Raw genomic sequence first — 114,771 nt, 5'->3', positions numbered from 1 at the left:
CGATAATTATTGGTGCCGGTAGCGGTGGTGGAGTGCTTGCCTCACGGCTGAGCGAATCGCCCGAAGAAGAAGTGGTTTTGATCGAGGCCGGTCCTGACTACCCGGACGGCGCGGCCATCCCAGACGATATCCGCGACGCGCGGGAGATGAGCGTTAGCGAGCACGACTGGGGGCTGAAGGCCTACTTTATTGAGCCGCCAGAAGCACGTGAAGCGATGCCGTATCCTCGTGGTCGGGTTGTTGGGGGTTCTTCGTCGGTAAACGCGGCGATTGCCGTTCACGGTGCTCGCGAGGACTTTGACACCTGGGTCGAGGCAGGCAACCCCGAGTGGTCATATGAGAAAACGCGGCCATATTTTGTGAAACTCGAAAACGACCAGGACTTTGGTGACCGCCCCGGACACGGTTCTGACGGGCCGATCACGATCAAACGACACTTTGAAGAGGATTGGTCTGCCGGTACCCGCGCTCTCGTTGAGGCACTGGTCGAGCGAGGCTTCCCGCGAGTCGAAGACTTTAATGCCGATTCTGTCAGCGGCGTGGGGCCGACTCCTCGAAATCTCGAGGGCCCGGAAGAATTGCGCGCGGGGAGCCTCATCACCTACCTCGCGGAAGCGCGAAAGCGCCCCAATCTGACGATCAAGGCTGACACGCTCGCCCGTCGAGTCCTCTTTGAAGGTAAGCGTGCCGTCGGCGTCGAGGTCGAGCACAACGGCGAAATCGAAGAGATCTACGCTGACCGTGTCGTCCTCTGCGGCGGCGCTATGCACACGCCGCACCTCTTGATGCTCTCGGGCATTGGTCCGGAAGAAGTGCTCAAGAAATTCGACATCGAGCCCGTCCACATAAATGAAGCTGTGGGGAAGAACTTCCAGGACCACCCCTTCGCACCATTCGTCGTGCTGCTGAGCGAACCGACCGACAAGATCGGCGTGCGGGCAATGTGTAGCTACAACACTTCGACCGGCAATCTCTTCAACGACATGATGACTTTCGGCGCAGTCCTCGATCCGGCCACCATGAACATCCCAGCCGAAACCAAGGGCAAGAAGGCGCTCATGATGAACAATCTGCTCGCCAAACCGCGCTCCGTCGGATGGATCACGCTCAGTTCTGGTGACCCGCATATCCAGCCGGAGCTGCACGTCAACTTCCTCTCGCATCCAAGTGACATGGAACGACTCAAAGAAGCAGTCCGCTTCTGCTGGGAGCTGGCCAATTCCTCGCCACTGCGGGAAGAAATCGATGAGATTTGTTTCCTCGATGAAGACACGATCAGGGACGATGAGAAGCTCGAGGCATACATTCGCGGCATGTCATCGACCTCCCTGCACGCCGCTGGGACGGCACGCATGGGGCCGGCGGGCGATGAGCAGGCGGTGGTCGATCAGTACCTCAACGTCCACGGCGTCGACGGGCTCTATGTCGCGGATGCCTCGGTGATGGTGAACGTTACAACCGGGCTCACCAACACGACCTCGTACATGATCGGCGAGCGCCTTGCCGAATGGCTGCTCGATCCGAGCAAGGTGGAGCAAGCCAAGGCAGAGGTGACAGCGTAGTGGCGATCGAAGACCTCGAGGCGATCCGCACGCTCCGGCTCAGAGCCGAACGTGTGGGCATCCCGCTTTGCGAGGACTAGCCTCGCCCATGGCGTGGTTAGGCGTCGAACTTGATGTGCCCGACCGAGGCAATCGGTGCGACGTGCCCATCCTCGAGGCGGTACTGGCAGCCGACGATGCCGAGACGGCCGCTCGCGACCGCGTCGCTGATGACACGCGATGAACGCATCAGCGCATTGATTGTGCTTGAAAGGTGACGGCGACCGACAGCATCATTGTCAATGAGGTCCGGGTCCACATAGGGCGTGTCCTGATGTTGACTGAACCACTCTTCCTGCACTGCAGGCTGGATGCGTTCAAGCTCGCGTTTGATTGCGGGAGTGGTTTCGCGTGGCTCCGCGGTGGTCTGGTTGATTGCTGCCGCGACCGCTCCGCAGGAACCGTGCGCCAGGACGACGATCACCGCGACACCGAGTTCCTCGACCGCAAATTCCATTGTCGCGGTCGTGTTCTCGTTCGCAATCTGGCCAATGTTGCGGACCACGAAGAGGTCACCGAGGCCGCAGTCGAAGAGGATCTCCGCGGCTACGCGGGAGTCAGAACAGCCGAGAAAAGCGGCATTGGGGGCTTGGCTTGAGGAAATCTCATCGCGTCGTTCGGCACTCTGCTGAGGGTGCAGCAGATCGCCGGTGGTGAACCGAAGATTGCCCTGTGCCAGGGTGTCCCAGGCGGCTTGTGGTGTGACTCTCGGCATGGTCATATGCAGTCCCTTTCGACGGTGCTTAGCAAGGTTATTTTGCCGATTCACTCAGTGGCGGCCGCTGCGCCTGAAAATTGTGTCTTCGAGGGAGCGAACTATTAGACGTCTTCAATGAATCTGGGATTCATTCTGTCACGACCTTGACGGTCGAAAACTTCGGTGACCGGGGCGAAGGATGCTGTCAGCTGCAAAGTCTGCCGGGGCCAGTCACTGCTAGGCAGCTTCCCAAGCAACTTAGGTAAACCTAATTATGTTGAGGGAAGGGGCGTCATGAACGACGCACATGCCGAAGGATCGCCGCAGCTGCCCGGTCATAAGCGCAGCCCAGAAAAGGCGGCCGGTCACTGGCTGCTCGCTCGCGTGGGTAAGCGCGTGCTGCCTCCCGGTGGTCGCGAAACCACCGACTGGCTCGTGTCACAGCTGACGCTGCAGGGTAAGGATGTTGTGGAACTGGCGCCCGGGCTGGGTATCACCGCGAAGGAACTCATTCTGCGCGTCCCGAAGAGCTATGTTGGGGTTGACGAGGATGCGGATGCGGTCGAAAACACCCGCGCTCGGCTGCGAGAAGTCTCGAGTAGCGGCGTGCACCCCGAAGTGGTCAACGCGAGTGCACAGTGCACCGGGCTCGAGGCTGATACCGCGGATGTGGTCATGTGTGAAGCGATGCTCACGATGCAAGGCGACCGCACGAAGCTTGAAATCATGCGCGAGGCTGCGCGCATCCTGCGCCCCGGTGGTACCTACGCGATTCACGAACTGGCACTCGTACCCGATGGCGTTGGTTTCGAGGTCAAGGATGACATTCGCAAGGCGCTTGCGAAGACGATCCGGGTGAACGCTCGGCCCATGACGGTTGCGGAGTGGCAGGATCTTGCCGATCAAGCTGGCTTTGACGTGGTTGCTACGCGCCTGGCGCCTATGGCCTTGCTGAAGCCACAACGAATGATCGCGGACGAAGGGGTTCCGCGGACGCTCAAAATCGCGTTCAACATCCTTCGGCAGCCGAAGATTCGGAAACGGATTCTTGGCATGCGGGCAGTGTTCAATAGGTACTCAGATCAACTGCGCGGCATCGGCATGGTGTTGCGCCGTCGGGAGGAGAACCAGTGAGCGAAATCGGCGAATCATTCCTGCTCAGTCCGGAGCGGATACCGGGCGGATCGGTGAAATTCGAGGGCGACTCGACGCTGTTGCATCCGGACCTTGCCCCCGACGTGCGTGAAGGAATTGCACCGGCAATCACCCGCGTGCTTAACGGCGATGCGGCCGAATTCATCATGATGACCTTCGGGCCGGGCCAGTATCTCGCTGACCACCGGGCAGCGCACCCGATCACCATCCAGTGCCTCGAGGGGCATATTTCGCTCAAGGTGGGGGATGTGCGGTACGACTTGCCGCCGGGGCGGGTTGCGCACCTGCATCCTCAGGTGGTGCACCGGGTAGAGTGCCCCGAGGATGCGCCGTGTAGGAATGTGCTGCTACTTACGATGCTGACGGGGCGGCTGCCGGAGACTGCCTAGCGCTCTGTTCGGCAGCTGCAGTGCTTCGCGAGCGTGCCGTTGCGGCGTGCAATGCGTGATTTGGTTATCGGATGCAGGTGCGAGGGCGGCTAGAAGGGGAGCGGCGTGTGTTCGGGGCTCACGAGCAGTAGTCCCACGATGCGCAGCTGATCGTCCACGGCCACGCGTCCCATTACTTCGCCCGCCTCGCAGTTGATGGTCGTAACGCCGACCACGGTGCCGATGAGTTGCGTGTCTTCGAGGATGCGCTCGCCCGCTGGTAGCGCGACGTGCGAGTCAGACAGGGATTCTTTCGCGCCGACTTCCGCGAGGACGCGCGCCCAAGTTTCGGCAATGAGTGACGCTGGCAGTTCCTCGCGCACGTCAGGGTGGATGAGCGGTTCAAGTTCGTCGTACTTGCCTGCGCTGATGAGTTCAAAGACCCGTTCGGTGAGCTTAGTGATCTGTTCGATGGACATGAGTGCTCCCTTGATGATTTTGCCGGTTGCGGGGTTGGTAACTTCGCCGAATCGCTTGAACGCGGCCTGTCGGGTCATGTTGAGCGCGGTGCCGATCTCGGCCCACGTGTGTCCGTCTCGTCTGGCTCGTTGGACAGTCGCCTTGAGGTTCGCTTTGGCATCCCCAAGCGCCTGCTGGGCTTGTTGGATTTCTTTCATGCAATAAGTAAACCTTTGGTTGACATGATCTGTCAACCAAAGGATTACATGCGCATTGAGGCTGGTCTCACCTAGAGGTGGAAGCGTTTCCCGAGCTCGTGACCAACTGAGCGGATTCGAACCAACTGCAGCACCAAGATAATCGCGCTCAGCACTACGCAAATGATTGACGGCACCGGGTTCGTGACCCAACCAAACACCAGAAAAAGAATCGGCAGCAGCCCGAGCAGTGCGGTCACCCCGCTATAAACCAGATACTCGCCGAGTTCCATTCGCATCAGGCGAACAGCGATCAATAGCCCCACAACCGCCGAAGCACTCATGATGGGCACCGCATACGTCAGGCTCCAGGCGTTCCAGCCGGTGAGATAGTCCCAATACACACAAATCAAGCCCACGATCAGCACGAGATACACCGTGCTCTTCGCCACATTGCGACGCTTACGAACGGCCGTGAGCACAACCAGCCACATCGCCATCACACCCAGCCAAATCGATCGGACAACGCCAACACCGTCGTGCCCAAAAAACAGCTGCACAGCGAAGGACCCGACCACCAGCCCCAACGAACTAAAGGCGAGCACCGTCAACAATCGACGCCGCGAAAACTTGAGCGGCACGGCAGGCAAAGGACTCGTCGTCGCCGTACCCGTGGTGGATGCTCCGCACAGCGGGCAGCGCATCCAAGCACCTTCGATGGTGACCTTGCAGGCCTCGCAACCGTTCATGAAGAAAGCTCCGCGATCTCTTCCTCGGTAACGGCGGCTGCGGCAACACAAACCTCAACGCCGTGCTCCGTGAGGTGTCGTGCAAATTCCTGAATATGCCCGGTCTCGACGAAGGGCGAAGTAAAGCTAATTGTGAGCTGGTTTCCGTGACTCATCGCACAGAACTGTGGTCGAACTGCGGAGACATGGAAATACATCCGATCGACGTGACTATCCGCCGGCTCTGGAAGGCTCACACGCCCGAGGTTTGAAATCGCGACGGTGAGACCGCGGTTATTACCCCAATTGAGGAGCCGGAGAATCACATCCTTGAACGGCCGCGGAATAATACGGATGACCTGATGCCGCTCGAGCCGGATCAGCTGGCGAAGTTTCTGCTCCAGTGCCTCGGGAGTCGCCTTCGGGCGGAAATCTTCCTCGAGATTTCGAGCGATCGATCCCAAATCGTCGGAGCCCTCCCCATACGTGTGTTCGACGTGGACGGTCGCGAAAAAATTTCGGGCCGAGGTGGAAGGGAAGAACTGCCGCAGATTCACCGGAATCGAAGCTGACATTGTGGGCGCATCGCCCAGGTCACCCGCCGAGCGGCGAATCGATTCGAAGAACAGCGCGGTGAGGTAGGTCGTCAACGACACCCCTTCGGCACGGGCCAACCCAAGCGCAGCCTTCGCGTTGACCGTGAGCTCCACAGCCCGCGCGCGGTTATCCGGCGTTCGAGCTCCTCGAACCCGATACACCTTCTGCTCGGGTCTGCGCAGTAGAGCTCGCAACCGGGAATCCGAACCAACCGGTGCCTTCGCAGCTTCCGACACAGCTTCGGTTTCAGCAGTAGCCGCAGCTGCAACGTGATCGAAATCCGCGGTTGGATGATCTTGCTTCCGATGCTGACGGAAATGGTGACTAAAACTATCCGGCACGAGACCACGAGTCTGTGCCAGCGACTCCTCCGGCTCAGTAAGCGGCGCATCCGCATTGCTGACCTCGGACGGTGCTTCGTCTGGATATTTCAGCCGCAAATAGGCGGTCACCAGGTCCGAGACGAACCACAGCGCCCCGGTGCCGTCCGAGAGCGCGTGAAAGATCTCCAGGATGATACGGCGCCGGTAATAGAGGATGCGGAACAAGAGATTCCGGCGGTCGGTCTGATAGATCGGGAAGCAGGTGTACTGATCGTCCTCCGCGACGGTGGGCCGAAGATCGCTGTCTTGCAGGTAATACCAAAAGATTCCGCGCCGCAACACGGCATGAAAGAGCGGAAAACGATCGTAGGTCTCATCGAGTGCGGCTTGCAGCAACATGGGGTCAACCTCGTGATCGACCTCCACACTCATCCGGAAAACCTTCGGGTCGGTGGTGCTGCGGGCTGCCAGAAAGATATTGGATGCGTTGTCGAGCCGCACCCAATTCCGTCGCGTAGGTGCCCCATCGGTCATGCGCCGGGGCCCGCTTCTGGCTGTTTGGCAGCGTCGTGCCGGTGCTCGGGTTCATCGAGGAATGCGTTGATGACCTCGTAAGCATCCCGCATCTGTCGCGTGAACCGCGGCAGCTGAATGAACCCGTGCAGAGCCTCGGGTACGCGGTGAACCTGAACCTCGTTGCCCGCATCCTGCAGCGCCTTGCCGTAGGCCTCGCCCTCGTCACGCAGCAAGTCCCACCCTGCCGAAATCAGCAGGGTCCGTGGCTGGTCAGAAAAATCCTTCGCCATCAGCGGCGACACATAGGGCTCGCGCTGGGCCTGCGCATCCGGAACATAGAGGTCCATATATGCCTGCACCTCGGCATTGGTAAGCCGCAAATGCTCGCCATATTCGCGCACCGAATCGAATGGGGACGTGGTCGGATCGTGATCCCAATGCGTGACCGGATAGAGCAAGATTTGCCGGGTGACCCCGACATGGCCCTCATCACGCAACCGGAGCGACACCGCCGCAGCGAGGTTGCCACCAGCCGAATCCCCGACCAGGACAATATTTCGCGCATCCGAAATGCCGGCCCGCTGCGGCTCCTCCAATAGTTGCTTGGTGATGCCGTAGCAGTCTTCGAGCCCCGCGGGGTATGGATGCTCAGGCGCAAGCCGGTAGTTCACCGAGGCCACGGGGCAGCCGGTGAGTTCGGCCATCGCCCGGCAGGTGGTGGTGTAGGTTTCGATGTCGCCGGTGACCCAGCCGCCGCCGTGGAAGAACAGCAGAATGTCGTCGCCGCGCCGTTCGATTGGCTGGAAAATGCGCACCCGAATTTTGCGGTCGCCGACGGTTGCGGTGGTTTGCCGGTAGGAATTTCGCAGGCCAGGTCGCCAGAGGGATGCGAACCAACGCTGTGCGCGGCGGACCTTTCCGTAGTCTTCACGCATGTCGATCCGGGGTGCGGCGAAGAGTCCCAAGGCCGCCTTCATGAGCGGGTTCATCGGACGGTTGCTGGGCTCGAGGCGTGCGCGGCTGCGGGGTAAGGCATGCTCCCCAGCCTAAAGGTGCCGGCTGGAGTCTCTCCTGTGGCGACCGCAGGTCACAGTTGGTCGTTCTGCCCGCCGATCAGCACTGGCAGTTGGGACACCAAGCCGCGTTGCGAACGGTGGCTCCCGGCTGTTTGCTGCCGGATGCATGCTTGCCCTCGAGAATGATTGTGCCGCAGCGGCGACACGGCTGACCCGCCCTGCCGAATACATAGGTCGGCCGACGCAAGTCACCGGTGAAGGTGCGGTCGACGCGGTCGCGGTTGGCGAGGAGCAGCCTGCGACCGAGCCTTACCCATTCCGCAATGTCGCCGCATTCACGCACCGTTCTGCTCGGCAGCACACCCAGCAGAAAACACATTTCCGTGACGTACTCATTGCCGAGCCCGGCAAGGTTCCGCTGGTCGAGTAGTGCGGCGGTGATCTCGCGGTCGGGTTGCTGCTGGATCCTTCGGATCGCTTCGGCAAGATCGGGAGTCTCGGCGAGGAGGTCGGGACCAAGCCAGCCGAGGTGTTCCTCCTCGTCGGCTGTCGGCCACATATCAAGCTTCGCAAGATCGATGCCCAGGGCGATCGCCGCATCCGTACCGATGATTGCGCGGATGCGGTGGGCAGCGGGCCAGGCAATCGTCGGCCCGCGGCGTGGTCGCCTTCCAGCAGCTCGTGCCGCGGAAGCTGGCGGAACGATGCGCCAAGACCCGTCCATCCCGAAATGAGACTGCACCGTGTACTCACCGATGCGCAGCAGGACGTGCTTGCCCCGCGCATCCACCCCGCGAATTTCTTCGCCGAGCAGCGAGGCGGTCGCGAGTTTCGGCACGCGCAACTCGAAGCGGTTCACCGAGCGCCCCGTCAGCGAGCGGTGCAGGTTCTTGGCTGCGCGGTACGCGGAATCTCCCTCTGGCATCGTCGTCCTTAGAGTCGCATCCGCAGGCCGCGCGGGATTTGCCCGAAACCGGCATCGGTGAGGAGTCTCGCGAGTGGCGCCTCGAGAGCATAGGCGCCGTTGATTTTCTCGATCACGAGGTTGGGGATGCGTGCCCGGCGCACCGTTTCGGCAAGCGATTCAGCGGCGGCTCGGGCGACGGGGTTGTTCTCGAAAGAGTCCGACTCAAGGAATGACAGCAAAGTTTTCCCGCCGCGCTCCACGTACAGCATCAGCTCACCGTCCACGAGCGTTACGAGCCCGCCAGCCTTTCGCCCCGGCCGATGCGTGGACTCATGCTCGGGCCAGGGTAGCGCCGCACCGTAGGGGTTTGCCGGATCGGTCGCGGCAAGCGTGACGGCTCGAAGCGGTGGTTTCTCCTCGAAACGGTCGTCATCCGCACGCCGCAGCGCGTCGATCGCCCCGGCCGTCGCGAACTGTGCGGCGCCGAGTCCGGCGATGAAATAGCCGCGCCGTGCGCGACCGGCCTCCTCAAATTTCGCGAGCACTCGGTAGGCAAGCGCAAAGCCGCCTTCTATCCCGGTGGCCTCCACGGAACCACGAGTCACCACCCCGTAGCGGTCCAACTGCAGTTCGGCGCCAGCTTGCGCTTTCACAGTCGCGTCTTCGGCGAAGGATTCCGCTAGCGACCAACGACCAGCTGCCCGAGGTGGCACCTGTGCGGCCTTCCGTTCGGCAGCCCACGACCGGAATGAGCGTCCGCGCGCGGGCTGCCGCGCGGTGCGGTGCGAAGGTGCCGACCGGCTCGAGGAACTCCGCGCCCCCACCTGCCCGGCCAACAGCGCCCGCAGTGGGACAAGCGAGTCGCTCGAGGCGATTCCGAACCAGGCCAACTCCCACAGCGCATCCGCAATTTCTTCGAGTGAGGGCGGCGCGGATGCGGGGCCCAGGCCAGTCTGAACCGTCAGCTCGGTCACGATCTGCGGCAGGAACATCGCCCCGCCGCGCGCGAGGACTGCGGCGACACGCTTTGCCAGTGGGGATGCATCCTCGGGCAGTTCCGGACGCTCGAAGGTGAGGTGCTCGGTATCGCTCAGGTGCAGGCTCAGCCACCCGTCGGCGCGGCCGATTTCGCTGTGCCCGTGCCAGCGAACCTCGCCCGAAATGATCAGCTCATCGAGCATCCCGGGGGAGTAGTCGCGCACCCGAGCGGGCAGGATCAGCGACTCCCATGCCGAGGCCGGAATCTGCGCGCCCTGCAGTTGGTCGATCACGGTGAATACACCATCCACGCCCCGCAGGTCGCCATCGAGCTGCTGCCACTCGGTTAAGAATCTCGCGTAGGCAGCCTGTGAAACCGGTTCGACCTCGTGCCGCAGCTTGGCGAGGGTGCGGGCCCGGATGCGCCGCAACACCCGGTCATCGACCCATTCCTCACCGACTCGGGCAGGCGTGAATTCACCCCGCACGATCCGGTGGGAGAGCTCGAGTTGTTGCAAGGCAGCGAGTGCGACAGACTGGCCGATTCCAAGGCGTTCAGCGACCTCGGCGGTGGTAAACGGCGGGTTCGTGCGTGCGAACCGGGCGACGAGATCGCCGAGCGGGTCTTCAACGGGCGCGAGGAAGGCCGCGGGTACGCCGATCGGAATCGGGGTGCCGAGGGCATCGCGGAGGCGAGCGGCGTCCTCGATCGCGGCCACACACTCAGTACCCGCAATGCGCAGGCGTAGGGCGCGCTTGCTGTCGACGAGACGCGTGACGGTCTCCTGAACCTCTTCGAGGCGGGCGATGCCCGGCATCGCGGCCTGGACTTCTGCCAGCCGGGAAGGATCACTCGCACTGGCCTCGGAGCCTTCTGGCGATGCGGACTCCGCCGAATCCATCAGTCCCGCATCCTCCCCAAACCGCTCGAGAATTTCCGTCTCGCTCAGTGGCCCGAGCAATCGCAACAGGTCCGCAACCCCCTCGAGGTCGCGCGCCCGAAACCCGGGCGCGCGCTTCTGCAGTTCCGCTGCCACGTCGTCGATCGCATCCTGATCGAGGAGTTCCCGCAGCGAAGTCGCGCCGAGTAGCTCGGAAAGCAGGTTCGCGTCGAGGTTGAGCGCGGCGGCGCGACGCTCGGCGAGGGGCTGATCTCCCTCATAGAGAAACTGCCCGACGTAGCCGAACAGCAGATTGCGTGCGAACGGCGATGGCTCTGGGGTGACCACCTCGGTGATCCGCACCTCGCGCGATTCGATGCGGGCGATCAGTTCGGTGAACGCTTCGAGATCGTAGACGTCGTTGAGCACCTCACGCACGGTCTCGAGGATGATCGGAAATTCCGGATAGCGACGGGCCACCTCGAGGAGCTGCGCAGCCCGCAGTCGCTGCTGCCAGAGTGGTGAGCGCTTTCCCGGATGCAGACGCGGCAGCAGCAGCGCCCGCGCAGCATTCTCGCGGAACCGGGCAGCAAAGAGCGCCGATGCGCCCACCTCGCGAGTGACGGTCGGCTTAATCTCTTCGCGTTCGAACACGAACAGTTCCGCGCCGGGCGGGTCGGCATCAATATCGGGGATGCGCACCACGATCCCGTCATCACTCGCGACGGCCGATCCCTCCATCCCGAAGCGCTCGCGAACCCGCGCGGTCACTAGTAACGCCCAGGGTGCGTGCACGCGGCGACCGAAAGGGGAATGCAGCACTACGCGCCAGTCGCCGAGCTCATCGCGGTTACGCTCCACCACCAGCACCCGGTCGCTCGGCACCTGTCCGGTAGCCTCGCCCTGCTCGCGAATATAGGCGACAAGATTCGTGGCCGCATGCTCGTCGAGGACTTCCTCGAGACCCTCCGGTACCGCATCCTTCGTCGCAATCGCTCGACTCATCTCGCCAATCGCGGCACCGAGCTCGGCTGGCCGCCCGATCGAATCGCCGTGCCAGAACGGCAGCCGACCCGGCTGCCCGAACGCGGGCGTGACCCGCACCCGGTCGGGCCCGATTTCGCGGATGCGCCAGGAAGTCGAGCCGAGTGCGATCACGTCGCCCACGCGGGATTCGTAGACCATTTCCTCGTCAAGTTCACCCACGCGAGTACCCGCGGGGCGGCGGCTGGATGCGGTGGTGCCGTCCTCGGATTCCGGACCGTCCTCGGCACCGGTGTACATGAATACCCCGTACATGCCGCGGTCGGGGATGGTGCCGCCGCCGGTCACCGCAAGTCGCTGTGCGCCGGGTCGGCCCGTAAAGGTATCGGCGTCACGATCCCAAACGATTCGCGGACGCAGGTGTGCGAACTCATCCGAGGGATAGCGGCCGGCCAGGAGGTCCAATACCGAGTCGAGCAGCGCTCGCGAAAGCCGCTGATAGGAGGAAGCTTTTCTGGCCAGCGCGAGCCAATCATCCACCGCCCAGGCATCCACCGCGGAGGCGGCGATGATCTGCTGAGCCAGCACATCCAGCGGGTTCTCGATCAGCTCAATGCGCTCGATCGTGCCCGAAAGCATTCTTGCCGCGACCACCGCCGAATTCAGCACATCCGCCCGATGCTTCGGCAACATCACCCCGCGCGAAGTGCCGCCGACCTGGTGGCCCGCACGTCCGAGCCGCTGCAGCCCCGAGGCGACCGAAGGTGGCGCCTCCACTTGGATCACGAGCTCCACATCGCCCATGTCGATGCCGAGTTCCAGGCTCGAGGTCGCGACCACGCAGCGCAGCTCACCGGACTTCAGCGCCTCCTCGACCGCGGCGCGCGTGGTCTTCGACATTGAACCGTGGTGAGTGCGCGCGAGGGTGTCCTCGTCGTGCGGCGCGCCGTCGGTTTGCGGGTTGGCGTGTCTTCGCGGGCTGGCTTCCCCTCGCAGACTGGCTTCGGGGCCATGGGACGCGGCGCTCGCGGAATTGCTATCGGCGGTGGCGCGGCTATCGGTGGCGGCAGCGCTGTCGGCGTTGGAGTTACTGTCGGTGGCGGCAGCGAATTCCGCCTGTGCCGCAGCCTCGGCAAGACGCGAGCGATACTCCTCATTGAGGTTTGCGGTGAGCCGTTCCGCAAGGCCCCGGGAATTCACGAACACGATCGTGGAGCGGTGTTCGAGCACACGGTCGACGATCTCCGCTTCAATATGCGGCCAGATCGAGCCGTGGCGGGGATCGGTGGACTGGGTGGAGTCGCCGAACACAATGTCATCGTCCTGCGCGTGCTGGTTTTGTGAGGCACCTTCGTCGCGCGCGGACCGCCCGGGACCTCCGACCGTACCGAGATCACTGAGATCCTCCACCGGCACGACCACCTTGAGATCGAACGCCTTCTCACTTGGGGGAGCGACGATCTTCACAGGAGCCGCGCCGCCGAGGAATTTCGCAACCGTCTCGAGCGGCCGCACCGTCGCTGACAAGCCGATGCGTTGCGCGGGCGAGGTGAGCAGCGCATCCAGCCGTTCGAGCGAGAGCGCGAGGTGTGTCCCTCGTTTGGAATCGGCGAGGGCGTGCACCTCATCGACGATCACGGTGTCGACGGCTCGCAGTCCCTCGCGGGCGCTGGACGTGAGCATGAGGTAGAGCGACTCGGGCGTGGTGATCAGCACATCCGGCGGGTTTGCCTGCAGCCGGCGGCGCTCGGCGGGCTTCGTGTCGCCCGAGCGGACCCCGACCGAGATCGCATTCGCCGGCAGCCCAAGTCGCTTCGCGGTCTGGTCGATGCCCACCAGCGGTGCGTTGAGGTTCCGCTCGACGTCGACCCCGAGCGCCTTCAGCGGCGAGATATAGAGGATGCGCGTGCCGGGCTTGCGAGGCTCGGTCGCCACCTCAGTATCATGGATGAGCCGATCCAGCGCCCAGAGAAACGCCGCGAGGGTCTTGCCAGAGCCGGTCGGCGCGACCACGAGCGTGTGGCTGCCGGTCGCGATCGCTTCCCAGGCCTCGCGTTGCGCGCGGGTCGGCTGCTCGAACGCACCCAAGAACCAGGTGCGCGTCGCCTCCCCGAACGCTGCCATGTCTCGCGATTCCGTCATCCAGTCAGCTAACTTCACAACCCTGTCAGTTTTCGCGACCCGCAGACGCACAGCGCAAGCGGCTAATAGTGCCGGGCCCCACGATCCTGTAAAGATTCGAGGATGCGGCGCAGCACGGGCAGCGCCTCGTCGAGCGTCTGGCGGTCGGCGGCCGAGAGGCTATCGATGGCGTTTTGTAGGACGGCAACCCGTTGGCGGCCAGCCTCGCGAAGGATGCCCTGGGCCTCGTCCGTGACACCGATCAGGATCGCGCGAGCATCTATGGGGGAGAGCTCGCGAGAGAGCAGGGAGACCTGCGTGAGCTGTTTCACGAGATTACTGACCGTGGGGCGGGCGAGCGACAAGTGTCCGGCGAGTTCCGTGGTGGTGAGCGGCCCGTGTTGCTGGACGGCGCGCAGGAGCTCGACCTGTGCCGATGTGAGGCTGGCCGCTGCTGCTGGCGGGGGCGTTGCGCGCTTGAGCTCACGCCGCAACGGACCCAGCAACATGCGCAGTTCTCGGGCAGTGTCGTGTTCGGGATCGTGTTCGGCGGGGCTCATAATTCCTTCGGCAAATAGGCAAACCTGTTTGTTTCAAACATAGTTTGGTAACCTACGGATATCCAGATGCGCAGCTCGCCGGTCTGGCTGGAGCGCGCAATCGACCACGTTAAAGGACTCCATGACTGCTCCGACGCTTGCTGTTAAACGAACCCCGTACCCGTTGAAAACACGACTGCTCACGGTGCTGCGGGTTGAAGAACTCTCGAGCGATATGCGCCGCATTATTCTGGGCGGCGAAGACCTTGAGGCCACGCTTCCCTACGGGCAGTTTTCGCCTGCCGACCACGTGCGACTCGTGCTTCCAAACGCTGACACCGGCGAGGTCACGATGCCGACGATCGACGAAAGTGGCCTCAACCGACCCGACGGAGTTGAGCTTCGCGAATACACGATTCGATGGGTCAACGCCGAAAAGCCCGAACTCGCCATCGACTTCTTGCTGCATGAGCACGGACCTGCTGGCCGCTGGGCAATTGCGGCCAAGCCAGGGGATCTTCTCGGAGTTCTTGGACCGCGCGGCTCTGCACGGTTCCCCACCGGGTATGACCGCTATCTCCTCGCCGGTGATGAGACGGCACTTCCCGCGATCGAGCGATGGTTGGAGGAAGCACCGCGCGAAGCCGCGCTCGATGTCTTCGTGCTGATCGAAGAGGCGAGCCGAGAGCGAGAGTTGCCCGTGCATCCGCGTGCAAGTCTCCGCTGGCTCCACCGCGCCAATGGCCAGACGCTCGGTGACGCGGTCGCAACGGCGATGCCAAACCTTGAGGCGAATACCTTCTTGTGGGCTGCATCCGAAGCCACGAGCCTATTGCCGATTCGCAAGCAGCTGCGGGAACTCGGGCACGCGAAGCAGGCGATTGACATCCGCGGTTATTGGAAGATCGGCGAATCCGAGCACAAGGAAAGCAAGTAGCTGCGGACTTGTTACTGAGCGCGGGAGGCTTTAAATATTCTGTGGCACGGTGACACTGAGCCACGAAAGGATCCCTCAATGACGCGAGCCGATAAGAACGCGGCCAAAATCGAGCCCGGTGACGGTAGCGCACTCAAACCGGTGCGTGGAGTCCAAGCGCTCTGGCGCACGCAGTTCGGCATTCGGCTCATCGAGCCGGATGCGCAGGGCAAGGAAGTGCCGCGGAGTTACGCCGTCGACGTGAACTTTTTCGACCTCGAGAGCCGCTGTGCGCTCTATCGCGACGGCAGTCAGCACCTGCGGGCGAAGCTCCCGGTGAAATTCCCGGTCCATCAGGGGCAGATCGAGGTGGCCGACTCGACTTACGGGATGACGCGCATCCACCTGCTGCGAGACGGTCAAGAACAGCAACTCGTGCCGATGCCGGGCACCGCCGAATTTTGGCGCGCGAAATTCGGACGCAACCACCCGGTGGCGAGCCGAATTATCGGCTGGCTCGCGATCGCCATCCTGTTGGTCAGTCTTGTCCTGCTGCTGCCGTGGGTCATCGAGCTCATCTCGCAAATGGATTTCATTGCGGAGCGGTTTGGCACCTTCACGAACCCGCTTGAAGTGCCCGGTTGGTTGGGCTCCACGCTCGCAGTGGCGAGCGTTTTGGCGGGGCTGGAGCGGGCATTGACGATTCGAAGTCACTGGTTGATTGATGCTGACACGTATTGGCTCGGCGACTGATTTCGCCGACTTGCTCCGCGCCTCACCGCCCAAGAAATCAGTTGGTAAGCGCTCGCCGTGGAATACGGTTTGTCGTCGCAAGGTTGTCATCTCACGGAGCCGAAAGATTCAAGCGCTCCAAAATTTTCAACAGAACCAAAACGACTAAAGGAGTGTCATGACCGAACAGACCCGCGAGACCGTTGACTTCTGGTTTGACCCGATCTGCCCGTTTGCGTGGATCACCTCGCGCTGGATTCTCGAGGTAGAGCAGGTGCGTGACATTGAGGTGAAGTGGCACATCATGTCGCTGTCCGTCCTCAATGAGGGCCGCGATCTCGACGAGGGCTACCGCAAGCTTTTGGACCGTGCGTGGCTGCCCGCTCGCGCCGCCACCCAGGTGTGGGAGCGTCACGGCGACCAAAAGCTTGGCGAGTTCTACACGGCTGTCGGTACACGCATCCACAACGAAGGCGAAAAGGACTTTGAAGCCGCCGTCGCCGGTGCGCTCGCGGACCTCTCACTCGAGGCGAGCATCCTGGACGCCGCGAAGACCGACGAGCTCGACGAGAAAATGCGCGCCTCGCACCAGGAAGGTATCTCTAAGGTGGGCGACGAGGTCGGCACGCCCGTGGTCGCGTTCAACGACACGGCTTTCTTCGGCCCGGTCATGACGCGGATTCCACGGGGCGAGCAGGCCGGCAAGATCTTCGACGCCGCCGTCACGCTCGGGTCATTCGAGTACTTCTACGAGCTGAAGCGTTCGCGCACGACCTCGCCCGAATTCGACTAAACGCGCCTGCGCTCGACTCAGTGCGGGCCCTTACTCGTCGGCCTGGGCGGGGTAGCGAACCTTCCCGTCCTCGCCGATCACGGCACCTTCGGTGAGGGATGCGGGGGACTGCTTCCCAGCATCCATGAGGTGGATGACCTGGTCGCCTTTGGCCAGTAGATGGTCGGCGATGATTCGCCGATGACAGCGCCACCAGACCGCTTCCGAGCACATGACCGCGACATGTTGCTCGGAAGCGGCGGTGCGGAGTTCCTCGATCGCCGCCGCGAATTCTTCGGTCAGCGCGTGATCGGCGTAGTTGTGAAAGCTGCGATTGCGCCAGAAGCCGTTGACCTCGAAGGGAATGATCATACTCACTCGGCGCCTGCCGGTAAGTCCCTCAGACCGCTCATAGCCAATCCCAGCCTCAGAAAGCGACTCGGCCAGCGCATCCGCATTGAAATGCGGATATTTGCGCGACCCGGGCAGCTTCCGTACATCGACCACGAGTGTGACCGACGCATCTCGCAACAGCGCGATGAACTCCTCGATCGAACGCGTCGAGTGGCCGATGGCGAAGCATGTCATGGCACTTCAGACTAGCCGTGAAGCGCGGGCACAATCAGGTAGATACCGATGAGAACGCACACGCCGGAGAGACCGAAACAGAGGTAGGCAAGGCCCGTCGCCCATCGCGGGCGACCCATTTCATCGATGTCGTCATCTTCGTCATCACGAGAAGGCCCGTTCGGCTCGAAGCTGCCGTCTGCGTGCGCCACCTTAGGTGCCGGAGTCGCCAGGAATCGAATGCCCAGCGAGAACAGTGAAACGACCACTGCCGCTGAGACCAGCGTAGTGCCGAACACGATCAGGAATGCCATCCAATCGATCATCGGTCGTCTCCGTTCTGCTCGTCACGGGGTTCTGGTTGGTGTGCTGCCGGGGCTGGGCGTCGCTCGGCTGCGTCTTGTTGCACCGGGTCTTGTTGCACTGGGGCTTGTCGCGGCGTGTCTTGTCGCCCGGAGTCTTGTCGGGGCGTGTCCTGCTGCGGAGGGGCTTGTGGAGGCTCTGCCTCGGTGCTTGGCGGTGAACCCGCCGCTCGCTCCTGGTCTTGGGCGGCCGATTTACGTTTGGCTTCCTTCGCGGCTTTGTCAGCGTAGAACGCGCTCTGCGCGACTGGCGTGAGCTGCGGTACGCCACCGTCGACTTGCCGCGCGCGCTTTGCCTTGCCCTTACGGATGCGAACCGCGTAGCCCGACTCAGCAACATCGGAAATCGGGATCGCGTTCGTGGGTGTCACCTGGTTTCGCTTCGAACGCCAGAAAATGAAGAGGACGAAGCCAAATCCAACTACCGCGTCGAAGATCACGCCGAACACGCCGAGGTGTGCGATCAATGCCGCAAGCGCTCCTACCGCACCAGCGGCGGGCAGGGTAAAGAGCCAGCCCAGGGCGATTCGGCCGGCGGTGCGCCACCGCACCGTCGAGCCGCGGCGGCCGAGGCCGGAGCCGATCACCGAGCCCGAAGCAACCTGCGTGGTCGACAGCGCAAAGCCGAGGTGGGTGGATGCGAGGATCGTGGCGGCGGTGGAGGTTTCGGCGGCAAAACCCTGTGCGGGCTTGACCTGGGTAAGACCCGCACCGAGCGTACGGATGATGCGCCAACCGCCTGAGTAGGTGCCGATGGCAATGGCGAGCGCGCAGGCGGCAATAACCCAGAAGTGGGGGCCGGTACCGGGAGCCTGAAGATTCGCGGCGACGAGGGTCAGGGTGATGACACCCATCGTTTTCTGGGCGTCATTGGTGCCGTGTGCGAGTGCGATCAGCGAAGAGGATGCGATCTGCGCGTACCGGAACCGACCGCGGCCGTCCTTATTTCCGTCCTGTCGGCGCGTGATTGCGTACGCGATCTTGGTCGCCGTGAACGCGACCAAACCGGCGGTCAGCGGCGCTGCAAGCGCGGGAATCAAGACCTTCGAAAGCAGCACGCCGCCGTTGATCGCGGAGAACCCGGCACCGACGAGTGCGGCACCGATGAGTCCGCCGAAGAGCGCATGCGAGCTACTCGAAGGCAGCCCGTATAGCCAGGTCAGCAGGTTCCACACGATCGCCCCGATGAGCCCGGCGAAGATCATCTCGGGGGTGATCAACACACCTCCGTCACCCTCATTGATGAGGCCTCCGGAGATCGTCTTGGCGACTTCGGTCGATAGGAACGCGCCGATGAGGTTCAATATTGCGGCCAGTAATACCGCGGTTTTTGGCTTTAACGCGCCGGTCGCGATGGGTGTTGCCATCGCATTCGCGGTGTCATGAAAACCATTCGTGAAGTCAAAGAACAGCGCCAGCACGATCACTAGCAACACGATGAGGGTGAGTTCCACTTGTGTCTTTCTCCTCAGGCAGATGTCTTGCGTTGTTCGCGTGGAGTTCAGGACTTCGTCACGCTGCGTTAAGAGCACTCTGCTTGTACTCAAAAGAGCTTACTCGCGGCAGGCGCGGGATTTTCCTCTCGACGTGAATCTCGCACAATTTGTCATGTGCCAATCAGGCAGAGCACGAGACACTTGGAATCTTGATTCCGCACGAAGATGTGCTGCAGCGTCGTGATCCGTAGGGAGGACCCTGATCGCGCGTGGTGGTGGCGCGGGGCGGGCGCTGATTCAGCGCGTGGCTGAGATCGCGGGCGAGGAGGGCTGCTCGATCATCCGTGGCATCACGGCAAGCGATAACCATCAGGAGCAAGCGCTCTACGACAAAGTCGGCACCCGCACGAACTGGGTCACCTACGACGCTGCACCGATTCACGCCACCACAGAAAGCGTCACGCCATGACTCACACGCCAGTACCCGACCTGCCTCGCACGCACCAAAGGAGGCCACAGCATGAGTGAAGTGCTCGTCAACGGAGAAGTCCCGATCGTTCGCGATGACGCCGAAAACAACCGCTACGTGATTGAGGCTGGTAGTGATCGACTAGGGCTCATCGACTACCGGTTGCGTGGAGAAAACATCGCGCTCATCCACACGGAGGTCGACAAGTCGAAGTCGGTGCCGGGTCTGGCACGCCTGCTCGTCACCGAGGCTTTGGCGGATGCGCGGGCTCGCGGTTTGGGCGTCCTGCCGTATTGCCCCTACGTGCTGCACACCATCGACCGGAACCGTGAGGACTTCCTCGACCTCGTGCCAGAGGGGCGTCGCGCAGAATTCAAACTCGACTAGCGGGCGCTTAGCCAATCACGATAATCCAGGCGACCGCGCCGCTGAGGAGCGTGACCCCCAAGCCAAACGCGAGGTGCTGCCACTTTTCGAGGAAAAGCACCGCGGCGAACTCGCGCAGCACCGCACTCGGGAAGTAATAGCGCGCGGTCTTCGCCCCGACGACCTGGGCGTCGATGCCGAGCTTGCGAGCGAGAAGCGCAGCGCGGAAGGCATGGTAGTCATTCGTGGCCACGAGCATCCGCTCGCCACGCGCTTCTGCGCGCAGCAACTCGCGGCTGAACTTGAGATTTTCTTCCGTGGTGGTGGATGCGGTCTCTGCCCGCACGAGCGCCGGCTCGGCCCCCGCATCCAGCGCGTATTTCGCCATCGCCTCACCCTCGGCGACCTGTTCGTCGGCACCCTGGCCACCCGAAAGAATCAGCAGCGGATCGCGGCCTGCCTCCACCTCGGCACGGTGCGCGGCCATGCCCCGGTCGATACGCGCGGCCAGCAGCGGCGGCACGCGGTCGCCGAACACGCGCGAGCCGAGCACCACCACCGCAGCCATCCCCGGCCGTGGCTCGCGGCGTGCGTAGATCTGGCCGTAGAGCAGGAAAGCGAAGAAGATAAACCCGAGGTATGCGGTCAGGCCGAGCGCCGCGACCGAGAGCACGAGCAGCCAGTAAATCTGGTTGAGTACGGCGATTACAAACACCGCGAGCACTGCGGTTACCCCCGCGAGGGCGAGCAGCCCCAGCATGTTTGCGAGTGAGCGTCCCTCTCGGCGAAGCACCGTGACGCCGCTGAACAGCAGGTAACCGGCAAGGAAGAGTGTTGAGGCAATGAGCGCCACCAGTCCCAGAAGTGAGAGCCCGAGACCTGCCGCTGGTAGGAGGGTGCTGATACCGAGCACAAGCGAAAAACCTAGATAAATCGTGCCGCCGAGCGCGAGTACCGCCGCGCTCATCCGCCGCGGCTCATCAATGCGCCGACGCGCGGCATGCGCGGAATCGGGGTCGCGTGCATCCACCACCACGAGCCCCGAGGCGAAGCCGCTGATTCCGCGTGGGCTGAAGATCAAAATCACCAGAACCGAAGCCACAAACCAAAGGTGCGCGAGGCCACCGGTGAACGGAATCTCGAGTGTGGATAGTGCGATCAGGATGAAGTAGAGGCCCCCGCCGGTGATGAAACGGATGAGGGTGCGGCCGAAGCCGGGCGCGCTGCCGTCCGGGCGTACCGAGCGCAAATAGCTGAGGTGCTGACCGATCGTCGCGTTGGTAGTGGCCGGCACAATGAGGAACATCACGATGGCGGTTGCGGCGATCGTTCCCGCGTAGATCCACGACATATGGGTGTGGATGGGCAGCTCGGCGAAGCTATTCGGGTACGCGAGGGCGAGCGTGACTTCGAGGGCGAGGGGAAGCCCGAAACCGATGAGGACGACGCTAATGAAGTCGACCAGCGCGCCAGTGAGACGCCGTGCCGCGGTGACCTTTGCGGGGGCGTGCGGATCGCGGCGGTGCTGGCCCGGAAACTTCGCGAGGATCGGGGCGAGGAAGGCACCAACGAAGGCCCCGAGGGTGTTCGCGAGCAGGTCATCCACGTCAAAGACGCGGTACGGGCAGGGGTAGATGCCGTAGATCCCGGTGAGTTGCGTGACCTCAATCGCGAGCGAAATCGCGGCGCCGATGAGCACCGTGGTGAGAATGCGCGTACCGAAGAGGTGCCGGACCAGGGCTCCCAGGGGCACAAAGAACAGGACGTTGAGGAGCACCTGCCGGAGCATGGAGTCGGCGAGGGCGTTGCTCCAGTTGACTTCGCGGATGAAGTCGAAAGGAACGAACTGGCCATACGCCTCGGCAGAGCACTGCAGGGTTGCTGGGTCGGGGAGCGGCAGGATCGTGTAAGCCCACAGCACGACGAGGTAGACCAGGCCCGCAGCGCTAATGAGCGCGTGCCCAAAGCCGGTCGTACCGCGACGGTTGCTCCACGCGACGTACGGGATGATCGCCAGCGGTAGCAGCAAGAACCCGAAGAATGCGGCGAGGATCGCCGACGCTGTAAAGCCGCCCATGTGCATCCGTCCTATCGCGTGCCTGCTTCGAAATTAGCACCGCGAGGGTCGGCTGCTGTTCAGCGAGGGTTGGCGGCTGGTCCGCGAGGCGATTGGTGGATGCGTATAAAAGAGTGGGGATGCGGCCTGTTGCAGAAGGCCGCATCCCCGTTTTATTTCTCAATGGAGCGTGACGAAGCCCAAGAAGTCACACATCCAGCTTGAGAAGTGCGCATTTGGCGCGTGAGACACACACCATCATGCAGTCTTGCTCATCCTGTTCTTCCTTGGTGAGAACCGAGTCGCGGTGGTCGACCTCGCCTTCCAGCACCGGGGTTTCGCAAGTGCCGCAGGTGCCCTCACCGCAGGAAGAAAGGACGTGGATGCCCTCGTCGGCCAGCGTTTCCAGCACGGTCCGGTCGGCCGCGACCGTGACGCGCTTGCCGGTCTGCACGAGTTCGATCTCAAACGCGGTGTCCGCGGAATTGTCGATTACCTTCGCGGTAAAGCGCTCGAGGTGAAGCGCGCCGCTGGGCCAGGATGCTTCACAAATTGATTCGGTCTCGTCGAGCAGCCGGTCTGGCCCACAGACGTAGATGGCGGTCCCTTCGGCCGGTGCCGCAAGGAGTTCCGGGAGGTTGATTCGAGCGGACTCGTCTTTGGCGAGCACCTGGACGCGCTCGGCATGCGGCGAAAGCTCATCGAGGAAAGCCATCGACTGGCGACTGCGGCCACCGTATGCGAGCTGCCAGGGTTTCCCCGCACGTTCAGCGGCCCGGATCATGGACGCGATCGGCGTGATGCCAATGCCGCCAGCGATGAAAATGTAGCTATCCGCATCCACCAGCTCAAAATGGTTCCGCGGACGCGAGATTCGCAGCGTCTCACCCACGTGCAGCGACTCGTGTACGTGCTTGGATCCGCCGCGGCTCTCGGGCTCGAGCAGTACACCGACGGTGTAGCGCGACCGATCTTCGGGGTCTCCGCAGAGCGAGTATTGACGTACGAGGTCGTCGCGCAGCCGAAGGTCGATATGGGCGCCGGGCTGCCATTCAGGAAGTTCGCTCCCGTCGGCGCGTCCCACGCTGATCAGTACGACCCCGTCAGCGGCTTCCACACGGTCAAGGACGGTGACGAGCATGAGGGTTTCTACGAGGTCGCTTTCGCGAATCATCGTCGTGGGAGTTAGAAGCTGAGTCATTGTCGGTTCCTCATTCGAAGCGGACCGGCACGCGGTCGAAAACGTAAGCGTTGGGGGTAGTGGTGTAACGGCGCGGTTCACCGTTTGGCACAAACGGACTCTTGCGGCTGAGAATCTGCTCGAGTGCGACCGTGGCCTCGAGGCGGGCAAGCGGGTTGCCGAGGCAGCCGTGCAGCCCCTCGCCGAATGCGAGGTGCGGTGCCTGGGTGCGGTGGATGTTGAACGTGTCGGGGTCGTCGAACTGGCGCTCGTCACGGTTCGCGGCGCCGAGCACTAAGAAGACTCGCTTCCCGGCGGGGATGCGAACTCCGTGCATCTCGACGTCTGTGGCCGTCGTGCGCGCGGTCACCTGGAAGATGCTTCGGAAGCGCAGCGACTCTTCAACAGCTTGCGGAATGAGCTTCGGGTTCTCGCGGAGTGCCTGCTGCTGATCGGGGTGAAGTGCGAGCTGTTCAAAGGTGGTGGCAATTTGCCCCGCCGTGGTCTCGATGCCCGCGATGTAGAGCGCGAACACGAGGCCCACGACTTCCGCCGCAGCATCGAAATCTTCGGGTGCGAGCGGTTCCCCGTCAATCTCTGCCTGCACGATTGTGGTGAGGACGTCCTCGCGCGGATTGGCACGACGTTCGTACAGGAGTTCTTTGAGGTACTCGCGCAGTTCATCGGTGGATTTACGCGCGAAGGGCGTGAGATCGGGCGAACCGACTTCACGGTCCTTAATGCCGTGGGTCCATTCCACGAACCTTTCGCGAATCTCGCCCTGGGGCATCCCGAGGAAGTCGAAGAACACCTGGAAAGGAATCGGCCACGCGAACTCGTCTGCAAGATCGACTTCCGAGCGGTCAGCAAAGTTGTCGATGAATCCGTCGCAGACCTCCCGGATTTGGTCGGTGAGTTTGCGGATGCTGCGGGGCATGAACGAGCGCTGGACTACGGTTCGCAGCTGGTCGTGGCGTGGGTTGTCGAGGTCGGGGAGGATGCCGGGGCCGCGCTGTTCCTGCTCGAAATCGTCGATGTCGACGCCTTCGTAGTTGAGGAACCGCTCGTGGTCCTTGAGGACCGCACGGACGTCCTCGTAGCGGCTGATTGCGTAGAAGTCCCACTTCTCGTTGTGGTACACGGGAGCCTCATCACGAAGTCGCTTGTAGTACGAGAACGGGTCGGCCTGAAACTCGGCGGTGAAGGGGTCGTAGAGGGGGGTGTAGTCGGTGTCAGTGGCAGCACTGTCGATGCTGATCGTCATTGATCTTTCCTTTCAAACACTGTGATGGCGCGCGCCAATAACTGAATGTTAGCGCGCGCCATCATTTGGGGTCAAGGGGTGCGTGATTTTTCCCGGCGCGGGCTAGTGCGCCTTACTGAAGCGGCTCTTGAAACTCTCTTCGAGCTGCTCGAGCGACATATCGCGCGTTTCGGGGAGGAACTTCGCGACAAAGGTGACTGCGATCACGCCAATGATGGCGAACAGCCAGAAGGTGCCGAACTCGAAAGTTGCGACCAGCGGCGGGAAGACGAGGGCGATGATCGAGTTCATCACCCATAGTCCGAGGAAGGCTACGCCCATCATGATGCCTCGCGCCTTGAGCGGGAAGATCTCAGCGAGAATCACAAACAGCGTCGGGCCGAGGCATCCCTGCATCACGAGGATGAACGCGAGGATGAGGACTGTGAGCAGCCAAGGGCGAACTGTGTTGTCTTCGGGCAATAGCATGCCAACACAGCCGATCAGCACGTGTGCAACGGTAACGCCGATGTAGCCGGTGAGCATGAACACGCGTCGGCGAATGCGGTTCATCATGAGCATTGCGAAGGTCACACCAACAACTGCCATGACACCGTTGAGGACGTTGAACATGAGGGCTGCATTTCGTTCAAAGCCAGCCTGTTCAAGAATCTGCGTACCGTAATACATGACGGAGTTCACTCCCGTGAGCTGCTGGAAGCAGGCCACTCCCAACCCCAGGAACATCAGGCGACGGAGCCAGGCAGTCGCGAAAATTTCTCGGAGCGAGACGTCTGCGCGCCCCGGGCTTTCCTCCGCAATGGTGGTGATGGCTTCAGTCTCGAGTCGAGCGGTTTCGAGCGGTCGCACCGACTCGAGTACGGCACGGGCTTCGTCAACTCGGCCCTGTGAGATAAGCCAGCGAGGGCTTTCTGGCATGCGCAGCATTCCGAAGACCAGCATGAGTGCGGGAATGACTGCAACGGCGAGCATGTAGCGCCAGACGTGGTCGTTCGAGCCCCAGATGTTGCCAATGATTGCGTTGAGTAGGAACGCGAGGAACTGTCCAATGACGAGCATGAGTTCGTTGCGAGAAACGAGGCTGCCGCGTCGCTCTGGTGGTGCGACTTCCGCAAGGTAGACGGGGACGACGGTCGAGGATGCGCCGACGGCGAGACCAAGCACGAATCGCGCAAACAGCAGGACTCCGAGCTCAGGTGCAAAAACGCAGCCGAGCGTGCCGACAACAAACAGCACAGCCATGATCAGGATGGACCGTTTGCGGCCGAGTCGGTCGGCAATGCTGCCGGAGCCGACCGCACCGATTGCTGCGCCGATGAGCAGTGTGAAGGTAATCAGGCCGGTTTGCAGCGGGTCAAGCCCGAAGTAGTCGACCATGAACGACAGTGCGCCATTGGTGACGCCCGTGTCATAGCCGAAGAGCAGGCCCCCGAGCGTGGCGATCGCGGTGATCCATGTCAAGCGACGTGCAAAGCTCATCTTGTTAGCTTGCCCGCCCGGGGGTGTGCCAGGTTGTGTCTTAGTGGTGGAAGAGGTCAAGGTTCACTCCTTTGTGGTTTCCTCATGGGTTTTGGAATGTTGAATTTGGTTTGTGGCGATTAAGTGTTAATGGGGCAATGGCGTGAGCTTGATTAGGCGGCCGCCAATGAGCCACTCGGTGAGGTAAAGGCTGCCTCGATGTGAGGTAAGGCCGTGCGGGCTGTTGAAGCACCCTTCCTGCAGTGTTGGGGCATTGATGGTGCCCGACTTGCCTCCGGGAGAGTTCGGCCAGGCTGCTTCTTCGTGTGATCGTGGTCGGGATGCTTCGAGGTGCCTGACGTAGTTGTCTTGTGGGTCGAATTCCGCGATACCGCCGTGTAGCTCAGTCACGAAAAGCCGGCCTTGCAAGGTCGTCAGGCTTGAGGGGCTATCGAGATGCTCCCGCCCAAATACACGTTGAACTTCACCTGTTGGTGAGATTGTCACGATGCGTCGATTCGCACGGTCGGCAATCAGGATGCGCAGGTCCGCGCCGTGCCCCTGGGTCAAGATTCCGTGGGGGCAGTTGAGCGCGGTGCCGGTTGCGTGGGCATCGAAGGTGGCGAGATGGCCACCTTTCCAGGTGAATCGGTGAACCAGATTTTCTCCGTAACCATCCGCGATCCAGACTTCAGCACCGTGGATCCCCTCGCCGATTGCAATAGAAGTTGGCCGCCATCCGGCTTTCGCGTATGCCGGAATCGCCGGTTGCTGGAACTCTCGGGCGATGCTCCCGTCGGTTGTGTTGAGGAGAACCGCACGTCCCGATGTCCACTCTTCCCGGTACGGTGCACCCTGTTCCTGAGGGTGAGCGCCGTCGAGTCGAGTCATTCGATAGCCCGGATCGGCAACGGCGATGAGCGAAGGTTCCGGGGTAGTGGCGATGCCATGAAGCTCGCTCAGTTCCACGGGGATGCTGCGGGTGAGTTTGGAACAGATCTCAAGCAGCGCGCCGCCTTCGGGGTGCGCGCAATAGATCATGCCCTGGTCGTTTATCGCGATGCCAGAATGCAGCCACCCATTGGACTTTGGGAGGCGACTTGAGAGATCCGTCCAGATCGCAGAAATCGGGGAAAGTGATTGTTGCACACCAGCTCCATTGATAGTGGTAACGCGCATGTTGGCGCGTGCTAATGCGAAATCCTAGCACGCGCTAATAGCGCGCGCCAAGATGGTCTGTCGGGAGGGTGCAGCACAGATGCGGCGTTGGTGCGGTATTGGGCCCGGTGGGCGCCACTAAATAGCGCTGATTAATTTGGCGTGACCGAGGAACGCCGGATTACCAACTCGGGGGCCAATGACTGCTGCTCCAGCGGTGCATCCTGGTCGCGAATGCGCTCCAGAAGTGCCTGGGCGGCCAGCTGGCCCATCTCGTGTGCGCGCTGGTCGACCGACGTGAGGTCAACCCCGGGATAGCCTGCTGGTGTCGTGTTGTCGTATCCGACCACGGCCAGATCTTCGGGGACGCGCAGGCCGCGCTCTCTGGCGCATGAAAGCACGCCAAAGGCTGTTGCGTCGTTGTAGCAAAAGAACGCGGTGGGCCGCGGGGTTGTCGTCATCGCAAGGTCGAACGCCGTCTTGCCGCCGGCCTCACTCGCATCGCCGGAGAACACCAGTTCGGCGAGCCCGTGGTCTTCCAAAGCCGAAAGATAACCGCGGTGGCGGTCAGCGTTCTGGTGGGTTATTGGTGCGGCGATATAGGCGATTTGCTGGTGCCCCTGTTTGATGAGGTGCTCCGTGGCGAGCTTTCCACCGAGCGAGTCATTGCCGCTAATCGCGCCGATATTCGGTTCATCAGCAACTTCACCCAAGGTGACTGCAGGCGTGTTTGCAAGGGCTTGGCTGAGGTTTCGGCCATCGGCGCCGAAGTGGGTAGCGACGAGAATGCCGTCCACGCGCAGGCCAACCAGCGATTCCACAGTTGTTCGATCTGCGGCCGATTCTTTCCGAGTCACCGAGACGAGTAGCTTGTAGCCCGCAGGCTCAATAACTTCGAGAATTCCATCGGCAAATTCGGCATAGACCTGGTTGTGCAAATCAAAGATTGCCAGGCCGATCGTGTTGGTCTGCTTCGCCGCGAGGTTTGCCGCGAGCGTGTTGCGCTGATACCCAAGTCGCTGCATTGCTTCGACCACGAGCTCGCGTTTTTCGGGGGCGACATAGCCCGTATTCCGCACCACTAGCGAAACTAGCTGTCGGGAAACTCCGGCTTCTTTCGCAACATCAGCCATGGTGACGGATCGAGTTTTGCCAGAATTCTTGCTCGCCATATAACGAACCGTACTCGAAAGACTGCCTTCGTAGCGCGTGACAAGGTGGAAGTCTTAGATGTCCCTGATCCTTGCGGGGCCTAGGTCCCGCAGAAAGTTCGGTAGGGCCCGAAATTGTCGGGGGCCGCTTGGGCGAAGCGGTCTTTACCGGGTTGCTTGGCGTAGGGAGCGGTGACTAACTCCAATAGCTCGCTGACCGGATGCATGTCACCGGCTGTAGCTGCGGCGAGAGCTTCTTCGACGATGTGGTTGCGGGGGATGTAGAGCGGGTTGACGCGGTTCATCGCCGCGGCGTCGGGGTCGAGCGCGCGCCAACGAGTGAGCCAATCCGCGAACGCTTCCGAACCCGCAAGCTGCACCGTGACCGGCACGGTGTTGCCGCGGGCGGCATCCGCGAGATTGCGGAAGAGTGAGGTGTAGTCGGCGCGCTCAACCTTGAGAATTTCGAAGAGCTCGGTGGCGATATCTGCGGCGGAACTCGCGTCGGCCTCTGCCAGCCCGAGCTTCTTACGCATCCCCGCCGACCAGGCAGCGCTGTATTGCGGGGTGAATTTGCCGAGCGCATCCTGGGCGTGCTCGACCGCGGCATCCTGCGAATCAGCAAATAGCGGCAGCAAGGACTCGGCGAAGCGGGCCAGATTCCATTCGGCCACCACCGGCTGATTGCCGAACTTGTAGCGGCCGCCGTGATCGATCGAGCTGAATACCGCAGCCGGATTGAAATCGTCGATGAACGCACAGGGGCCGTAGTCGATGCTCTCGCCCGAGATAGTCATATTGTCGGTATTCATCACGCCGTGCACGAAACCGACGAGCATCCACTGCGCGATCAACGTTGCCTGCACCGAGATGACCTGATTGAACAATTCGAGGTAAGGATTCTCGGCGCTCGCGGCATTGGGGTAGTGGCGGGCGATCGCGTGATCCGCGAGCCGCTTAAGGAGGTCCAGATCGTTTGTGGCGCGCGCGTACTGGAAACTGCCCACGCGCAGGTGACTGCTCGCGACGCGCACGAGTAGCGCGCCTTTTTCGGGGTCTTCGCGATAGACAGTGCGACCGGTTTGCACCACCGCGAGGGATCGTGTGGTTGGGATACCGAGCGCATGCATCGCTTCGCTCACAATGAACTCGCGCAGCATCGGGCCAACCACCGCGAAGCCATCGCCACCGCGGGAGAACGGGGTTGGGCCGGAACCCTTCAGGTGCAGATCGCGTGTGTCACCCGCTGCGTCGCTAAGCTCCCCGAGCAGCAGCGCGCGGCCGTCGCCGAGCCGGGGCGAATAGCCGCCGAACTGGTGCCCCGCATAGCACTGCGCCACGGGAACCGCATCGGCGGGGAGCAGCGTACCAGTGAGGAGGCCGATCCCGGCGGGGGAGCGCAGCTGTGCTGGGTCGAGCCCGAGTTCATCCGCGAGCGACTCATTGAGCACGAGCAGTTGCGGGTTCGGCGGTACATCCGCCTGCCAAGAGATGCTCAGCTCGGGGAAGTCGCTCGCGAACCTGGAGCCGAGGCGGATGGGTAAAGGCTCGGCCTGCGGGTGTCCCGCGTCGGCCGGTTGAGTGGAAGACTGACTCGGTGAAGCGTTCAAGATCCGTCCTTTCGGTCGGGACTCTCCACGCTACGCCGCTTTCTTGAAGTCTCGCTCCTTAAAGCCTTACGGCCACAGAACGGAGCAGTCGCCGCCGAACAATCCATGGACGAGCGGCGCGCCATCAAGGCACTCCTGATTCCTTGAGCTCCGATCGCTTCCGAGCTTGTGCGCGACTGTGACTCCGGGTCCAGGTCTGGCTCCGACGGTAGCGATGACCGGCATGCTTCCACGGTAGAGGCGTCATCGCCGTGGAGGGAGTCCCTGACAGGGCCTCCCAGATTATGCGCGCATCGTGTTCACTCGATGAGTGGAGAAGTCATTGGCACGGAGGAAACTCCTCTTGACAGCACGCCGACGACATCGACCAGATCGAACTGCTCGACGGTCAAGAAACCGCCATCACCATCGCCGACTAACCCAAGGAGTACCACCTGATGCGAACCGTGAAAGCCATCGGAGCAGTCAACGCCACCGACCCACTTGTTCCTTTGACGATCGAGCGCCGCGAGGTCGGCCCCCACGACGTGCTGATCGACATCGACTACGCCGGGATCTGCCACTCCGACATCCACACGATCCGCGGCGACTGGGGGCCAATCGCCTACCCGCAGGTCGTCGGCCACGAAATCGTCGGCCGCGTCGCACAGATCGGCAGTGCAGTCACCAAGCACCAACTCGGCGACGTCGTGGGAGTTGGTTGCCAGTCGAATTCCTGCCGCACCTGCGCGCAGTGTGAGCAGGGACACGACCAGTACTGCCTGAACGGCAACACCCAAACTTACAACGGCGTCGACCCTGCCGACGGCACCATCACCCAAGGCGGCTACTCCCAGGCGGTCGTCACCAATGAGGACTTCGTGCTCGCGATCCCCGCTGGGCTCGACCCCGCCAAGACCGCACCTCTGCTGTGCGCGGGCATCACCACTTACTCGCCGCTGAAACATTGGAAGGCCGGCCCCGGCACCCGCGTCGGCGTCGTCGGGATGGGCGGACTCGGACACATGGGCGTGAAACTTGCCGCTGCTCTCGGCGCGGAGGTGACTGTGCTCTCCCGTGGCGTCAAGAAGAAGGACGACGCGCTCGCGTTCGGCGCGAATCGCTACGTCGATACCACTGACGCCGCGGCCATGGCAGAGATGGCCGGGAGTTTTGACCTGATCATCAGCACCGTGTCGGCGGGCCTCGACATCACCACCTACCTGGGCCTGCTCGACGTCGATGGGGCACTGGTGAACGTCGGCGCACCCGCTGAGCCGTTCTCCGTACCGGCGTTCTCCCTGATCCCTCACCGCCGCACTCTCGCCGGTTCCACCACGGGTGGCATCGCCGAGATTCAGGAGATGCTCGACTTCTGTGCCGAGCACGGCATCCACCCCGAGACCGAACTGGTCAGCGCCGAAGAAGTTAACGAGGCCTGGGAGCGGGTGCTCTCGGCCGACGTTCGCTACCGCTTCGTCATCGATACCCACACCCTCTAGGAGCAACCCGACATGTCAGAGGTCACCTACGATTTCATAGGAAAGACCGCGTTGTCGAACCAAGTCGTTCGCTCCGAGCCGGGGTGTTCTATCAGCCCGGCTCGGAGCAATCGACCCCGGTCGATGCAGACGGCCCCCTGTTCGAAGCCGAAGCTACTCGACGAGTTTGCCCTTCACCGAGTCATCGGCTTCTTCTTCCGCCAGCGCACGGAACGACTCGGGCGCATCCGGCAGCGGCTCGAACGTGATGCCGTCCGCGAGTGACCACACGAAGTTTCCGCGCAGCTTCGGGTCGGTCTGCGGGTAGTCAGCGCGGTTGTGGGCACCGCGGGTCTCACGGCGTTCGATTGCTGACTCGAGGGTTGCGCGTGCGGCGAGAAGCGAGCCGAGCAGGTCGAAGGCGTGCGCGAGGTCATCGAAACCAGCAATGTCTGGGTGCGCGGTGACATGCTTCGCGCGTTCTTCGAGTTCATCGAGCTTGCGCAGGCCCTCTTCGAGACCCTGCTCGGTGCGGACCACGCCGGCGTGCGCACTCATGAGGTTGCGAAGCTCTCGCTGCAGTCGACGAGCTGACTCGGTGCCGTGTTCACGCAACAATGCCTGCATTTCTTCGCGAGCCTCAGCCACCGCATCCTTGTCGCGGTGCACGGTGGTGCGTGACGTTGCGTATTCGGCCGCAACGCCGCCGGTGATGCGTCCGTAAACGAGCAGCTCGATAAGCGAGTTGCCGCCGAGACGGTTCGCACCGTGCAGCCCAGAAGCTGCCTCACCGATCGCGTAGAGCCCGTCGACACCGGTGCTGTGGTCGTCCGCAGTCACCCAAACGCCGCCCATCGAGTAGTGCGCGGTCGGGGCGATCTCCATCTTGTCTTTGGTGATGTCGAGCATCTGCAGATCGATGAGGGTGCGGTACACGCGCGGCAACTTTTCGAGGATGACCTCTCGCGGCAGGTGCGAAACGTCGAGGTAGACGCCGCCTTTTTCGGTGCCACGGCCCGCCTGGATCTCGGTGTAGCTCGCCAGTGCCACGCGATCACGAGTCGACAGCTCCATGCGTTCTGGGTCGTACTTCTCCATGTAGCGCTCGCCAAGGGCATTGGTGAGGATGCCGCCCTCACCGCGGGCTGCTTCGGAGACGAGAGTGCCCGCGGCGTCATCCGGCTCAAGCAGTCCCGACGGGTGGAACTGGACGAGTTCGGCATCGCGGATCTTGCCACCGGCAAGTGCTGCAAGGCGGAAGGTGTCACCGGTGTTCTCGTCACGACGCGAGGAGGTGTGGCGCCAAATGCGGGTGTGCCCACCGGCAGCGAGGATGACCGCATCCGCGTTGATCTGCACCGGTGTGCCATCAACAATGTCGAAGCCGTAGGCGCCAAAAACCACGCCTTCCGAGACGAGGATGCGGGTGATGTAGATCGTGTCGATGATCTCGACGGCGAGTTCGGCTGCTCGACGCATCAGCGTGCGCTGGATCTCCAGGCCGGTGTAGTCACCGGCGTATGCCGTGCGGCGGTACTTGTGCGCGCCGAAGAAGCGCTGCGAGATGCGGCCGTCCTCTTCGCGAGCAAACGGCATGCCCCAGCGGTCGAGGTCGTCGATGCCCTGCGCTGCGTTACGCGTGACGGTTTCGATGATCGCAGGGTCACCGAGGAAGTAGGACTCGCGCAGGGTATCAGCGGCGTGCTGCTGCCAGGAGTCTTCCGGGTCCATCGTGGCGAGGGCGGCGTTGATGCCACCGGCCGCGAGGGTAGTGTGCGCGTCGTGCTTGCGACGCTTGCCGACGGCGAGGACCTGTACGCCGCGTTCGGCAAGTTCGATGGATGCGCGAAGGCCGGCGCCGCCGGTGCCGATCACGAGAACTGAAGTCGACAGGAGGCGCTCGGGTGTCTGTTCGTTGATCATGCTCACCCACGTTAGGCTTACCTAACCTATTGCGCTAATGCATATTGTTCCTAATCGCAATGCATTTAGGCTATGGCTATGAAACTGCACCAGCTGCGCGCCTTCGAAACCGTTGCGAGAATCGGCAATTTCACTCGTGCGGCCGAAGAGCTTTTCGTGACGCAACCATCCCTGAGTCGGCAGATTTCTACTCTGGAGGCGGATCTTGGCAATGAACTATTCCGCCGCGCACCCACGGGAATCACCCTCACCGATGCCGGTGAAATACTGCTACCAATCGCGCGGAGGATGCTTGGCGACGCGGAACTCGCCCGTCGCCAACTCGACGAAATCAGCGGGCTGCGCCGCGGCCACGTGCGGCTCGGGGCGCCGCCGACACTGTGCGTTTCGATGGTGGCGGATGTCCTCGCGACCTTCCGTTCCGCGCATCCGGGGATCGACCTGCATGTGACCGAGAGCGGTTCCCGACTGCTGGTGGATGCACTCGAGGAAAGCAAGCTGGACCTGGCCCTTGTGGTGACGCGCGAGGAGGAACTTCCAGCCACCACGATTGAGCTGATTCCGCTGCTGTCGGAGGAACTCGTGGTGATTTCTGCGGCGGAGGTTTTGGGTTTGGATACCGGATCGGTGCCGGGAGAGCTGACGCTCGCGGAGCTCGCCGAGATCCCGCAGGCGGCATTCAACCGCGGCTACGACTTGCGGATCGCGACGGATGCGGCGTTCGCGGCTCAGCGCCTCACGCCCACAATCGCGGTTGAAGGGGCCGAGATGGATGCGGTGCTCCGGTTCGTGGAGCGAGGTTTGGGTGTCGCGGTGGTCCCGGCCATGGTGGTGCTGGACCGGCCAATGCTGCGCAGCGCGAGACTCGTGGATCCGCCTCTGACAAGGACGGTGAATCTCGCGCGGCGCAGCGATGTGCGGCTTTCGGCGGCGGCCTCAGAGATGCAGCGCATCGTATTCGACACCGTGACCCGACTCACTGAGCCGGGTACAGAACTGGCGCAGTTGGTGACGGCCGCGCAAGCTCAGAACCCCTAGCCGCGGGCACTTCATCGTCAGAACAACGCCCCGGCTGATGATGTCGCAATCGTTGGTGAAGAGGAGGATGGCATCACAACGAACGTGAGCTGGGAGTCGCCACCGAGCCTACATATCGTTGAACGCCGCCGGTTCGGGCACCTCGTCGCGTACCTGGATGAGTCCGACCTGCGGAATCTGACCGGTAATCGTTGGCACCGAGGCGGTCAGCAGCGTGCCGTCGGCGCGATGCCAGCCGTGGATCGTGTGCATCCCGAGCCGCTTCGTCTGCCGCGGCCCCTGGTGCTCCAGCTTCACCACGGTCGGCCCGTCGGTGCCAATCGTGACGTCCTGGCCGCGCACCTTCACTGTGACTGCGTGACCGCGCTCGAGCACAAAAGCGATGGTCGCAGGGCGCAGCTCCACCCGGATGCGGGAGTCACGCAGCCGCAGACAAAAGTCGATGCCCTCCCAACCATCCGGAAGCCGCGGATCGAAGGTAATCTCGCCCTGGTGGTCGCGCATCCCGGCGAAACCAAACACGGCGCCCAGCCATAATCCGCCAGAAGAAGCCACGTGAATACCGACGTCGGTGTTGCCATGCAGGTCGGCGAGATCCACGAAGGCGGTGTGCCGGAAGTATTGCTCTGCGAGCTTCATGTGACCGACTTCAGCTGCAATCACTGACTGCACCGCCGCCGACAGGCTCGAGTCGGCGGTCGTGAGCACGTCGTAATACTCGAAATTGCGCAGTTTCTCTTCGGGCGTGAACAGGTCACCTCGCAGCAGGAGCGCGAGCACCACATCCGCCTGCTTGATTACTTGGAATCGGTAGATCACCAGCGGGTGGTAGTGCAGCAGCAGCGGTCGTTGCGAGTCCGGGGTGCGCTCCAAATCCCACACTTCCTTATCAAGGAAGGAGGCATCCTGCGGGTGGATGCGGAACTTTTCGTCGTAGGGAATGAACATACATTCCGCCGCGCGACGCCAGCTCTGCACCTCTTCGACGGTCAGCCCGAGCCGTTGTATGGCGCGCGCGAAGTCACTCGGATGGGTGTCTCGCATGAGTTCCACCACATCGGCGGCAATGTAGAGGTTCTGCTGGGCCATTACATTGGTGAAGAGATTGTCATTCACCACCGTGGTGTACTCGTCCGGCCCGGTGACCCCGTGAATGTGGAAAGCATCGGTGGAGTCATAGGTTTCTCGCCAAAAGCCCAGGTCGTACCACATGCGTGCGGTTTCAACGAAGACGTCGAAGGCGCCATTCAACAGGAACGAGGCGTCGCCGGTGGTGGAAATATACTGCGCCATCGCGTAGGTGATGTCGGCGTCGATGTGGAACTGCGCGGTTCCGGCAGCGTAGTATGCACTCGATTCGAGACCGTTGATTGTGCGCCAAGGGAAAAGTGCGCCGCGTTCGTTCAACTCGTTCGCGCGCATCCGCGCCGCATCGAGCATGTTGTAGCGGAACCGCAACGCATTCCGAGCCATGGTCGGCTGCGTATACGTCAAAAATGGCAGCACAAATATTTCTGAATCCCAGAAATAGTGTCCGCTGTAGCCAGACCCGGTGACGCCCTTCGCGGGAATTCCGAGGCCATCGGCGCGCGCCGCCGCTTGTGCAAGTTGAAACAGGTCAAAGCGCATTGCCTGTTGCAGGTCTGGCTGCCCGTGGATGACGACGTCGGATTCCTTCCAAAAATCCCCCAGCCAGCGACGCTGCGCATTGCGATGTTCGACCACGGAGGTCTCCAACGCCCTGTCGAGCGTGCGGTCGCAACGATCCGCAAGCTCCCGGGCTGGAGCAAACCGCGCGGTGTGATAGCTCACGTATTTCGTCAGCCGAATGGGACGGTTTGCCTGCCCATTGATGCGATACACGCGCTTCGCCAGGTCCGGCTGGACCGTATTGGTGACTCGCCAATTACCTGTCGCGGCGCCACCCACGGTGAGTCGGTGGTCGACCGCGCAGGCAAGTGACATTCCCGAATTGCTGACGCGGTAGCCAAGGGTAAATCGCCCTTGCTCCTCACGTTGCAGGACCGGCTGCAGGATGCGTCCCTCAAGTTGTTCGACCTTCCGCGGGTCAAAACCAGCCGCGGATTCTTCCGTCGGCGGTTGCGGCTGGTCACGGTATTCATCCACCCCGTCCTGCCGGTTGAGCAGCTGGCTGGAGATCACAATCGAGGCATCCGCATCCAGCAGCTCCACCTCGTAGTCGATGATCGCGAGGTGCCGTTCTGTGAAGGACACGAGTCGACTCGAACGGATGCGCACGTGCTTCCCGCTGGACGTGCGCCAGGTGACATCGCGGTTCAGCGTGCCGTTGAGGAAATCGAGCCGACGCTCATAGGAAACAATTTCCGCGGTGGAGAGTATGAAGGGCTCATCGTCCACATAGAGCCTGATCACCTTCGGATCAGGCGCATTCACGATGGTCTGCCCCACGCGCGCGAATCCGAACGCTTCCTCAGCGTGCCGGATCGGCCAGGTCTCGTGCAGCCCATTGATATAGGTACCGTGCTCGGAAGCCTCGCGGCCCTCGTCGATATTGCCGCGCATGCCCAAATAGCCATTGCCCACAGCAAAGAGCGATTCGGTTCGGCCCAGGATGCTCGGGTCGAATCGCGTTTCGACAAGCGCCCAGGGGTCTACCGGGAACATCGACCGATCGAGTTCCTCGCCGGGCTGCGGATCGCGGCGTGATCTTGGCTTTCGCTCGGGTTCGCTCCGCCAAGGCTTCTGCTCGGGTGGGAATCCGTTGGACTCAAATTCGCTCACTGCTCAGCCCTCGCTTGGCGGGTGCGCCGGGTACACATCCGTGCGGTTACCGGAACGGGACCCGCTGCGCACGTTAACTGTGGGGCAACCATGCACCTCATTATTGAACGAAGCGCCTGATAGGAACAGGGGAACGGTCGCCATCGCGACGACCGTTCCCCTGTTCCTCACTAGTGCGCGAGGCTAGCGATGCGCGCGGTGGTACTGCGGCGGAACATAGCTGATCGAATGCCGGAGCGACTTTGCTGCGCGCAGTGCGAAATTTGGGTCGCGAAGCATCTCGCGGCCCAGGAGCACAACGTCGGCCTGCCCGGTAGCGAGGATTTGTTCTGCCTGGAACGGCTCGGTGATCATCCCGACCGCTGCAGTGGGGACGCCCGTTTGCTGGCGAACACCCGCAGCAAAAGCGACCTGATAACCGGGACCAACCGGAATCTTTGCGGGAACATTCGCGCCCGTGGACACATCAATAAGGTCCACGCCACGGTCGCCGAGCTTTCGCACTATCTCTACGGTGTCGTCGAGGGTGAGTCCACCTTCGGTCCAGTCGGTCGCTGAAAGCCGCACGAGTACCGGTACGGCTTCACCAACCTCAGCACGGATCGCGTCGACGACTTCGAGGAGGAATCGCGCGCGGTTCTCCTCGCTGCCTCCGTATTGGTCGGTGCGGAGGTTGCTCAGGGGCGACAAGAACTCATGCAGGAGATAACCGTGCGCCGCGTGAACCTCGATGAAATCGAAGCCCGCGTCAAGCGCACGTCGGGCAGCCGTTGCGAACGCTGTCACTACCTGTGCGATCTCTTCGACGGTCATCGCTCGCGGTTCGGCAAGTCCCGGGAAAGCCACCGCTGAAGGCGCCACGGTCTGCCAGCCGCCCTCAGCTTCGGGCAAACTGCCCTCGCCATCGACGCCCCATTCCGGCCAAGTGGATGCTTTGCGCCCGGCGTGTGCGAGCTGGATCCCCGCTGCCGCACCCTGGGAATGCATGAACTCAACAACCGGGACCAGTGCATCCCGCTGCTCGTCGTTCCACAGGCCGAGGTCTTTGGGCGAGATACGCCCCTCGGGGACGACCCCGGTGGCCTCGACGATCACTGCGCCGGCCCCGCCGCGGGCCATCCCGCCGTAGTGCACAAGGTGCCAGGGGGTGGCGACTCCGTCGAGCTTCTCGACCGAGTATTGGCACATTGGTGGCACCCAGATCCGGTTGCGTATCGTTAACCCGCGAAGTGTGAGTGGTTCGAACAGTAAGTGAGACATCCGAACTATTCTGCCCCAAGCATTGGGATGAGCTCGGCCAAGTCGGTCACGACGAGGTCCGCGCCCGCGGCGACTAGTGCATCCTGACCGACCCCGCGGTCGACACCGATGACGAGGCCGAAGTCTCCCGCGGCTCCCGCCGCGACACCCGAGACGGCATCCTCGACCACCGCGCACTCGCTACTTGGAATGCCGAGCTCGTGGGCAGCCTGTAAATAGGTATCGGGGGCGGGCTTACCCGGTAAACCGAGTTCGCTCGCGTGGATGCCGTCGACGACGACCTCAAAACGGTCGGCAAGGCCCGCAGCAAGCAGCACTCGCTTGCCATTGCGAGAGCTGGTGACAATCGCGGCTTCGAACTCGAACCGCCGACAGGCTTCGAGGAGTGCGAGCGACCCCGGATAGGCTTCGACCCCGCCTTCTTCAAGAATGCGTAGGAAGTGCTCGTTCTTGCGGTTGCCGAGCCCCGCGATAGTCTCGCGCTCTGGCGGATCGGTTGGCTCTCCTTCAGGGAGCGTGATGCCGCGGGATGCGAGTAGGTCCCGCACCCCGTCGAAGCGCGGCTTGCCGTCGAGATAAGTGAAGTAATCCGCTTCCGTATATTCCGGCGCAGCGCCGCGGGCAGCAAACTCGGCGGTGAACAGCGCGGCCCAAGCTCGCCGGTGCACTTCCGCAGTCGGCGTGATCACTCCATCTAGGTCGAAGAGAAAGGCTCGGAGCTGGTTCTGGGCACGTTCGGGATTCGCCACAAACATGCCTCTTATTATCGACCGCTTCGTTGGGCGAGCCTGGTTGTGTGCTGATATGCGGTGGAAACGAGCGCGAGGGTCAACGTGAAGACGCTGACCCTCGCGGGATTCTTGCTCGGATTCAAACTGAGTGGCTAGTGGTGTTCCCGACCATAACCGTGGCCATGACCGCGACCGTGTCCTTCGTGTCCGTGCCCGCCGCGACCCGGCCCACCGAAGCGACGCGAGTACATGCCGGCATAGCCCTCTGGTTCGTACTCGGACATCCGCGACATCCACCGGGCGAAGTTCTCTTCGCCCATGCGGGCACGGGCCTGCTCACTCCAGCGCTCGAAGTCCTCATCGGGGGCTTCGTCTGCATCGCCGAGCTGTGACTCGAGGTGCTCAATGATGCGGTCGAGGTATTCGCCGAGCTGTTCCTGCTCTTCCTCCGAGAGCGTCGAAAACGCATCCGGTCGCTGGGGCTTGAACTGCTCGGTGCTGCGCCCCTCCTCGGTGAGCTTGATGAGGATCACGCGTTTATCCGCCTCGGATGGTTCGCGAGTGATGAGCTCGGCTCGCTCGAGCTTGCCGAGGAGCTCGTTCAGGGACGCAACTCGCATCCCAAGAATGTAAGCGAGGTCTTTGGTGGGAACTGCATCCTGCAGTTTGAGTGCGGCAATGATGCGCCCCTGCCCGCGAGTTGGGTCGGCTACTTGAGGTTCGCCGTAGTGGCGACCGCCCGGGCCTGTACCGAAGCCTCGGCCGGGTCCGCCAGGTTGACCGCCGCGACGACCGCGAGGCTTCATGAGGCGAGAAATGTGTCGAAACTTGTGAAAAAGCGTTTCGGTATCCATAGTGTTGGATCCTTTCCTAAAGATGATGGTACCTGTTCAATCAGTACCTGTTGAATAATCTACAGGTACACGCAGGAAATAGCAACAGGTGCCTGTAGGAAAGTTTCTGCGCGTTAAAGCATGGGTATCCAGCCAACGCCGATGCGCCTATAGCAGGCTGGAGTGCATGATTATCACCGCCAATGACGACGGCTTTACGCTCGACGAGCCCAATGACTTCTCGCGCCTGCACGTGGATGCGCAGGGGCGAACCGCGACCCAGCTTTCCGATCTCGCCACCGATCACATTTCGATCGTCCCGATCACCGATGCCGACCACCTCTGGATCTCCATCGATTTTCTTCGCAACGGCGACACCAGTGAGGAGCGCAATGAGCACATCGAGCGGCTCGTTGGGTTCGGCGCCGAGCGGGGCTGGTATGACGCCGAGGCGGATGCGATCCGCGCGCACGTAGAAAACCTCGCCGACTAGCGGCACGACGGCCTCCTGCCGGCTTGACGGAAAATCGGTCGGCTAGCCAGTCAGCGAGCAAGGTAATCCGGTAGCTGTCGAGCGAACCCGTGACAGTCTGCGCATCCTGCCGTACTCAATAGGCGCGCGAAAAAATCCGCCAGCTGCTGGGGAGCAACTGGCGGATTGTTTGTGGGGAGTGGCTAGCTCAGGCGCTCGCGGACTGCGTCGGCGAAGGACTCGGTGGTCGCGGTGCCGCCGAGGTCCGGGGTGGCGATGCCGTCGGCAAGTGCGCTTTCGAAAGCCTTGGTGAGCGACTGGGCACCGGCGGTCTCGCCGAGGTGCTCGAGCATCATCGCCGCGGCCCACAGGGCGCCGATCGGGTTTGCGATGCCCTTACCGGCAATGTCGGGTGCCGAGCCGTGCACCGGCTCAAACATCGAGGGGAAGCGGCGTTCGGGGTTGAGATTCGCGCTCGGCGCGATACCGATCGAACCCGCAACTCCGGCAACGAGGTCCGAGAGGATGTCGCCGAAGAGGTTCGAGGCGACAATCGTCGACAGGGTGGTCGGCTTCATCACCACGCGCGCTGCGAGTGCGTCGATGAGGACCTTCTCAACTTCCACTGCGGGGTACTCGGCAAGGGTCTCGGCAACGACCTCGTCCCAGAACGGCATGCTGTGGATGATGCCGTTCGACTTGGTTGCCGACACCAGCTTGCCGTTGCGGGAAGCGGCGATCTTCGCTGCGTAGTGGGCCACGCGAGTGATGCCCTTACGGGTGAAGACGGCCTCCTGCAGGGCGAACTCTTCCGGGGTCCCGGTGCCGAAGCGGCCACCGATCGTCGAGTATTCGCCTTCCACGTTTTCACGAACCACAACGACATCGAGGCTCTCGAGTCCCGGCATGCTGCCCTTGACGCCGGGGAGCAGGCGCATTGGGCGCAGGTTGATGTACTGGTCGAATTTGCGACGCAGCGGGATCAGTAGGCCCCACAGCGTGATGTCATCGGGAACATCCGGGGTGCCCACGGCGCCGAGGTAGATGCCATCACCCGTGGCAAGCTGCTCGATGCCGTCGACGGGCATCATGCGACCGGTCTTCTTATAAAGGTCACTGTTCCAATCTCGAATGCGCCACTCAATCGAGAAATCGTGCAACTCGGCGACCGCGTCGACCATCCGCATTGCGACATCGGTGACGTCCACGCCAATTCCATCGCCGGGGATTGAATCGATCACGTACTTATTCGTCATGGTTATCCGTTCACTCGAGGTGACCCATTGCCCGAATAGGAAGGCATTAGGCATAGAGAGCCAATGGGTCTGGGGTGATGCTGAGCCAGAAGTGGCTCCTGGGCGTGGTGTGCCCACCTCTGAAACACTACCGACGCACCGCTGATTGAAACAGTGGGGAAGATGGCCCGCGGGCTGTGGATGCTAACAGGGTGCGGTGTTTGTCACAAAGGTTACGAAAATCACGACGGTTTATAACGGCCATGTTACTGAACGCGAGGAACTCTCAGGTTTCGTGAGATCCGCACCAGCATGCGGAAGGGTGTCGGCTTAAGGCGCTCACACGCGAGAAAAATCACGGAAAAAATAACGAGGGGTTGACCTGTTCGTTATTTTTTCGTTATGGTTCTCAAGTCCCAATTACGAGGAGCCACTTTTCTTATGTCGTTTATCCCCACCAAGGTCCGTCCCGCTCAGGCTGACGCACAGTTCGAAGAACTGGCAGCTGCAGCGGAGGCTGGCGTTAGCCTCACGAAGCTTGAGGTCACCCCCTCGCTTTGTGCGTTGGAGGATGCACCGCAGTTGGCCACTGTAGACGCACTTTCTGAGACCAACCCGACCGAGCCCATCCAGTATGCCACTCGCCGCGAACGTCGCGAAGCCGAGCGTGCGATTGAAGCCCAGGCTCGTGTCGAGGCATTCGCGGAGTCGCTGCGCGCAGCACGCGTTGCCAAGACTCTGGACATCACCCCCTTCAGCCCTTCCCAGGTCGACACCTTCGAAATCGAAATTCCCGAATCCTTCCGCGCACAGTGGAAGGGTGGCCGCACCCGCACAAGCCGCGTGTTTGCTGGCCGTAACGTTTCGGGCTCGACCGTGGCACTCGGCCTGATGGCCGGTGCCGCAGTAATCGGCACCGGTTCGGCCGCCGCCTTCGCCGCCGCCGGGAGCACCGAGATTGGTGAAGCCACCGCGACCGTCTCGCCCGAGACCGCATCCATCATGGCTGCAGTCGCACCTGAGCAGGTTGCTGCCGAAGACGCCACTGTCACGGACGCACAGGTTGCCGCCGCAACCGCACCCGAGATCGAGGTGACCTCGGTCACCGCATTCGACGCGGACACCGTTGCGGGCCTCGCCGTGCAGGAAGAGGCCGTGGAAGAAGCCACCACCCAGGCCGCTTCGGGATCGACCTCGAGCACCACCGCCGCGCAGGCTGGCATTGTGTGGCCGGTTGGCGCAAGCGCCAGCATCAGCAGCTACTACGGTCCGCGCACCTCGCCGACCGCGGGTGCCTCGAGCTGGCACGAGGGCGTCGACTTCACGCCCGGTTACGGTGCAGCTGTTGGTTCGATGGCCGCCGGTACCGTTGTCGCCACCGACTTCGGTTCGACCAGCTACGGCAACTACATCGACGTTGAGCACACCATCAACGGTCAGACCATCTTGACCCGCTACGCGCACCTCTCGTCAATCAACGTGTCGGTTGGCCAGAGCGTTGCTGCGGGCGAGACCATCGGTAACGTCGGCAACACCGGTGTTTCGACCGGTGCTCACCTCCACTTCGAGGTGCACGTCAACGGTTCGACCACCGACCCGCTGGCTTACCTGCAGGCAAACGCCTAAGCACCCACGCGGATAAGCGACTAAACCCCGGCCCAAACAAGGGCCGGGCTTTTTTAGGTGCGCGAGTCGCGCATCCTGTCAGCCGCGCCTGCGACGCACGGCGGCGGTCGCGACAATCGCAGCGATCCCCACGAGCGCCCCGCCGAGCCACCACAGCCACTGGTTCGCCAGCAGTGACTCGAACATGGGCACGCCCCCACCAGGATCATCAGTCCCCGATGGTTCGGTTGGGGGCATCGTGCTCTCGCCAGCGAGGGTATCGAGCTCTCCGGGGTCGCTCGCCCGAACGGCCGGGGGCTCGTCGGATGCATCCAGCATCGTCTCGAGGTAGCTGAACGGCATCGTCGTCTCGGGGCTCGCAAACTTCACCGCCATCGCCGCCATCGGCGTGCGCACGGCTGCGACCACCGAATCCGCGTCGAGCGCATCCGGAATGTCGCTCCAGATCGCGAGCATCCCGCCGGTGGATGCTTCGATGATTTCGGGAGCGCCGGCGACCGAGGGGTAGACCGTGTCATTCCACTCGGCGAGTATGGCTTCCCCGGTTGGATAGTCGTATCCCACTCGCTCGCCGAGCACAAAATACAGGTACTCGTCGTTCACATTCACGAGCCGGTAGCCGGCCGCCGCGAACTCGCTCGCCGGTACCGCGCCCGGCGGGCGCTGGGTCCAATAGGTGACCTCAATCTGCGGGTCGAGTGGCACTTCGTCAGAGCGCAGCATCCCGTCACTAAACACCCGCGGCTGGAAACCGGCGTCACGAACCGTCGCGGCGATATCGTTCACAAACGCGGTAAGCGCGTCGTAGGCTGTTGCGTTCGCGCCGTATTCGGCCTGGGCGGAAGCCGTCAGCGCGGCAACCTCGTAGTCGCTATCGAAATTCACGAATTCATCGCCGCCGAGATGCCAAGCCACCGGTGCATTGAACTCCGGCTGACTAAAGAGCTCGGTGTACTCGCCGATGAGGTCCTGCGCGAAGGCCAGTGCATCTGGGTTCGTGATATCGAGGGCACCGAAGACTTCTCCGCCGGAGGGATCCCGCAGCCGAAGTTCCGGGTAGGTGTCGAGCGCGTGATCGAGGTGGCCGGGCATATCGAGCGAGGGCGCCACCCGGATGTGCAGCGAATTGGCTAGGTCGATCAGCTCGCTGATCCCGGCTTGCGAGTGGGCGTCTTCCGAAGCAATATCCGGGTGCGTGGTGGATTCGATCGCGAACCCCTCGTTCTCCGAGAAATGCAGCTCGAGTTCGTTGAACCCGTACCAACTCAGCTGAAAAAGGAGCGCCTCGAGTGAGGCAATTGGGTAGTGCTTGCGGGCAATGTCGATGTGCACCGAACGAATCTGCTCCGCGGGTAAGTCGAAGACGAAATGCCCGGCAGGAACACTCTCAGTGGCCACCAGCTGCTGAAGGAAGGGCCTGGTGGCGCGGAAGATCTCTTGGCTATCCGCACCCGAAATAGTGAGCCCTTCCGGGGTTGCGAGGATTGCGGGGCCATTCGACCCTTGTTCGAGCACAATGTCGCCAGCCAGCACCTCTGCTGCCGCGGCCCCACCTTCGGGCAATAAGAAGATCTCGGGCTCGGCCAGCAGGATGCCCAGGGCCGCGAGCTCCTCCGCCAAGCGGGATGCTTCGGTCGCGAAACTCGCATCGCCCACGAGAATGCGCGTCCCCGACTCGGGTGTCCAAGACCCGGTGAATGGTGTCTCGTCTGCCGGCGGTAGCTGGCTCGGTTGCGGCACCATCATTAGCGGCGCAGCTTCCGCTTCGACCGGCCCCGGTGTGGGCGCTGCTGCCGCGCCAGTAGGCGATGCTGGCAGGATGACGTTGCTCAGCAAAACGCCTCCGGCGAGTGCAAAGAGCGCAGCGAGGCGAAGCAATCCACGAGTCATACTGCCCAGCGTACGACCCGTGCCCGCCACTCTCCCAGCTACAGGTAGCTCTTCGCAATCCGAAGGGATTCGCCGATGTAGCCGCCACCGAAGAGATCCGCGTGCATGATCAGAATCCCAAGCTTGTGCAGCGCGATGCGGTCCTCCCAGCCCGGAGCGAACGGTGACGCAGCGTGATAGCCGCGGTAGACCTCATCCAGATAGGGAAAACCAAAGACCGCGAGGGTGCCGAGGTCGGTCTCAGCGTGACCACCGTGTGCCATGGGGTCGATCAAGCTCGCGCCGGTCGCACCGCCGTCGTAGAGCACATTCCCGGACCACATATCTCCGTGAACACGTGCCACCTCGAAACCGGCCGCACGCACCAGCGAAGGCTGCGGAACATCAAAATCACCGGCCCGGAGTCGCTCGGCGAGTTCCGCAAATACCCCGTACTCTGCCGTAGTGATCGAGCCGCTCTCACGCAGACGGTCGGCGAATTCGAGGATGCGCGAGCGCGCATAAAATTCGCCCCAGCTCGCGGCCGCCTGGGCCTCATCGAGCACCAGCGGGGTGCGGGAATTCCCCACATTCGCCCCACCAACCCAGCCATCCGGCGGGCAACCCCACCAACTCGCACCCGCCGCATGCGTGACGGCGAGGGCGCCGCCGAAGGCACGTGCGGCCTCGGCCGTGGGGCGCGTCGAAGGCAGATATTCAATCTCGAGCACCCGATCGGTGACCGAGATCACCTCGGCGACGTGCGCACCACCGCGGGCTTCACCGGCAGCGAGCCAGCGCAGCCCCGCCGCTTCGCCTCGCGGGTTGCCGGGAGATTTCTTGAACGTGTTGGCCATCCCGCCACGATAAGCAGCCTTACTGAACGAGCGAGTCAGCTACCGAAGCAGCCGCAGCCCGATCGAGAAGGGCACTTCCTGACGCTGCCCGCCCGAGTGCGTCAAGCCGCGACCATCTTCATCAACCGTAAGCTGCGTGCGGTGGCTGCGCAGCGCATCCAACACAGCTGGCAGGTGCTGCGGGAGCGAGAACCAGGCGGCATCGTCGGCATCGAAATCGACCGAGTCTTCGTCGCTTGCTTCCTCTTCCACCAATTCGGCGTAGGGGATGCCCAACTCACGCGCCGCAGCGAGGGTCGCCTCGCGTGCGCGGACGTGATCCGGATGCCCGTAGCCGCCAGCATCGTCATAGCTAATGATGAGATCGGGAGCCTCCGCGGAGGCCAACGCAAGGAGATCTGCGGTGACTTCTTCGAGTGGCGCGGCCGTGAGTGATTCGCGATCGGTGGTGTCCGCGGGGCCCGCGAGTCCCGGACGGAGCCACTGCATCCCCGAGTCTCGATAGACACGGGCAGGCAACCCCGCGGCGCGAACCGGCGGCAGGCCCAACCAGTGGGCGGCGTCGATCCCGAGCGCCGCGACCGATCCCGCCAATTCCTGTTCGCGTACGCGCGAAAGCTCTGCCGGATCGGTCCCTTCGGGGAGTACCCCGGCGACGATCTCGCCGGCTTCACCGCGGCAGCACGTCACGAGCGTGACCCGAATGCCGCGCTCATGAAATTCGCGCAAGAGTGCACCACCGGCGAGGGCCTCGTCATCGGGATGCGCATGCACCACGAGGATGCGCTTGGCGCGCGAGAGCAGGTCGGTGATGGATGCGGCGGCGGGGTCACTCATGCGCGGCATCCACGGTGTCGAAGGATGCGGCGGTCAGTTCGCGATAGACCGCGAGGAGCTGTTCGGCCGAAGCCTGCCAGGTCATTTCGAGGGCATGCTGTCGAGCCTGCTCGCTGAGCTTGCGGGTGAGCGCTTCATCGGTGAGCAGTCGCGTGATGGTCGCGGCCCATTCTGCGGGGTCACGCGAGTCAACGAGGAGTCCCGTCACACCATCGAGCACCGACTCTTGCAACCCACCGGAACGGTACGCGATCACCGGCAACCCGCTTGACGCAGATTCGAGCGAGACGAGCCCAAAGGTTTCCGAGTGGGAGGGCATGAGGGCAATATCGCTCGCGCGGAGCTCCTCGGCGAGCGGGGCGCGGGTCTTCGGGCCCACGAAGAGTACGTCATCGGCAAGCCCGAGCCGCTCGACGGCCTCGTGCAGCGAAGTCTCGTAAGCCGTGGAGTCGGGCGGCGCGGAACCGACAATCACCAGCAGCGGCCGGATCTGCTCGTCGATGAGTGCGAGGGCTTCAATGATGAGGTCGAAACCCTTGAGTGGATGCAGGCGCCCGGCAGAAATCAGCCGCTTGCGTCGCGAGGTGTTCGCGTCGCTGTGCTCGGCCGGGTAGAACAGGTCGTGGTCCACGCCCGGCGGCACGATCTTGACGTGCTCGGGGTTGGCGCCGAGCCGGGAGACAGCAGTGTGCCGTTCGGCATCGCTAATGACGACGAGTGCGTCCGACTCCTTGGCGAGCATGGCTTCACCGGCCAGACGGCCCGGAGATTCGGCGCGCTCACCGTCGGCTAGCGGAGAGGAGTCCTTCGCCGCAATGGAATGGAAGCTCTGTACGAGCGGCACCTCGAGCTCCCGAGCGAGGGGCAGCGCGGCGATGCCAGAGAACCAGTGCTCGCCGTGAATGACATCGACGTCCAGTTCCTCCAGCAGGGGCCTGAGTTGCTCGCGGAACTCGTCAATGTACAGCTCGTGGTCGCCCTTTTCGATGGTCTCGGCGGGGCCGGCATCGAGGATGTGCAGTCGCAAGTTCGGTGCCAGCTCGCTGAGGGCGCGGGAGGTGGTGTCTTGCCGGCGGGTGATCAGTTCCACTCGATGGCCGAGTTTTGCGAGCTCTTCGGCTTGCGCGCGCACGACGACGTTCATGCCGCCAGCGTCCTTCGTTCCGGGCTCGTCAATGGGCGAAGTGTGGAGCACCACGAATGCGATGCACAGCGGCGATGCCGCGCTGTCGGCGAGAGTCATGGTTCGACGTTACCCGGTAGGCAGCGCGAATACCGAGTCGGAAGGCGCAAGGTTACGCGCAGCGCATAATGTTCGGCACGAAATTGCTCCCGACTGCTAGGTGTGACAAAGTCGTTCATTTGTCAGTCTCCGGCAGTCAGTGCTCGACAGTCGATGTCTGGCAGGCGGTGCCCAGCAGTCAGTGCCCGGCAGCCAGCGCCGAGTCCTAATGCTCCGGGGCGTTACGCGCGCAGAATCCCGCGGTCGCGAGCCTCCGCGACCGCGGCAGTACGCGTGGTCACTCCGAGCTTGGTGAAGATATGCCCGAGATGCGATTTCACCGTGGTTTCGCTCAGGAACAGGGCACTTGCGATCTCCGCATTGGTGTTCCCGTCCGCAACGAGCCCGAGCACCTCGATCTCGCGGCCCGAAAGCGAGACCTGTGGCAATCGCATCCGTTCCAGTAGCCGCCCAGCAATCACCGGAGCGAGCGCACTCTCACCGGCGGCAGCGGCCCGCACCGCCGCGATCAGCTCCGCTGGCGGGGCATCCTTGAGGAGATAGCCGCTTGCCCCCGCCTCGACCGCGCCGAGGATATCCGCATCCGAGTCGTAATTGGTAAGCACCAGCACAAAGGGAGGCTGTCGGAGCGCGCGAATCTTGCGCGTCGCATCCGCCCCGCCCGAGGCACCGTGGGGGCCGAACTGCAGATCCATCAGCACCACGTCCGGGCCTTCTAGCTCGGCGAGGCGCACTGCTTCTTCGGGGGTGTCGGCTTCGGCGATGATTTCGAGATCCCCTTCCAGCGCGAACAGTGCTCGCAGCCCCGCGCGCACGATGGGGTGATCATCTGCAAGGAGGAGACGGATCACAGCGAACCTTCCGTGAGCGCGGCATCGAGGGTTACGGTCAGCGTAGTGCCCGCGCCCGCCTCGGAACTGATGGTGAGCGTGCCACCGAGCTGCTCAACGCGTTCGCGAATCGACTGCAGACCGAATGACCCGCGCCCGGGCGTGAACTTCGTGGCGGAGGGATCAAACCCGCGCCCGTTATCGGTGATCGTGAAGCTGAGCGATTCGTCATTGCGCAGCAGTGTGATCGTCGCGAGCGTCGCCTGTGCGTGCTGCAGAACATTCGCGATCGCGCCCTGACTAATACGTAGCAGCGCACTCTGCACCGGCATTGGCAAGTCCGGACCCTCATCAACCCGCACGCGAACCTCCAGGCCGCTACCCGCCCACTCGCCCTGCGCCATCCGCCGCAGCGTTTGCCCGAGTCCCTGCTCCTCGAGCCGCGCCGGCAAGAGCTGCTCAATGAATCGGCGCGTCTCGGCGAGGTTGGTGGCGGCGGTTTCGCGAGCGAGGCGGATGTGCTCGATTCCGGGCCTGTCGGGATCGGCCTGTTCGGCGGCGTGTAAGAGCATTTGGATGCTCGAAAGACCCTGCGCGACCGTGTCGTGAATCTCCCGGCCCAGCCGCTCACGTTCCCAGAGCACACCGGCCTCGCGCTCCGCCGCATCCCGCTCCTCGAGCGCTTCGGCAAGCTGGCCAATGAGTTCATCCTTGGCATCGGTCTCCCGCCGCAGCGTGCGATATCCGAGGCCGATCACGATCGCGAAGGCCGCACCGACCATCGGCCCCGCGAAGGAAGCAAAGCCACCGCCGTCACCAAAATGCAGCGTCGCTCCGGTCACGAGCGCGGAGGCGAGGACGGCCAGCGCGCCAAGAAGCGGCGGAAAACTGTAGAGATAGAGGAAGAAGAGCGCGAAAACGACCCAAGCCGCATCCGCCGTAAGCCACAGCAGCATGAGCCACAGACAGGTGAGCCCGAGGACCCACAGGGCGCGCAGCCATCGCATCCGGTCAGCCGACCTTCTTGCCCTCCCGTACACCACAACGAGGTAGCCCAGCCCGAGAAAGAGCGCGAGCATCAGCACACAGATCAACTGAATCGCGAGGCTATTGGGTGAAGGATGCTGCACCGAGCGCAGCAGCGGCAGTGCGATCAATCCGACAAAGAGCACCACCAGCCCGAGTTCGAGAGCAATGTGCACGCGGGAGCGTGCGGACGCCGAAGAGCGAGCGAACTGAGGGGCGGCTTGAGGCATATCGCGAACTGTAGCCAGGCGGACAAAGCCGAGCATCCTCCAAAAGAAGGAAAGCGAAGCTGTGCCTTCGGTCGGGCAGCGACCTGCCTATGCGTGATGGCTCGCGGCGCAATTCTCGAGAGGCTGGAAGCCGTCACCACCCCGGTGGCCAGAAAGGACCGCACCATGTTTGTCGCCCTGCGCGATCTGCGTTTTGCCCGCGGCCGATTCCTCCTAATCGGTTCCGTCGTGGCGCTCATTACTCTCCTCGTCGGTTTCCTGAGCGGACTCACCGGCGGGCTCGCGCAACAGAATATTTCCGCCGTACTCGCAATGCCGGGGGAGCGCGTGGTGTTTGCCCCAGCCTCGGAGGGCGAAGTGAGTTTCACCGATTCTGCGGTCACGGCTGAGCAGGCACAGCAGTGGTCCGACACCGCCGGGGTCACCGCCGTGGCGCCGATCGGGATCAGTCAAACTCGCGCGGAGACCTCCTCGGCACGCACCAGCATTGCGCTGTTCGGGGTGACCCCGGCCGCTGCGGATTCCCTTGAGCCGGCACCCACCGAGTCCGGTGGCATGACGCTCTCCGCCCCCGCAGCTAAGGAACTCGGCGTGGACGTGGGAGACACCGTCACCGTTGCCGGACATGACTTCACCGTCGACGCCATCGGCGGCGACTGGTGGTACAGCCACACCCCGGTCGCTCAGGTAGTCCTCGAAGATTGGCAGGCCTATGCGGCCGCCACGGGGAACGCCGATGCCTACGCCACCGTCCTCGCGATCTCGACTGGGTCAGACTTTGACTCCGCGGCTTGGGATGCGGCGGATGCAGCGGCGGGGACGGTCTCGGAATCGACGATTGGGACGCTCATGGCCTTGAGCTCCTTCAAATCCGAAATCGGTTCGCTCCTACTGATGGTCGGGATGCTGTTCGGGATCTCCGGCCTCGTGATCGGTGCGTTCTTCACCGTATGGACCATGCAGCGTCGGGGAGACGTCGCGGTACTCAAAGCACTCGGCGCGAGCACATCCTCACTCGTGCGCGATTCGCTCGGGCAGGCGCTTATCGTCCTCCTCGCGGGAATCGGCATCGGGATGCTCGTAGTCACCGGCTTGGGCCTATTGGCAAGCCAGGCACTGCCCTTCGTGTTCTCACCGCTGACCACCCTCGTGCCAGCGGTCATCATGACCCTGCTCGGGTTAGGGGGTGCGGGATTCGCGGTGCGCTCAGTGACCCGCGTCGATCCCCTCACCGCACTCGGCAGCAGCCGCTAAATCCCACCATCGTTCAGGAGTTCAAAATGCTTACCCTCGACCAGATCAGCCTCCGCTTTCCCGATGGCGACTCGACGATCACCGCACTCGACGAGGTCTCGCTGACCGCGCATCCTGGCACCGTGACCGCAATCACCGGGCCCAGCGGCAGCGGTAAATCCAGCCTGCTCGCGGTCGCGGCCACGCTCATCCGGCCCACATCCGGACGCGTCGCTATTGACGGTATTGATGTGACCGGACTTAGCCGAGACGAAGCCACCGCCCTGCGACGCGAGCGTATTGGCATCGTATTTCAGCAGTCGAACTTGCTCCCCGCCCTCACGGCCGTCGAGCAACTCTGCGTGACGAATGAACTCGGCGGGCGCGGCCGCCGCAGCACCAGGCGGGAAACCGCGGCCCGAGCCGTGGAACTGCTCAACGCGGTGGGGCTCGGTGAGCACCTCGAGAAACGACCGCACCAGCTCTCCGGCGGGCAGCGACAGCGCGTAAATATTGCCCGCGCGCTCATGAACAATCCCAGCGTGCTGCTCGTGGACGAACCCACCAGCGCGCTCGACCAGGCCCGCGGTGAGCAAATCATCCAGCTCATCCTTGAACTGACGGATCGCCTCAACACCGCGACGCTGCTGGTGACCCACGACCTCGTGCACCTACCGCACCTGCACCGAGAGGTGAACCTAGTGGATGGGCAAATCAAGACGCGGCAGCTGGTCTAGGCAGGTTGCTGGCCTAGGCGCTGTCGCGAACCGTCAATCTCACCGGCAGCAGGACGGATTCGGGCTGCTGTTTGCGAAGCAGTTTATCGAGCAGCTTCACCGATTCCTTCCCCATCTCGTGTAGGGGCGTGGTGACCGTGGTCAGGGTTAGGGCACGTGCGATCGGGGTATCGTTATAGCCCGCCACAGCAATATCGTCGGGGATGCGCAGCCCGCGCTCGCGGATCACTCCGATAGCACCGAGCGCGGAGGCATCGTTCACCGCGAATACCGCTCGCGGAGCGGTCTCTGACTCGAGGAGTTTCGTCATTGCCCGGGCGCCACTTTCCACGGTGAAGCCTTCGTGCACGACGCGTACGCTGTCGGTATCGAAATCGCGGTCGCGCAGGGCGGCGAGACAGCCATCGCGACGATCCACGCTGGTGGAAATCAAGTTGCTGGCGGCGATGATGGCGATGGATTCGTATCCCTGCTGGATGAAGTGCTCTCCCATGAGATAACCGCCGCGGTAGTCATCCGTGACGCAAGAGACCGCGAGACCGGAGCGCCGGTTCAGCACGACGATTGGGAAGTCGCGGGCCCGCAGGTCTTCGACAACCGGGTCATCCAATTGGGCATCGCTCAGGACGATGCCATCAACCCGACGCTCCACGAGCTGCCGGACCCGAATATCACGCAGCTCCGGGTCCTCATGCGTCGTGGTGACCATTGCGAAATAGCCGTTAGCGGTCGCGGCCTCATCAACACCCTCGTACATCGATGAATAGACGTAGTCATTAAGTCGTGGGAACACGATGCCGAGTAGGCCCGAACGTTTGGTGCGTAGGGAGGCGGCGTGTGGATTTTTCGCGTAACCCGTTTCGCGCGCGAGATCGAGGATGCGCTGGGCCGTCTCGGGGCTTGCCCACTTCGTGCCCGTCCCGGCTGGGTCGTTGAGCACGCGCGACACTGTGGAAGGAGTCACACCAGCCATCGTTGCGAGTTCCTTGAGCGTCATTCGACCGAGAGGGGACATTGCGGAACTCCATGAACGGAAAAGAAGGGAATCGCGGCAGCGTGCAGTGATTTCTTCGATTTTATCGTCATCAACGCGAGAAAGGCGCGAAGGCTTGGTTATTGGTGACAAAGTCGGACAAAACAGCACATTCGAAGGGATTCTTCACAATTAATTGAGCTAGCAATCCCGCGGGAAGTCGAGGCCGAACTTTGAGCCAGCCTTACGACTGAAGTTCTACCGTGGAGTAAAGATTCGGGGCCCAACCCCGCAGACCCCGACGGGATGCGAATTCGTGATGCAGCAGCAATCACGGCCGCGAAAAGAGGTGTCAACGATGACTGACCATGACAGCGGTGTCAACCCACGCCGTCACCCAGATCTTCCCAATATTTTGCACCGGGAACCGCCGCACTATGGTCGCGGGCCGACAACCCACAGTACTTACGGTGCGGGCGAACCGCGGATCGTGATGATCGGTGTGGAAGATCCGGCTGGCCCGCCGGTCTATCCGATCAATCGTGAAGTCGTCACCCTGGGTTCCTCAGCCGATTGCGACATCGTGTTGGAAGGCCTCTTGCCGCACCACGCGACGATCTCCCACACGCATACGGATGAGTATGTGCTCGATTCGCAGGGGGAGACCCACACTTCAAGTGCGGGAGAAGAATCACCCTTTGATGACGCGCCCAAGGGCGCTCGGCTGCGCCACGGTTCGGAATTTCGAATCGGTCCGCACGCCTTCTCCTTCCAGCGTGCTGAATACGCCGACCACGGTCGCCCCTTTGGTGGGCGCGAAGGTGGTGAAGGCTCTAAGCAATCGCGGCAGGATGCGCCACCGGACTACCGGGACGCTCACACCGGCGCGATAGACCAAGAAAAGATCGCCCGCGCGCGGGAGGCCGGATCACAGACAGATTAGTTTGCGGGCAGTGAAGAGCCCTGCGTGAGTGCGTGCCAGGTGCGGTTCACGTAGGCGATTGGGTTTGAGTCGTCTTCCGCCGGACCCTCAGCAATGGAGGTGCTCAGCCCGCGAACCACGTGCAGGATGCCGCCCGCGGTCTCGAGACGCGAGACGATTTCGCCGCGAACCCAGGTCTTCACACCGTGGAAATAGGGTTCCCCAGTTTCCAGGCGCCCCCAAATGCTGGTGTCGGCGAAGCGGTCAATGCCGCTGGTCGCACCGAGCTTGGCAACGGCGAGGTTTTCATCAGTAAGGAAGTGCACCACGACCGTGTCAGCCTGCAGGAGCGTTGGCGTGCTTGAGGAGATTGCGGAAGCCGAGAAACCCAACAGCGGTGGGTCAACCGAAATTGAGAACACCGAGGTCGCGGTCAGCGCAACCGGACCGTTCCCGTCGTCGGCGGTGATCAGCGCGACGCCACCCGGGTGGTTCCGGAAGACGTTCTTGAATTCATCCGCCGATGCTTGCTCTGGCGAGCGGAAGTCATCTTCCGTGACGCTGCCCTTCAGGTATGGCGGTCGGATTACTTGGGTCATAGACATAGCACTGTTCCGTAGTGGTGGCCGAAGCCTCGAATGAGGCGATGGTTCGGAGTTCTGTGTCTACTTTGGTGCAAACCTCGCTCCAGCGGTAGCTGTATAACGAAGAGTTACACGCCAAATTCTCAGCGGGGGATGTTCCGGGCAAGAAACCGCGAAATCGCTGCATTGTATTACGAACGGGTCAGCGAACGGGTCGCGGCCCGGGGCTCGGAACTGTTCGCGGCGCCGGAAACCACAACGGCGGTCAACTCCGAAAAGTTGACCGCCGCACCACCCGAAGGTGGACGTGTTGACGAGGTCAGAAACGAATTGCCACTGAGCGCGTCAGACCGTGTTCGACTTAGAGGCCGCGAATGTTCGTAGCCTGGGGGCCCTTCTGGCCCTGCTCGGTGTCGAATTCGACCTTCTGGTTTTCTTCAAGGTTGCGGTGTCCACGACCCTCGATCTCGCTGTAGTGCGCGAAGAGGTCGGCCGAGCCGTCGTCGGGAGCAATGAAGCCGTAGCCCTTGTCCGAGTTGAACCATTTGACGGTGCCAGTTGGCATATTTTTTTCCTTCGTTGTGCTGAACCACGTATGCGGTTCTGTTTTCCACGGTGATTTGCCACCGCGAAGCTGATGGAGTCGCGCGTCGCGTCGTCGCTTAGCGCACGATCTCGAGATTGTTGACAGAGATGAACGGGTTACTCAGGAACGATGTGGTCCCCATCCATCGTCAAAACTTTGCGAATTTGCCGGATTTTCTACAAAACCACAACCGGGGAATTTCGCATTGATAGCAACACTACCCGGGATATTGCATTTCTGTAACCGCGACTTTTGTTAGCAGCGCAAGATTGACTCGCGTACGTCACGAGCCACCGACATCGCAGTCAAGCCACTCGTGCGCGGATTCGACGGCGAAGGTGCGTTCTCGAGCGAGAACTCATAGGTCCCTGCCGGGCCGGATGCACGAATCACGTGCAGACTCAGCCTCGCGTTCGGGTCGGCCAGGATGCGCACCCGCACCTGTGCCAAAGCTCGCTCGAATGCTTGCGACTGTTCCGCGCCGGGCGCGTCGGCAGGTAAAAGCTCCCGGGTAGCCCAGGCAAGCGCGACCGCGACATTCACATTCGCCGGAAACTTTTCAATCGCGTCCGTCGGGTTCCCATCAAACAGCACGAACGCTTCGTCCGTTGGTGTGAGGTCTTGTAACCGCGCCCGCTCGGCCTGCGTCATCCAGGGCCGCACGAGCGAAGCCGCGAGTTTTGAGGTTTGGATTGAAATCTCCGCAATGCCACCTGCCTGTGCCGCCGCGCCGAGCAGATCGAAGCCGCCGATCGCACCGTTGGTGACCGTGAGCTTTCCGGGACCGGAAAGCATGCCGAGCCGCGCATCCCGATGTGCGAGCGCGCCGACGCTCGTGAGGATCATCTCTCGACCGGCGCTGATTACTTCCGAGCCGTGGCTGATTGCGGCGGGAACGCCCGCGCACTCGACGACGAGGTCGGCCTGGGGGAGGTAGTTCGCGAGTTTATCGGTGTGGATGAGCGGCACGGCGCTTGCTGTGGGTCGAGGTTTTTGCGGGTCACGCACCGCGGCGGCAAGAATACGGATCTCTCCGCGCGCGATCTCCGGTTCCAGCAATGACACGAGGTCTTGCCCGATCGTGCCATACCCAATCAGCAGAATGTCAGCCATAGCGTCATGGTAGGCAGATCAGCACGTGCCCGCCTCGACTACGCCTCCGAGGCGGTGAAAACTCGGAAAGCCTCACCAGCAGACTCCAGCCCCACCGCATCCCAATTGGAGATCCGTGGCAGCCCGATCGTCTCGGGGCCGTCATAGGAACCGACCACCACCGCCGCGCATCCGGCTCCGCGGGCGGAATTGAGGCCCGCGCCGGAATCCTCGAAGGCCGCACAGACTCCCGCGGGGAGCCCAAGCAGCTGCGCGCCGAGCGCGAATGGCTGTGGGTCGGGCTTTCCCGTGGTGATGTCATCGGCGGTGATCGCATTCGCGGGAAACGGCACTCCGGCGGCGTCGAACCGCTTAATCGCAAGGTCCCGCGGGGCGGAGGTGACGATTGAAACCGGGATGCCCAGTGCATCCACCCGAGTCATGAACTCGGCCGCGCCGGGGATTTCGACGACCCCGTCGGTGCTGGCAAGGCCCTGTGCCTCAATCCAATTGCGTTCCTCCCAATGGGTTGCCGCATCGGCATCAGGGAGGAACTCGCGAACCGTGTCGATCGAGGGTCGACCGTGCGACACCTCGAGGATGCTCGCGAGCTCAAGGCCGTGTCGATGCGCGAATTCTTGCCAGATTTTCTCGACCAGGGCATTTGAATCGACGAGCGTGCCGTCCATATCGAGCAGCAGGCCGGAGACAGTGAGATCGAGCATTGGTACCTCCTCAGGAGCCCGCGCGGCTCCGGATCGGCGTGGCTACTTCTTGAGGCGATTGCGGCGAAGGATGCGAATCACGATGCCGAGGAAAAGCACCAGCACAATCACTCCGACGATCACGAAAGCGACCGGGTCAGTCGAAGTTTCGGCGGGCGCCGTGGATGCGGTCTGGGCAGAGAGAATCGAGAACATAACGCTCTCATTCTCCCACCTCGCAGCGAATATGACGTCAATCGTCACACGCCTTCGCTTCTTTCTTGGGCCGGTGGGAAGATAGACGAACTTCGTGCTTCGGATCGGAAGCGCGGTGAACGCAGCGAAAGGGAGAAGTCATGTGCCGACTGCTTGCCTACGCCGCACCCCGGGAGACGACCGTCTCGGAGGTGATCGGCGCAGAAAACGCCGGAGCCTTCCAGCGAATGACAACCGTCCACAACGACGGTTGGGGGACTGCCTGGCTTGCTGCCGGTCCCGGTGAAGCTACCCCGGAGCTTGAATCACTGCGAGTGTCCACCCCGGGTCAGCACGACCCGCTGCTGGAATCTGCCATCACCGCTGATGCTTCCACCGCGCGCCTCGTGCACCTGCGCCTGGCAACCGACTCGCACAAGCGCACCAAGGTCAACACCCACCCCTTCCTCAAAGAGGGGTTCTCCTTTGCGCACAACGGGACGATCATCCCGGTCGAGATTTTCCGCGAGCTGCTGCACGCCGAAAACTATGAAGACGTTGAAGGCACGACCGACTCGGAGCTGTACTTCGCGTTCCTCCGTCAGGAGATTCGCGAGGTTGGTGGCACCGTTGCTGACGGTGTCGTGAGCGCCGTACAGAAACTGCGCGCGACCTTCCCGGTTGCCAGCCTGAATGCGGTGGTGCTGACCGATCACGAGCTCATCGTGGTGCACGCCAACTCGACCGCATTTGTGAACGACGCGACCTTCCGCAGCTACGGGGTTGACCCCGAGCAGTTGCCGCTCGATCACCGCGAGTACTACTACAAACTGGCGATGCACCAGGCCGCCGACGGCACGATCGTATTTTCTTCGACGGGTATTGACCTCGCCGGTTGGACGCGAGTGCCGGATGACACGATCACCCGCGTTGACCTTGAGACTCTCGAGCTGTCGCAGCGCAAGATTTTCGATACCACGCAGACCGCTTCGCGCCTCGAGCCGACCGCCCTGCACGATGCGACCATCCACGAGCTCGCGCCGCGTCGCCAGCAGGTCGACCCGCTCAACTGGGCAATCTAGCCGACCTCGCAAAATCCCCGGTCGCGTGAGGAACGCGACCGGGGATTTGTGGTGAGTGCTAGGCGTTTGCCGGCTCGAGGGTGATTGCCGCGCGCAGGTCAGCGGCAGCCTGCGCCGGGTCTTCGGCACCGTAGATGGCGCCACCGACCACGGCTACGCGTGCGCCTGCTTCGGCGACGCTCGCAATGGTCTCGAGGCGAACCCCGCCCGCGATCGAGAACGGCACGCCCGCTGCGCGACCCGCATCGAGCAGGGTCTGGAAGCTGAAACCGGGTTCTGCCTGCTCGTCGAGGCCAGCGTGGACCTCAACGAACTGCGCACCGAGCGCCACGACTTCCTTGGCGCGGGCTGCCTTGTCGGCAACACCGATGAGGTCAACCACGACCCCTTTACCGTGCTTCTTCGCCGCTGCCACGGCGCCGATGATGGTCGAGTCACCGGCGGTGCCGAGGATGGTGACGAGGTCGGCACCGGCAGCGAAGGCGATCTCGGCTTCCAGCTCGCCCGCATCCATAGTCTTCAGGTCGGCGAAGACAATCTTGTTGGGGTGTGCTTCCTTGACGGCGGTGATGGCCGACAGTCCCTCGCTCTTGATCAGCGGGGTACCGAGCTCGAGGATGTCCACGTGCGGGGCAACCTTGGCGGCGAGCTCAAGGGCGGCTTCGGTGGTGAGTACGTCCATGGCGACTTGTAACTGCATGAGAAATAGTCCTTTCGGGAGGTGTTTTCGGGATGTGGTTTTGAGATTTGCAGAGCAGTGGAGTCCGGCCGCCTGCCCCCTATTCGAGATTCGCGTGCCGCGGCCAGAGCTCTTCGGCGCTTGCGCCCGAGCGAGCCCAGAGCTCGTGGAAGAGCACATCCCCGATGAGCATCACGGTCTGTTCGAAGAGACTGCCCGCGTATTGCACAGAGGCGACGGCGCTGTGATCCTGCTTCTGGGGTGCCTGCACGAGGATGCGTTCATCGGCCAGTTGCCCAAGCGGGGACTCGGGCGCCGTGGTGATTGCGATCACTCGGGCACCGGCACGCTTGGCATTTTCGGCCGCACGGACAATCCCCGCGGTGGTGCCGGAGCCGCTGGCCACGAGCAGCACATCCTTTGGGCCGATCGCCGGCGCGGTCACTTCGCCAACCACGCTGACGGTGAGCCCGAGGTGCATCAGTCGCATCGCGGTCATTTGCAGCGCGAGCCCGGAACGGCCGGCGCCGAGCGCGAAGATTCGATCGGCGGCGGTGAGTGCCTCGAGTACCTGTGCGTCGCTCGGCTCGCACCGCACACCTGCGGCCGAAGCGGAGACCTCGGCGGCGATCTCGGTGAGGCTGCTTTGCAGTGAACTCGTAACTAACATGACTTCAGTCTTCGGGGATTCACCGGCCGGCAACGCTCCTCAGAAGCACAGACCTACCTACCCGTTAGGCTAGGTCGATGGTGGAGGACGTACTTTCGCTCGCGAACAAGATTGCGAGCGCCTCGCTGCTTGACGTTGCAAGTGAACTGTCGGAGGCAATTCAACCCGCGTGGTCACACCGGGCGCTGGTGATTTTCACGCTCGTGTGCACCGGTCGACCCACCAAGAAGGCGGGGGATGCGCGGATCACCGAGCGCGTCACAATCGATGAACTCGTGGCGCTTCGCGACCGGGAGGATGCGCCGCACACCGGCGAGCGCATCCGCGCCAAAATCGGTGGCCAGGAACGCCTCGTGCGCACCTGGCGCTCTCGCCACGACGCGCTGCTGGTGCTCTTCGAACGCGCCGACCCCGGTTTCGGGAACCAGCCGGATGCATCCGGCGAAAGCGCGGAGCCGACTGCCGATCAGCGTCGCGTGATCGAGCAACTGTGGCAACTGGCCGACACGAGCATCCAGCACCAGGTGGAGGGTTCGTCACCCGAATACCTCGCCGAGTCGCGCGTGCTGTCTGCCGAACGGAACCGGGTCGTGCAAGAACTCACCGATGGTCACACGGTCGCGCTGGAAGCGGTGCTCGCGACGCTGCGCTCGCGGCATCTTGACGACGCCACGGCACGGAAGGCCGCAATAGAACAGCTCACGGTGGCGCTGCGATCCTCTCGTGACACTGCGTTCACCAACCGCGCCATGTCGGTGGAACCGGTGACGGGCGCCTTCTCGCAGTTGCGTCGAGATCTGCAACCCTTTAGCGCCCTGGGAGATCTTGATCTCGACCTCATCCCGCCGCCCAAGGACGGTCGCGCCCTGCCCGGCGAGGTTGCCCACGCGGCCCGCTGGCTCGTGCGCACCTTTGCGCTGTCCCTAATGAATGAGCCAGAGACGACGCGCCTGCGCGTGGAATGGGGCTGCGACGGTGAGAACCTGCTGATCAAATTGCGCGATAACGGGGAAGGCCAGCGTGCCGCGGCGGATGCGGAACTCGCGCCGATGATCGAACGCATCACAGCCCTGCAGGGCGACTGCGAAGTGAACGCGACCGCGGGCTGGGGCTCGGACCTAGCAATTCGAATACCGCTCGATCAGCCCACTCAGGCCGCAAAGATTGATATTCACGGCCAGCTCACGACCCGCGAACGCGAGGTCTTGCAGTTGGTCGCCACGGGTGCCCGCAACCGGGATATCGCGGCCAAGCTGAGCGTCTCCGAGCACACCGTGAAATTCCACGTCGCGAGCCTGCTGCGGAAGTTCAACGTACCCAATCGCGCGGCCCTCATCGCGCGCACCCGGTGAGGGCCCCATAGACTGGATGGGTGACTGTGAACCCTGAACTTATGGGCCGCCGGTTCGAGCTGCAAGAGCCGTACCTTGTCGGCCGCGAGCACGTGCGGGAGTTTGCCCGCGCTGTCTTCGCCACCAACCCCATCCACACCGACCTCGCCGCCGCCCGCGCTGCCGGATATGCCGACCTCGTCGCGCCGCCGACCTTCACCGCGGTGCTGCAGGACCGCGGTCTGCAGCTGCTGCTTGCAGACCCGATGGTCACCTTCGAGCTGAAAAACATCGTGCACGGCGACCAGAAATATGAGTATGCGCGCCCCGTGCTTGCCGGTGACCAGCTCACCACCGAGCTCGAAGTCACCAAGGTGGTGGCCCGTGGCCGCGTCAACATGATTCAGGCGACGACTGTAATTCGCGATATCAACGGCGAAACGGTTGTGACTTCGCTTGCCACGCTCGTTATCGGTGGGGAGGAATAAACCATGACCGATCTCACCAAACACGACCTCGGACAGTACACCGTCGGCGACGTGATCGCGCAGCGCGAGCTGCACTTCACCCGCGATTCGCTCGTGAGGTATGCCGGTGCATCCGGTGACTTCAACCCGATCCACTATCGCGATGACATCGCGCACGAGGTCGGCCTGCCGGGGGTGCTCGCACACGGGATGCTCACCATGGGAGCTGCGATTCAGCCCGTCATCGACGCGCTCGGCGACCCCGGCCGGGTGGTCGAATACCAGGTGAAGTTCACCCGGCCGGTGGTGGTCGATCCGCAGTCCGGTGCGGATGTCTCGGTGACCGCGAAGATCGGCCAGGTCGCCGACGAGAACGGCATCGGCCGCATCGACCTCGAGGTGATCTACGAGGGTAAGGCCGTGCTCGGCAAGGCTCAGGTCCGCGCGCGGTTTGCCGTATGACCACCTTCGCTGAACTCACCACGACCGCGGTCTCCGCGGCCGAGGCCGAGCTGATCACACCCGGCACCCGCGAAGAGCTCATCGAGGCTTATCGCACGCTTACCGAGGAAGACGAACACTTCCTCATCATCGCGGGCGGCTCGAACACGATCGTGAGCGACGAGGGCTTTCCCGGCCCGGTCTTGCGGATTGTCACGCGCGGTCTCGAGTTCGAGGATGCGGATGGTCACGTGCTCGTGCGTGCGGAGGCCGGGGAATCCTGGTCGGCGCTCGTGGACCGAACAGTCGCGGATGGGCTCAGCGGCATTGAGGCGCTCGCCGGCATTCCCGGCTCGGTTGGGGCAGCGCCGGTGCAGAACATCGGCGCCTATGGCCAAGAGCTTGCGGATGTGCTCACCCGCATTGAACTCCTCGATGCCGATACCGGTGAGGTGGAGTGGGTGGCCGCGGCCGACCTCGGCCTTGGTTACCGCACTTCGGTGCTCAAGCGCGCCGAGCGGGTGGGTCTGGTGCTGCGCGTGGAGCTGCAACTGACGCGAGTCACGAAGGATGCCGAATCCGGCTCCGCCATCGGGGCACCCGTGAAGTACGCCCAACTGGCGAAAGCGCTCGACGTCGAGATCGGTGAGCGCGTCGACGTCGCTGCCCAGCGAGACGCCGTGCTGCGCCTGCGTGCCTCGAAGGGCATGGTCCTGGATACAGCCGACACCGACACCCGCTCGAGCGGCTCCTTCTTTATGAACCCGATCGTGCGCCACGAATTCGCGCGCGAGCTGCCCGCTGGCGCTCCCAAGTTCCCCGCGGGGGAAGATGAGGCCGGAGAGCCGCTGACGAAGCTTTCGGCAGCCTGGCTCATCGACCACGCGGGAATTAAGCGCGGCTATGCGCTCCCCGGCTCGGGTGCGGCAATTTCCACCAAACACACGCTTGCGATCACCAATCAGCGTTCTGCCACTGCGCAGGACATCATTGAACTCGCGCGCTTCGTGCGGGCTCGGGTGCAGCAGGAATTCGGGGTCGTGCTCGTGCCGGAGCCGAATCTCATCGGCCTGGAAATCTAGCCAGGGCCGCGCATCCACCACTGTGTCGTATCCCATCGATAGCCTTGCCGCATGAGCCCTCGCGACTATGACTTCCGTCCTCCTGAGCCGAAATTTCGGCGGCAGGATGCGTTGGAGCAGGTTCCCGAGGGCCCCTCGCGTCGTCCGCGCGGCCTGATTTTCGCGTCGATTTCGACGGGCGTGGTGGTGGTCGCGCTCGTCGTGGCGCTGGTGATGCTGTGGGGGACGACCACCGAACCGGTCGCGGTTGATCAGGATGGTCAGAGTGAAGGGGTGACAGGTCCCACTGAGACCGGTGCGGAAGATGGTGACCTGATTGGGCCGGATGCCACGCATCCGCCCCACACGGTTAGCGCCGGGGACACCGTGCCGATCGACGTGGACGCGCTCTTTCCTGACGGGGTAACGCTGCTGCCGCCGGAACTCGGCGACTGGACGGAACAGGACATCATCAACCGGCCGGACCAGTTCACCGCGGTGAGCCCCGACTACGGCGCCTCGATCGAGGTATGGCAGACGAGCGTGTTTGATACTCCACAGTCGGATGAGGCGCTCACGATCGCGCAGCTGAACCGGGTCGGCGATGAGTGCTCGGCGAGCAGCAACGTGCGACCGCAGGGCGATCCGGTGGTGGATGTGCTCACCGGTGCTGACGATACGAAGCTGGAAGTGCTGGTCGCAAAAGTCGACGGCTGCGACGGTGGCGAGCTGTGGCTCGTCGAACGGGTGATGCCGCTCACCGGAGCGCGCTTCCACATCGTGCTGTGGGACAGTACCTCGGTGGCGGGTAACGAAGAACTCATGGCGATGTATCACGCCATTAGCTTCGAGTTCTAGGACTCCCGTTCGTCGAGCAGGCGCTTGTCGTTCGTCGAGTAGACGCTTTTCAGTCGTCGAGCAGGCACCTGTCGTTCGTCGAGTAGGTGCTTGTCGTTCGTCGAGTAGGCGTAGCCGTATCGAGACGTACGCCGCGCATTCAGACGGAAACGAACAGCGCGGCGAGGCTGCAATAGCCCCGCCGCGCATACTCAGCTTTGGTCGGCTGCTCTACTTGTTGAAGAGCTTCTGTAGACGCTGGATGCCCTCGACGAGCTGTTCGTCACCGAGCGCGTAGCTGAAACGCAGGTAGCCGGATGGGCCGAATGCCTCACCGGGGACCGCGGCAACCTCGGCTTCGTCGAGAATGTAGTCGGCCAGGTCGAGTGAAGTGTTGATGACCTTGCCGTTGTACTCGCGACCGAGCAGCGCCGAAACATCGGCGTAGACGTAGAACGCGCCCTGGGGTACCGGGACGGTAACGCCCTCGATCTTCGAGAGCTCCTCCACGATCAACTTGCGGCGGCGGTCGAAGGCGAGGCGGAACTCCTCAATCGGCTCGCTGGGGCCGGTCAGTGCGGCAAGTGCGGCGCGCTGAGCGATGTTGTTCACGTTGCTGGTGAGGTGCGACTGCAGGTTCGCGGCACCCTTGATGACATCTTCTGGGCCGACCATCCAGCCCACTCGCCAACCGGTCATTGCGAAGGACTTCGCGACACCATTTACGAGGATTACGCGGTTATCAAGCAGCGGCACGGCTTCTGCAATCGAAATTGCCCGTACCCCGTCGTAGGTAAGGTTCTGGTAGATCTCGTCGGCGATGACCCAGATGTCCTTCGATAGCGCCCACTCGCCAATGGCGCGAGTTTCTGCTTCCGAGTAGACAGCGCCGGTGGGGTTCGAGGGCGAGACGAAGAGGATCGCCTTGGTGTTCGGGGTGTAGGCAGCCTCGAGCTGTTCCGGGGTGACCTTGTAGCCCTGGTCTGCGCCGGCGAAGACCTCGACGGTCTTGCCGCCGGCAACCTTGATGATTTCGGGGTAGCTCGTCCATGCCGGGGTCGGGACGAGCACCTCGTCGCCGTCGCCAATGACAGCGTTGATCGCTTCGAACACCGCCTGCTTACCACCGTTGGTGACCAGCACGCGACTTGCGGGAACATCCAGCCCCGAGTCGCGACGTGTCTTGGCGGCAATGGCGTCGCGCAGTTCTGGCAGGCCGACATTCGGCGTGTACTTGTGGTTCTTCGGGTCCTTCACCGCTTCGAGAGCGGCCTCGACCACGTGATCGGGGGTGGCGAAGTCGGGTTCACCGGCGGCATAAGAAATCACCGGACGGCCCTGAGCCTTGAGTGCCTTGGCCTTGGTATCAACCTTGATGGTGGCGGAAGGAGCGATGGATGCGATGCGGGGCGCGAGACGCGATTCAGTCATGACTTCAAGAGTAGCCAGCCTCGCCGAAAGAGAGCTACCCGCATGCACAGTAGCAAGGGGTGGGATTTGTGGAAAAGCAAAACCGGCCGATCCCTTTTGAGGATCTGACCGGTGAGCAGGGCGGACAGGAATCGAACCTGCAACCTGCGGTTTTGGAGACCGCTGCTCTGCCAATTGAGCTACCGCCCTAGGCTGTCGTGAAATGACAACTTGAAAAGGATACGCCATCCGCAGGGGCTTTGCCAGTCCTGCTGCTAAGCGGGCCGCGGGTGTTGATGATCCGCCTTAGCGCTTGGCTCAGCACCCTGCCCGAAAGTGTCAGACTCGACAGTGTTAACCTCCGTGAAGTAACCTATTGAAGTTGCCAATCGGCATCATGTGGCGTGCCTGAAAACTCGGGTGCATATAACTCTGTTTCAAGCTCGGGCGCGCCGGTCAACATACTTCGAAGGGAAACCACGTGGCGACTGGCACGTCTGGCGATGAGCGTGACGACGAACTCACTGACGCAACAAGTGAGGCTGTTGACGCCGAAACGACTGACGACGCGGAAGCTGCTGCCGATGAGGCAGAGGTGGACGAGGTAGCGGCTAAAGACTCGGAGGCGGAAGACTCTGATGAATCAAAGGGTGACTCGAGTAAGGCAGTAACCACTGCCGCTGCCGGCGCCGCTGCAGCAAAAACGGTTGTCAAGGACAAGCGCGAGAAGCAGGGTAAGACTGCCAAGCGCTCCGAGGCAGAAGCTGCCGCTAAAAAGAAGAACGAGAAGAACGGTCTCGCGCGCTTCTTTAGCGAGGTGATCGCCGAAGTCAAGAAGGTCGTCACGCCGACCCGCAAGGAGCTATGGCGCTACGTTCTCGTGGTCGTGGCCTTCCTTATTATTGTGATGGCGCTCGTGGCCCTCTTTGACTTCGTCTTTAACTACCTTGCGTCCTGGGCATTCGGCGATGGCATGCAGCTCTTTGGGCTGTCAGTAGACCAATCCAGCGACCTATTGCCAACCGCGTAGGCACCCAAACTAAGCATTCCATTCGGGACTTTCCCGATGCATCCACTGAAGAAAAGCGAGCGAACTCACAATGGCTGAAGACCGCAATCTTTCCGACCCCAACGACCTGTTCAGTGCCGCTGAGGAACAAGACTCGGAAGTGCACGAAGCACAGGAAGGTGACTACGTCGAAGATGTGGACGCCGACTCGATCATCGAGCAGGCTGACGCCAAGTACGACGACGACAGCGACGAGGCTGACATCACCAGCGAGGTTTCGGACCCCGAAGTTGACGCATTCGTCAATGACGTGCTCGACATCGACACCTCTGAGGAAGCCGCGGCACAGGCTGCCGCAACCGAAGATGAAAGCGAAGTCGAAGAAGTCGACCCCTACGCCGAGTTCAAGATGGAACTGCGCCTCAAGCCCGGTAAGTGGTACGTCATCCACACCTACGCCGGGTTTGAGCGCAAGGTGCGCGACAACCTGAACCAGCGCGCGCAGACCATGGACGTTGAGGACTACATCTACGAGGTGCAGGTCCCCATGGAAGACGTCGTGGAGATCAAGAACGGCCAGCGCAAGATGGTCACCCGCGTGCGCATCCCGGGCTACGTGCTCGTGCGCATGGAGCTCAACGAGGACACCTGGTCAGTGGTTCGCCACACCCCGGGCGTGACCGGCTTCGTGGGTAACGCCCACAACCCGACCCCGTTGCGTTTCAAGGAAGCATTTGACATGCTTAAGAGTCTTGTCGACGTGCCAGAAGCCTCCGCGGCTGAAAGCAAGAAGGCCGAAGGCGGAGCCGGTAAGGCTCCCGTCGCCGAAGTCGACTACGAGATCGGCGAGACCATCACGATCAAGGAAGGCTCCTTCGAGGGCCTCACCGGGTCGATCAGCGAAATCAATCCCGTCAGCGGCAAGCTCACGGCTCTGGTCTCGCTCTTCGGCCGCGAGACCCCGGTTGAACTCGCGTTTGACCAGGTCTCGAAGCTCTAGCTGATCACCAAATACCACCGGAACCCGGAACGGCCGGGCTCCCGGGAGAGCGCGTGGGCCGCAACCCACAAGCTCGCACGAAAGAAGGAAAACACATGGCACCGAAGAAGAAGGTCACGGGTCTGATCAAGCTGCAGATCCAGGCTGGCGCCGCGAACCCCGCACCCCCGGTTGGTCCGGCGCTGGGTCAGCACGGCGTGAACATCATGGAGTTCTGCAAGGCCTACAACGCGGCTACCGAGTCGCAGCGTGGCAACGTGGTTCCGGTCGAGATCACCGTGTACGAGGACCGCTCGTTCACGTTCGTACTCAAGACCCCTCCCGCCGCAGAACTCATCAAGAAGGCTGCTGGCGTCAAGAAGGGCTCCGGTGTGCCCCACACCAACAAGGTCGGCAAGATGACGCTCGACCAGTGCCGCGAGATCGCTGAGACGAAGAAGGCTGACCTCAACGCGAACGACATCGAGGCTGGCGCGAAGATCATCGCCGGTACCGCTCGTTCGATGGGCATCGAGGTTACGGGCGCCTAAGCACCCGGGCCACTTCGTCGACTCATTCCGAAGCATGCGGCTTCGGGAGCGACGCATGAATTATTCCGCGGGAGAGCTGGCCAAGCTCGTCAACCGCACACTCTCGTAAGGAGCACAACATGGCACAGAAGTCCAAGGCGTACCGCGCCGCGGCAGAGAAGATTGAGGCGGGCAAGGTCTACACCGTCGCCGAGGCAGCAGCCCTCGCGAAGGAGACCGCTTCGCAGAAGTTCGACAGCACCGTTGAGGTCGCAATGCGCCTCGCTGTTGACCCCCGCAAGGCAGACCAGATGGTTCGCGGTACCGTGAGCCTCCCCAATGGCACCGGTAAGACCGCTCGCGTTATCGTGTTCGCACAGGGCCCCGCGGCAGAGGCAGCTCTCGAAGCTGGCGCAGACGAGGTCGGTTCGGACGAACTCATCGCGAAGGTTGCCGACGGTTGGACCGACTTCGACTCGGCCGTTGCTACCCCCGACATGATGGGTAAGGTCGGTCGTCTCGGTAAGGTCCTCGGTCCCCGCGGCCTGATGCCGAACCCGAAGACCGGTACCGTTACCCCGGACGCAGCCAAGGCTGTTACCGACATTAAGGGCGGTAAGATCGAGTTCCGCGTGGACAAGCACGCCAACCTGCACTTCATCGCTGGTAAGGCATCGTTCTCGGCTGAACAGCTCGTGCAGAACCTCGAAGCTGCCATCGAAGAGGTCATCCGCCTCCGCCCGTCGTCGGCCAAGGGTCGCTACGTGCAGAAGGCTGCTGTTTCGACCACCTTCGGTCCGTCGATCCCGCTCGACGTTTCGGCGCTCTAAGCAGCTGGCTACAGCCCTAGCGCTCTAACTTCGCGAGGCCCCGCATCCCGTGTCGGATGCGGGGCCTCGCTGCGTCTGCCGACCCACCGCCCCGTACGCGCCCACTGCGCCCAACGCCAACCCCTCGCTCCCACCGTGCTCGCACACTACCGCCATCAAATTCGCTAACTCGTCACTGGTTGTAGTTTTGGCTGGTTGGATGTGCATCCGGTGACGAGTTTGGAGAGAAGCGTGCAGTCACCGGCAGGTTTTCGAGAGGATTACTCGCAGTTCCGCGAATATACGGCCCCGACACCGCACAATGTGTCAAATAGCGTCACGATTCTCAGGTTCGCGTGACCAATCGGGGATAAGGTAACTTCCGTGAACCTCACCAGAGGGGAACAAGGATGTGAGTGGGAAAAGCAAAGGATGCTTCTCTCGCCCATCTCCAGTCAGCAGCGTTGCCGAGTGGAGCATATGGAAATCCCGCAAGTCCCTGGCCGGGCCTCAGGAGTACCTGAGCAGGCGCCGGGCGAGACTAGCGAACAGTCGCCCCCATCCCGAACCCGGGACGGGGGCGATAAGCATTTCCCGAAAGTTTGCGTGCCTACCGGGACGTTTGCCCGCTGCGGGTCTGCAGCCCGACTCGCAGCGAGCACGCCCACTCATAATTAGCCGATTTCCACCGCGATCTTCCCGCGCACGTGGCCGTCGGCGATCAGCTCGTGAGCCTGCGCGAGTTCTTCGAGCGGCAGCGTCGCATCCAGGTGGCAGCGCAGGTCACCCTGATCGGCAAGCTGCGCGATCGTCGTAAGAATGCGGCCCTCCGGGGAAAGCTTCAACGTGGATGCTTGCAGCGAGCGGTTTGTCGCGGCAACTTCCTCGTGCATTTCGGGCCAGGAACCGGTTGGCACATTAATAATCAATCCGCCGTCGCGAAGCACCTGAAGCGAACGTGACCCGGTATTCGCGGCGACATTCCCGATCAAATCGAGCACGACATCCACAGGCTCGGTGATCGCCTCTTCAAAGCGTCGATTGCGATAGTCGATCACCTCATCCGCACCGAGCTCGCGCAGGAACTCCAGATTCCGCTCCGAGGCGGTCGCGATCACATACGCACCGTAGAAATGCGCCAACTGCACCGCGAAGTGGCCGACACCACCGGCACCCGCGTGGATGAGCATCCGCTGGCCGGTGTGCACCCGGGCCGCATCGACCACCCCGGCCCAGGCAGTCAGCGCGGCGAGGGGAGTGGCACCGGCCTGTGCCCAGGACATTGACTTGGGCTTCTTCGCGAGCGACATAAACGGGACCGAAACGTATTCGGCAAAGGAACCTTGATAGTGCGGGGTCAGCAGCATCCCGAACACCTCGTCACCGGGCTGGAAGGGAGCGAGCTCATAGGGCGCCTCCTCAACGATTCCGGCGAATTCATTCCCCGGAATCCACGGGAACCGATCCACAAACCGCGAAACGCCCTTCCCCGAACGTGTCTTCACGTCGATGGGATTCACCCCTGCGGCCTTCACCCGCACGAGCGTGTCGCTATTGGCGATATACGGCCGGGGCGCCTCGCCGAACTGCAGTACCTCCGGGCCACCGAACTCAGAAACAAGACATGCGCGCATCAGATCAGTCATGGAGAAAGTTTTGCATGTCGGGCGCAAGATGACGTGGATGCGCGGGCGGGTAGGCGCGGACGCCTGGGATTCAGATTTGTTCACGGCGGCGCGGTAGCGTTATAGGGTCCCTCGGAAGGAGCCCACATGCCCGCAGTAGTCTCGCTAACTCCCGCCCCGGTGATCGACCGCACCTATTTTGTGGATGCATTCGACGCGGGGAAGGTCAACCGCGCTACCGAGATTCACGAGTTCCTCTCGGGGAAGGGCATCAACGTGTCCCGGACGCTCCGTGTCGCCAATATCGCCACCTCGGCGGTGTTGCCGATCGGTCGCGAGGATGAGCACCTGCTTTTCCGCACGCCGTACCCGCAGATTTTGCGCATCCTGCCGATCCCGGGCCGGATGCGTGTCAACACGGCCGTGCTCGAAAAAAGCGGCCGGACCACGAACGTGAACCAGCAGGCGGTACCGATTCCGCAGCGTGATTGGGAAGCGGTCGTGGATATGACGATCAGCGAGATCGAATCGTTGCACGCCGACTGGCTGGTGGTGTCGGGTTCGGTACCGCGGCATCCCGAAAACGATCAGCGGGTGGACTTCACCCGGCTCTTCACCGAGGCCCGTCGCCTTGGCACTCGCGTGGCCTTTGACTCGTCCGGCGCTTCGCTGGAGAAGTGGGCGCGTTCGGGGCTGGTGAACCTCATCAAGCCCAATGCTGATGAGCTCGCGACGCTCGTGAACCGCGAACTGCACACCGTCGGGGACGTGCTCGAGGCGAGCCGTGAGGTCATCAAAACCTGCGATCTCGAGGTGGTCCTCGCCTCGATGGGTGGCGATGGGGCGATTGCGGTGTCGAAGGATCAGGCGATTTGGGCCTTCGCCGATGTCGATGAGGTGGTCAATACCACCGGGGCAGGGGATGCATCCCTCGCCGGATTCGTCGGCCACTCGATACTTGGGCCGGGACAGTTGGGCGGACGAGCTGATTTCGGGAGTCTGCCGGAGCTTTCGCTGCGTGCTGGCCTCGGCAAGGCGGTCGTATACGGAGCGTTAGCGGTGACCGTGCCGACGACCATTATCGAGTCCATGGCGGATGCGCCGACGCCGGAAATCGGCGAGGTGCCGGTGGACCAGCCACTTTCGGAACCCACGAAGATTTTCTAATCGCCGTTGACGCCGGCTTCGGGTGTCGTCGGCTGCTGGCACAATGGGCAGATGGTGTATTTCCGTCCGACGACTGCGCAGCAGCCTGACTCTCGAGTATCTGCGGAGGATTTTGGGCCCCTCGCGCTCGCTGAACTCAAGGCGGCTGAGCCGGAGGAAATGAAGCGACGCACCGAGTCCTTCGAAACCTATGTCGTACGGCAAACGCGGCCAGCAATGGCCCCGAGCCTGCCGGTCGAAGGAACAGTGTGGAAGTCCGGCATCCTGGAAGAACTGCGGAACTCGCGCCCCAAGGGCCCGGTGGCATCCCGCATCGTCTGTTCCTCAGAAGACCGAGATAATTGGCTCGCGGAGCGCCGGCGGGGTATCACCGCGACTGACGCCGCGCGGTTGGCGACGCCGACCTCAGTCAAGGCGGTGGCCGCCGACAAGATTTACGGCAGCTCCTTCAGCGGCAATGCCTTCACCGACTTCGGTCGGCAGCGGGAGCCAGTGATCGCCGACTGGATGCACCGGGAACACGGCATCGCAAGCTGCGGGCTGCTATTCCGTTCGGAAGGTAACCCTCGTCACCTTGCCACTCCGGATGGTCTCGCCGAATGGGGCGAGGAAGTGGTGCTCGCCGAGATTAAGACGGTCAATAAGACCTGGAAACGCATCCCGCGGAACTACCTGCGACAGGTCTGGTGGCAGCAGTATGTGCTGGGCGCGCAGCGCACCCTGTTCGTGTGGGAGCGCCACGAGAACTTTGTCGTGCAGGATCCCGAACCGAAGTTTGTCTGGATTGACCGCGATGACGCCGAGATCGAAAAGCTCGTGAAGCTCGCCGATGAGGTCCTCGCGCGCGTGCACCATGGGGCTTAGCGCTAAGAGACGCCGAGTGTGAGGCCTCGGAATGGTCATTCCCAATCCGCCGCTTGGAATGACATGCCCTTGCAATGATCAAGTCCCCACGAGAGATTAGTCTCGTTGAGGCCAGTTCTTCGTAATGGCGGCACTCAGGTTGATTTGCAGTGACGTCCTTTTCCTCTTCTTGCCACTCTTGGATTCCAGGTGGTTGGAGGTTACAGATTGGTCGCGAGCCGGGCGAGTGTAGCTTTGGTCACCGCTCTCCTTCACCATGGTGAGTATTTCATTGAGGTCGCCGGGTGATGAGCTTTCCTGGATAAGGCCCCTGGACACCAGTTCGGCACGAGCATACTTACCACTACGGTCCAAGTCGGTGAGATTCTTGTGCTCAGTAGGTGTCCACGAATCGCGCTCGTTCAAGCTCTTTGCCGCGGAGTCGCCTTCTCTTACCAGTTCTAATAGTTCAATGACGTCTCTGATCTCGTTTGCAGAGAGTTCTGATTCTGGTTGGGGTGCAGGAAGGGTCGCTGAAGGCAAGACAGGATCGCCGAAACCCGTGATCGGCTTACCAGCAGCGTGACTTTTTTCAAGTGATGGCCGAGCGTCCAGCGGTCGTGGACTCATACCGGAATGCCTTTTTCCCGGTCTCAGGACAGCATCGTGCAGTTGAGGTTCGCTCAAGTCACGACCCCCTCCATTTGCAAGGAAATCCGGAAGAGCGTCTCGGAGCTTCGTCATCGAGTCTCGTTCAATTTGCCGGATTCGTTCCCGAGTAACTCCAAACTCCACACCGATTTGGTCAAGGGTTCGGCCTTTACCGTCTACGGTATCGATTCCGTATCGCATCTTCAGGATCTTTATTTCGCGTTTGTCGAGGAGCCAGTCCATCGCTGCTCTGAATCGTGCATCAATATCGCGAGATTCGATGGCCTCCTCGAACATGCTCTGTTCGTCATCTACCAGATTTGACGGTATCGAATCGAGGGGATCGATTCGCCACTCAGCTTTGAGCGATTGAAGGACCTTCTCTTGGGAGAGTTCAGTCGTTTCTGCGAGCTCAGCTATGGATGCTTCCCGGCCATGCTCGCGTCGGAGATTTTTCTTGGCTTGCTCAATCTTCCGGACAGCGCCTACGACGTGGACGGGCAGACGAATTAGCCGGTCAGTATTATCGACACCTCGGTCTATGGACTGTCGGATCCAGTAAGTTGCATAAGTAGAAAATTTCGTACCGCGAGTGTGGTCAAATTTCTCAATTGCCCGTAGAAGTCCGATGTTTCCCTCTTGAATCAGATCCATCAATTCAAGACGTTTGGCCTGTGGGTACTTTGATAGCGCAATCGACTTAACTAATCTGAGATTTGATACGATAAAATATGTGCGGGCTTCATCCCCCACACGCACGAGCTTTTCCCACGCCTTGCGTTCAGCGCGGGTTTTCGCCTCGTTATTCTTGATACGTACGCCAGCGGCCTCCCCTGCGCGGATACGTTCCATAAGGGTCCGCTCTTCTTCCCTGGAGAGCACTGCATTTTTGCGGATGTCATTTTGGTAGTACTTGTCGCCGTCGTCGCCTGGGCCGGCGATTTCCGGGAACCGTGAAGGATCTTCTGCGGTGCCGCTGACACGTCGTATGACAACACGTTCGTAGAACGGCCCTGTCGATGAGTCGATCGGACCAGCTGTGGAACCCGGCGACTCAATCGATTCGTCGTCAATCTGGGGAACATTGTTAGGAACGAAAATGGAGCCATCATCGGCGTCTGGGGCATCGTCCTCTGCTTCAGGTTCATCTGAATTATTCGTGGCTATTTCGTCGAAGCTGGTGATTGATTGTGGGTCGATTCCCGGCTCAAGGAACGATACGAGACGTCCGAGCTCATTTTCGATACTGAGGTCGAAGTTCTCCGCTGCTTCTGCGAGTGATCGAAGTTCGTCGGCCAATGTGGGCTCGTGAGTTATCGAGCTTGGGTCTTCCGATGAACCGGCCAGTACAAAAATCACAAATTTTGCAGTCGAGCCGTCCGATTTTTTCCTGAGGACGCGCCCAAACCGTTGAATCATTTGTCGACGCTGATGCGTAGCGGAAACTACGATTCCCAGATCGACGTTGGGCAAGTCAATGCCTTCGTCGAGAAGCGTCGGTGCTGCGAGCGCTTTCATCTGCCCCGCCCCCAGCAAGCGAATGACTTCCACTCGGTCGTCAGATTCCACGCCGGAGTCGACAGCTGCACTCGAGACGCCCTCTTCGCTCAATATCTGTGCAGCGGACTCGGCTGACGATTTTGTCTGGGTGAAGACGAGCGTTCCATTGGAAGCAGCAACTACTGGTGTTAGCGCACGTAAAGCATGTTGCTTTTGTTCGCTTGAAGCCAAGAGGTTTCGGCGGTCGCTGAATCGCTTGAGGTACCAACGTGCCAAACCGCTCTTGCGATGTGCACGATCATTGGCAAGTCGCTGTACAGCTGACATGAATTCACCCAAAGGCTCGGCTGGCACTGTGTCGAGGAGCTTGCTTCGAACATCACGCATTTCGTTGCTGAATAGCTCATACGCCTCTCGTTCCCTGGGCGTGAAGGGTACCCGCACAAACGCGACCTTGAAGGGCGCAATTAGCTCGTCTTTGACCGCGCGCTCATAGTCAAGGTTGAAACAGGTTTGCTCAAAGAATTCTTCAATGGCAGCATCGCCGGAGTCACCCCGTGTTCGAGTTGCGCTAAGCCCAAGACGAATCGGGAAGGAATCCAAGCGGAGACCTTTTTGAAACTGGGGTGCCCCATATCGGTGACACTCATCAGCAACGAGGAGCGCTTGTTCATTTGCGGGAAGAATCTTTCGTCGAATCGCTGTCTGGATAGTGATGACTGTGACATCCCAATCCGATTCAGTGCGTGGATCGGCTTGACCGATAACTCGGAGGTCGGGGAGAAGCGATTCAATCTGTTCTATCCACTGACGCTGTAGCGCCAAAGACGGGACATAGACAACGGCTCGGAATCCGTGAGCCCTTGCCTCTTGGATGGCGGCGAGGCCGACACGTGTCTTGCCGGTCCCCGTTACCGCCTCAACGACTCCAATTTTTCCAGCTGACTTCCACTTGTCTAAGGCTTCACGCTGCCAGTCGAACAATCCAAGATCAAGCGGCATTGCAGCTACAGCACTCGTAGCTCTCTCTGCTGCTACAGCGCGAATCTGTTGCTGTTGCAAGGCTTGAATGAGCTCCGCAATCTCTAAAGAAGAGAGGCCGACGGTTTGCGCCGCAATAATTTCAGGGCTGAGGTTACTTTGCAGAGCCGACATGTCGTGCCTACTAGACGACGTAATATCCGGTTCTACATCGTCGGCTGAGAGAGTTTCAGTCATGTGTGAATACTATGAGCGGCCAGCGACAAAGTGGAAAGAAGCGAAAACTGCACAACCTGCAAAAAATCTAGCGGCAGCTAGATGGCGCTTTCTTCACTTCGAAAATCGCACAGAAGTGTGAGCTCATTCATTTTTTCGCTAGGGCAGCGACACTTCCGGCCGCACCCGCAGCAGCCCCTGCGAGGCGCCGAGCGGCTCAAGCCAAACCTTGCCGGACAGGGAAGCTGCAGGCTCAAGCAGCAACCCGGCCTTCACCCCGATGAAGGTGACGGTGAGCTGGGCCTTGATCACCGCATCCGGGTCGGGTACCGAACCATCGTCGGGGTCGATTCCCGAGGGCATATCGACCGCGATAACGATTGGCGCGGGGTCAGGGGCGGATGCGATGGCTTCCTTGACCGCGACGACGAACGCGCGGGCCGGGTCGCGAAGTGCGGGCGTACCGCCTGCCGCCGCGCCACCGTTACCGATCCCGAGCACGCCATCCAACACCACGTCCGCACCCGCAACTAATGCCGCGGCTGACTCTGGGGGTGCATCCAACAGGATCTCCGCGCCCTCATCGCGTGCTGCCGCCTCGGCTGCCTCGTGCAGGCGACCCGAAACCGCAACGACCTGTACCTTCACGCCAGCATTCGCGATGAATGACGCCGCATAGGCGGCGTCGCCGCCGTTGTCACCGGGGCCTGCGAGCACCAGCACACGCGACTCGGAAGGAGCAGGCAGGATACTCGTGACGTGCTCGGCAAGGGACTGCGCCGCGCGAATCATCAGCGGTACACCCCGCTCGAGGAAGGGGGCTTCGGCCTCGCGAATCTGGGCGGCGGAGTAACCATTACGCATGAGAACCAGTCTCGCACTTTTCAAGGCACCGTCAGGCTCAAGAATGATCGCGCGCAACTTGAGGATGACCGGGCACAGAATCGCCCCTGTCTACAGACTCTATTCGGCCGGCTCAATTACGCTGAGCCACACTCGTACGCTGTGCCTCACTCGAGACAAGGGGAACTGATGGGCTTCATCAAAGCATTTGCCGGTGCAATCGGCGGCATGTTCGCAGACCAGTGGATTGACTTCCTCGAGCCGCCGCGGAACGTTCCGCCGACGGCCGCAATTTTTCCCGCAGTCACCTCCGGTACGAACGCGGGCCGCGGCTCGAACACCAAGGGCTCGCAGCACGTCATCACCAACGGCTCGAAGATCGTCGTCCCCGAGGGCATGGGGCTGATCACGATCCAGGATGGCCAAATCACGGGCCTCGTGGCAGAGCCCGGCGGCTTCATCTTCGAATCGGACAGCCAGGACTCGAAGTCGATCTTCACCGGCGGGGGACTGCTCTCATCCACCGTCATCACCTCGTGGGAACGCTTCAAGTTCGGCGGCCGCCCGAGCACTCAGCAGCTCGCGTTCTACGTCAACCTCAAGGAAATCCCGAATAACCGCTTCGGTACCCAGTCGGAAATTTACTGGGACGACGCCTACCTCGGCACGCAGGTCGCGGCGATCACTCGCGGTACCTACACGCTGCGGATCGTCGACCCCATCCTCTTCGTGCGCAATTTTGTGCCGGCCAACTACATCAGCGCCTCGCCAGCGATTTTCGACTTCAGCGATGTCGACAACCCTGCCGGCGCACAGCTGTTCAACGAAGTCGTCTCTTCCCTCGCTCCGGCGTTCTCGAACTACACGAACGACCCGAATAAGGGCAACCGCATGGCGCGCATCCAGGGCGACGCCCTCGGATTCGCGCAGTCGCTGTCGGCCGCGGTCGAGCAAGGATACCAGTGGTCATCCGATCGCGGGCTCGCAATCGTGAAGACGGCGATTCAGGCGATCGAGTACGACGAGACAACGAAGAAGCTCCTCGCGGATGCGCAGAAGGCGGATGCGTTGTCCGGCTCGCGTGGCCAGTCGTTCCTGCAGCAGTCCATGGCTCGCGGCTTCGAAGCCGCCGGCGAGAACTCGGGCGGCCAGGGCATCGCGATGATGGGAATGGGTGTGGGCGCTGCCGGGGGTGCCGTGAACTTCCAGCAGAACCCGAACCAGCCCGCGCCCTACCAAAACCCGTTCCAGGGCCAGCAACAACAGCAGCAGGGCTACCAGCAGGGGCAGCAGCCTCCGCAGCAGCAGGCCCCGCAACAGCAGCAGCCTCCGCAACAGGCACCCGAGGACCCAGTCGCACAGCTCGCTAAGTTCAAGCAGATGCTCGACCAGGGCCTCATCACGCAGGAGGACTACGACGCCGCGAAGAATCGCGCGCTCGGTCTCGGCTAAAAGCTGGGTCACGCTGGTTCGAGTCAGGCAATTTTGAGTCTCGAGCCAGGGGGATGCACAGTAGTCAGTCTGGTACGTACGGAGGGGTCATGGCGGGAAATTTTCCGTTCGGGGGCGACATCGGTCGCGAAATTTTTAATTCGATCAAGTCGAATCTGCCTAAGGATGCGCAGGACGGTTTGAACTCATTCCTCGGCAATGACTTCTCCGCATCCCAGCGCAATGAGCGAAGCAAGCGTCGGGATGCGCAGGGTAATTACTCGCAAGATGCCTACGGCAGTCAGCAGGGCAGCCAGCAGCCGCCGAACCAATATGGCGCGCCGACGCCTGGCTACGGCCAGCACCAACCGACCGCACCATCGCAACAGGGCAGCCAGCACCCCGACCAGCAGTACCAAGATCCCCAGCATCCCGGCCAACAGCCGACCCCTCCGGGAGCGGGCCAGACAACCAACCCGAATCCGGCCTCAGCCGCTGCCAATTCATCCGAACCGGTCGCGGCGACCGAGGGTCCGACGATCAATATCGTTGACACCTCGACGGGCAAAGGCGACGGGCTCGATAAGTGTCCCAAGTGTGGCTCGACAGAGATCGTGCTGCGGGTCTCTGAGGGCACCCTGATCTGCCAGTTCTGCCGCTATGAGTGGAACGAAAAGACGATCGATGAGAAGTTTGGCTTCGAGTCGGCGATCTCGGAACTCCATGGGATCCACATGGGTTCCGGTGCAACCCGAATTCAGGAATCAACTGACGATGTCCTCACACTGAAATGCGGGGCCTGCGGCGCCGATGTCGTGGTCAACACGAATGAGGCGATGAGCGCTCGCTGCCACTGGTGCCGCAATAATCTGTCGGTGAACCAGCAGGTGCCAAACGGCGCGGTGCCCGACGGGGTGCTGCCCTTCTCACTGCCGAAAGATAAGGCGATCGAGAACATTCGCGAGTTCGTGACGAAACGAAAGTTCTTCGCGCACCCGCAGTTTGTAAAGGAATTCGCACCCGAGGAAGTGGTCGGCGTCTACATGCCGTATCTGACGATGGATGCGAATGCGGAGATCGAGCTCAACGGCACCGGCGAGGTGCAAACCCGCCAATACACCCGCGGTTCTGGCGACAACAAATACACGGTCTACGACGCCGACGTGTATCAGATCGGCCGCAAGTTCGACCTCTACGTGGACGACATCCTGATTGAGTCCTCACAGCAGCGCTCAAACTTCGACACCGACCTCAACACCAATAACGTCATCAACGCGATCCAGCCCTTCGACACGAAGCAGGCGGTTTCGTACAACGCGAATTATCTCCGCGGCTACACCTCGGAGCGGCGCGACCTCGACGTGCAAGCGGTCGAGCCCAAGGCGAACGGGCAGATCCTTTCGGTGGCCCGCGCGCGTGCCGGCCAGACCATCCGGAAGTATGGTCGCGGTGTGCGCTGGGAGAAAGAGCAACTCGTCGTGCACGGCAGTCGTTGGGTCGCGCTCTACGTGCCGGTGTGGCTCTACAGTTACTACGAGCAGCGCGGCGACCGCGCCTTCACCCACTACGTCGCGGTGAACGGCCGGACGGGAGCGACCATGGGAAGCGTGCCGGTGCGAAAGGGCCGCCTCATCGGCGTCTCTACCGCCATTTCGATTGTCGGCACGATTGTCAGTGGTGTGATTGCCGCCGCATGGCTGGCTTTCTAGGGAGGATGCAGGATGTCAGTTGATCTCGCGATGGGCCTCATGGAGCTGGCCCAGCACACCACGACCCTCGCCGATTCCTCGAGTGACGGCGACGGAATCCTCTACCTCTTGTTCTTAGGCCCCGCATCCGGAGTGCTTTTCTACGGCGCCATGATGCGTCGCTACCGCAACCACGACAAGCGCTTCAAATACGAGCACGATTCCAATAGCGAAATGGTGAACGTGCAGGCCTATGACCGCAAGGTCAACCACATCACCGGGACGCGTCAGCGGCGCATCCGGGGCGATAACTCGAACGAGCCGCTCAAGCGGCTCGGCGCCAACACCACGGTGTACCGACGTCAGTAGCTGACGCCGGTCGACCGTGGCGAAGGCGGAATTAGGTTCGTTCCCAGCCTTCGATATCGCCAGGAACGACCGTGAATAGCGGATGCGGTGCGGCCGCCGTCGTCTGCCAGCGCAGCGCATCCTCGGGGCTTCGGACCGCGAGTTTCGCTCCGAGATGCTGCCACTCGTAGTCGAGCTGCCCCTGCGTGACCGTCAATTTGTCATCGAAGTCACGCGAGATGATCTTGCTGGCATTGAACTTATAGCCACGCCGAGTGGCTTCTTCCGCGAGCCCCGCCAGGTAGACCCCGACCGCACCGATCGGATTTTCCGTACGCCGAAACCGCAGCAGCTGGGGATGATTTCGGTAGCCCTTTGTCGCATCCGCGAGCACGGCCTGGGCCAGGAGGGTTTCGCGCCAACAGGCGACGAGACCGACCCGGTCCAGGCTGCTCGGGTGGAGTGACCAGATGCGCACTTAGGCCTCTACAGCGTGCTTCGGTTTCGAGTCGGGCGCCGGCTCGTCATCGGCATCCAGGATGCGCCCGGCCGTTTCGCGGTCATCGCCTTCGACCTCGTGACGCGACAGCTTCGAGGGCCACCAGATGGCCTTGCCAATGTCGTACGCGAGCGCCGGGACGAGCAGGGTGCGGACGACGAACGTGTCAAGCAGCACACCGAATGCGACGATGAACGCGAGCTGCACGAGGAACAGGATCGGGATGACCGACAGCGCTGCGAAGGTCGCGGCGAGCACGAGACCTGCCGACGTGATGACACCACCGGTAATCGTGAGGCCTCGGAGCACGCCCTGACGGGTACCGTGCTTGAGGGATTCTTCGCGCACTCGGGTCATCAAGAAGATGTTGTAGTCGATACCGAGTGCCACGAGGAACACAAACCCGTAGAGCGGAACCGCTGGGTCGGCGCCGGGGAAATCAAACAGGTTGTTGAATACGAGCGCCGAGACGCCCATCGCGGTTCCGAAGGAAAGCACTGTGGTCAGGATGAGCAGGACAGGCGCGAGAATCGAGCGCAGCAGGATCATCAGAATCAGCGTGATGACAACCAGCACGATCGGGATGATCAGGTTGCGGTCGTGGACCGAAGCGTCGTTCGTGTCAATCGAAGTCGCGGTGACGCCACCGACGGGTGCATCCGGATGCGTGTCCGAAAGCTCCGCACGGATCTCACGTACAGTGTCCGCCGCCTCGTTCGAGTCGGGAGCGTTGGTGAGGGTCGCCTGAAGGAGGACTTCACCATCGACCACGGTGGGTTCTGGCGCGGGAGTTCCCGGAGGGCCCAGCGGCTGGATGCCCTCAGCGGTGACCGGAGCGCTGCCACTTGGCGAATCTGCTGCGGTCACGGAGACCGAGTCGATGCCCTCGTTAGCGAGCAGGATGTCGGCGACTTCTGCGAGTTCACCCTCAGCTACCACCACGTATGCGGGGCTGCCGGAACCTTCGGGGAAATGCTCGCCGAGGTAGGTTTGCCCGTCGCGAGCCTCCGATTCGCCGAGCACGAGCTCTGACTGCGGGACTCCGGATGCGCTGAGTTGCGTCGCGGCGAGGGCACCGAGAAGGAGAACACCGGTCGTCAGGACCCACACCATGCGCGGGCGACGCTGCACGAGGCGGGCGACCGCTACCCAGAAGCCCTTCTTATTAGGAATGCCGTCTTCTGCCGCGACAATTTCTGGCTCGTACTTCGGACGGCGCGGCCAGAAGGCGGCACGACCGAACGCGAACAGCAGCGCGGGAAGCAGAGTAAGTGCGGAGAGCATCGCGAAAATAATGCCGATCGACGCGACCGGGCCGAGCGTGCTGTTCGACTTCAGGTCGCTCAGCAGGAGGCAAAGAAGACCCGCGATAACGGTTCCGCCCGAAGCCAGGATTGGCTCGAACGAACCTCGCAGCGCATCCTTCGTTGCGGCCCACTTGTCTTGCGTTGAGCGAAGCGCTTCGCGATACCGTGCGACGTAGAGCAGCGAATAGTCGGTCGCGGCACCGATGACGAGGATGAAGAGGATGCCCTGGGTCTGGCCGCTGAGCATCAGGATTTCGGCTTTCGCGAGCCACCACACGGTCATGAGGGCGACACAGAGTGCGAAGAGGCTGGTGGATAGCACTGCGACGGGGAGGAGCAGTGAGCGATAGACAAGGATCAGAATGATAAAGACAGCGCCAAGTGCCACGAGGAGCAAGAGCCCATCAATACCCGCGAAGCCTGCGGCGAGGTCGGCGGTGAAACCGGCAGGGCCGGTAACGTAGACCTCAACACCGTCCGGTACGTCTGCGCGCAGCGACGCGGTGAGTTGCTCAACCGCATCCGCGATTTCACCGTCGCTGTTCAGCGGCACGAACGCCTGAATCGCGAGACCGTCTTCCGAAGGAATAGCGGGGGAGACCTCGCCTTCAACACCCTCGGCGTCAGCGAGCGCGGCCACTTGTTCGCTGATCTGGGCGAGCTGCGTCTCAGTCAAAGCCTCGTCGCTGACGAAGACGACGATCGCGGGGATCGACTCTGAGTCGTTGAACTCACCGAGTAGCTCTTGCACTTGGGTCGCATCTGCAGACTCGGGAAGATACGTGGTCTGATCGTTCGACGAAACCTCGGCGACCCGGCCGAAGAGAGGGCCACCAATTGCGGCACCGACCAGCCAAACCAAGATGAGTACGGCGGGTAAGAGGACCCGCAGCCAGCGACGTTTCTTTGGTGGGTTCGGTGCGTCAGAGGGCGAACCCGGTGATGGCTCAGAATCGGGGGCTGCGTGCTTAGCGCTGGGCTTCGTAGGCATGGACCGTCCTAACTGTGAAAAATCCTTAGCTTGGCTAGTAAGAACCCTAGCACGATATGAGATTGGCTATGATGTTGTGATGGGAGATTTAGAGGCCGAGGGTGCAGAGCGTTTCAGTGTCTATGACCTCAACGCGAGTGACCCGCGAGGTGAATTGATTGAGCGTGGCGAATTCAGTGTCGAAGAGATTGCGCAAATCGGGGCGGTCATGCGTGCCATGGGGCGACTGCGTGAGGCTGAGCAGCGACTTTCCGATGCTTCATTGGAATATATGAAGTTGAACGCCACCGATATGCGGGCGCTCCATTTCCTGATTGTGTGCGGAAATACCGAGAAAATTGCCACCCCGAGCATGCTGTCTTCGCATCTCAATATCTCGAGTGCCTCGACTACGAAAATGTTGGATCGGCTAGAGCGAGCGGGACACGTTCGTCGAGATCCGCATCCAATCGACCGGCGTGCGCTTGCTATTGCGGTGACGGCAGAGACTCGACGTGCAGCGATGGCCACAGTGGGTAAGCAGCAGGCCAGACGATTTCATGCCGCGGCACGACTGACGCCGACTGAGCGTGAAATCGTGATCCGGTTTCTTGACGATATGACCGCTGAGCTTTCCACGCCGATTGATTCTTGGGGCGAGACTGATTGATCGCTTGCGCAGCTCGGGTTAAATGCCCTAGGCTGATCAACAGCCTTAGACCGTTGGTGCTCGGTGTGCGTATTTCGATTCGCGTTCCGACGAAGGTTCCCGGCAAAGGGACGGCCATCGCAGGTGACTGTAGCAGCGCATCCTCGTTTCTGTAGAGGTATGTGCGTTCACGCTCCGGCATCTGCGTCGGAGCGTTTTTTAGTTGTGGATGCGCTCCCCGAGCGCGCGCCAACGGTGCGACAGAAGCACCCGTTTCTGGCGCGCGATACAGATGAGAGGAGACCCATGGCGACGAAGGAAGCTACAGTCGCAGAGCTCGCGAAGGAATTCGAGAGCTCTTCGGCCATCGTGCTGACTGAGTACCGCGGTCTCACCGTGACGCAGCTCAAGGAGCTGCGTCGTTCGCTCGGTGAGTCTGCAAACTACGCCGTGGCGAAGAACACCCTTGCCAAGATTGCAGCCAAGAACGCTGGAATCGAAGGCCTCGACGAGTACTTCACCGGACCGACCGCAATTGCGTTCGTAAAGGGTGAGGTTGTTGACGCTGCCAAGGCACTGCGTGACTTTGCCAAGGATAACCCCCTCCTGGTGATCAAGGGCGGCCACTTCGATGGCAACCCGATTACCGCGGAAGAGGTCCAGAAGCTGGCGAACCTCGAGAACCGCGAAACGCTGCTTGGCAAGCTTGCCGGCGCTTTCAAGGCCTCGCTGTTCGGAGCCGCATACATGTTCACCGCGCCCGCGTCGAAGGCGGTTCGTACCGTCGACGCACTGCGCGAAAAGCAGGAGTCCGCGAACTAGTCCATTCCGGACTGTAGTACTGCGGCAAAATTCATTACAAGGAGAAAACAAATGGCAAAGCTTACTGCTGAAGAGCTCATCGAGGCCTTCAAGGAACTGACCCTCATCGAGCTCAGCGACTTCGTCAAGCTCTTCGAGGAGACCTTCGAGGTTACCGCTGCTGCTCCGGTTGCTGTTGCAGCTGCTGGCGCCGCTGGTGGCGAAGCTGCACCTGCTGAGGAAGAGAAGTCGGAATTCGACGTCATCCTCGAGTCGGCTGGTGACAAGAAGATCCAGGTCATCAAGGAGGTCCGTGGCCTCACTTCGCTCGGTCTCGGCGAGGCAAAGGCTCTCGTTGACGGCGCTCCCAAGGCTGTGCTCGAGGGCGCAAACAAGGAAGACGCTGAGAAGGCAAAGGCAGCTCTCGAGGCTGCTGGCGCAACCGTTACCCTCAAGTAGTTTCGGCCGCTAGCCAGGCGCTAGCGTTGCAGTGCTGCTTCGGGAACGCGTGACGCGATCTCAAAACGCGGGTCAGGACAAACGTCCTGACCCGCGTTTTTTATGCCACGACGGATGCGAAAGTTCGTCATATAAGACGAAAGGCTGATTGCGGCAAAAGGTAACAGGAAGGTAACCTCGTTCGCAGGTTGTTTTAAGGAAGCTGTCGGATCTGCCTGTCGGGCGGTGATCGACATCGCAAAAGAGAGAGCTGTTTATGACCATTTCGCGCAAGCGCACCGCCGGAGCAGCCCTCGCAGGTTCCGCACTCGTAGCCGCAGCCGTGTTCACCCCGGTTGCTGCGTACGCGGCACCGGCTGACGACACTCAGACGAACGAGAACGCATCGGCGGTGGACTACAACGAGACTGCCGCTATTGCCACCACGGCGCTTGATTACGCCCAGGCGGAGACCCTTGAGGGTGTCGGTTACACCGGCACTGGATTCGCGCCGAACGTGGCTTTCAGCCTGCAGATGGTGCTGCCGGACGGATCGGTTCTCGACGTGGACGACGAGGATGCCGCGCAGATCGCCGATGCTGACGGTGCGATCTCCGGAAGCGTGGTCCTTAACGACGGGACCGGTGACGTCGTATTCCCTCTCGGTACTTACGAACTCATTGCCGTCCAGGATGTTGATGGCGAAGAGGTTTCAAACTCGGTCGCGTTCACTGTGGTTGAGGAACTCGAGGACAACGAAGACGCAGAGACTCCCGTCGAGCAGACGCTGACTGTTGAGCCGACCGAGAGCACTCTGGAAGATTCGGTTGAGGGCTTCAACTTCTCGGGTACCGGCTTCGCACCCGACGCCGGATACACGGTAGAGCTGCAGGTTCCCGGCAGCGACGAGTGGCTCCCGGTTCCGGACATGAGCGAAGCGGGCGATGCATTCGTCACGGACGCTGACGGTAACCTCGCGGGCACCGTGAACTATTTCAACCAGGACACAGGCGAGACGACCGAGTTCCCGGCCGAGGGCGACTACCAGCTCCGTGTTACCCAGGACGTTGATGGGGAAGTGCTCATGGCCGTATCGTCGTTCACCATCGGTGCGACGGAAGACGATGACGAGACTCCGGGCGAAGAAGAGGCCACTCAGACCCTCGGCGTCGAGCAGGAGACCTACACCCCGGCCGAGACGCTCGAGGGCGTTGAGTACTTCGGTGAAGGTTTCGCTCCATCCACCGCGTTCCAGCTCTGGGTGATCATGCCCGGTGAGACCGAGTGGACCGAAGTTACCGACACTCCGACCGATGAGTCGAACGAGCAGGTTTCGAATGGCGAGGGCCAGGTCTACGGCGCCCTGACCTACTACAACCTTGAGACCGGTGACCCGATCGAGTTCCCGGAGGGTGCATACCAGGTCCGTGTAACTCAGGAAGTTGACGGCGAGACCCTCGCGGCTGAAGCATCCTTCACCGTTGCCGAAGCGACCACTGAGCCGACCGAGACCGCAGACCCGACTGAGACCGCGGCACCGACCGAGGACGAGTCGAGCAACAACGGCAACAAGGGTGACGAGCTCGCACAGACCGGTGCTGACGACATGCTGCCAGTGTTCCTCGCGGGTGGCCTCGTGCTGATGGCTGCTGGTGCTGGACTCTTCGTGGTCCGCCGCCGCATGGAGGCCTAATTCTTCGAGGGTGATACCTCTGAGAATGTGGCCCTGAAGTAGGGCTGCGACCATACTGCGGGCCGGGATTTCCTTCCGGCCCGCAGTATTTTTCAGGCGTTGACATCAAGGCTCGATATCATTTTGGCAACGGCGACAGTTTTCGTCGCAGAGATCTAAGGGGAGAACAAGTTATGGCAATCAGTGCCCGGAACTTTTCTCGATCGGCAATTGTGGTCACTGCTACCTGCATCCTCGCAGCTGCTACGGCTCTACCAGCCGCGGCTGCGGAAGAAGAGGATGCAGTCTCGAGTGTCCCAGGGGTCTCTGTCACCGCAAGTGCGCAAGCCCAGATGACCACTTCGCAGGCCTTTGCTCCCGCATCCGTTCCGGAAGAGCCGGGGAATGCATCCGAGGACGCCAGCGCCAGTGCTGACGACGGAAGTGCGGCCGAGGCTGAGTCAGGCGCCGCCGGCGAGGATGCGGATGCTCAGGGTTCTGGGCAGGATGCTGAGGGCGCTGGTGGTAGCGATGGAGGTAATGAATCCGCGGGCGCGGATGAAAGCGCCGGGGCGGATGGTGCCGGTGCGGGTGACGGTGATGGATCCAACACTGATGCTGACGCAGATGCTGCCGGATCCGAAAGTACCGTCGGTGATGACGACGCTGATGCTGACGGCAGCGGCACCGAACCCGAGCAAACTCCCGACCCGGTTGAGCCGCCCGCGACAGAACCGGAGCCGGAACTCCCTGTTGAGCCGGTCGAGCCGAAGCCGGAAAACAACGGTCCCACGGTGGTTCCCGACGAACCGGGCAAGGTGGAGAACCCGCACTCCCCGCGCCGTGCCGACGAACAGTCTGGGCAGCCCACGTTGAACACGCCGGTTGACCCGGAGCAAAGCGAATCGTCAGACCCCGCAGCGTCGACGAAGAGCGAAGCACTTGCCGCTACCGGTGCGAATGAACTGCTCATCGTGCTCGGAATCGGTGCGCTATTGGTTGTCGGAGGCCTGGTTCTCGTGGTCTTGCGACTACGTAAACGCGGCGAATAGCGTGGTGTCAGCAGGACGTTAAAAAAGCAGGTACGATATACCGATGTCCGCACAATTGTGCGGGCCTGGAGGATTCGCCTAGTGGCCTATGGCGCACGCTTGGAAAGCGTGTTGGGTGCAAGCCCTCAGGGGTTCGAATCCCCTATCCTCCGCCAAAGAAATATGCCCTTGACCTCGTGTTTAACACACTTGGTCGGGGGCATGTTTAGTTCCTGTGTCGGGGCGGGCGGCAGGGATTTGGGGCTGCAGATCTCCGCCTTCATTGCCAGGCGAATCAAGATGTCGGTGGCCAGTTATACCGTGTGGAGAAAACCTGCTTCGACTCGCTATCGAAAGACACCTCACCAGTTGCGTTAGATCGTTTGCTCTATGGATTCTCCCAGGTTAATTCGATACTCTATTCGAGCCAGGTAACATCGGGGAACACGCAGGAGGTCGGATCGCATGTCCACGCACACGAGCACCGACACCCCGCGGGTGAACACCGGCCGGCATACTCCTGCGGATGACATTCGCGCGGACGAAGCCCGCGCGAAGCTTGAAGACTTCACCGAGCTACGGGCCGCGCGGGGCGCCGCCGAGGCCGGGATCCTGCGCCTGTTGGCATCGGTGTACGAGATCGCGGTGGACCGCACGCTCGCGGATCTCAGTAACGCGTTCGGCGCGCAAGCCAAAGTGTTCTCCTGGCACTTCAGCTCACTACTCACGGACTTTGCGATCAAATCCAACGAGTCTCCCCAAACACTGACGAATCGTGGATACCAAGCCCATACCCTGGTGACCTTGTTCCCTGACTGGGTCACCTCGATCGAAGCAGGGCGTATCGATCTCGAACACGCTCGCGCGATGCTCCGCAAAACCCACCTACTGCGGGAAGACCAGTATGCGGACTACGGTAAGCAGTTGCTCGCGTTCGCGGAGACTCACACGGTGCGTGCCACCGCCGCCGAGGCCGCGCGCCTGGTCGCTACGCTCGCGGCCGATGCGTTCGAGCAGACCTGTGAGCAAGCCCGCGCCGCCCGATATGTGTCGATTACCCCAGATGAGTGGGGCATGGCAACACTCACTGCCTATCTGCCGGTCGAGTTGGCGTTGCCGATTAAAGACCTCCTCGATAAGCAAGCCAAGGCTCTGCGGGAAACTAATCAGCAGGCCCAGAAAACCGCGTTCGGCACCAGGGTCAACGGCGATGCCTCCAGCGCTGCCGCTGCCGGTGCTGCTACTGAGGCGGCGGCGAGTGATGCTCCTGCCACTGGTGGCCCAAACGGTGACGGAATGAGTGCCGCCGCTGCCGGGGTGGATCCCGCCGCGACCGATACCCGCACGATGGATCAGCTGCGTGCCGATATCTTCGCCGAGACCCTGCTGTGCGCCACTCCAGGTGACTCGCGCGTGACCGCGCAGGTGAACATCACCATCCCCGCGCTCGCACTCATGAACGGTCGCGAAAACGGGACCGCGCCGGCACTGGTGAACGGGATGGAGCCCATGAGCTTCGCCGAGGCGAGCTAGCTCACCGCGACCGCGCCGGCATGGCAGCGGGTGTTCAACGATCCCCTCACCGGGCACGTGGTCGCGGTGGATCGCTACCACTCCACTCCGGCGCAGCGCCGGTGCATCCAAATCCGCGACGTGACCTGCAGGCTTCCCGGGTGCATGCGCCCAGCCGCTCGGTGCGACATTGATCACACGCACCCGGCAAGCGAAGGCGGCGCCACGAGCATCGAGAATCTTGCGTCACTGTGCAAGAGCCATCACGTGATGAAACACGAAAAACCCTGGTCCGTCATCAACCTTGGTGACGGGGTCCTGGAATGGCGCACACCACTGGGGCAAGTGGTCACCAGCGAACCAATGCCATACGCGCGACAAGCTCATGCGGCGACCGCGACCGGACCAGAATTCCGACCAACAAGCCAGGCGCAAACGGCGGCCGAAGAAAATTCTGGGAGTCTCGATCCCGAGACCGACACGGCAGTCAATACTGATAGTGGTTTCGCAGCTGATGGTGCCTGGTGTGGCGATGCACCTGAAGACGATGAATTGCCACCGTTCTAATAGGCACATTGCCTTGTTGCGTGGAAATGATGGCGTGGAATGGCGCAACCGTGGATACAACAGCCTGGATTGAGCACCGTCGAGGGCTCGATGGTGAGCTCCTTGGGTGGATGCGTCCCGAAGGCGATGCATTCGTCGTCATCGACCTGCTCGGGCGGGAACGCACGGAAGCACTCGACTGGCTGGCCGCAGAAGAGTTTCTAGAGGAACTGGGTATCGGCTACCTTGCCGACAAATACGAGCTCAAACTGGAAACCGGTCAATGGCAGCCGGTCCGGATCATCGAAGTTTCGACCGCTGTTATCTCATTGAAACAGGAAGACTGTGGCGATATGACTGCACCCTCGGTGTACTACCGGGCATCATTCCCGATGGACGAACGAGAACTTCGACCAGCTGCATAGCCGAAGCGGCGCAGCCAGGTAGTCCCAGTTACGCCGCTTCGAGCTCGCAGGATTAAGCGAAAGAAGCCGACGCTGCGTCGAGCTTCTCAACCTCAGCAGCCGTGAGCGCGAGCTTCGGTGCCGCCATGATCGCGTCCAGCTGCTCGGGCTTCGATGCCGAGGCGATCGGTGCCGTCACGCCCTTCGCGAGCAGCCAAGCCAGGGCCACAGTGGCGGGCTCCATGCCGCGAGCCTCCGCAATCTCGACCACGGCATCCACAACCTTGAATCCCTCGTCAGTGGCGTAGCCCGAAGTCATACCCTGGCGCGCAGCACCCTCCAGATCTTGAGCCTTGCGGTACTTGCCCGTGAGGAAGCCCGATGCGAGTGCGAAGTATGGGAACACCGCTGCGCCAAACTCTCGAGCGATCGGGGCGTAGCCCTGCTCGTAATCCTTGCGGGAGACAAGGTTGTAGTGCGGCTGGATCGCAATCGGAAGCGTCAGACCCTTGTCCGTCGCGGTCTGGAACCACTCACGCATCCGGTCGGGCGTGAAATTCGACAGTGCGAGGTGACGTACGCGACCCGACTGTACGAGGTCGTGCGCGATCTCCACCTGCTCCGCGATCGAGACCGACTCATCGTCATAGTGCGCGTAGTAGATGTCGACGTAGTCCGCCTGCAGACGTTCGAGGGATTCATTCAACGCCGCGTCAACATTCTCGCGAGCCAGACCCTGACGCGCCGTGAGGCCCCCGACCTTTGTCGCGATGATGACATCCTTGCGGTTGCCGCGTGCCTGCATCCATTCCCCGAGGATGCGCTCCGAATCACCACCGTCGCTACCTTCCTGCCACTGCGCGTAGGAATCGGCGGTGTCGATAAAGTTACCGCCGGTGGCAACAAATGCGTCGAGCACCGCAAAGGAAGCGTCCCGATCAGAGGTCCAGCCGAAGGTATTTCCGCCGAGGTTGATGGGGAAGATTTCGAGGTCAGTGCGCGGAATGCGGGTCATGAATGCTCCTTCAGTACAACATCTAGCGATCAATTTACTTGCTATAGCAACCAATCTAGGGATTTTTACTTGTTGCGTCAAGTAATCCCCGGATAGGCTCGAGCCATGATGGAAAACGAGGATGTCCGTTGGCTGGATTCGAACGAGGTCGATACCTGGCTGCAACTGTGGTCGATGGTGGCGTGGCTACCCACACGGCTTGACGCGCAGTTGCGTGAGGATGCGGGCCTGAGTCTGGCGGAATATCACGTCCTCTCGCAGATCTCGATGGCTCCCGAGCGACGGATTCGTCTGAGCGAGCTCGCGGAAGTAGCGAACATCACCATCTCGCACCTGTCTCGCGTGGTTTCGCGGATGGAGAACGCCGGCTGGGTGCGACGTGAACCGGACCCTACCGACGGTCGCGCGACGCTCGGGGTGCTCACGGAAGCTGGATGGGAGAAAGTCGTGGCGACGGCTCCCGGACACGTGGCCACGGTGCGCCGCTATGTCTTCGATAACCTCACGCCCGAACAGGTCCGTGCCCTTGGAGATGCCGCGACCGAGATTGTCGCCGCGGTGGCGCCTACCCGGATCGCCCGCGTCTGAGAAATAAAAAGGACCCCTCGCGCACCCGCCAGAGCCTGGTTACCCTTGCTTCGTTTCCGACCTGGGGGAGTTGGCCTGGGTGGCGCCACGCGAGGAGCCGTCGTCAAGCTTAGCTTGCGCGCGTATGAAATGCACTTCCGCGAGTTGTCCAACGTTGCTGGTTAATATGAACCTGTGACCGCAAGCATCTACATCACGTCCTCTGAAGGTTTTTCTGGCAAACAGGCCGTAGCGCTTGGCGTGCTGGATACGCTCACCAAACACGTGGGGCGGGTTGGGCTCTTCCGCCCGATTGTTGAGGACCCCGCCAGTGATGATGTCTTATCGCACATGCTTGATCGAGTGGACTCTTCACTTGGGCTCACGCCGGAAGACTGCTTCGGCACGACGTACGACGGCGTTCACGATGATGCGGATGCGGCGCTTGCGAAAATTATTCAGCGTTACGACGCGATTGCCCGCCGCTGCGAGGCAGTGGTGATTATTGGCAGTGATTTCACTGATGTTGGTAACCCTGCTGAACTCGGCTTCAATGCTCGCGTGGCCACGAATCTCGGGGCGCCGGTGCTGTTGGTGCTTTCTGGTCGAAACCAAAACGATCTCACTCCGCGCACCGCGGAAGAACTCGCGCAGGTTGCCGGGAGCACCATCCCCGAACTGCAGGATGAGCACACCAAACTCATCGGCGTCATTGTGAACCGCGCCGAACCGGATGCCCTGGAAGAGATCCGCACCGAGGTCGATCAGGCCGTTACCGAAGCGCTCACTGACCAGCGGGTCCCCGTATGGGCGCTACCGCAGAACCCGATTCTTATTGCCCCGACCGTGGTGGAACTCGCCAACGCCGTGGACGGTTCACTGTATTCGGGTGACGAAGCGCTGATGTCCCGCGAGGTTCTCGGCGTCACGGTGTGCGGCATGTCGATGGAGAATGTCCTCCCACGCACATTCGAGTCCGGTGTCGCCGTGGTTGCCTCCGACCGTACCGAGACACTGGTTGCGCTCCTATTGGCTCAGCAAGCCGACAACTTCCCTTCGCTTGCGGCGATTGTGGTCAACGGTCCGTTCGAGTTCTCTGACACCATCGAGACGCTGCTGCGCGGCGTCGACCTCAACCTGCCAATCGTGCGCACCCAGTACGGCACCTTTGAAACCTCGCAACGCATTGTCAACACGCGCGGTCGCTTCTCGGCTGCGAACCGCCGCAAGGTCGATGCTGCACTGAAGGACTTCGCCAAGTACGTCGATGCCGAAGAGCTGGTGGGTCTGCTCAATGTCCCCGAGCCGTCGGTGGTAACGCCGTTGATGTTCGAGTACACACTGCTTGATCGTGCCCGCCGCGATCGCAAGAAAATTGTGTTGCCGGAAGGCGACGACGATCGCATCTTGATCGCCGCATCCACCCTGCTGGCTCGCGAGGTCGCGGACCTGGTGATTCTGGGCGATGCGGATGCGATCCGCCGCCGGGCGGTCGAACTCGGGATCAATCTGGATGCGGCCGAGATTCTGTCCACGAAGAATCCAGACCTGCTGGATCGGTTCGCGGAAGAGTACGCGCGGCTGCGTGCCCACAAGGGCATGACGGTGGAGGATGCGCGACTGCGCATGCAGGATGTTTCCTACTTTGGCACGATGATGGTGCACCTGGGGCTGGCCGACGGCATGGTTTCGGGCGCCGCGCACACCACCGCGCACACCATTAAGCCGAGCTTTGAGATCGTGAAAACGAAGCCGAGCGTCTCGATTGTGTCGAGTGTGTTTTTGATGTCGCTGGCTGACCGCGTACTGGTGTACGGGGACTGCGCTGTGAACCCCTCGCCGAACGCCGAGCAACTCGCTGATATTGCCATTTCCTCGGCGGAGACCGCGAAGCAGTTCCACATCGAACCGCGCGTGGCGATGCTGAGCTATTCCACCGGCGATTCGGGGAGCGGCGCCGATGTCGATAAGGTTCGCGAAGCCACCCAAATTGTGCGCGGGCGTGCCCCGGAACTCGCCGTGGAAGGGCCGCTGCAGTATGACGCTGCGACTGATCTGGCCGTGGCTGCGAAGAAAATGCCGGGCAGTCAGGTAGCCGGGCGCGCATCCGTCTTTATCTTCCCCGACCTCAACACGGGAAATAACACCTATAAAGCGGTACAGCGCTCGGCAGGAGCCGTCGCGATTGGGCCGGTGTTGCAGGGGCTTAACAAGCCGATTAATGATCTCTCGCGCGGCGCGCTGATTTCGGACATTATCAATACGGTCGCAATCACCGCGATCCAGGCGCAGGCGCAGTAACGTCGCCAAAGTTCCTGTCGCGCCCCGAATCTCTACCGAAAGTTTTGCCAATGACTGTCGTGCTCGTCGTTAACTCCGGCTCTTCCTCGCTGAAATATCAACTGATTGACATGCGAGACGAGCGGGTGCTCGCGTCGGGCCTCATCGAGCGCATCGGTGAGCCGACGGGGGCGGTCGTGCACAAGTACGGTGACGACAAGACCGAGCAAGAGGCCGAAATCACCGACCACGATTACGCCTTCGACATCATGATGCAAAACTTTGAGGACTTTGGGCCGTCGATGGCCGATGCCGCACCGGCAGTGGTGGGGCATCGGATCGTGCAGGGTGGGCGGCGCTTCTTCGGGCCGACCATCATTGATCAGGCGATCGAACAGGACATTGAGGAGCTCATCCCGCTCGCGCCGCTGCACAACGGCCCGAACCTTGCCGGCGTGCGGGCCGCGCGACGTGTCTTTGCCGACATCCCGCACGTGGCGGTATTCGACACTGCCTTCCACACGACGCTGTCGGATGCCGCAAGCTACTACGCGCTCAATCGCGAGGTGGCGGCGAAGTACCGGGTGCGAAAGTACGGTGCGCACGGCACAAGCCACAAATATGTTTCGGAAACCGCCGCGAAGTTTCTCGATCGACCCTATGAGGAGCTGCGCACCGTCGTGCTGCACATCGGCAACGGTGCCTCGGCCTGTGCGGTGGACGGTGGTAAATCGATTGAGACCTCGATGGGGATGACCCCGCTTGAAGGCCTCGTTATGGGGACCCGCACGGGAGATATTGACCCGGCCGTGCTGTTCCACCTGCACCGGAAGGGTGGCTACACGGTCGAGGACCTCGACAAGCTACTGAACAAGCAGTCGGGCTTACTCGGGCTAACCGGCACGAACGATGTGCGCGATGTCACCGCGCGTGCGGCGGCGGGGGATGCACTTGCGGAGCTGGGGCTTGAGGTCTACGTGCACCGACTGCGTCACTACATCGGCGCATACCTTGTGGCCTTGCAAGGTGCGGACGTCATCGCCTGGTGCGGTGGGGTCGGTGAAAACTCGGTGGAAGTGCGAAAGCGCGCGCTCGCGGGCATGGAATGGCTCGGCGTCGAACTGGATGCACAGCGCAACGCGGAGCCAAACCACGGTATTCGAGAGATTTCGACCGATTCCTCGCGAGTGCGGGTGCTCGTGGTGCCGACCGATGAGGAACTCGAAATCGCGCGGCAGTCGCTTCAGGCGGCTGGTACGACCGCGGGGTAGTGTCGCGGATGCGATAAGGTGCGCGGGATGTCGTTACCGCGGTCTACGATGGTGGGCATGGTTGCTGCCCTATATCGTCGTTATCGGCCCGAGTCGTTTGCCGAAATGATCGGGCAGCGGCAGGTGACGGATCCACTCGTGACGGCGCTCCGCACCGGTCGTGTCAACCACGCCTACCTCTTTTCTGGTCCGCGTGGCTGCGGGAAGACCTCGTCCGCGCGCATCCTTGCCCGCTGCCTGAACTGCGAAGAGGGGCCGACTCCGGAGCCCTGCGGGAAGTGCCCTTCGTGTCTGGAACTTGGGCGCGACGGCGGCGGCTCGATCGACGTGTTTGAGATCGACGCCGCGAGTCACGGTGGCGTAGACGACGCCCGCGAGCTGCGCGAACGTGCGGTGGTCGCACCCACACGAGACCGCTTCAAAATCTTCATCATTGACGAGGCCCACATGGTGACCTCGGCGGGCTTCAACGCACTGCTCAAAGTGGTCGAAGAACCGCCCGAAAACGTCATGTTTATCTTTGCGACCACCGAGCCCGAAAAGGTGATTGGCACGATCCGTTCGCGGACGCATCACTTCCCGTTCCGGCTCATCCCACCCGCGCCGATGCTTGAATACGTCGAGGAGATTTGCGCGGCAGAGGGCGTGACGGCGCAGCCTGGCGTGCTGCCACTAGTGGTGCGCGCGGGTGGCGGCTCGGCGCGGGACACGATGTCGCTGCTGGATCAGCTCATCGCCGGGACCGACGGGACCGAGTTGCAGTACGAATTGGCCACGCAGCTGCTCGGCTTCACCTCGCAGGGGCTATTGAACGACGCGATTGATGCGTTCGCGGGTGGGGATGCGGCTTCGGCCTATCGTTCGGTGGATGCGGTGATCCAGTCTGGTCAGGACCCGCGCCGCTATGTTGAAGACCTCCTGGAGCGGGTGCGCGACCTCATTGTCGTGCGCGCGCTGGGGGAATCGGCCAGGTCGGTGCTACGGGGAGTGGCGCCGGATGATTTGGAACAGATGCGCGGAGCCGCGGGACGATTCTCGCCGCGGGCCCTGAGTCAAATGGCGGACATCGTCAACGAGACGCTCACCGAAATGAGCGGCGTCACCGCGCCGCGCGTGCAGCTTGAACTGATGGTCGCGCGGATTCTGGTCGCTATGCGGGCAGACTTTGCTGGGGATGCGGCTGGGTTCGCGGTTGCTTCGTCGGCTGCGCCAGCGGCGAGCCCTGCAGCACGACCGGCGAATGCGACCGCGGCGCCGAGCCCCGCACAGGCACCGACGCCTAGGCAACAGGAACAGCCTCGCCCGGCTGCGAGCGCGCAAGCGCAGCCCGTCGAGCCCGAAGTGCGTAACCCGGCTGCCGCCGCCGCAGCCGCTTGGGATGCTGTTGCTCCTGCACAAAGCCCGGTCACGGAGACCCAGCAGCCCGCTACCGAGCGGCAGGAGTCGACCCAGGAACCGGCTGCTCAGCAGAGAACATCACAGACACCTTCGCAATCTGTTGCGTCGCAGGGATCAGAGCAATCCAAAGCTACGCAGACGCCTACGGACCCCGCTCCCACGCAAGAGTCGGCTCGACCTACTGCCACGGCATCGGGGGTAACGCCGCAGTCAGCACCGGCGGGAACGAGCGGGCCTTCGGCTGCTGAACCGCGCCAAGATGTGGATGAACCGGTCTCAGACCAATCGCAGGCCCGGGCGCAGGCACCTTCGACTGGACCTGCTGATCCCACAAGCTTCGACCTCGCGCGGGTGCGGGCGGCATGGCCGGAAGTTCTCGAGCAGATCGCACGGGATGGTCACGGCACCTCCGCGGCCATCGTGAAGATGCTCTCGCCGCTCGAATACGGTCCGGGTGACGGGGTGGGGAACCTTCGCGTCGAAGTTCCGAACCGTGGCGTGATGGAACAGCTTGCGCGCGGTCGGGAACAGCAGAACGCGCCGGCCAACCACCTCAAAACAGCGCTCACGAAGGTCTTTGGCTTCGAAGTGCTCATCCACCCACGTGTCCTGAAGCCCGGCGAGCCTTCGGCTGTCCCACCACAGGATGCGCAACCCGCCGACCCTGACCGCCACCGAGGCGCTGTCGCCGAGCGTTCGGAGATTAACCGCTCAACAACCAACGAGGCACAGGGACACGCGTCTGCTCCGTCAGCAACGGAAGCCGCGCACGGGACAGTGCCTTCGTACGAAGCCACTTCATCCGCCTCGTCTGACCTTCCTCCTGCAACCGCCGTGATTGCATCCGACGCGGCCGCGCAGCCTCCGGCCGCTAGCCCAGCACCACAGCAGTCTGCGTCCAGTGCAGCTTCGCAGCAGCCTGCCCCGAAGCCAGAACCGACTTCGCCGGCGCCCGAGGCGAAAGTGGCGACCTGGGATGTTGTTGCGATTCCAGGGTCGGAAGATGGTCCGGGTTCGGGTTGGGACGCCTTGGCGACAGACAGCTCAGAGCCGACAACGGCAGGTGCTGCGGTTGAAGAACGGGTTGTGGAGGTAATCGCGGCGAAGGAAGCCGCCGCAATGGAGCCAGAACCGCGGCAAGAAACTCGGGATGCGACGACGGGGCAGCGCCCACCAGCACCGGCGTCAGCATCCGAACCTGTGCCCGCATCCGAACCTGCACCCTCACGTCGCCACCCCGCACTTGCCGGTGGTACCGAACGCTATGGTGAGTCGGTCATCCGGGAACGGCTCGGCGCCAGGTTTGTCGGGGAAGAACTGATCGAGCTGGCCCCGCTGGGTGCCGAATCGCTCGACCCGGCGGACATCCCACCGCCCGATGACTTTGACGCGCCACCGCCGCCTGAGGAGTACTAAATAGATGTATGACGGAGTAGTCCAGGAACTGATCGACGAACTCGGTCGCCTGCCTGGAGTAGGTCCGAAGTCGGCACAGCGGATTGCCTTCCACATCGTGCAGACGCAGACATTCGATGTCTCGCGACTCGCGAAGGTGCTGCTGGAAGTCCGTGAGCGCGTGCGCTTTTGCGAGCAGTGCGGCAATGTCTCGGAGTCCGAGGTCTGCAATATCTGTGCCGACCCGAACCGTGACCGCACCCTGATTTGTGTGGTTGAGGAGCCCAAGGACGTCGCCGCGATTGAGCGGACGCGTTCCTATGAGGGGCTATACCACGTACTCGGCGGCGCGATTTCGCCGATCGACGGTATCGGTCCAGATCAGCTCAATATTCGCGGGCTGATGCCACGGCTCGAGACCGGGGAAGTGGTCGAGGTCATCATCGCCACCGACCCCAATCTTGAAGGCGACGCCACCGCCAGCTATCTCTCGCGGCTGCTGGCTGCCGTCGGCGTTCAAGTATCTCGACTCGCCTCCGGTCTTCCCGTCGGCGGCGACCTCGAATACGCGGATGAAGTCACCCTCGGCCGCGCCTTCGCCGGCCGCCGCATCATCGGCCAGTAGCCACAGGGAATCTCGCTGTCGCACGTCCCAAAATGGCACAGCAGCCGCAGGAAAATGGCGCAGGAATGGAGGCGGGCCCAGCGAGCCGACTAGACTCGATCGAGGGCCGCATCCGCGGGCCCAGAACACCTACCGGGAGTGAGGGTTTGTGAGCCTCATCGTGCAGAAGTATGGCGGCTCTTCAGTCGCCGACGCTGAGAGCATCCGACGGGTCGCGAAGCGTATTGTCGACACGAAGCGCGAGGGCCATGAAGTCGTCGTCACCGTGTCTGCAATGGGGGACACGACCGACGATCTGATTGATCTTGCCCACCAGATCACGCCGATTCCGGATCCGCGTGAGTTCGACATGCTGGTCACTACGGGCGAGCGGATCTCGATGGCGCTGCTCGCGATGGCGATCAAATCGCTCGGCTATGACGCACGCTCCTACACGGGTAGCCAGGCGGGCATGATCACCGACGCGAAACACGGAGACGCTCGCATTGTTGACGTCACTCCGATCCGCGTGCGGGAAGCGCTCGACGAGGGCGCGATCGCCATCGTCGCCGGCTTCCAGGGTTTCAACCGTGACACCCGCGACATCACCACCCTCGGCCGCGGTGGTTCGGACACGACGGCTGTGGCGCTGGCGGCAGCGTTGAAGGCTGACCGCTGCGAGATCTACTCGGATGTGGATGGCGTGTTCTCGGCCGACCCCAGAATCGTCCCCAACGCCCACAAGCTTGACCGCATCTCGAGCGAAGAAATGCTTGAGCTCGCCGGATCGGGCTCCAAGATTCTGCACATCCGCGCCGTTGAGTACGCGCGACGTCAGGGTGTGACCCTCGTTGTCCGTTCGTCGTTCTCAAGCGAGCCGGGCACGACTGTTTACATCGACAATCCCGAAGAGGAGAACCAAGTGGAAGAAGCCACCATCGCCGGTGTTGCCCACGACTTGAGCCAGGCAAAGATTACGGTCGTTGGTGTTCCGGATGTTCCGGGCTCGGCGGCGAAGATTTTCAACATTGTCTCGCAGCAGGGCGCAAATGTAGACATGATCGTGCAGAACGTGCAGACGCAGAACGACGGTGTCACCGACATCTCCTTCACGTTGCCGAAGACCTCTGCGGATGGCGTGCTCACGGCGCTCAACGCCGCGCAGGGTGAGATCGGTTTCGAGGGCATTCGCTTCGACGACCAGATCGGCAAGGTCTCGCTCGTTGGCTCCGGGATGCGCACCAATATCGGTGTTTCGACCACGCTCTTTGACGCCCTGTCGACCGCCGGCATCAACATCGACATGATCTCGACCTCCGAGATCCGCATCTCGATCGTGACCCGCGCCGACCTCGTTCCCGAGGCAGCCCGCGTGATTCACACCGCGTTTGGTCTCGATGGCGAATCCGAGGCCGTGGTCTACGCCGGCACCGGCCGCTAGTTACCAACAACGCACCGGCGCGGTACTCTTGAGCTTCACGTGCCAATGCACATCCACGCCACCGCTGATCCGTTGAAGGGTGGCCGTATTCCTAAGGAGTCTTCCGACTATGACTGACCAGTTGACCGTTGCTCTTGTTGGTGCAACCGGCCAGGTTGGTGGCGTGATGCGTCGCCTGCTGGCCGAGCGCGAGTTCCCGATTGGGAAGATTCGCTTCTTTGCATCGGCTCGTTCGGCCGGTAAGCAGCTCGAATTCAAGGGCCAGCAGGTCACGGTGGAAGATGTCGAGACGGCTGACCTGTCAGATATTGACATCGCGCTGTTTTCTGCCGGTGGCGCCACTTCGAAGGCCCAGGCCGAGCGTTTTGCCGCAGCCGGTGCCGTCGTGATCGACAACTCCTCGGCTTGGCGTAAGGACCCGGAGGTCCCGCTCGTGGTCTCCGAAGTGAACCCCAGCGACCTCGCTAACCGGCCCAAGGGCATTATCGCTAACCCGAACTGCACCACTATGGCCGCTATGCCGGTGCTCAAGCCCCTCGCCGATGCAGCAGGCCTGAAGCGCCTGATCGTGTCGACCTTCCAGGCAGTGTCGGGATCGGGTCTTGCGGGTGCGCGCGAGCTTTCCGGTCAGGTAATGGCCGGTGCGGCCCAGGGTGAGGATGCGCTGCTCAATCTCGTGGAGGACGGCTCGGCCGTCGAGCTACCCGAGCCCGAGAAGTACGTGCATCCGATCGCCTTCAACGTGGTTGCCCAGGCCGGCGACTTCGTGGATGACGGCACCGGCGAGACCGATGAGGAACAGAAGCTGCGCAATGAGTCGCGCAAGATTCTGCACCTGCCCGAGCTGTTGGTCTCCGGCACCTGCGTGCGCGTCCCGGTCTTCACAGGTCACTCGCTGACGATTCACGCCGAGTTCGAGAACGACATCACGCCCGAGCAGGCGACCGAGATCCTGCAGCAGGCTCCCGGGGTTGAGGTTGTGGATGTACCGAGCCCGCTGGCAGCGGCAGGTCAAGACCCGAGCCTGGTGGGCCGCATCCGCGCCGACCAGGGTGCCCCGGCAGGTAAGGGCCTCGTGCTCTTCGTATCGAACGACAACCTTCGCAAGGGCGCCGCGCTGAACACCATCCAGCTCGCCGAACTCGTCGCACAGGAACTCTCCGCAAAGTAGCCTTCCGTTCACCGAGTAGCCGTAGGCGTATCTCTTCCGTTCACCGAGTAGCCGTAGGCGTATCGAGGTGCGGTGATTCTCCGGACGCGCCTCGATACGTCGCTTCGCTCCTACTCGGGGATCGTTCGAGGGATTTCCGCGCAGCCGGTGCACAATGCCGTGTCAGTGCGGTGATGCAATCGCCGCACTGACATAGCGCCGAGTTGTCATAGACTGTGTGGGTGACGAACCCGAAGATTTATGACGCTGTCCTAATTGGTGGCGGTGTGATGTCGGCAACGCTGGCCACACTCCTCAATGAATTCGAGCCCGACTGGTCGATCAAGATCATCGAACGACTCGACGACGTGGCCCAGGAGTCTTCGGACCCGTGGAACAACGCCGGTACCGGCCACACGGCCTTCTGTGAGTTGAACTACACGCCGGAAAAAGACGGCAAGATCGACATCACCAAGGCGCTCGCCATCAATGAGCAGTTCCAGATCTCGCGGCAACTCTGGGCCACGCTCGTGCAGCGCGGTGATCTTCCGGAGCCGAGCAAGTTCATCAATCCGGTTCCGCACATGACCTTCGTCACCGGTGCAGGTAACGTTGACTTCCTCCGCCGTCGGTATGAGCTGCTGAAGGACCAGCCGCTGTTCTCGACCATGGAATACTCCGAGGACCCGGCCAAGATTTTTGAGTGGGCACCGTCGCTGATGGTGGGCCGCGCGAAGGATGAAGTCTTCGCCGCGACCTATGTCCCGCAGGGCACCGACGTTGACTTTGGTTCGCTCACTCGCCTGCTCATCCAGAACACGATCGAAAAGGGCACCGTGGTGCGCCTCGGTACCGAGGTCATCGACCTGCGTCAGCGCCCCGACGCTATCTGGCAGGTTGCTACGCAGGTTCGTAGCGGTGCCAATAAGGGGCAGAAGAACGTCACGCACGCCCGCTTTGTGTTCGTTGGCGCCGGTGGTGGCGCACTCAACCTGCTGCAGAAGTCGGGCATCGACGAGGTCAATGGTTTCGGTGGGTTCCCGATCTCGGGCCAGTTCTTCCGCACCGACAACCCCGAGGTCGTCGCAAAGCACCAGGCCAAGGTGTACTCCAAGGCTGCCGTTGGTGCCCCGCCGATGTCGGTGCCGCACCTCGACACCCGCGTGGTAAACGGCAAGAAGGCGCTCATGTTTGGGCCCTACGCCGGGTTCAACACGAAGTACCTCAAGCAGGGTTCGCTGCTGGACATGTTCAAGGCGCTGCGGCCCGGGAACATCCCGACCTACCTCGGCGTCGGCGCAACCAACTTCGATCTCGTGAGCTACCTCGTGGGCCAGCTCGCCGCATCCGACGCCAAGAAGTTCGAAGAAGTCCTGCAGTTCATGCCGGAAGCCAAGCGCGAGGACTGGCGCCTCATCACCGCCGGCCAGCGCGTGCAGGTGATGAAGAAGGACGCCAATGGCAAGGCTGTGCTGCAGATGGGCACCGAAGTGGTCGCGAAGGCTGACGGCTCGATTGCGGGTCTGCTCGGTGCATCCCCGGGCGCTTCGGTGGCGCCGGAAGTCATGATCAAGCTGGCCCTGCGCTGCTTCCCTGAGAAGTCTGCCGAGTGGGAGAAGAAGATCAAGGCACTCGTGCCCGAGTACGGCAAGAAGCTGAACGACGACGCCGAACTCGCCAAGCGCGTGCAGAACGAAAATGCCGAGGTGCTCGGCATTACGCGCATTCCCTAAGTCGGATGAGCGCGCCAATCGTTGTCGGGATCGCGGGCGGTTCTGGGAGTGGGAAAACAGCCCTCGCACGTTCGCTCGCGGAACGATTTGGGGCGGATGCCGCGCTCATCTTCCACGACAACTACTACTGCCGACGCGACGAGCTGACCTGGGACGAGCGCAGCCGGATCAACTATGACGAGCCGGCCGCGTTCGAGACCTCGCTGCTTGTGGACCACCTCGACCGTCTGATCGAGGGTCGTGCCGTCGACGTACCGGTCTACAACTACGCCGAGCACAACCGTTCCGATGAGACTGTTCGCGTCGAGCCGGCGCCGATCGTCTTCATTGAGGGCGTTCTTGTGCTGCACGAGGAAGAACTGCGAAAGCGATTTAACCTCAAACTGTTCGTCGAGACCGACGCGGATGTGCGCATCCTGCGTCGAATCAAACGCGATGTGCTCGAGCGAGGTCGTACGATCGAATCCGTCGAGGAACAGTACCTCGCGACCGTGAAGCCGATGCACGAACGCTATGTGGAGTCCTCAAAGGTCTGGGCGGACGTGATCATCCCGGAGGGCGGACACAACCACGTTGCGCTCGAGACCATCGCGGGCGGGCTCGCGGCGAACGTCGCGAACCTCGCGCAACGCTCTTAGCCAGCCGCGCATCCAATCTCACAGAACCGGAAGGAAACCGTCCGTGGCCAAGCTCTATTTTCGCTATGGGGCGATGAACTCGGGGAAGTCGACCGTGCTGCTGCAGACGGCCTTCAACTACGAGGAGCGCGGGCACAAGGTGTTGCTCGCGAAGCCCGTGGTCGATACGAAGGGGGCTGACTCGATCTCTTCGCGGTTGGGGATGGACCGCAAGGTCGACTTCCTCATCGACGTCGACGATGACCCGCGCGAGCAGTTTCACACGCTGGCAGGCGGCACGAAAATGTCTTGCCTGCTCGTCGACGAGGCACAGTTCTTGAGCGCAGCGCAGGTGGATGCGCTCTTCCGGATCGCGGTGCTGGATGGGATTCCGGTGCTTTGCTACGGCATCCGCACCGATTTTCAGACCGTCGCATTCCCGGGTTCGCGGCGGCTGCTTGAGATCGCGCACTCGATCGAAGAGCTCAAGACCATCTGCCGCTGCGGACGCAAGGCGATCATGAACGGACGCGTGGTCGATGGCCGGTTCATTTTCGACGGTGACCAGGTCGCGATTGACGGCGAACACGTGACCTACGAGTCGCTCTGTGGTCAGTGTTACCTTCGGGAGTCGGGCGGCCGTCTCGCGAGCGACGTCGAGGAATCTCAGCCAGTTTTACGCTTCTAGTCGGCGGATTCGCGCCTAGGCTGTTCGGGGAGAGACCGTCGAGCGCGCCTGGATTTGGCGCGTCACCGAGAGGGGAATAGCGATGACCGAGGACCAATTTTTCGAACGAGTGGATGCGGAGAGCGTGTTGCTCGAGGGCCTCACGTTATCGGTTGGTCGCCTCGTGCATGCGCCAGCTTCGGAGATCTTTGCGATTCTGCGTGACCCTTCACGGCATGCGGAACTCGACCCAAAAGAAATGAACCGTGCCCCGCAGTCGGATTCAACTGATTTGATTGCAGCGGTGGGGGATGAGTTCACGCTCAATATGTACGCCGACTCAGAGGGTGGCGCGTACACGATGAAAAACATCGTGACACGCTACGAGGAAGACGTCGTGATCGGTTGGAAGCCGCAGAGCGAGCCGCGGGATGTTCCGCTTGGCCAGCAGTGGACTTGGGAACTCGAAGCCGAAGACGATGAGTCCACCTACGTCACGCTGATCTACGACTGGGAAGACATTGTCGATGAGGAGTGGCTCGCGAACAACACGTTCCCGCACTTCCCCCTCGACACCTTTAAGGAGTCGGTGCAGGCGCTCGCCGAGCTCGTTGAAGACGACTACGACCCGGACGACGCCTGGGAGGCTGAAGACCCCTTCGAAGACGAGGGCGCACCCGAAGACGACGAGAGCTAGCAGTACTCGCCCATTGCCGTTAGCCCTACATGTGGCTAATGCATCGGCAATGGCAACAGCGAGTGGCAATGGTTCGCTTCGTACCCATTGCCGAAAACCGCAAGCATTGCTGAAGTATGGGCAGTGCCTAGCGATTACGGCAATGGGTACGAGACGCTGGGCCCGAAGAATCTAGCGCGAAGCGTTCTGGCGTGGCTGGCGCGACGACTGGCTGCGGCCACCGCGGGCGCCCTGGCTGGTGCGGCCTTCTTGGCTGCGGACATCAGCACCTTGCGAACGTGCACCCTGCGAACGTGCACCCTGAGCGCGACCGCCCTGGCCGCCACCGCCACCAGCGCCCTGTCCGCGCTGTGCGCGCGCGGCACGCTTGCGGCGGGCGTTCGCACCGTTGGAAGTGCCAGCAGGCTGCTGTTTCGGCTCATTACCGACGCCGGGACCACCGGGAACCGGTGCCACATGCGGGGCCTGCTCACCCACGAGCTCGAGCACGAAATCTGATTGGAAGTTTGCCGGGCGCGGGGCAACCGAGATCTGCGCACGACGCAGCAGCTGCTTGGTGTCCTGGCGCTGCTCGGGGAGCATGATGGTCACAACGTCGCCCTCGGCACCTGCTCGGGCGGTACGGCCCGAACGGTGCAGGTACGCCTTGTGCTCGGCAGGCGGGTCAACGTGCACGACGAGCTCGATGCCGTCCACGTGCACACCGCGGGCGGCCACGTCGGTGGCCACCAGCACACGCACCTCGCCGCTCGAGAAGGCCGCGAGGTTGCGGTCACGCGCGTTCTGCGAGAGGTTTCCGTGCAGGTCAACCGCCGGGATGCCCGCGGCGGTGAGCTGGCGCGCGAGCTTCTTCGCCTGGTGCTTGGTGCGCATAAAGAGGATGCGGCGACCGGTGCCGCTCGCGAGCGTACGCACAAGCTTCGTCTTTTCTGCCGTGGAAGCCACCTCGTATACGTGGTGGGTCATTGCCGCGACGGGGGAGTTCGCCTCGTCCACCGAGTGCACGATGGGGTTGCGCAGGTAGCGCTTGACGAGCTTGTCGATACCGTTGTCGAGCGTGGCTGAGAACAGCAGTCGCTGGCGCCCAGTCGGGGTGGCGTTCAGGATGCGCGTCACGACGGGCAGGAAGCCGAGGTCAGCCATGTGGTCGGCTTCGTCGAGGACGGTGACCTCAACATCGCGCAGGTCAGCAATACCCTGCTTCATCAGGTCGTCGAGACGACCCGGGCAAGCGACGAGAATGTCAACGCCCTGACGGAAAGCACGCTCCTGCGGACCCTGCTTCACCCCACCAAAGACGGTGGCGACACTGAGCCGACGGGCGGCAGCGAGCGGGGTGATCACATTCGCGACCTGCGTGGCGAGCTCACGGGTGGGCAGCAGTACGAGCCCCTTGGGGCGGCGGCCTTCACCGGATGCGCGCTTCAGCTCGGCGACGCGGGTAACGAGCGGAATTGAAAAGGCGAGGGTCTTCCCCGAGCCGGTCTTACCGCGACCGAGCACATCCCTCCCGGCGAGCGTGCTAGGAAGCGTGGCCTGCTGGATCGGGAACGCGCTGGTCTTATCCGCAGCCGCAAGGACTGCAACGAGGTCGGCGGGAACGCCGAGCTCGGCAAAAGAAGTGGACGTCATAGACGTGTGGGTGCCTTTCGGATTGCACGCAACGAACATGCAGCCTGGAATGGCTGATCCCTGCGGCAACCGCGGTGCGAATTAGGCACAAACACTGTTGATGAGAGCGCGCCTGCGCGATGCAATGAGATCGCGGGCGGGGGACGTTACGAATGACAGGCGGCTCGGATTGGCCGCACAGAATTGCAAGTCTATCAGTAGGGATGGCTCCGAGACAGATCAAGACCTGTGCAGTATCCGTTTTGCGAAAGTCAATATCCGTTTTGCGAAAGCGACATTTGGCCGTTGCGTTCGCTCGTAACTTAGTTTTCACCACGAGAGAGCAAAGCCGCTCACGAGCATCAGTTACCGACGAAGAAGCTAACAGCTCGCAATTCGTGTTCAACGAAGGAAGTCACTTATGACCACTATCGCAATTGTCGGCTCCGGCATCGCAGGGCTCCACCTCGGCCTGCACCTGCGGAAGCAAGACCTTGACGTCACGATCTACACGAACCGCACCGGCGAGGAAGTCGCAAATGGCCCCGTCATGAACAGTGTGGCGCACATGCACGTCACCCGAGCGATTGAAGAAGAACTCGGTATCAACCACTGGGTCGGCGAAGACTATGAGTACATTCGTCACTACCACTACAACGGTTGGGGTGAAGACCGCGAGTATTTTGGCGACTTCACGAAGCCTTCCGCAGTGGTCGACTACCGAATCATGCTGCCAAAGCTCATGCAAGACTTCGAAGAACGGGGCGGCCGTTTCGTGTACGGCACGCTGTTCCGCGAAGATGTGGATGCGCTCACCGACGAATACGACCTCGTCGTAGTCTCGGCAGGTAAGGGTGACATTAGTGCGATCTTCCCGAAGCGACCAGAACTGTCGCCGTTCTCTGCCCCGGCACGCAAGCTTGCTGTCGGTTTCTGGCACGGTGTCGAACGACTTGAGCCTAATGGTGTCGGTGTGAACGTTGTGCCGGGGGTCGGTGAACTGCTCGCCATTCCGATGTGGTCGTTCTCTGGGAAGGTGATGGCACTGCTGTTTGAAAGCGTTCCCGGTGGACCGCAGGAAGTGCTGACCGATCAGAAGTACGCCGATGACCCGGCTGCGTACCGCGAAAAGACCCTGGAAATTCTGCGGGAGTACTACCCGCCGATGTACGCGCGTATCAACGAAGACGAGTTCCGACTCCAAGGTGAGAAGGACATCCTGCAGGGGGCCTTCCCACCTGCAATGCGACAGGACTTTGTTGAGCTACCCAACGGAAAATTCCTGCTCGCGCTGGGCGACATCCACATGACGGTGGACCCGGTGCAGGCCCAGGGAGCGAATTCTGCGGCGTACTCCGCGAAGGTGATTGCGGATGCGATCGCCGAGGACAAAGTCTTCGACCGCCGGTTTATGGAGAAGGTCGCGCGCCGACGCGCTGAACGCCTGGAAGCGGCCACCAATTGGATCAACACCATCATCGGCCCGCCCGCCGAGCAGATCCCAGAGCTGTTCTCCGCGATGGTGCACAACCGCGAACTCGCCGACCGCTTCACTGAAAACTTCAATAACCCGATCGGCCAGATGGATCTGCTCGGATCGACCGAGCGAGTTCGTGCCGCCATCGAAGCGACCAAGTCCACGGTCAACGCATAACAAGAAAGAGCGATAACCATGCACAAACTTGTCGTGCTCTATCCCGAGCCCACCGACCGAGATGCGTTCACCGCGTATTACGAAGCAACGCACCTCCCGCTGGCCGCGAAATTGCCTGGACTAATCCGCTGGCAGTACACCACTAATGTCTCACCGCAAGCGGATGGCACACCCGCCCCGTACTTCGCCGTGTTTGAAGCGGAGTTTGCATCGGCAGAAGACTTTGCGAACGCAATGGGCTCGCCTGAAGGGCAAGCCGTTGCGCAAGACGTACCCAATTACGCCACCGGTGGCGCAATCGTTCTCGATTACGCCGTGACGGAAGGAACGAAATCATGAACGAACTCACACCATTCCAACGCGAATTTCGACAGGCAATGTCGAGCCGCACATCCGCCGTCAACATCATCACGACGGCGGGCGACCACGGCCGACTCGGGCTGACTGTCACCGCAGCCTGCTCGGTCACGGACGAACCGCCCACGGTGCTCGTGTGCGTAAACCGCAAGAGCGCAACGCGCGACATCTTCGTGAAGAACGGGAGGATGGGGCTCAACATTCTTGCGGGTGAGCAGGAAGAGCTCGCTCGACACTTCTCGGGTCAGACGAATGTCCCGATGGCAGAACGCTTTGAGTGGGACCTTTGGGAAGACCTAAGCGGAGTTCCGGTATTGCGGGATGCGCGGGTCGCGCTCGCGGGTCGAGTCGCGAATAGCGTCGAACAGGGCACACACACGGTGCTCTTCTTGGAAGTCGAAGGCATTCGTATGCGGGATGACGCAGCGGGACTTGTGTACGATCGCCGCAATTTCCACCTGGTGGGTGCATAGCAACCGTTCAAGAGCCCGAACCGAACCGTTGGCGAGGGCTCTAACAGGTCGCCGTGCTTACCTCAATTATTCGTTCAGTAGACGATCATCCGAAGAGGAGTTCAGCCGATGAATTCTCGAGCACTTGAACCGGACGGGGAGATCTTGCAGATGCGAGAAATCCACCGCACCGGGTCGGTGGATGACGCAGAACTGATCGGAAACCGACTGTTTCATCCGCACATTGTGCATCCCATGACTCGGGAAGCGGACTTCGTCTTTGCGGCGACCTCGGCCACAGTCGGTCCAGTTTCGATCGGTACATTCCACTACGCACACGGCGTGCGCGTTGATACCGAACCCTATGAGAACTGGTACCACGTGAACGTTGCACTGACGGGAGCGTTTCGCACACTCGTTGGGGATACCAGAGTCGAGGCGAATGTGTTTCGTGCCGCTGTGTATGGACCGGATGTGCCAACCGAATTCAGCGGATTCGAGCGGCCCACCATCATCTTGGCGATCAAGATGCGGCGGCGGACAGTTGAAGAAATTGCGCAGCAAGTGTTTGGTGGGCCGCTTACGTCGCCCGTTGAACTCGGGACAACCATCGATGTGAGCCATGGTGCTGGCCTGGTGTGGTTCAAGTTGGTGCAACGAGTATTCAACGGGACAGCGCAGCCCGGTGGGCTCAACGATGCACTCGCTGATTATTTGGGGAAGACCATCATAGAATGGTTCTTGCGCTCCACGCATCCTGCCCAAATCGCCCCCGTGCTCGCTGCCGACGAGCTGAGCGTCTTCGAACGTGCAAAGACCGTGATTCATGTTTCAGAAGGTGCCCCGATCTCGCTAGAAACACTCGCCGCGGTGTCCGGGGTCAGCGGGCGGACGCTGCAGAACGCATTTCGGGACTCGATAGGGCAGAGTCCAATGCAATATCAACTCACGCTGAGGCTTTCAAAGGTGCGTGAGGTGCTGCAACACGCGGAATCTGGCAGCGTGCAGATAGCGGATATTGCACGACGGTATGGGTTTAGCCATTTGGGGCGCTTCGCGGCGCAATATGCACGCGAGTTTGGCGAACGTCCTTCGGACACGCTTAACCACTGACTAGCCGGTTTACGAAATAGCACTCGCGAGGGCGCATTCTTGCGTAGCGTTATCGGCGCCAATAGTGGTCAATTGAAATTAAGCAACAAAGGAGTTGTATAGATATGTCACAAACTATCGATCAAATGAATTTTCGCACGCTCCCGGATGGGGTTAGTGCCGAGCAGTTCGCAAATGCGATAAGCGAGTTTAGTGAAACTATCGGCAGCGAATACGTGCGCGTAGATGAAGCCACCGTCAGCGAATATGATGATAAATTCCCCGTCACCGACGGTGATGAATTCAAGGGCAGTGCGGTTATCTGGCCGGGCAGCACGGAAGACGTTCAGGTGATTGTTCGTATTGCCAATAAATATGGCATCCCGCTGCACGCGTTCTCCGGCGGCCGGAACCTCGGATACGGTGGCTCATCACCCATGCTCACGGGGACGGTCCTGCTCCACTTGGGTAAGCGTATGAACCGTGTGCTCGAAATCAACGAGAAGCTCGCCTATGCCGTTGTCGAGCCGGGGGTGGACTACAAGACCCTGTATGAAGCGGTTCGAGACTCGGGTGCCAAACTCATGATTGACCCCGCCGAACTCGACTGGGGCAGCGTCATGGGCAACACCATGGAGCATGGTGTGGGCTACACCCCCTATGCCGACCACTCGATGTGGCGGTGCGGGATGGAGGTAGTCCTGGCTGACGGGGAAGTGCTGCGGACCGGTATGGGCGGGCTACCCGGCTCGGAAGCTTGGCATCTCTACCCGGGCCAGTTGGGGCCATCGATTGAAGGGCTGTTCGAGCAGTCGAACTTCGGTATCTGCACCCGCATGGGGATGCAGCTCATGCCGACACCTCCCGAGATGCTGAGCTTCGCGATCTACTTCGAGAACGAAGACGATCTCCCGGCGATCATGGAGACCACGCTGCCGCTGCGGATCGGCATGGCACCGCTTCAGGCGGCACCGATCGTGCGAAACGTTACCTTCGATGCCGCATGCGTGTCGAAGCGTGAAGAGTGGCAGACCGAGCCCGGCCCGCTGACTGATGAAGCGAAGCAGCGCATGGTGGATGAACTCGGTATCGGGCACTGGATCGTGTATGGCACCTGCTACGGTCCTCGCTGGCAGATCGACAAGTACATCGAAATGATCCGTGACGCCTATTTGCAGATCCCCGGCGCGCGGTTCGAGACGAATGAGACGCTCCCACTTCGCGAGGGTGATCGTGCGAGCGAGCTGCTGAACGCCCGTCATGAACTGAACACCGGTGTCCCGAACCGTCACTCCGCCGCGGTATTCGACTGGTTCCCGAACGCTGGCCACTTCTTCTACGCCCCGGTGTCAGCGCCCAGTGGTGAGGACGCCGCGAAGCAATATGAAGATACGAAGCGAATCAGCGACGACCACGGCATCGACTATCTTGCGCAATTCATTATTGGCCTGCGTGAGATGCACCACATTTGTTTGCCGCTGTATGACACCGCAGACCCAGCAAGTCGTAAAGAAACGCTCGATATGACGCGTGAGCTTATTCGCGCTGGTGCTGAAGAAGGGTATGGAATCTATCGAGCGCACAATGTACTTGCGGATCAAGTTGCTGAAACCTATAGCTTTAATAACCACATTCAACGTCGATCCCACGAGCGCATTAAAGATGCGCTGGACCCCAATGGAATTCTGAACCCTGGAAAGTCGGGAATCTGGCCGGAGCGATTGCGCAATAAATAATTAGTTGCTGCAGAGCTCGTCGGTGTGGGCTCACAAACCTCACCGAGGATTTGTGGGCCCGCGTCGGTATTCGCACGCGACAGGGCCAAATACACTGGTGATATGCATCTCAATGGCGAGTCAACATCGTTCACCTTCCGCCGTCCTACCGAAGCCGATCACCTCGCGATGGTCTCCGCGATCCCGGCATGGTGGGGTACTCCGAACGCGACCGAACTCGCTTCCCTCTTGCCGCGGCTCTTTGTCCAGCACTTTTCAGGTACATCCACCCTGGTCGAAGACGACTCTGGCGCACTCGCGGGCTTCCTCGTCGGTTTCCAGTCGCAAGATCGCCCGGAGGTGGCCTATATCCACTTTGTGGGCATCCATCCCGACCACCGAAAGGCGGGTCTCGCTCGCCAGCTCTACGAGCGCTTCTTCGCCGAGATACGAGCCAAAGGATGCACTGAGGTCAATTGCGTCACGAGCGTCGGGAACCTGAGGTCGCAGGCTTTCCATCGCGCGATGGGGTTCGAAAGCCTGGGGAACCGGGAATACGACATCGACGGGACGCGGGTGCTCGGCTGGGCGAACTACGACAGCCCCGGCGAGCACCGCGTCGCGTTTACTCGGCAGCTGTAATGCGGCAAATGAAAAATCGCGGGAACCCGAAAGTTCCCGCGATTTTTTGGTCGGGATGACAGTGTCTGGTTTCACGACATCGTTCACCCCTGTCGCACGACATCGTTCCCTACATGTCGCATGACATCGTTCACACCATGTGTCACGACACCATTCCGTTCACTGTCGCACGACATCGTTCCACCAAACACGGCATCCTCAACACCCGTGACCTACTCCAAAAACCGGGCCATCGTCCTGGCCATCATCGAAGGCGGCCTGAGCATCACCGACGCCGCCACCCAATTCAGCGTCACCACCCGCTGGATCCGTACCCTGCTCTCGCGCTACAACACCCACGGCCTCGAAGGACTCGAGCCCCGCTCACGCGCACCCCACCACAATCCCAACGCCACCCCGCAACCAGTCCGCGACCGCATCCTGGAGCTACGTAAACACCTCGTCGCCCAAGGTCTCGACGCCGGAGCGGAATCAATCCATGACCGCCTCCCACCCGAGCACCGGCCCTCACCAGCAACGATCTGGCGAATCCTACGCGCGGGCGAGGCCATCACCCCACAACCCCAGAAACGTCCCCGATCAAGCTGGCACCGGTTCGAAGCCGACGCCCCGAACGGGCTGTGGCAATCCGACTTCACCCACTGGCAGCTCGCAGACGGCACCGACATCGAGATCATCTCCTGGCTCGATGACCACGCCCGATTCCTGCTACACGCCAGCCCCCACGAGCGTGTCACCGGCCCGATCGTGATCGACAGCTTCCTTGCCGCCGCCGATACGTATGACCTGCCCGCAGCGACCCTGACCGATAACGGCATGGTCTACACCACCCGCCTCGCGCGCGGCGCGAACGGCCAAAACTTCCAACCCAACGCCTTCGAACAATTACTCGCAGACCTGTCCATCGAGCAGAAAAACGGGCGTCCCGGCCACCCCACGACCCAGGGCAAGATCGAACGATTCCACCAAACCCTGAAACGCTGGCTGGCCGCCCGGGCTGCCCCACACACCCTCGCCGACCTGCAGCTGCTGTTAGACGACTTTCGAGCCGTCTACAACACCGAGCGTCCCCATCGGGCGCTGAACCGTGCCACACCCCACGAGGTCTACCATCGCGGCATCAAGGACTTCCCCCGACTCGATACCACGGACCAGCAATGGCGAGTGCGGTACGACACCATCGATGGCGCCGGTGTGATGACACTTCGCTACGCCGGCAAACTCCGACACCTTGGCATTGGCCGGGCCCATAACCGTACGCGCGTGATCGCGCTGGTAAACGGCCCCAACGTGATGGTCATCAGCCGACGCGGCGGCGAAATTATCGCGGAATTCACGATCGACCCCGCGAAGGACTACCAACCCAAACACCGCAAATAGCACCGGCATCGCGGAACGATGACGCGACACAGCAACCGGAAAACCGGAACGATGACGCGACACATACCCGCGCCAAAAACAAAGAAATCTCGGGACATCGAGTGAACGATGTCCCGAGACTTCACAATGGTCGGGATGACAGGATTTGAACCTGCGACCCCGTCGTCCCGAACGACGTGCGCTACCAAACTGCGCCACATCCCGATGTCGTCAAAATGACAACTAGAAGACTATAACGCAAAATCTTAGGGGATGCATACCGGCGTGTTTTCGCGCGGTAGTCGAGTGTTAGCGCTCTTTCGGTAACAGCCGCAGCAGCGTGGCCTCGGGCGGGCAGAACAGCCGCACCGGGGCATAGATCGAGGTGCCGAGTCCGCGTGAAACTTGCAGCGGCGCTGACCTTCCGCCTGCATCCCACGCCGACAGGCCCCCGGCCTGCTCGACCGGAAGATCGCAATTCGCCACGATCGCCCGACCGCCCGGCAGACATACCTGCCCGCCGTGAGTGTGCCCGGCGAAGATCGCATCCACCCCCACCTCAGCCACATAGGGGTCGAGGATGCGCTGATACGGCGAGTGGACGAGCCCAAGGGTGAGATCCCACTCGGCGTCCTGCGACACCTCATCGAGCGCAGCCAGCGCCTGCGGGAGCCGGTCCACCTTGATGTGCGGATCATCCACACCGAGTGCTCGGATGCGCAGCCCGCCGGCCTGAATAATTTCGGCTCGGTTGGTCAGATCGACCCAGCCGAGGTCATCCATCAGCAGCGCCCGCAAGGCCACCTCATCGAGGTCGCGCTCGCGCTTGGTGTGGGGGCGCTTCGGGAGCAGGTAGGTGAAGGGGTTCTTCAGCACCGGTCCGTAGTAGTCGTTGGAACCGAACACTGACAGCGTGGGGATGCCGCGGAACGGTTCGAGCATCCGCGCGAGGTGGGGGATTGCATCCTGATGGCCCAGATTGTCGCCGGTGGCGATAATCAGATCCGGCTCAAGGTCCAGCAGCGAATGTACGAACCGTTCCTTCTTGCGCTGGCCTGGAGCGAGGTGGGGGTCGGCCAAGTGCAGCACGGTGATGGGGTCGCTGCCCGGCGGCAGGATGGCAAGTTCCTCGCGCTGCAGCACGAAACGGCGCCGCTCAATGCCGGCAGCCCAGCCAATAACGGCGAGGCCGCCAGCAAAGATGCCAGCGGCCCCGACGAGAATATTGCGAAGTAGCGGTTGCTTACTCAGCCTGAATCACCACTTCTGAGTTTGGCGACACATTCGAGCCCGCACTTGGGGTGGTGCTCGACACCGTGCCCGATTCGGGGCCGTTCCACTTGAACGTCACACCAATATCACCGAGTCCAGCCTCGGAGAGGGCCGAGACCGCCTCATCCTTGGTCATGCCCGTGATGCTTGGCATCGGTACGCCTTCGACCTGTGAGCTGCCGTCGGAGCCCTTGCCATTTGACGGGCGGATGGTCACGGTCGAACCCTCCGGGGCGCGGGTGTTCGGGGATGGGTTGGTCACCGCAATCGTGCCTGCGGCTTCATCTGAGTTGGTTTCGCTGCCAACCGTGACGCTAAAGCCAGCTGCCTCGAGGGTCGAGGTGGCCTCGGAGACCGTCATGCCGCGAACATCCGGCACCATGACGTTCTCAACCTTCAGCGACTCCGCGGGTGGCTCGGGGAAGTCCTCCGCACCGTACTCGGGGATCGCGTGGTTCATGATCGCTCGCGTGATCACGTGACGGGTGCTGTAGTGGCCAGCGTTTGCGACCGAGGTCTTCCCCTGGACGTT

General features: G+C 61.9%; 105 protein-coding genes, 3 tRNA genes and 1 other RNA gene (2 of these 109 cut by a window edge). 58 read left to right on the top strand and 51 right to left on the bottom strand.

Translation table 11 applies throughout. The features are described 5' to 3' along the window. On the top strand, window positions 1–1,562 hold the 3' portion of the coding sequence (locus tag F8O05_RS01275; RefSeq protein WP_158050940.1) for a GMC family oxidoreductase. It extends 10 nt beyond the left edge of the window; the window shows 1,562 of its 1,572 coding nt (coding positions 11–1,572); the start codon falls outside the window, past its left edge; its stop codon occupies window positions 1,560–1,562. Between the two features lie 97 nt (window positions 1,563–1,659). On the opposite strand, the gene F8O05_RS01270 is transcribed toward F8O05_RS01275, so the two are convergent. After that, window positions 1,660–2,322: a carbonic anhydrase gene (locus tag F8O05_RS01270; RefSeq protein WP_158050939.1), complete on the bottom strand. Its 663-nt coding sequence runs from the start codon at window positions 2,320–2,322 to the stop codon at window positions 1,660–1,662. 270 nt (window positions 2,323–2,592) lie between these two features. Between F8O05_RS01270 and F8O05_RS01265 the strand changes: the two genes are divergently transcribed. Continuing rightward, entirely contained in the window at window positions 2,593–3,432 is an 840-nt protein-coding gene (locus F8O05_RS01265) for a class I SAM-dependent methyltransferase (protein WP_158050938.1), read from the top strand. Beyond that, window positions 3,429–3,842, top strand: coding sequence for a cupin domain-containing protein (locus tag F8O05_RS14880; protein ID WP_225735662.1), 414 nt, complete (start codon window positions 3,429–3,431; stop codon window positions 3,840–3,842). The genes F8O05_RS01265 and F8O05_RS14880 overlap by 4 nt, the downstream gene beginning before the upstream one ends. A gap of 89 nt (window positions 3,843–3,931) precedes the next feature. On the opposite strand, the gene F8O05_RS01255 is transcribed toward F8O05_RS14880, so the two are convergent. From F8O05_RS01255 to F8O05_RS01225, 7 genes are all read right to left on the bottom strand, one after another. Next, on the bottom strand, window positions 3,932–4,498 hold the full coding sequence (locus F8O05_RS01255; RefSeq protein WP_158050937.1) for a hypothetical protein: 567 nt from the start codon (window positions 4,496–4,498) through the stop codon (window positions 3,932–3,934). A 71-nt stretch (window positions 4,499–4,569) separates the two neighbouring features. Next, window positions 4,570–5,226 (bottom strand): DUF6320 domain-containing protein, encoded by a 657-nt coding sequence (locus F8O05_RS01250; protein WP_158050936.1) that lies wholly within the window; start codon window positions 5,224–5,226, stop codon window positions 4,570–4,572. Further along, window positions 5,223–6,659: a condensation domain-containing protein gene (locus F8O05_RS01245; RefSeq protein WP_158050935.1), complete on the bottom strand. Its 1,437-nt coding sequence runs from the start codon at window positions 6,657–6,659 to the stop codon at window positions 5,223–5,225. Before F8O05_RS01245 ends, F8O05_RS01250 begins: the two co-directional genes overlap by 4 nt. Further along, window positions 6,656–7,630: an alpha/beta hydrolase gene (locus tag F8O05_RS01240; protein WP_158050934.1), complete on the bottom strand. Its 975-nt coding sequence runs from the start codon at window positions 7,628–7,630 to the stop codon at window positions 6,656–6,658. The genes F8O05_RS01245 and F8O05_RS01240 overlap by 4 nt, the downstream gene beginning before the upstream one ends. Before the next feature lie 124 nt (window positions 7,631–7,754). Beyond that, complete coding sequence (locus F8O05_RS01235) at window positions 7,755–8,582, bottom strand: DNA-formamidopyrimidine glycosylase family protein (RefSeq protein ID WP_158050933.1); 828 nt, start codon at window positions 8,580–8,582, stop codon at window positions 7,755–7,757. 8 nt (window positions 8,583–8,590) lie between these two features. Continuing rightward, window positions 8,591–13,549, bottom strand: coding sequence for an Lhr family ATP-dependent helicase (locus tag F8O05_RS01230; protein ID WP_158050932.1), 4,959 nt, complete (start codon window positions 13,547–13,549; stop codon window positions 8,591–8,593). A gap of 62 nt (window positions 13,550–13,611) precedes the next feature. Continuing rightward, a complete protein-coding gene (locus F8O05_RS01225) occupies window positions 13,612–14,088 on the bottom strand; it encodes a MarR family winged helix-turn-helix transcriptional regulator (RefSeq protein ID WP_158050931.1) in 477 nt (158 codons plus the stop codon). 121 nt (window positions 14,089–14,209) lie between these two features. Between F8O05_RS01225 and F8O05_RS01220 the strand changes: the two genes are divergently transcribed. The 3 genes from F8O05_RS01220 to F8O05_RS01210 all read left to right on the top strand — a co-directional run bounded on the left by F8O05_RS01220 (window position 14,210) and on the right by F8O05_RS01210 (window position 16,508). Further along, window positions 14,210–15,004, top strand: coding sequence for a siderophore-interacting protein (locus F8O05_RS01220; protein WP_158050930.1), 795 nt, complete (start codon window positions 14,210–14,212; stop codon window positions 15,002–15,004). Between the two features lie 78 nt (window positions 15,005–15,082). After that, window positions 15,083–15,736: a hypothetical protein gene (locus tag F8O05_RS01215; protein ID WP_158050929.1), complete on the top strand. Its 654-nt coding sequence runs from the start codon at window positions 15,083–15,085 to the stop codon at window positions 15,734–15,736. A 157-nt stretch (window positions 15,737–15,893) separates the two neighbouring features. Next, on the top strand, window positions 15,894–16,508 hold the full coding sequence (locus F8O05_RS01210) for a mycothiol-dependent nitroreductase Rv2466c family protein (RefSeq protein ID WP_158050928.1): 615 nt from the start codon (window positions 15,894–15,896) through the stop codon (window positions 16,506–16,508). A gap of 30 nt (window positions 16,509–16,538) precedes the next feature. Here F8O05_RS01210 and F8O05_RS01205 read toward each other — a convergent pair whose 3' ends face one another. From F8O05_RS01205 to F8O05_RS01195, 3 genes are read right to left on the bottom strand one after another with little or no spacing between them, the layout of a single operon-like run. Further along, window positions 16,539–17,075 (bottom strand): DUF488 domain-containing protein, encoded by a 537-nt coding sequence (locus F8O05_RS01205; protein ID WP_158050927.1) that lies wholly within the window; start codon window positions 17,073–17,075, stop codon window positions 16,539–16,541. A gap of 11 nt (window positions 17,076–17,086) precedes the next feature. Then, window positions 17,087–17,380 carry a hypothetical protein gene (locus F8O05_RS01200; protein WP_158050926.1) on the bottom strand — a complete coding sequence of 98 codons (294 nt, stop codon included), beginning with the start codon at window positions 17,378–17,380 and terminating at the stop codon, window positions 17,087–17,089. Beyond that, complete coding sequence (locus tag F8O05_RS01195; RefSeq protein ID WP_158050925.1) at window positions 17,377–18,870, bottom strand: inorganic phosphate transporter; 1,494 nt, start codon at window positions 18,868–18,870, stop codon at window positions 17,377–17,379. Before F8O05_RS01195 ends, F8O05_RS01200 begins: the two co-directional genes overlap by 4 nt. A 241-nt stretch (window positions 18,871–19,111) precedes the next feature. On the opposite strand from F8O05_RS01195, the gene F8O05_RS01190 reads away from it, so the two are divergent. Together F8O05_RS01190 and F8O05_RS01185 are read left to right on the top strand one after the other, a co-directional pair. Next, complete coding sequence (locus F8O05_RS01190) at window positions 19,112–19,321, top strand: GNAT family N-acetyltransferase (RefSeq protein ID WP_158050924.1); 210 nt, start codon at window positions 19,112–19,114, stop codon at window positions 19,319–19,321. A 51-nt stretch (window positions 19,322–19,372) separates the two neighbouring features. After that, complete coding sequence (locus F8O05_RS01185) at window positions 19,373–19,708, top strand: GNAT family N-acetyltransferase (RefSeq protein WP_158050923.1); 336 nt, start codon at window positions 19,373–19,375, stop codon at window positions 19,706–19,708. Window positions 19,709–19,715: 7 nt separating this feature from the next. On the opposite strand, the gene F8O05_RS01180 is transcribed toward F8O05_RS01185, so the two are convergent. The 7 genes from F8O05_RS01180 to F8O05_RS01150 form a co-directional block, all read right to left on the bottom strand. Next, the gene (locus F8O05_RS01180) at window positions 19,716–21,764 is read right to left on the bottom strand and encodes an ElyC/SanA/YdcF family protein (protein WP_192496973.1); all 2,049 of its coding nucleotides are present in this window, start codon (window positions 21,762–21,764) and stop codon (window positions 19,716–19,718) included. 187 nt (window positions 21,765–21,951) lie between these two features. Then, window positions 21,952–22,944 carry a PDR/VanB family oxidoreductase gene (locus F8O05_RS01175; protein ID WP_225735661.1) on the bottom strand — a complete coding sequence of 331 codons (993 nt, stop codon included), beginning with the start codon at window positions 22,942–22,944 and terminating at the stop codon, window positions 21,952–21,954. Between the two features lie 10 nt (window positions 22,945–22,954). After that, a complete protein-coding gene (locus F8O05_RS01170; RefSeq protein ID WP_158050921.1) occupies window positions 22,955–24,187 on the bottom strand; it encodes a cytochrome P450 in 1,233 nt (410 codons plus the stop codon). 102 nt (window positions 24,188–24,289) lie between these two features. Further along, complete coding sequence (locus F8O05_RS01165) at window positions 24,290–25,726, bottom strand: sugar porter family MFS transporter (protein WP_225735660.1); 1,437 nt, start codon at window positions 25,724–25,726, stop codon at window positions 24,290–24,292. Between the two features lie 66 nt (window positions 25,727–25,792). Continuing rightward, window positions 25,793–26,794 (bottom strand): NHL repeat-containing protein, encoded by a 1,002-nt coding sequence (locus F8O05_RS01160; RefSeq protein WP_158050920.1) that lies wholly within the window; start codon window positions 26,792–26,794, stop codon window positions 25,793–25,795. Between the two features lie 161 nt (window positions 26,795–26,955). Beyond that, window positions 26,956–27,975, bottom strand: coding sequence for a LacI family DNA-binding transcriptional regulator (locus F8O05_RS01155; RefSeq protein ID WP_158050919.1), 1,020 nt, complete (start codon window positions 27,973–27,975; stop codon window positions 26,956–26,958). Between the two features lie 80 nt (window positions 27,976–28,055). Further along, complete coding sequence (locus F8O05_RS01150) at window positions 28,056–29,492, bottom strand: protein adenylyltransferase SelO (RefSeq protein ID WP_158051326.1); 1,437 nt, start codon at window positions 29,490–29,492, stop codon at window positions 28,056–28,058. A gap of 509 nt (window positions 29,493–30,001) precedes the next feature. Here F8O05_RS01150 and F8O05_RS01145 point away from each other — a divergent pair. Beyond that, on the top strand, window positions 30,002–31,045 hold the full coding sequence (locus F8O05_RS01145) for an NAD(P)-dependent alcohol dehydrogenase (RefSeq protein WP_158050918.1): 1,044 nt from the start codon (window positions 30,002–30,004) through the stop codon (window positions 31,043–31,045). A gap of 153 nt (window positions 31,046–31,198) precedes the next feature. Here the strand turns inward: F8O05_RS01145 and F8O05_RS01140 are convergent, their stop codons facing one another. Further along, window positions 31,199–32,947 (bottom strand): FAD-binding protein, encoded by a 1,749-nt coding sequence (locus F8O05_RS01140; protein WP_158051325.1) that lies wholly within the window; start codon window positions 32,945–32,947, stop codon window positions 31,199–31,201. A 78-nt stretch (window positions 32,948–33,025) separates the two neighbouring features. Between F8O05_RS01140 and F8O05_RS01135 the strand changes: the two genes are divergently transcribed. Further along, on the top strand, window positions 33,026–33,985 hold the full coding sequence (locus F8O05_RS01135; RefSeq protein ID WP_192496972.1) for a LysR family transcriptional regulator: 960 nt from the start codon (window positions 33,026–33,028) through the stop codon (window positions 33,983–33,985). Between the two features lie 108 nt (window positions 33,986–34,093). Here the strand turns inward: F8O05_RS01135 and F8O05_RS01130 are convergent, their stop codons facing one another. The 4 genes from F8O05_RS01130 to F8O05_RS01115 form a co-directional block, all read right to left on the bottom strand. Continuing rightward, window positions 34,094–36,631, bottom strand: coding sequence for a glycoside hydrolase family 65 protein (locus F8O05_RS01130; protein ID WP_158051324.1), 2,538 nt, complete (start codon window positions 36,629–36,631; stop codon window positions 34,094–34,096). A gap of 300 nt (window positions 36,632–36,931) precedes the next feature. After that, on the bottom strand, window positions 36,932–38,008 hold the full coding sequence (locus F8O05_RS01125) for an NADH:flavin oxidoreductase/NADH oxidase (protein WP_158050916.1): 1,077 nt from the start codon (window positions 38,006–38,008) through the stop codon (window positions 36,932–36,934). Between the two features lie 5 nt (window positions 38,009–38,013). Further along, complete coding sequence (locus F8O05_RS01120; protein ID WP_158050915.1) at window positions 38,014–38,763, bottom strand: beta-phosphoglucomutase family hydrolase; 750 nt, start codon at window positions 38,761–38,763, stop codon at window positions 38,014–38,016. A gap of 128 nt (window positions 38,764–38,891) precedes the next feature. After that, entirely contained in the window at window positions 38,892–39,593 is a 702-nt protein-coding gene (locus F8O05_RS01115) for a MarR family winged helix-turn-helix transcriptional regulator (RefSeq protein ID WP_158050914.1), read from the bottom strand. Between the two features lie 166 nt (window positions 39,594–39,759). Here F8O05_RS01115 and F8O05_RS01110 point away from each other — a divergent pair, with 166 nt between their 5' ends. Then, window positions 39,760–40,065, top strand: a complete 306-nt coding sequence (locus tag F8O05_RS01110) for a hypothetical protein (RefSeq protein WP_158050913.1) — start codon at window positions 39,760–39,762, stop codon at window positions 40,063–40,065. Between the two features lie 182 nt (window positions 40,066–40,247). Here F8O05_RS01110 and F8O05_RS01105 read toward each other — a convergent pair whose 3' ends face one another. Continuing rightward, window positions 40,248–41,300: a tartrate dehydrogenase gene (locus F8O05_RS01105; protein ID WP_158050912.1), complete on the bottom strand. Its 1,053-nt coding sequence runs from the start codon at window positions 41,298–41,300 to the stop codon at window positions 40,248–40,250. A 420-nt stretch (window positions 41,301–41,720) separates the two neighbouring features. Between F8O05_RS01105 and F8O05_RS01100 the strand changes: the two genes are divergently transcribed. Next, a complete protein-coding gene (locus F8O05_RS01100; RefSeq protein ID WP_192496971.1) occupies window positions 41,721–42,905 on the top strand; it encodes a M23 family metallopeptidase in 1,185 nt (394 codons plus the stop codon). Window positions 42,906–42,983: 78 nt separating this feature from the next. Here the strand turns inward: F8O05_RS01100 and F8O05_RS01095 are convergent, their stop codons facing one another. The 6 genes from F8O05_RS01095 to F8O05_RS01070 form a co-directional block, all read right to left on the bottom strand. Next, window positions 42,984–44,795, bottom strand: coding sequence for a family 20 glycosylhydrolase (locus F8O05_RS01095; RefSeq protein WP_158050910.1), 1,812 nt, complete (start codon window positions 44,793–44,795; stop codon window positions 42,984–42,986). Window positions 44,796–44,833: 38 nt separating this feature from the next. Next, window positions 44,834–45,631 (bottom strand): fructosamine kinase family protein, encoded by a 798-nt coding sequence (locus F8O05_RS01090; RefSeq protein ID WP_158050909.1) that lies wholly within the window; start codon window positions 45,629–45,631, stop codon window positions 44,834–44,836. Window positions 45,632–45,670: 39 nt separating this feature from the next. Beyond that, window positions 45,671–46,468 (bottom strand): PIG-L deacetylase family protein, encoded by a 798-nt coding sequence (locus tag F8O05_RS01085; RefSeq protein WP_158050908.1) that lies wholly within the window; start codon window positions 46,466–46,468, stop codon window positions 45,671–45,673. After that, entirely contained in the window at window positions 46,461–47,711 is a 1,251-nt protein-coding gene (locus F8O05_RS01080; RefSeq protein WP_158050907.1) for a glycosyltransferase, read from the bottom strand. Before F8O05_RS01080 ends, F8O05_RS01085 begins: the two co-directional genes overlap by 8 nt. A gap of 221 nt (window positions 47,712–47,932) precedes the next feature. Further along, window positions 47,933–48,562 carry a response regulator transcription factor gene (locus tag F8O05_RS01075; RefSeq protein WP_158050906.1) on the bottom strand — a complete coding sequence of 210 codons (630 nt, stop codon included), beginning with the start codon at window positions 48,560–48,562 and terminating at the stop codon, window positions 47,933–47,935. Continuing rightward, on the bottom strand, window positions 48,559–49,797 hold the full coding sequence (locus tag F8O05_RS01070) for a sensor histidine kinase (RefSeq protein WP_158050905.1): 1,239 nt from the start codon (window positions 49,795–49,797) through the stop codon (window positions 48,559–48,561). The genes F8O05_RS01075 and F8O05_RS01070 overlap by 4 nt, the downstream gene beginning before the upstream one ends. 165 nt (window positions 49,798–49,962) lie before the next feature. Here F8O05_RS01070 and F8O05_RS01065 point away from each other — a divergent pair, with 165 nt between their 5' ends. Continuing rightward, entirely contained in the window at window positions 49,963–51,051 is a 1,089-nt protein-coding gene (locus tag F8O05_RS01065) for an ABC transporter permease (protein ID WP_158051323.1), read from the top strand. A 26-nt stretch (window positions 51,052–51,077) separates the two neighbouring features. Beyond that, complete coding sequence (locus F8O05_RS01060) at window positions 51,078–51,767, top strand: ABC transporter ATP-binding protein (protein WP_158050904.1); 690 nt, start codon at window positions 51,078–51,080, stop codon at window positions 51,765–51,767. A gap of 13 nt (window positions 51,768–51,780) precedes the next feature. Here the strand turns inward: F8O05_RS01060 and F8O05_RS01055 are convergent, their stop codons facing one another. Then, on the bottom strand, window positions 51,781–52,782 hold the full coding sequence (locus F8O05_RS01055) for a LacI family DNA-binding transcriptional regulator (protein WP_158050903.1): 1,002 nt from the start codon (window positions 52,780–52,782) through the stop codon (window positions 51,781–51,783). Window positions 52,783–53,098: 316 nt separating this feature from the next. Between F8O05_RS01055 and F8O05_RS01050 the strand changes: the two genes are divergently transcribed. Beyond that, complete coding sequence (locus F8O05_RS01050) at window positions 53,099–53,683, top strand: FHA domain-containing protein (protein WP_158050902.1); 585 nt, start codon at window positions 53,099–53,101, stop codon at window positions 53,681–53,683. Here the strand turns inward: F8O05_RS01050 and F8O05_RS01045 are convergent. The 5 genes from F8O05_RS01045 to F8O05_RS14730 form a co-directional block, all read right to left on the bottom strand. Next, a complete protein-coding gene (locus F8O05_RS01045) occupies window positions 53,680–54,261 on the bottom strand; it encodes a flavin reductase family protein (RefSeq protein ID WP_158050901.1) in 582 nt (193 codons plus the stop codon). The genes F8O05_RS01050 and F8O05_RS01045 overlap by 4 nt on opposite strands. Window positions 54,262–54,607: 346 nt before the next feature. After that, on the bottom strand, window positions 54,608–54,811 hold the full coding sequence (locus tag F8O05_RS01040) for a cold-shock protein (protein ID WP_158050900.1): 204 nt from the start codon (window positions 54,809–54,811) through the stop codon (window positions 54,608–54,610). 276 nt (window positions 54,812–55,087) lie between these two features. Next, on the bottom strand, window positions 55,088–55,945 hold the full coding sequence (locus F8O05_RS01035) for an aspartate dehydrogenase domain-containing protein (protein WP_158050899.1): 858 nt from the start codon (window positions 55,943–55,945) through the stop codon (window positions 55,088–55,090). 38 nt (window positions 55,946–55,983) lie between these two features. After that, window positions 55,984–56,649: an HAD-IA family hydrolase gene (locus tag F8O05_RS01030; protein WP_158050898.1), complete on the bottom strand. Its 666-nt coding sequence runs from the start codon at window positions 56,647–56,649 to the stop codon at window positions 55,984–55,986. Window positions 56,650–56,691: 42 nt separating this feature from the next. Continuing rightward, window positions 56,692–56,844, bottom strand: a complete 153-nt coding sequence (locus F8O05_RS14730; RefSeq protein ID WP_192496970.1) for a hypothetical protein — start codon at window positions 56,842–56,844, stop codon at window positions 56,692–56,694. Window positions 56,845–56,984: 140 nt separating this feature from the next. Here F8O05_RS14730 and F8O05_RS01025 point away from each other — a divergent pair, with 140 nt between their 5' ends. Then, window positions 56,985–57,905, top strand: a complete 921-nt coding sequence (locus tag F8O05_RS01025; protein ID WP_158050897.1) for a class II glutamine amidotransferase — start codon at window positions 56,985–56,987, stop codon at window positions 57,903–57,905. A 58-nt stretch (window positions 57,906–57,963) separates the two neighbouring features. On the opposite strand, the gene hxlA is transcribed toward F8O05_RS01025, so the two are convergent. Together hxlA and hxlB are read right to left on the bottom strand one after the other, a co-directional pair. Next, window positions 57,964–58,605 carry a 3-hexulose-6-phosphate synthase gene (hxlA, locus tag F8O05_RS01020; protein WP_158050896.1) on the bottom strand — a complete coding sequence of 214 codons (642 nt, stop codon included), beginning with the start codon at window positions 58,603–58,605 and terminating at the stop codon, window positions 57,964–57,966. 79 nt (window positions 58,606–58,684) lie between these two features. Then, window positions 58,685–59,254, bottom strand: a complete 570-nt coding sequence (gene hxlB / locus F8O05_RS01015) for a 6-phospho-3-hexuloisomerase (RefSeq protein WP_158050895.1) — start codon at window positions 59,252–59,254, stop codon at window positions 58,685–58,687. A gap of 77 nt (window positions 59,255–59,331) precedes the next feature. On the opposite strand from hxlB, the gene F8O05_RS01010 reads away from it, so the two are divergent. From F8O05_RS01010 to F8O05_RS00990, 5 genes are read left to right on the top strand one after another with little or no spacing between them, the layout of a single operon-like run. Then, on the top strand, window positions 59,332–60,606 hold the full coding sequence (locus F8O05_RS01010; protein WP_158050894.1) for a LuxR C-terminal-related transcriptional regulator: 1,275 nt from the start codon (window positions 59,332–59,334) through the stop codon (window positions 60,604–60,606). Between the two features lie 20 nt (window positions 60,607–60,626). After that, window positions 60,627–61,073, top strand: a complete 447-nt coding sequence (locus F8O05_RS01005) for an FAS1-like dehydratase domain-containing protein (protein ID WP_192496969.1) — start codon at window positions 60,627–60,629, stop codon at window positions 61,071–61,073. A 3-nt stretch (window positions 61,074–61,076) separates the two neighbouring features. Further along, complete coding sequence (locus F8O05_RS01000) at window positions 61,077–61,514, top strand: MaoC family dehydratase (RefSeq protein WP_158050893.1); 438 nt, start codon at window positions 61,077–61,079, stop codon at window positions 61,512–61,514. Further along, on the top strand, window positions 61,511–62,575 hold the full coding sequence (locus tag F8O05_RS00995; RefSeq protein WP_158050892.1) for a UDP-N-acetylmuramate dehydrogenase: 1,065 nt from the start codon (window positions 61,511–61,513) through the stop codon (window positions 62,573–62,575). Before F8O05_RS01000 ends, F8O05_RS00995 begins: the two co-directional genes overlap by 4 nt. Before the next feature lie 51 nt (window positions 62,576–62,626). Continuing rightward, complete coding sequence (locus tag F8O05_RS00990) at window positions 62,627–63,412, top strand: hypothetical protein (protein ID WP_158050891.1); 786 nt, start codon at window positions 62,627–62,629, stop codon at window positions 63,410–63,412. A gap of 210 nt (window positions 63,413–63,622) precedes the next feature. Here the strand turns inward: F8O05_RS00990 and F8O05_RS00985 are convergent, their stop codons facing one another. Together F8O05_RS00985 and F8O05_RS00980 are read right to left on the bottom strand one after the other, a co-directional pair. Continuing rightward, complete coding sequence (locus F8O05_RS00985) at window positions 63,623–64,822, bottom strand: pyridoxal phosphate-dependent aminotransferase (protein WP_158050890.1); 1,200 nt, start codon at window positions 64,820–64,822, stop codon at window positions 63,623–63,625. 116 nt (window positions 64,823–64,938) lie between these two features. After that, window positions 64,939–65,011 (bottom strand) — tRNA-Trp (locus F8O05_RS00980). A gap of 271 nt (window positions 65,012–65,282) precedes the next feature. Between F8O05_RS00980 and secE the strand changes: the two genes are divergently transcribed. From secE to rplA, 4 genes are all read left to right on the top strand, one after another. After that, a complete protein-coding gene (secE, locus tag F8O05_RS00975) occupies window positions 65,283–65,831 on the top strand; it encodes a preprotein translocase subunit SecE (RefSeq protein ID WP_158050889.1) in 549 nt (182 codons plus the stop codon). A 70-nt stretch (window positions 65,832–65,901) separates the two neighbouring features. Then, window positions 65,902–66,810 carry a transcription termination/antitermination protein NusG gene (nusG, locus tag F8O05_RS00970; RefSeq protein ID WP_158050888.1) on the top strand — a complete coding sequence of 303 codons (909 nt, stop codon included), beginning with the start codon at window positions 65,902–65,904 and terminating at the stop codon, window positions 66,808–66,810. A gap of 95 nt (window positions 66,811–66,905) precedes the next feature. Then, window positions 66,906–67,340: a 50S ribosomal protein L11 gene (gene rplK, locus F8O05_RS00965; RefSeq protein ID WP_158050887.1), complete on the top strand. Its 435-nt coding sequence runs from the start codon at window positions 66,906–66,908 to the stop codon at window positions 67,338–67,340. 119 nt (window positions 67,341–67,459) lie between these two features. Beyond that, window positions 67,460–68,149: a 50S ribosomal protein L1 gene (rplA, locus tag F8O05_RS00960; protein WP_158050886.1), complete on the top strand. Its 690-nt coding sequence runs from the start codon at window positions 67,460–67,462 to the stop codon at window positions 68,147–68,149. Between the two features lie 653 nt (window positions 68,150–68,802). Here rplA and F8O05_RS00955 read toward each other — a convergent pair. Next, entirely contained in the window at window positions 68,803–69,774 is a 972-nt protein-coding gene (locus F8O05_RS00955; protein WP_158050885.1) for an NADP-dependent oxidoreductase, read from the bottom strand. Window positions 69,775–69,900: 126 nt separating this feature from the next. On the opposite strand from F8O05_RS00955, the gene F8O05_RS00950 reads away from it, so the two are divergent. Further along, window positions 69,901–70,920 carry a 1-phosphofructokinase family hexose kinase gene (locus F8O05_RS00950; RefSeq protein ID WP_158050884.1) on the top strand — a complete coding sequence of 340 codons (1,020 nt, stop codon included), beginning with the start codon at window positions 69,901–69,903 and terminating at the stop codon, window positions 70,918–70,920. Window positions 70,921–70,971: 51 nt separating this feature from the next. Beyond that, the gene (locus F8O05_RS00945) at window positions 70,972–71,784 is read left to right on the top strand and encodes a YqaJ viral recombinase family protein (RefSeq protein ID WP_225735659.1); all 813 of its coding nucleotides are present in this window, start codon (window positions 70,972–70,974) and stop codon (window positions 71,782–71,784) included. Between the two features lie 96 nt (window positions 71,785–71,880). Here the strand turns inward: F8O05_RS00945 and F8O05_RS00940 are convergent, their stop codons facing one another. Then, window positions 71,881–75,132, bottom strand: coding sequence for a sigma-70 family RNA polymerase sigma factor (locus tag F8O05_RS00940; RefSeq protein ID WP_158050883.1), 3,252 nt, complete (start codon window positions 75,130–75,132; stop codon window positions 71,881–71,883). A gap of 138 nt (window positions 75,133–75,270) precedes the next feature. Further along, on the bottom strand, window positions 75,271–75,975 hold the full coding sequence (locus tag F8O05_RS00935; protein ID WP_158050882.1) for an NAD(P)H-hydrate epimerase: 705 nt from the start codon (window positions 75,973–75,975) through the stop codon (window positions 75,271–75,273). Between the two features lie 168 nt (window positions 75,976–76,143). Between F8O05_RS00935 and F8O05_RS00930 the strand changes: the two genes are divergently transcribed. The 3 genes from F8O05_RS00930 to F8O05_RS00920 all read left to right on the top strand — a co-directional run bounded on the left by F8O05_RS00930 (window position 76,144) and on the right by F8O05_RS00920 (window position 79,442). Then, a complete protein-coding gene (locus F8O05_RS00930; protein WP_158050881.1) occupies window positions 76,144–77,406 on the top strand; it encodes an SPFH domain-containing protein in 1,263 nt (420 codons plus the stop codon). Between the two features lie 89 nt (window positions 77,407–77,495). Then, window positions 77,496–79,094 (top strand): TFIIB-type zinc ribbon-containing protein, encoded by a 1,599-nt coding sequence (locus tag F8O05_RS00925; protein ID WP_225735658.1) that lies wholly within the window; start codon window positions 77,496–77,498, stop codon window positions 79,092–79,094. Between the two features lie 12 nt (window positions 79,095–79,106). After that, window positions 79,107–79,442: a hypothetical protein gene (locus F8O05_RS00920; protein ID WP_158050880.1), complete on the top strand. Its 336-nt coding sequence runs from the start codon at window positions 79,107–79,109 to the stop codon at window positions 79,440–79,442. A gap of 31 nt (window positions 79,443–79,473) precedes the next feature. Here F8O05_RS00920 and F8O05_RS00915 read toward each other — a convergent pair whose 3' ends face one another. Continuing rightward, the gene (locus F8O05_RS00915) at window positions 79,474–79,899 is read right to left on the bottom strand and encodes a pyrimidine dimer DNA glycosylase/endonuclease V (RefSeq protein WP_158050879.1); all 426 of its coding nucleotides are present in this window, start codon (window positions 79,897–79,899) and stop codon (window positions 79,474–79,476) included. Continuing rightward, the gene (locus tag F8O05_RS00910; protein ID WP_158050878.1) at window positions 79,900–82,218 is read right to left on the bottom strand and encodes an MMPL family transporter; all 2,319 of its coding nucleotides are present in this window, start codon (window positions 82,216–82,218) and stop codon (window positions 79,900–79,902) included. Between the two features lie 79 nt (window positions 82,219–82,297). Here F8O05_RS00910 and F8O05_RS00905 point away from each other — a divergent pair, with 79 nt between their 5' ends. From F8O05_RS00905 to F8O05_RS00865, 9 genes are all read left to right on the top strand, one after another. Beyond that, window positions 82,298–82,867: a MarR family winged helix-turn-helix transcriptional regulator gene (locus F8O05_RS00905; RefSeq protein ID WP_158050877.1), complete on the top strand. Its 570-nt coding sequence runs from the start codon at window positions 82,298–82,300 to the stop codon at window positions 82,865–82,867. A 285-nt stretch (window positions 82,868–83,152) separates the two neighbouring features. Continuing rightward, window positions 83,153–83,668 (top strand): 50S ribosomal protein L10, encoded by a 516-nt coding sequence (gene rplJ, locus F8O05_RS00900; RefSeq protein ID WP_158050876.1) that lies wholly within the window; start codon window positions 83,153–83,155, stop codon window positions 83,666–83,668. Between the two features lie 51 nt (window positions 83,669–83,719). Continuing rightward, window positions 83,720–84,106: a 50S ribosomal protein L7/L12 gene (gene rplL / locus F8O05_RS00895; protein ID WP_158050875.1), complete on the top strand. Its 387-nt coding sequence runs from the start codon at window positions 83,720–83,722 to the stop codon at window positions 84,104–84,106. 256 nt (window positions 84,107–84,362) lie between these two features. Continuing rightward, window positions 84,363–85,778 carry an LPXTG cell wall anchor domain-containing protein gene (locus tag F8O05_RS00890; protein WP_158050874.1) on the top strand — a complete coding sequence of 472 codons (1,416 nt, stop codon included), beginning with the start codon at window positions 84,363–84,365 and terminating at the stop codon, window positions 85,776–85,778. A gap of 173 nt (window positions 85,779–85,951) precedes the next feature. Then, complete coding sequence (locus F8O05_RS00885) at window positions 85,952–86,809, top strand: hypothetical protein (RefSeq protein ID WP_158050873.1); 858 nt, start codon at window positions 85,952–85,954, stop codon at window positions 86,807–86,809. Between the two features lie 67 nt (window positions 86,810–86,876). Beyond that, window positions 86,877–86,964, top strand: a tRNA-Ser gene (locus F8O05_RS00880). A gap of 289 nt (window positions 86,965–87,253) precedes the next feature. Further along, a complete protein-coding gene (locus tag F8O05_RS00875; RefSeq protein ID WP_158050872.1) occupies window positions 87,254–88,321 on the top strand; it encodes a DUF222 domain-containing protein in 1,068 nt (355 codons plus the stop codon). 30 nt (window positions 88,322–88,351) lie between these two features. Then, window positions 88,352–88,867, top strand: a complete 516-nt coding sequence (locus F8O05_RS00870) for an HNH endonuclease signature motif containing protein (protein WP_158050871.1) — start codon at window positions 88,352–88,354, stop codon at window positions 88,865–88,867. A 50-nt stretch (window positions 88,868–88,917) separates the two neighbouring features. Further along, window positions 88,918–89,271, top strand: a complete 354-nt coding sequence (locus tag F8O05_RS00865; RefSeq protein WP_318655803.1) for a hypothetical protein — start codon at window positions 88,918–88,920, stop codon at window positions 89,269–89,271. A gap of 52 nt (window positions 89,272–89,323) precedes the next feature. Here F8O05_RS00865 and F8O05_RS00860 read toward each other — a convergent pair whose 3' ends face one another. Beyond that, complete coding sequence (locus tag F8O05_RS00860) at window positions 89,324–90,265, bottom strand: aldo/keto reductase (RefSeq protein WP_158050870.1); 942 nt, start codon at window positions 90,263–90,265, stop codon at window positions 89,324–89,326. A 105-nt stretch (window positions 90,266–90,370) separates the two neighbouring features. On the opposite strand from F8O05_RS00860, the gene F8O05_RS00855 reads away from it, so the two are divergent. Next, on the top strand, window positions 90,371–90,853 hold the full coding sequence (locus F8O05_RS00855; RefSeq protein WP_225735657.1) for a MarR family winged helix-turn-helix transcriptional regulator: 483 nt from the start codon (window positions 90,371–90,373) through the stop codon (window positions 90,851–90,853). Between the two features lie 5 nt (window positions 90,854–90,858). Here the strand turns inward: F8O05_RS00855 and ffs are convergent. Continuing rightward, window positions 90,859–90,955: signal recognition particle sRNA small type (gene ffs / locus F8O05_RS00850), an RNA gene on the bottom strand. A gap of 72 nt (window positions 90,956–91,027) precedes the next feature. Between ffs and pta the strand changes: the two genes are divergently transcribed. The 10 genes from pta (at window position 91,028) to F8O05_RS00800 (ending at window position 104,085) form a co-directional block, all read left to right on the top strand. Next, entirely contained in the window at window positions 91,028–93,133 is a 2,106-nt protein-coding gene (gene pta / locus F8O05_RS00845; protein ID WP_158050869.1) for a phosphate acetyltransferase, read from the top strand. A gap of 50 nt (window positions 93,134–93,183) precedes the next feature. After that, window positions 93,184–94,383, top strand: a complete 1,200-nt coding sequence (locus tag F8O05_RS00840) for an acetate/propionate family kinase (protein ID WP_158050868.1) — start codon at window positions 93,184–93,186, stop codon at window positions 94,381–94,383. 57 nt (window positions 94,384–94,440) lie between these two features. Continuing rightward, window positions 94,441–97,197, top strand: a complete 2,757-nt coding sequence (locus F8O05_RS00835; protein WP_158051317.1) for a DNA polymerase III subunit gamma and tau — start codon at window positions 94,441–94,443, stop codon at window positions 97,195–97,197. A gap of 4 nt (window positions 97,198–97,201) precedes the next feature. Beyond that, window positions 97,202–97,801 carry a recombination mediator RecR gene (gene recR, locus F8O05_RS00830; RefSeq protein ID WP_158050867.1) on the top strand — a complete coding sequence of 200 codons (600 nt, stop codon included), beginning with the start codon at window positions 97,202–97,204 and terminating at the stop codon, window positions 97,799–97,801. A gap of 148 nt (window positions 97,802–97,949) precedes the next feature. Further along, the gene (locus F8O05_RS00825; RefSeq protein WP_158050866.1) at window positions 97,950–99,221 is read left to right on the top strand and encodes an aspartate kinase; all 1,272 of its coding nucleotides are present in this window, start codon (window positions 97,950–97,952) and stop codon (window positions 99,219–99,221) included. Between the two features lie 109 nt (window positions 99,222–99,330). Further along, on the top strand, window positions 99,331–100,392 hold the full coding sequence (locus F8O05_RS00820; RefSeq protein ID WP_158050865.1) for an aspartate-semialdehyde dehydrogenase: 1,062 nt from the start codon (window positions 99,331–99,333) through the stop codon (window positions 100,390–100,392). A 221-nt stretch (window positions 100,393–100,613) separates the two neighbouring features. Continuing rightward, window positions 100,614–102,104, top strand: coding sequence for a malate dehydrogenase (quinone) (gene mqo, locus F8O05_RS00815; protein ID WP_158050864.1), 1,491 nt, complete (start codon window positions 100,614–100,616; stop codon window positions 102,102–102,104). A gap of 5 nt (window positions 102,105–102,109) precedes the next feature. Beyond that, window positions 102,110–102,742 carry a uridine kinase gene (gene udk, locus F8O05_RS00810; RefSeq protein ID WP_158050863.1) on the top strand — a complete coding sequence of 211 codons (633 nt, stop codon included), beginning with the start codon at window positions 102,110–102,112 and terminating at the stop codon, window positions 102,740–102,742. Between the two features lie 43 nt (window positions 102,743–102,785). After that, window positions 102,786–103,409, top strand: coding sequence for a thymidine kinase (locus F8O05_RS00805; protein WP_158050862.1), 624 nt, complete (start codon window positions 102,786–102,788; stop codon window positions 103,407–103,409). Between the two features lie 82 nt (window positions 103,410–103,491). Next, the gene (locus tag F8O05_RS00800) at window positions 103,492–104,085 is read left to right on the top strand and encodes an SRPBCC family protein (protein ID WP_158050861.1); all 594 of its coding nucleotides are present in this window, start codon (window positions 103,492–103,494) and stop codon (window positions 104,083–104,085) included. A 171-nt stretch (window positions 104,086–104,256) separates the two neighbouring features. Here F8O05_RS00800 and F8O05_RS00795 read toward each other — a convergent pair whose 3' ends face one another. After that, complete coding sequence (locus tag F8O05_RS00795) at window positions 104,257–105,717, bottom strand: DEAD/DEAH box helicase (protein ID WP_158050860.1); 1,461 nt, start codon at window positions 105,715–105,717, stop codon at window positions 104,257–104,259. A 400-nt stretch (window positions 105,718–106,117) separates the two neighbouring features. Here F8O05_RS00795 and F8O05_RS00790 point away from each other — a divergent pair, with 400 nt between their 5' ends. The 7 genes from F8O05_RS00790 to F8O05_RS00760 all read left to right on the top strand — a co-directional run bounded on the left by F8O05_RS00790 (window position 106,118) and on the right by F8O05_RS00760 (window position 112,988). Further along, window positions 106,118–107,350 carry a styrene monooxygenase/indole monooxygenase family protein gene (locus tag F8O05_RS00790; RefSeq protein WP_158050859.1) on the top strand — a complete coding sequence of 411 codons (1,233 nt, stop codon included), beginning with the start codon at window positions 106,118–106,120 and terminating at the stop codon, window positions 107,348–107,350. Between the two features lie 18 nt (window positions 107,351–107,368). Further along, window positions 107,369–107,689 carry an EthD family reductase gene (locus F8O05_RS00785; RefSeq protein WP_158050858.1) on the top strand — a complete coding sequence of 107 codons (321 nt, stop codon included), beginning with the start codon at window positions 107,369–107,371 and terminating at the stop codon, window positions 107,687–107,689. Next, window positions 107,686–108,180: a flavin reductase gene (locus F8O05_RS00780; RefSeq protein ID WP_158050857.1), complete on the top strand. Its 495-nt coding sequence runs from the start codon at window positions 107,686–107,688 to the stop codon at window positions 108,178–108,180. The genes F8O05_RS00785 and F8O05_RS00780 overlap by 4 nt, the downstream gene beginning before the upstream one ends. A 108-nt stretch (window positions 108,181–108,288) precedes the next feature. Continuing rightward, window positions 108,289–109,272 (top strand): helix-turn-helix transcriptional regulator, encoded by a 984-nt coding sequence (locus tag F8O05_RS00775; RefSeq protein WP_158050856.1) that lies wholly within the window; start codon window positions 108,289–108,291, stop codon window positions 109,270–109,272. A 104-nt stretch (window positions 109,273–109,376) separates the two neighbouring features. Beyond that, entirely contained in the window at window positions 109,377–110,987 is a 1,611-nt protein-coding gene (locus F8O05_RS00770; protein ID WP_225735655.1) for an FAD-binding oxidoreductase, read from the top strand. Window positions 110,988–111,089: 102 nt separating this feature from the next. Then, on the top strand, window positions 111,090–111,608 hold the full coding sequence (locus F8O05_RS00765; protein WP_158050855.1) for a GNAT family N-acetyltransferase: 519 nt from the start codon (window positions 111,090–111,092) through the stop codon (window positions 111,606–111,608). Between the two features lie 207 nt (window positions 111,609–111,815). Next, entirely contained in the window at window positions 111,816–112,988 is a 1,173-nt protein-coding gene (locus F8O05_RS00760; protein ID WP_158050854.1) for an IS481 family transposase, read from the top strand. A 127-nt stretch (window positions 112,989–113,115) separates the two neighbouring features. Here F8O05_RS00760 and F8O05_RS00755 read toward each other — a convergent pair. Both F8O05_RS00755 and F8O05_RS00750 read right to left on the bottom strand, forming a co-directional pair. Beyond that, window positions 113,116–113,192, bottom strand: a tRNA-Pro gene (locus tag F8O05_RS00755). A gap of 84 nt (window positions 113,193–113,276) precedes the next feature. Beyond that, entirely contained in the window at window positions 113,277–114,056 is a 780-nt protein-coding gene (locus F8O05_RS00750) for a metallophosphoesterase (RefSeq protein WP_263970263.1), read from the bottom strand. Between F8O05_RS00750 and F8O05_RS14875 the strand changes: the two genes are divergently transcribed. Further along, window positions 114,048–114,203: a hypothetical protein gene (locus F8O05_RS14875; protein ID WP_225735715.1), complete on the top strand. Its 156-nt coding sequence runs from the start codon at window positions 114,048–114,050 to the stop codon at window positions 114,201–114,203. The two genes, F8O05_RS00750 and F8O05_RS14875, sit on opposite strands and share 9 nt — an antisense overlap. 7 nt (window positions 114,204–114,210) lie before the next feature. Here the strand turns inward: F8O05_RS14875 and F8O05_RS00745 are convergent, their stop codons facing one another. After that, window positions 114,211–114,771: the end of a transglycosylase domain-containing protein gene (locus F8O05_RS00745; protein ID WP_158050852.1), read on the bottom strand. 1,950 nt of this gene lie beyond the right edge of the window; the window shows 561 of its 2,511 coding nt (coding positions 1,951–2,511); its start codon lies beyond the right edge, outside the window — the gene reads right to left on this strand; the stop codon is at window positions 114,211–114,213.

The sequence above is a fragment of the Gulosibacter chungangensis genome (assembly GCF_008831155.1).
GTDB classification, from domain to species: domain Bacteria; phylum Actinomycetota; class Actinomycetes; order Actinomycetales; family Microbacteriaceae; genus Gulosibacter; species Gulosibacter chungangensis.
This window is presented reverse-complemented; position numbering and strand designations above follow the sequence as displayed.

Bases quoted from the DNA above. Each gene is read 5' to 3' on its own strand.
- F8O05_RS01270 (WP_158050939.1), bottom strand. From the start codon at position 2,322: ATGACCATGCCGAGAGTCACACCACAAGCCGCCTGGGACACCCTGGCA.
- F8O05_RS01265 (WP_158050938.1), top strand. From the start codon at position 2,593: ATGAACGACGCACATGCCGAAGGATCGCCGCAGCTGCCCGGTCATAAG.
- F8O05_RS01255 (WP_158050937.1), bottom strand. From the start codon at position 4,498: ATGAAAGAAATCCAACAAGCCCAGCAGGCGCTTGGGGATGCCAAAGCG.
- F8O05_RS01250 (WP_158050936.1), bottom strand. From the start codon at position 5,226: ATGAACGGTTGCGAGGCCTGCAAGGTCACCATCGAAGGTGCTTGGATG.
- F8O05_RS01245 (WP_158050935.1), bottom strand. From the start codon at position 6,659: ATGACCGATGGGGCACCTACGCGACGGAATTGGGTGCGGCTCGACAAC.
- F8O05_RS01240 (WP_158050934.1), bottom strand. From the start codon at position 7,630: ATGAACCCGCTCATGAAGGCGGCCTTGGGACTCTTCGCCGCACCCCGG.
- F8O05_RS01235 (WP_158050933.1), bottom strand. From the start codon at position 8,582: ATGCCAGAGGGAGATTCCGCGTACCGCGCAGCCAAGAACCTGCACCGC.
- F8O05_RS01230 (WP_158050932.1), bottom strand. From the start codon at position 13,549: ATGACGGAATCGCGAGACATGGCAGCGTTCGGGGAGGCGACGCGCACC.
- F8O05_RS01225 (WP_158050931.1), bottom strand. From the start codon at position 14,088: ATGAGCCCCGCCGAACACGATCCCGAACACGACACTGCCCGAGAACTG.
- F8O05_RS01220 (WP_158050930.1), top strand. From the start codon at position 14,210: ATGACTGCTCCGACGCTTGCTGTTAAACGAACCCCGTACCCGTTGAAA.
- F8O05_RS01215 (WP_158050929.1), top strand. From the start codon at position 15,083: ATGACGCGAGCCGATAAGAACGCGGCCAAAATCGAGCCCGGTGACGGT.
- F8O05_RS01210 (WP_158050928.1), top strand. From the start codon at position 15,894: ATGACCGAACAGACCCGCGAGACCGTTGACTTCTGGTTTGACCCGATC.
- F8O05_RS01205 (WP_158050927.1), bottom strand. From the start codon at position 17,075: ATGACATGCTTCGCCATCGGCCACTCGACGCGTTCGATCGAGGAGTTC.
- F8O05_RS01200 (WP_158050926.1), bottom strand. From the start codon at position 17,380: ATGATCGATTGGATGGCATTCCTGATCGTGTTCGGCACTACGCTGGTC.
- F8O05_RS01185 (WP_158050923.1), top strand. From the start codon at position 19,373: ATGAGTGAAGTGCTCGTCAACGGAGAAGTCCCGATCGTTCGCGATGAC.
- F8O05_RS01180 (WP_192496973.1), bottom strand. From the start codon at position 21,764: ATGGGCGGCTTTACAGCGTCGGCGATCCTCGCCGCATTCTTCGGGTTC.
- F8O05_RS01175 (WP_225735661.1), bottom strand. From the start codon at position 22,944: ATGACTCAGCTTCTAACTCCCACGACGATGATTCGCGAAAGCGACCTC.
- F8O05_RS01170 (WP_158050921.1), bottom strand. From the start codon at position 24,187: ATGACGATCAGCATCGACAGTGCTGCCACTGACACCGACTACACCCCC.
- F8O05_RS01155 (WP_158050919.1), bottom strand. From the start codon at position 27,975: ATGGCGAGCAAGAATTCTGGCAAAACTCGATCCGTCACCATGGCTGAT.
- F8O05_RS01145 (WP_158050918.1), top strand. From the start codon at position 30,002: ATGCGAACCGTGAAAGCCATCGGAGCAGTCAACGCCACCGACCCACTT.
- F8O05_RS01140 (WP_158051325.1), bottom strand. From the start codon at position 32,947: ATGATCAACGAACAGACACCCGAGCGCCTCCTGTCGACTTCAGTTCTC.
- F8O05_RS01135 (WP_192496972.1), top strand. From the start codon at position 33,026: ATGAAACTGCACCAGCTGCGCGCCTTCGAAACCGTTGCGAGAATCGGC.
- F8O05_RS01130 (WP_158051324.1), bottom strand. From the start codon at position 36,631: ATGTTCCCGGTAGACCCCTGGGCGCTTGTCGAAACGCGATTCGACCCG.
- F8O05_RS01125 (WP_158050916.1), bottom strand. From the start codon at position 38,008: ATGTCTCACTTACTGTTCGAACCACTCACACTTCGCGGGTTAACGATA.
- F8O05_RS01120 (WP_158050915.1), bottom strand. From the start codon at position 38,763: ATGTTTGTGGCGAATCCCGAACGTGCCCAGAACCAGCTCCGAGCCTTT.
- F8O05_RS01115 (WP_158050914.1), bottom strand. From the start codon at position 39,593: ATGGATACCGAAACGCTTTTTCACAAGTTTCGACACATTTCTCGCCTC.
- F8O05_RS01110 (WP_158050913.1), top strand. From the start codon at position 39,760: ATGATTATCACCGCCAATGACGACGGCTTTACGCTCGACGAGCCCAAT.
- F8O05_RS01105 (WP_158050912.1), bottom strand. From the start codon at position 41,300: ATGACGAATAAGTACGTGATCGATTCAATCCCCGGCGATGGAATTGGC.
- F8O05_RS01100 (WP_192496971.1), top strand. From the start codon at position 41,721: ATGTCGTTTATCCCCACCAAGGTCCGTCCCGCTCAGGCTGACGCACAG.
- F8O05_RS01095 (WP_158050910.1), bottom strand. From the start codon at position 44,795: ATGACTCGTGGATTGCTTCGCCTCGCTGCGCTCTTTGCACTCGCCGGA.
- F8O05_RS01090 (WP_158050909.1), bottom strand. From the start codon at position 45,631: ATGGCCAACACGTTCAAGAAATCTCCCGGCAACCCGCGAGGCGAAGCG.
- F8O05_RS01085 (WP_158050908.1), bottom strand. From the start codon at position 46,468: ATGAGTGACCCCGCCGCCGCATCCATCACCGACCTGCTCTCGCGCGCC.
- F8O05_RS01080 (WP_158050907.1), bottom strand. From the start codon at position 47,711: ATGACTCTCGCCGACAGCGCGGCATCGCCGCTGTGCATCGCATTCGTG.
- F8O05_RS01070 (WP_158050905.1), bottom strand. From the start codon at position 49,797: ATGCCTCAAGCCGCCCCTCAGTTCGCTCGCTCTTCGGCGTCCGCACGC.
- F8O05_RS01065 (WP_158051323.1), top strand. From the start codon at position 49,963: ATGTTTGTCGCCCTGCGCGATCTGCGTTTTGCCCGCGGCCGATTCCTC.
- F8O05_RS01060 (WP_158050904.1), top strand. From the start codon at position 51,078: ATGCTTACCCTCGACCAGATCAGCCTCCGCTTTCCCGATGGCGACTCG.
- F8O05_RS01055 (WP_158050903.1), bottom strand. From the start codon at position 52,782: ATGTCCCCTCTCGGTCGAATGACGCTCAAGGAACTCGCAACGATGGCT.
- F8O05_RS01050 (WP_158050902.1), top strand. From the start codon at position 53,099: ATGACTGACCATGACAGCGGTGTCAACCCACGCCGTCACCCAGATCTT.
- F8O05_RS01045 (WP_158050901.1), bottom strand. From the start codon at position 54,261: ATGACCCAAGTAATCCGACCGCCATACCTGAAGGGCAGCGTCACGGAA.
- F8O05_RS01040 (WP_158050900.1), bottom strand. From the start codon at position 54,811: ATGCCAACTGGCACCGTCAAATGGTTCAACTCGGACAAGGGCTACGGC.
- F8O05_RS01035 (WP_158050899.1), bottom strand. From the start codon at position 55,945: ATGGCTGACATTCTGCTGATTGGGTATGGCACGATCGGGCAAGACCTC.
- F8O05_RS01030 (WP_158050898.1), bottom strand. From the start codon at position 56,649: ATGCTCGATCTCACTGTCTCCGGCCTGCTGCTCGATATGGACGGCACG.
- F8O05_RS14730 (WP_192496970.1), bottom strand. From the start codon at position 56,844: ATGTTCTCGATTCTCTCTGCCCAGACCGCATCCACGGCGCCCGCCGAA.
- F8O05_RS01025 (WP_158050897.1), top strand. From the start codon at position 56,985: ATGTGCCGACTGCTTGCCTACGCCGCACCCCGGGAGACGACCGTCTCG.
- hxlA (WP_158050896.1), bottom strand. From the start codon at position 58,605: ATGCAGTTACAAGTCGCCATGGACGTACTCACCACCGAAGCCGCCCTT.
- hxlB (WP_158050895.1), bottom strand. From the start codon at position 59,254: ATGTTAGTTACGAGTTCACTGCAAAGCAGCCTCACCGAGATCGCCGCC.
- F8O05_RS01010 (WP_158050894.1), top strand. From the start codon at position 59,332: ATGGTGGAGGACGTACTTTCGCTCGCGAACAAGATTGCGAGCGCCTCG.
- F8O05_RS01000 (WP_158050893.1), top strand. From the start codon at position 61,077: ATGACCGATCTCACCAAACACGACCTCGGACAGTACACCGTCGGCGAC.
- F8O05_RS00995 (WP_158050892.1), top strand. From the start codon at position 61,511: ATGACCACCTTCGCTGAACTCACCACGACCGCGGTCTCCGCGGCCGAG.
- F8O05_RS00990 (WP_158050891.1), top strand. From the start codon at position 62,627: ATGAGCCCTCGCGACTATGACTTCCGTCCTCCTGAGCCGAAATTTCGG.
- F8O05_RS00985 (WP_158050890.1), bottom strand. From the start codon at position 64,822: ATGACTGAATCGCGTCTCGCGCCCCGCATCGCATCCATCGCTCCTTCC.
- nusG (WP_158050888.1), top strand. From the start codon at position 65,902: ATGGCTGAAGACCGCAATCTTTCCGACCCCAACGACCTGTTCAGTGCC.
- rplK (WP_158050887.1), top strand. From the start codon at position 66,906: ATGGCACCGAAGAAGAAGGTCACGGGTCTGATCAAGCTGCAGATCCAG.
- rplA (WP_158050886.1), top strand. From the start codon at position 67,460: ATGGCACAGAAGTCCAAGGCGTACCGCGCCGCGGCAGAGAAGATTGAG.
- F8O05_RS00955 (WP_158050885.1), bottom strand. From the start codon at position 69,774: ATGACTGATCTGATGCGCGCATGTCTTGTTTCTGAGTTCGGTGGCCCG.
- F8O05_RS00950 (WP_158050884.1), top strand. From the start codon at position 69,901: ATGCCCGCAGTAGTCTCGCTAACTCCCGCCCCGGTGATCGACCGCACC.
- F8O05_RS00945 (WP_225735659.1), top strand. From the start codon at position 70,972: ATGGTGTATTTCCGTCCGACGACTGCGCAGCAGCCTGACTCTCGAGTA.
- F8O05_RS00940 (WP_158050883.1), bottom strand. From the start codon at position 75,132: ATGACTGAAACTCTCTCAGCCGACGATGTAGAACCGGATATTACGTCG.
- F8O05_RS00935 (WP_158050882.1), bottom strand. From the start codon at position 75,975: ATGCGTAATGGTTACTCCGCCGCCCAGATTCGCGAGGCCGAAGCCCCC.
- F8O05_RS00930 (WP_158050881.1), top strand. From the start codon at position 76,144: ATGGGCTTCATCAAAGCATTTGCCGGTGCAATCGGCGGCATGTTCGCA.
- F8O05_RS00925 (WP_225735658.1), top strand. From the start codon at position 77,496: ATGGCGGGAAATTTTCCGTTCGGGGGCGACATCGGTCGCGAAATTTTT.
- F8O05_RS00920 (WP_158050880.1), top strand. From the start codon at position 79,107: ATGTCAGTTGATCTCGCGATGGGCCTCATGGAGCTGGCCCAGCACACC.
- F8O05_RS00910 (WP_158050878.1), bottom strand. From the start codon at position 82,218: ATGCCTACGAAGCCCAGCGCTAAGCACGCAGCCCCCGATTCTGAGCCA.
- F8O05_RS00905 (WP_158050877.1), top strand. From the start codon at position 82,298: ATGGGAGATTTAGAGGCCGAGGGTGCAGAGCGTTTCAGTGTCTATGAC.
- rplJ (WP_158050876.1), top strand. From the start codon at position 83,153: ATGGCGACGAAGGAAGCTACAGTCGCAGAGCTCGCGAAGGAATTCGAG.
- rplL (WP_158050875.1), top strand. From the start codon at position 83,720: ATGGCAAAGCTTACTGCTGAAGAGCTCATCGAGGCCTTCAAGGAACTG.
- F8O05_RS00890 (WP_158050874.1), top strand. From the start codon at position 84,363: ATGACCATTTCGCGCAAGCGCACCGCCGGAGCAGCCCTCGCAGGTTCC.
- F8O05_RS00885 (WP_158050873.1), top strand. From the start codon at position 85,952: ATGGCAATCAGTGCCCGGAACTTTTCTCGATCGGCAATTGTGGTCACT.
- F8O05_RS00875 (WP_158050872.1), top strand. From the start codon at position 87,254: ATGTCCACGCACACGAGCACCGACACCCCGCGGGTGAACACCGGCCGG.
- F8O05_RS00860 (WP_158050870.1), bottom strand. From the start codon at position 90,265: ATGACCCGCATTCCGCGCACTGACCTCGAAATCTTCCCCATCAACCTC.
- F8O05_RS00855 (WP_225735657.1), top strand. From the start codon at position 90,371: ATGATGGAAAACGAGGATGTCCGTTGGCTGGATTCGAACGAGGTCGAT.
- F8O05_RS00840 (WP_158050868.1), top strand. From the start codon at position 93,184: ATGACTGTCGTGCTCGTCGTTAACTCCGGCTCTTCCTCGCTGAAATAT.
- F8O05_RS00835 (WP_158051317.1), top strand. From the start codon at position 94,441: ATGGTTGCTGCCCTATATCGTCGTTATCGGCCCGAGTCGTTTGCCGAA.
- recR (WP_158050867.1), top strand. From the start codon at position 97,202: ATGTATGACGGAGTAGTCCAGGAACTGATCGACGAACTCGGTCGCCTG.
- F8O05_RS00820 (WP_158050865.1), top strand. From the start codon at position 99,331: ATGACTGACCAGTTGACCGTTGCTCTTGTTGGTGCAACCGGCCAGGTT.
- udk (WP_158050863.1), top strand. From the start codon at position 102,110: ATGAGCGCGCCAATCGTTGTCGGGATCGCGGGCGGTTCTGGGAGTGGG.
- F8O05_RS00800 (WP_158050861.1), top strand. From the start codon at position 103,492: ATGACCGAGGACCAATTTTTCGAACGAGTGGATGCGGAGAGCGTGTTG.
- F8O05_RS00795 (WP_158050860.1), bottom strand. From the start codon at position 105,717: ATGACGTCCACTTCTTTTGCCGAGCTCGGCGTTCCCGCCGACCTCGTT.
- F8O05_RS00790 (WP_158050859.1), top strand. From the start codon at position 106,118: ATGACCACTATCGCAATTGTCGGCTCCGGCATCGCAGGGCTCCACCTC.
- F8O05_RS00785 (WP_158050858.1), top strand. From the start codon at position 107,369: ATGCACAAACTTGTCGTGCTCTATCCCGAGCCCACCGACCGAGATGCG.
- F8O05_RS00780 (WP_158050857.1), top strand. From the start codon at position 107,686: ATGAACGAACTCACACCATTCCAACGCGAATTTCGACAGGCAATGTCG.
- F8O05_RS00775 (WP_158050856.1), top strand. From the start codon at position 108,289: ATGAATTCTCGAGCACTTGAACCGGACGGGGAGATCTTGCAGATGCGA.
- F8O05_RS00770 (WP_225735655.1), top strand. From the start codon at position 109,377: ATGTCACAAACTATCGATCAAATGAATTTTCGCACGCTCCCGGATGGG.
- F8O05_RS00765 (WP_158050855.1), top strand. From the start codon at position 111,090: ATGCATCTCAATGGCGAGTCAACATCGTTCACCTTCCGCCGTCCTACC.